Below are 115,343 nucleotides of genomic sequence, written 5' to 3' on the forward strand. Positions count from 1 at the left end.
GGACGTTGGTTGAGGTGATAATGGAGGATGATGAAGTCGCGGACGCGCTCCAGCTCGGCCTGCGCCTGATCGTTGAACCGCGTTACCAGCGAGGGTGCGATCCCGCCGAACGGGAAGGTCTGCATCAGCCGCATGAGGCCGGTCATGACCAGATGGATGCTGGTCGATTCGAGCGGCTCGACGAACCCGCTGGCGAGGCTCAGCGCGACGCAGTTCCCCATCCATACCTGTCGCCGACGACCGGTGCGGAACCGGATCAGCCGCGGCTCGGTAAGCGGCGCACCGCCAATGGTGCTGAGTAGGCGGGCATGCGCCTCGTCGTCGGACAGATGATCGCTCGCATAGACCAGCCCGTTGCCGACGCGGTGCTGCAGCGGAATGCGCCAGCGCCAGCCCGCGTCGTGCGCGATCGCGCGCGTGTACGGGTGCGCCGGGCCGGTCGCGGCAGACTGCACGGCCAGCGCGCTGTTGGTAGGCAGCCAGTGCGACCAGTCCTCGTACCCGGCGCCGTAGGTGCCCTCGATCAGCAGCCCGCGAAAGCCGGTGCAGTCGAGGAACAGGTCGCCCTCGACGCGCGCGCCCGAATCGAGGACGAGCGCGCGGATGAAGCCCGTCTCGCCATCGCGATCGACGCTGGCGATCCGTCCCTCGATCCGTTTCAGCCCGTTCGCCTCGCTGCGCGCGCGCAGGAAGCGCGCATAAAGGCCGGCGTCGAGATGATAGGCGTAGTTGATCTGGCCCTCGGAGGGGAGCGCGAACCGCTCAGCCTTGGCCGCCTGAAGCTCGAGGCAATAGTCGCCGATCTCGCTCGGATCGCCAGCGGCTTTGGCGGCAAGCCAGAAATGGTGGAAGTCGCCCATCCAGGTCGATTTGCCGATGTCGCCGAACGAATGGATGTAGCGATCGCCATCGCGCGCCCAGTTCTCGAACGAAATGCCGAGCTTGAACGTCGCCTGCGTCGCGCGCATGAATTCGCGCTCGTCCAGTCCGAGGATCGTGTGGAACGCCCGCATCGTCGGGATCGTCGCTTCGCCGACGCCGATGGTGCCGATCTCCTCGGATTCGACCAGCGTGATGTCGAGCAACTGGCCCAATTGCCGCGTCAAGGCGGCGGCGGCGAGCCAGCCTGCGGTGCCTCCGCCGGCGATGACCACTTTCCTGATGCGCTGCTCGACCATGATCGGTTCCTATCGGTTGATGCGCTGGAGGATTTTTGCGCGCAGCCGCCGCGCGGACAGCGTATCGAGCGGTGCGAGTTCGCCTTGTGCGTGCTCGGGCAGGTGCGCGCGGGCCTGGTCTGCGGGGCCGAAGACATAATGATCGAACATCGCGCGCCACGCCTGCTTCTCGTGATCGGGCCGATCGCGCAGCGACAACAGGCCGTGTAGCAGCGTATTCATCGGCGTATCCATGAACCGCGGCACCGCGTTCCACCAATAGTTGATCATCACGTTGAACGCGTCCAGCGCCTCGACATTGTGCCACCACAAAGCCGGATAGAGCAACACATCGCCGGGCTCGAGTTCGGCGACCTCGGCCTGCGCCAGCGCCTCGGCAAAGCGGGGATACCGATCGAGATCGGGTGCGCGGAGATCGACCATGCTGACTACCTGTCCGGCCGGCGTCGGCTCCAACGGCCCGGGGTAGAGGTTGGCGACCTGCTCCGGCGGGAACAGCGTGAAGCGTCGTCGGCCGACCATGCAGCACGCCAGGTTGTTCGACATGTCGTAATGCGTCGCGGCGGTGGTACGATTGCCGATCCAGATGCTGACCAGCGGTGGGGTCTCGACGAGTTGCGGATCGCCGAACGGCAACGCCGCGTGCGGACGAAGGCCGGGCAGATACAGATCGATGTCGGTCGAACCGATATAGATGGCGGGCGCATCCGGATCGTTGAGGCTGGCGAGGATCTGATCGAGATAGCCGGACAGCGAACCGCTCTCCCGTCTGAAGTTCAGCCCGGTGCAATCGTCCGAATAGCCGAAGCGGCCGCCGATCGCAGGATCGCCTAGATACGCGGTGACGGGACGACCGCCGTCGAACTGCTTGAGCCACGTCATCGCGGGCTCAGCGCCATCCAGCCCGATAGCGACCAGCGGCAGGTCGCGCGCGATCCCGCGTAGGATCACGGGGCGGCCGCCGGCGATCAGATCGGCAACGGGCACGCTGGCCGCGCTCGCCGCTTCGATCACACGCGTGCGGCGCACGATACCTGTCACGCTCACCCGATCTGGCTTAGCAGCGGTTGCTTGCGGGCAATCAACTGCTGGATGTTGCCGAGCGACGCGGCGGCGAGGATGGCAAGACGCAGCACGCCCGATCGGTGCAGCCGTTCGAGCGGTTCCCCCGTCAGGGCCGCGAGATGCTCGATGTCGACGACCAGCACGTCGGGTATGGTATAGCGACGCTCTTCGCTGACATCGACGGTGAGCGTGACCGACGTCAGAAGGCCAGCCTCGTCAAGCGCGGCATAGGCCGCCGGCGCGGTCTCGATGCCCTCGTACAGCAGGCGCAGCACGCCGGTGATATGATCGAGATACGGCGTGCTGCCGCCATGTTCGAGGAACAGCGGCAGGCCGGCATTATCGCCGACCCGTGGGTCGTCTAGATCGACATGCAGCATCGGCTCGCCGACGTCGTCACCGGAAGGCCTTACCAGCCCGATCGAGAAGGGGCCGCGCTGATGGCTGGCTGGCACATAGCGGCTGGTCCAATAGTCGCCGGCGAGAAACAGGTTCTCGTCGCGATCCAGCCCCAGCAGGGCATAGGCTTGCAATCCTTCGTCGCGACGGCGGAATATGATGGCGAATTCGCGTTGCACCTCCTCGAACTCGGCGGGGAATATCAGCGTTTGATTGGTGGCATCGCCGAATGCGGCGCCTGCCCGCGGGCTGATGCGCAAATCGGCATGGTCGATATTGTTGATCTGTACGGGGTTCATCCGCTCCGTCCTGTTGTTGCGTCAGGTCTATCAGCGCGATGGCGACGGACAAAGGAAAAGGCCACCGCACGGTTCGGCAGCGGCCTTTTCATACTGGTGCGGGAGTGGACCCATATCCACTCCCGTTTTCCTCAGAACCGGTAGCGCGCGCCGAGGTAGAAGCGCGGCTTGAGTTCCTGGACATAGACCAGGTTGGTCTCGGTACGGGCATATTGCCGGAACGGCTCGCTGGTCAGATTGACGGCTTCGAGCGACACCGAGAAGGTCTTCGTGACGTCGTAGCTTATGCTGCCATCGAGCGTACCGAACGCCGCCGTGAACAGCGGGTTGCGATTGTCGCCCTGGTTCGTGGCCGCGAGATACTTGTCGCGCCAGTTGTACGAAACGCGGGCCGATATGCCGCCCTTGTCGTAGATCGCCGTCAGGTTGGCGCTGTCGCCGAGCCCGGTGAGCGCGAAGATGTTGACGTTCGGGTCGCCGTAGGGATCCACATTCACGTCACCGCTGACCTTGGTGTACGAGACTGCGAAACCGAAGCCGGATCGACCGAAGAAATTGGTCCAGGCGACTTCGAACCCGTGGATGTTGGCTTCCTTGTTGTTGATCGGTTCGCTGATCGCGAAGTTGACGAGCGGATCGGCGGCATCGCCGACGAGATTAACCGCGAGGGCGAGATCGTTGTAGAACGTGCCACGGAATTTGCCCGTGGCGGCGTCGAAGCCGTTCTGGAACGCCGCCGTCGCCGCCGCCTTGTTGCCGGCAGCCTGCTGCAGCAGCGCAGTATAGGCGAACAGGTTTTCGTCGGTCGTGGCGATATTGTTCGACCGAAGATAGTCCAGCGCCGTGCCGGACCGCGAGCCCGGCGCACCCGAACCCGGATCGCGCAAGCCGAACAGGTTGCCGTTGGTCACCGTATTGCCGACGAAGTTGCGTACGTTCTTGTTGAAGAAGCCGGCCGAGATAAAGCTGGTCGGCTTGTAGTACCATTCGACCGAAACATCGAAATTGTCCGAAACCAGCGGCAAGAGCGCCGGGTTCTGCCGGTTGGCCGGCGCCGATCCGGAGCCCAGCGCGGTTGGACGGGTAGGGGCGTTGGCCGTTACGGAGGCGAACAGGCTGCCATAATCCGCGCGGGCCAGTGTCCGGCTGAACGACGTGCGCGCGATCAGATTGTCGACAACCTCGATGTTGAAATCGAGCGACGGCAGCAGATTGTCATACTTCGACTTGACGTTGACCGCGCCGCCAGCCGCACCGCCGAGGACGGCGAAGTCGTTATCCGACTGCCATTCCAACGCGCTCGGGATCGTCTGGAGCGCCAGCGAATTGACCCGCGTCCGCTCGTAGCGTGCGCCGATCAGGGCATTGGCACGGCGCCCGCCGATCTCACCGTGCCACGCCATCTGACCATAAACCGCCCAGGTCTTCTCCCCAACGGTGTTGTCCGACGACCCTATCAGCACCCGTTCACGCCCTGGGACATTCTGATAATATGGCGAGAAGACGTTGAGCAGATCGACCGCATCCCCCCGGAACGCTACCAACGCCGAGCCGGTCGAGTTCGGATTGTACTTGTCGAACTTGCACGTCAGGCAATAGGTGCTGACGAGGTCGCCCGCGAGCCTGTCGACGATACCGGTATCCGTGATGCCCCAGTCGCCGAGAAGTTGTTGCGTGTTGGAACTCGTCGAGTGGATCTTGGCATCGACATAGTTGGTGCCGAGCACGAAACGGCTCTCGTTGCCCAGATCCCAGCCCAATTCTCCGTTGAACTGGTTGATCCTCGACTCCTGCTTCGAGAAGATCTCGCGCGCGATCTGTGTGCCGAGATCGCCGCTGTCGAGCAGGTTGTTGCAATTGCCGCCGCGGCCGCCGTTGGTCGCGTTGCAATCGTTGAGCGTTTCGGACTGCTGCGGGAAGCCGTTGGAAAAATCGACCTTATGCGTTGCGCGCACCGGTGCGCCGATCGAGATCGTCGTCGCCGACGTACCGTTCGCATTGTCCGGATTGGTCGTCGACTTCGAGTGGTTCGCGTCGAGCTTCAGCGACAGCACGTCGGTGAAGTTCCACTTCAGGTTGCCGCCGACCGAATAGAGTTCGGTTTTGGTCGCGAACCGCTGCTGCTCATACCCCTTGTCGGCCTGTTTGGCCTCTGCCAGGATGATCGCGGACTGCATCTGCTTGTTGTCATCGAACGTGATGTCGCTGAACGGACGCTGGAACCAGTTGGTCTGCTCGCTGCGCTCGTCGCTCAGCTTGTTGCGGGCATAGAGGCCGTCGACGGTGATTTCCAACCGGTCGGTCGGCTTGAACTGGATGTTGGCCTGGCCGTTGAGGCGCTCGCGACGGTTCTCCGAGAACTGATAGCGGCTGTCGTTCGGGATCTGCACGTACGGCGTCGTGGGGCGGTTCGTGATGTTCGTCGTCGGGGTTATGTACGTCGAGGTATTGAGGAAATTATTGAGCGGAACGATGTTCCAATAGTTCGGGTTGGACTGGACCGACGCCGATTCACGCAGCTGATAGCTGCCGAACAGATTGATACCAAAGGTCTCGTTGGGGTTCTTCCAGTTGATCAGGCCCGAAAGCTCAGGCGTGACCTTCTTCAGACTGGCCTCTGCCTTCTCGACCGAGCTGTCGTACAGCGCCTTGGCGCCGATCGACCCCGAGAAGCCATCCTCGCGCGCGTCCAGCGGCCGGCGGGTGACGACGTTGATCGCCGCGCCGATGCCGCCCGACGGGATGTTGGCACGACCGGTCTTGTAGACTTCGAGCGTGGCGACGCCTTCGGAGGCCAGATTCTGGAAGTCGAACGAGCGACCGGTGCCGACCGCGAACGCGTTGCCGGTGCTGGTATCGATGCTGGTCGACGCCAGCTGGCGACCGTTCAGCGTCACGAGGTTGAAGCCGCCGCTGAACCCGCGGACCGCGACCTGCGAGCCTTCGCCGTTGGCGCGGGTGATCGACACGCCGGTGATCCGCTGGAGCGACTCCGCCAGGTTGGTATCGGGGAACTTGCCGATATCCTCGGCCGAGATGGCATCGACGACGCCCGCGGAATTCCGCTTGATGCCGATCGCGCGGTCGAGGCTGGCGCGGATGCCGGTGACGACGATCTCGTCGGTCGTGCCGTCTTCAAGCGTGCCGGCCGCGGGCGCCGCGTCGGGCACGGTCTGCGTGCCAGTCTGCTGCGCGTTGGTGGTTTGGGCACTCTGGTCCGCCGGAGCGGTGGCGGTCTGCGCACTCTGGTCCGCCGGAGCGGTGGCTGTTTGAGCGCCGGCAGCGCTCGAAGCCGCCATGCCTGCCACGACGGCGATAGTAGATACCGAATGCGCGAGCGCGCGCGGAAACTTGATCATAAACCCTCCCCTATTCCCGGCCGCCCTGTTCAGGCCGGAGTGCACACGGTCGTTGCCGCATATGATAGGGCTACCATTCGGAGAGGTGGTGTCAACGGTAGAAGCTTTACTTATTTTGCGTGAAATAACCGGATCCGTTACACTATCATGTGCAATTCTAGTGGTTTAGTCGGCCCTTTTCCGAGGGGCTCTAGCAAATCGGATACGGTATTCTTTGGATGAAGCCTCTATATCCGCTAGTTGTGATATAATAGAGACTGTTGTTGTGCCGTATAGGTAATTTGGGGAAAGGCGTGATTCCTCAATTATGGCCTAACCTAACGCGAGGATGGGCCAGAACATCTGTCGTTTTATCGATGTGCTTCAAATTGAACAGTTGAGAGCCTTGTGGGCAAGGCTCACCTGCTATGCTGCACTGCGGTCGTCGTTAACGCTGTGCCTGAAAGGAATGTTGGTCGCATATGCATGCTGAAGATTCGCAGTGCGGATCAGCACGGTGATAGCGATACATCAATAAAACGGCGGCAGTGTGGGGTTAAGCCGAAATCGCGAAGGTGGGGAGGCAGTATCCTGGGTACCCCTCAGTCGCCCGAACCGCGCACATAGCCGGTTTGCGTATGTGCATTCTGCGTGGGCATCGTATCGCGTGAGACGTAGACCTATGCTCGATAAATGAAGGTCACGAAGGAGAGGCAGATGGTTCGCGTGTTGGTCATTGGGTATGCGCCTGACGCAGTCGATTTCACCGATCCAGCCATTCCGCCCGGCCTGACGGAAGCCCGTGTGGCGGAAGGTATCGGACGAGACGCGCAATCGATGCGAAATCGCGGCTGGGAGGCGGTGCATCTTCCGATCCGCGCGGATGGAAGCTTGCGTCACGACATTGCGGACTGTCTCGCCCGTGGGACGTTCGATTGTATCGTGATCTGCGCTGGCGTCCGTATGACGACCAAGCGTGTAGCGGCGTTCGAACAGGTCATCGATGCCGTTCGGCAATGGGCGCCGCAGACCCCGATTGCGTTCAACGCGAGCCCGGATAGTAGCGGCGAAGCCGCTGCCCGGTGGTTGGGCTAAGCCGCTTTTCGATGTAGCGCAGGCCGTTGAACAGCTTGCCGAGGTTACGCTCCGCCGTAGCGTTCGGTCTTGATCATCGCGGCATCCAGGCCGGCCAGCAGCGCGCCCTCCGTCGCGATGTTGACGAAGCCGTTGGACCCGCACACGAAGACGTGGGTGGGTTTTTGGTCAAGCCGGGCCACGACCTCCTGGACCATCGCGCCATCGATCCGTCGCGCGAAATCCGAGGCGCGGCGCGGGTCTTCGCGCGTGATCGCCAACGCCAGGACGAATGCCGCGTCGCCGATCTCGGTGGCATGGAGCTCTTCCGAAAAGAGTACGTCTTCGGCGGTCCGCGCGGACAGGAGCAGCGCCGTCGGTACCGCCGGAGTCTGTGTGCGGCGCTGTCGGATCATGGCCATCAACGGCACCACGCCGGAACCTGCGCCAATCAACAGCACGGCATCCGCGGCAGGGTCTGGCCACAGGAAATGGCCGCCGAGCGGACCACGTAACTCGATGGCGTCGCCGATCGTCGCGACGTCGTGAAAATATGACGAAACCTCGCCGTCCGGCAGGCGCTCGATCGCGAGCTCGATGATCGGGGAGGAGGCCGCCGCCGACGCGATCGAGTAGCTGCGCATCGCACGATAGCCATCGGGCGCGGTCAGCCGGACGTCGACGTGCTGCCCTGCGATGTGCGCGAACGGTTTGCTAGCCCGCAGGAAGACGCTCTTGATACTCGGGGTCTGCTGGACGATCGCCTCGATCACGCACGACTGCCACGACACGGTTTGCGTGCCACCCTCAATCATTGGTGTATCGCTGCTCGCGCCACGGATCGCCGTAGATGTGGTAGCCATGCCCTTCCCAAAAACCGGGCTCGTCGCGCGTGGTGAATTGCAGCGCATTCACCCATTTGGCGGACTTCCAGAAATAGAGATGCGGGACCAGGAGCCGCGCCGGCCCTCCATGATCGCGCGGTAGCGGCTCGCCTGCATAGTTCAGGGCGACCATCGCCTTCCCGGAGAGAAGGTCTGCCAGCGGGACGTTGGTCGAATATTTATCGTAGCAGTGCGCCAACACGAAATCGGTGGGTGGATCGAGCCCTGCGTCGGCAAGGATGTCTTCGATGAGGACGCCCTCCCAGGCGGTATCGAGCTTCGACCACGAGGTGACGCAGTGGATGTCTCGCGTCACCTTGGTCTTGGGCAGGGCATTGAATTCGCTCCAATTCCAGACTTTGACGGGCTTCGGACCAATCTTGACGGTGAATTTCCATTCGGCGGGTTCCACGTGCGGCGTGGGCCCGGCTGACAGGACGGGGAAATCCTCGACGAGGTGCTGACCCGGCGGAGTCCGACGGGCCTTGTCGCCGTCCAAGCCGCGACCGGTGAATCCTCTGGTGACCATGCGAATTCCTTTGCTCATGACGAAAGACGATCGGCAGCTTCATTCCAGAAGCCCGTACCCCGCCCTTGCGCGCGTGGCTGCCGAACAGACCGATTGGCCGAAGTCCGAAAGACCGGATCATCCGTCGGGATAATCTAACGCACTTCGACGCGCTCGCTTTATCATACGCTATCCATAGCGGCATGCGGATCGTGTTTTCCAATGCACTATCACTATAGTTTCTATAGCTTTGCAATGGTGTTTCATGAGCCTCTCGTTGATTTGAGGCCTAGGTCTGAAAAGTGTCATGGTATCGCAGACGCTAACAATAGCTCGTGCTCCTCTAATCTCCGCTGAGCGACTACCCGTGCAAGCTATTGAAACGATGCGCGGTCGCTATTTTTAATTTATGAACCATGAATCTATAGTCCGTGACGGCAAAATGGAGATCCCGGCGTGGTCAGACAGTGCGAAGATTTGACTGACCGATATTCTAGGCCGCAGCAAATTGGAGCCGCCGATCGTCGACCATCCCCAGCCGCTTGCGCCGCACATTGCAGGGCTCGGCATCGGCCCCCCCAGGTTCGTCTTTTCGATCACGCATATGCGCTGATCCAAGGTGGCGTCGTCGGCCTATCGCCCGCGGATGGTCGCGGTCGGGGGCGGCTATCCGATCCTCGAGGGCGGCAAATTGATCGGCGGGATCGGGATCTCGGGCGGCACCTATCAGCAGGATCAGGATGCCTGCGTCGAGGCATTCGAGAAAATCGGATTCCAGCTACCGGCGTGACAGTCGTCGTGCCGCAAAGGAACTGCGGCTCGAACCGGAGGACAAGATGAGCATGACCGAACGCCAGGCGCCTGAATTGCGGGTGCGGGAGTGGATTGGCGGGGATGGCGGACGCATCGCGCCGGTTGCGCTGTCGGATCTTGGCACGGGCCCGAAGATCCTGTTCGCCTTCCAGCATTGGTGCCGCGGGTGCCATGTGCACGGCTTTCCGACGCTCCAAAAACTGTACGGCGCATTGAGTCCGAAGGGGGTGGGGTTTGCGGTGATTCAGACCGTCTTCGAGGGCGCGGAGGAGAACAGCTTCGACAAACTGCGCATGAACCAGCTCAAATATGACCTTCCCCTCGCTTTCGGTCACGATGAACCACCGACCGGGCAGACGCTTCCGACGTTCATGGAAGACTACCGCACGCGAGGAACACCTTGGTTCACCGTCATCGATGCAGGCGGCCGTATCGTCTTCTCGGATTTCCATCTCGATGCGGACACGCTCATCGCGGACTTGAGTCAGGCATAGCTTATGCAGCGAAGGCTCATCCTGACTGCTAGATTTGGGCGGTTCGACCGGCCCGCTTGCGATCAGGAAATCTCATGCCAGACGCAGCGCACTCCGGTATTGTGTTCAGCCACGCGATCTACGTGCTTGGCCACGGCCTCCTTTGCGGCATCGAAGCGTCCATGATCCGAGCCCACAAGCCGGAGCGACAGGCTATCGCCATCGGCTGTCATGATAAGCTGGCCCCCGGGAAGCTCGATCTCCGCGGTCAGCGCATCGTAGCGAACCGGATAGGTGTGCACCCACGCCTTGGCGATCTCGGTCAAATAACGGCTGCTATCGATTGTGGCGATGCGTGCTTCGGCTTCGAACATGAAGTGCTCCCGTAGACCGTGTGCTTCGATTAAAATCGTGAAATTTCTCGAGATGTTCGCCGCGTCACAGATCCAGGGCGGATCACGCTATTACCGCCGTCACGCGAATTTCGATGCGCATGGTGGGAAGCCCCAGCGCCTCTACCCCCAATTGCGTCCAGATCGGCGCGCGGTCGGGCATGTAGTGGCGGAATAGCCTCGCCATCGTTTCGTTGATCACGGGAGGGAAGCCGCCGACGTGATAGGAATTGACGTGGACGACGTGCTGCCAGCTTGCCCCGGCTGTCGCGAGCGTCCGTTCCACGTTCTCGAACGCCTGCGCGATCTCTTCCTCTATCGACTCCGGAATGACGAGATCGTCGTTCCAGCCGCCTTGTCCGGAAATCTCCACGCGGTCGCCGATGCGCACCGCCTGGGAGTAATGCAGCGCGTCATGCAGGCGCGTCCCGTAGCCGGGGGTGATGAAGAACGACGGTGTCGTCATGGGTTTGCCTTGATGAGATGAACGGCGTTCGGCACCGGCGCAGCGGCCGGGAGCTGGACCCTATTCCACGTCTTCCACGATGAGGTCGCGGCCGTTGAACTGCACGGTCTCGCCTGCTCGTGCGCCTTCGATCGCTTCGAAGATCGGCGCCATCGTGGAAATGCCCATGACTTCCCGACCCTGACAGGTGAACCTGCTGGTCGAAACGGCGATCGCGAAGTAGCGGCCGGACAGCTTGACGACGGCGCCTTCCTCGACGGTCGACTTGGGGCCGAAATCGATCATCCGGAGCTTGTCGATCTTGTCGGCGTAATTGTGCAGCGTGTCGTCGAGCGCTTCGGCGAGGTCGCTGGCGATTTCGGCCTGGGCCAGTTCGTCGTTCTCGACCGGTTCGCTTTGATCGACCTTGGCGGTGAAGACATAGTCGAGGTAGTTTCCCCGAGCGCTCTGCAGCGCTGCGGTTTCCAGCGAGAGCATCGTCTCTCGGATGGGCGTGGCGTAAAGCTGGATGCGATCGGGATACGATGCCGGCCAGCGCTGTGTGATCGGGAAGGACGAGAGGTCGGTCATGATCTGCGATCCTGGTGCTGCGGTCATGGAGGATTGCGCACCAGACCGGCGCTGAGCGGTGGCGACGTCTATTCCGCTGCGATTCCAGCGGCGGTCTGCGCATCGTCATCCGTCTTGCGCTTGGGAAGCACCCAGCCAGGACGCACGAAGTGGCAGGTGTAGCCGTTCGGCCGCGTCTCCAGATAATCCTGATGGTCCGGTTCGGCCTCCCAGAAATCGCCGACCGGCACGACCTCGGTGACCACCTTGCCATTCCACAGGCCGGAGGCATCGACGTCGGCGATCGTGTCCTCGGCGATGTGCTTCTGCGCGTCGTCGACGTAATAGATGCCCGACCGGTAGGAGAGCCCCATGTCGTTGCCCTGGCGGTTCTTGGTGGTGGGATCGTGGATCTGGAAGAAGAATTCGAGGATGGCCCGGTAGCTCGTCACCGCCGGGTTGAAGGCGATCTCGATCCCCTCGGCATGCGTGCCGTGGTTGCGATAGGTGGCGTTCGGAATGTCGCCGCCGGTGTAGCCGACGCGGGTCGAGACGATCCCGGGCCGCTTGCGGATCAGATCCTGCATGCCCCAGAAACACCCGCCCGCGAGAACAGCGCGTTCGTGCATGCTAAACCTCCTCTGCCTGATCGAGATATTCGCCGTAGCCTTCGCTCGCCATCTCATCGCGCGGGACGAAGCGAAGCGACGCCGAGTTGATGCAGTAGCGCAGGCCACCGCGGTCGGCGGGACCGTCGGGGAACACGTGGCCGAGATGACTGTCGGCGTGTACCGACCTGACCTCGGTCCGGACCGTTCCGTGCGTGGTATCGCGCACTTCGTTCACGTTTGCAGGCACGATCGGCTTGGTGAAGCTCGGCCAGCCGGAGCCTGACTCGTATTTGTCGGTCGAGGCGAACAACGGCTCGCCCGATACGACGTCGACGTAGATTCCTGGTTCCTTGTTGTCGTCATACTCCCCAGTAAAGGGCCGTTCGGTACCCGAATCCTGCGTAACCCGGCGCTGCTCCGGGGTCAGTCGATCGACTGCGTCCTGCGATCTTTCAAACTTCATGATATCACTCAATACTTTTCAAGAGGAACGAAGGATTTACGTTCAGAAAATAGTATTCGTTATCATGCAGTGTATCGCAGTATCTCCTGCAATTATCCAATGCGCCGGGCGTATAGTTTCCATACCACCGATACTGTTCATGCCGTGACTCAATTCCACGCGTACCGGGCTGCCATTTGCGCGATCTTGCGTATTTCGACTGGCGCGGTGGATCCGGAGACCGTCGCGATCACGACTTCACGCTCCAGGACGAACCCGTCGATCGGGCGCGTGACGAGGCCGTGCGCCGTGGCCGATCGTTCCGGAAGGATGCATATCGCATCCCCGGCCAGTGTGACCCGCGCGACCGAACCGCGCCCGATGATGCTGTTGGTGGCGAACAACGTCAGGCGGGCGATGCCATCGGCCGGCCAGCCCATCACCAGCGCATGAACATCGTCGCCGCTGCGGACATAGCGCACGTCGCGCGCGGTATAGGGCGATTTGGGCCCGTTTTCGGCGAACATGCCGGACGCCGGTTTGGTCGGTCCCTCCGCGTGGATGCGCCACGGCCGCGTGCCGTAGATCGCGGCACCGTTCAGGCGCATCCACCCTGCGATCTCGGTGAGGATCGCCCCCTCCTTTTCGTCGATCGTGCCATCGCCGCGCATCGGCACGCTGAGCAGCAGGTTGCCGTTCTTGGAGACGACATCGCACAGCGTATGGATGATCGTGGCGGCGCTCTTGTACCCGTCGCGCTCGTACAGCGCTCGATCGTAATGCCAGTTGCCGAGGCAGGTATCGGTCTGCCACGGATACGTCTCGATATGGTCCTTGCCGCCCCGTTCGACGTCCTCGACCAGCCCCATCCGGCGTTCGGCAGGCATCATCTTGGCATTGATGACCGCCTCGAGCTGCCCGTCCGACCAGCCACGACTGGCGTTGTAGAAATGGGCGGCAATCTCCAGCCCGGTCTGGCCGAACGGCAGGCCGTAATCGTCGAAATAGATCAGGTCGGGCCGGTAGCGATCGAGCAGGTCGCGGCATCGCAGCGCCCAGTTTCGCACGAACGCGGCCTGAGCGGCAGGCGCATCCTCCACCCAGAGCTCGTCGGTACGCGCGTGGATCGCCTCCGCCTCGGCGATGGTGCGGACGCCGTCTGGCAGCGGCATCGTCCGGCCGGTATAGAGCGCCTGCGGGTCCAGCCCCTGCCACCAGGTCCCGCGTCCGTCCGCGGTGGTCAGCCGGCTTGCGTCGTACCGCTGGCCGGCGCGCGGGCCCTCGGGATCATAGCCATAGGCGGTCTGCAGCCAGTGCCAGGCATGGGCGCCGTGGTTGGACACGCCGAACCGCAGCCCGCGTGCGCGTGCGGCCCGCTCCCATGTGCCGATGATATCGCGCTTCGGGCCGACCCGGAGCGTGTTCCAGCCATGATGCGCCGAGGCGAAGGTATCGACATTGTCGTGGTGCCCGGCGAGCGCGACGAAATACTTCGCACCCGCCGCCACGTACAGATCGAGCAACCGTTCGGGCTGCCACTTCTCGGCGTGCCATCTGCCGACCACCTCGAGATAACCGACATCGCTGGGGTGACCATATCTGGCGACGTGCGCCTTGTTCGCGCGCGAGCCTTGCAGGTACATGTTGCGCGCGTACCAGTCGCCTTCCTCCGGCACGCACTGCGCGCTCCAATGCGCCCAGATCCCGAACTTGGCATCACGGTACCAATCCGGCGCGCGGTACCCTTTCGTGAGCGAGTTCCAGTCCGCCGTGAACGGTGCCGCGCCGGCCGATGAGGCGACGCGGGAACCGGCAGCCAGCGCCGGCTCGGCGATACCCCCGCCTGCCATCATGCCGCCTGCCATCATACCAAGTGCGTCGCGACGATTGACGGTCATGCGGGAAACTCCTGTGTATGCAGTCGGCGGGCGGTCACGCCTTGAGTATCCAGCCCTTGCGGTCCATCCACCAGCCGACCGCCCAGCACAGCATCGTGTAGGCGACCGCGCAGAGCAGCGACCCGAACGTGCCAGGCGCGATGCGCTGGAAGATCGCGATACCGACCCATTCGTATAGTCCCCCATATGCCCCGTCATCCGGGCCGATCGGGATCAGGTTGATCGCGGTGACGAACAGCTCGGAGAACAGATAGACCGCGAGCGGATTGCGGCCGAGGATCGTGAAGAACCGCGTGCCCCGCTTGACGCCCGCAAGCTCGATCAGCGCGATGATCCCCGCCAGCGCGATGCAGTCGATGCCGATCGTCAGCAGCACGTAGGAGCTGGTCCAGAGCTTCTTGGCGAGCGGAAACCACGGCGACCAGGCCAGCCCGGCGATCACGAACGCAACGCCGAACAGCGTCATCGCGCGCACCGTCCGCGTCAGGCTGGGGCCGCGCTGGACCGCGAGCCCGGCGAGATAGCCCGCCAGCACGTTGACGATCGCGGGCAGCGTACCGAGCAGTCCTTCGGGATCGAACCCGCCATCCTTCTTGTAGAGATGCCCCGGGCCCAGCAGCCACAGGTCGAGCTGCGTGCCGACCGTGCCGAACTTGTCGTACGCCATGCCCGGTGCGGACAGGAATACCAGGATCGCCCAATAGCCGAACAGCAGCACCACGCCGGCAATGACGATCGCCCGCACGTCGAGCCAGCGCACCAGCAGCCCGGCAGCGACGTAGCACAAAGCGAGGCGTTGCAGGACGCCGGGCACGCGGGTCACCGCGAACGGGATCGCCGCCCAGCCGTCGTCGGTGCGCGTCACGAACGGGAACCAGTACATCAGGAACCCGAGCGCGAAGATGATCGCACCACGCTTGAACAGCCGCATGAGATACGGCGCGGTATCGATCCGTTTGCGCGTGGCGAAGCTCATCGCGTTGCCCATCGCGAACAGGAAGCTCGGGAAGATCGCGTCGGCGAGCGTGAAGCCGAACCATTTGGCGTGGACCAGCGTGGCGTAGGCGGGCGCGCCCGGCCCGGCGGTGTTGACCAGGATCATCAGGAAGATGGTCAGTCCGCGGAATACGTCGAGCGCGGTGAAGCGCCGCGGGTTGGCGATTGCGAGAGTGTCGGGGGCGAGGGTGTCGGTCATGGCTGTCCTGCGTCGGCGAGCAGGCGGTGTACGCCTGCGATCGGATCGGTCGGGCGGTGGCGTGGCCATGTGCGGCCGTCCTTCAGCCAAGCCCGTTCCCACGCGGTGATCTTCGTGGCGACGGCGGCCGTATCGAGCGGCTGGTGCGCCAGCGCGGCGGTGCGCTGCGCGGCGAGGAACATCTGCCAGCGGGGCAGGTAATAGCCGGCGTACAGGCCCTGCCATGCGCGCGAGGCGTAGTCGGAAAGGTGACCGGCGCCGCCCCAGACCGTGACGACCGCCTTGGCCTGCTCCTCGAACGCATCCTTCTCCGCCGGCGTATCGCCGTATGCGCGGGCATCCGCGATCCAGCTGCCGAGCGTCTCCTGCTGGTTGCCGATCAGCGCGTCGATCTCGTGCGCGAGGCGTGCGGCGGTTGCGGCATTGCGGTCGCCGGTCGGGACATCGCCCGAAGCATAGGCGGCGACCGCGGCGCGCAGCTTCGCGTCGAGCCGCAGCGTTGCGTAGTGCCGGATGAAGTCGACGAGGTCGTAGGTCAGCAGCGGCGCGGGCTGTGCTGGTGCCGCCGCGAGCATTGCGGTGATGCCGTCGCGCAGCGCGACTTCGTCGCCGGGCGCTGCGGGGTATTCGGCCGCGATCAGGGCAGGGCGCTTGAACAGCAGATGCGCGCCCGCCATCTCGCGCCACCAGCGCGGCGTCCAATAGCGGGTGGCGTAGGCTCCGGACATCACCTTGCCCAAGCCGGCGAGGAGCGCAGGCGGCGCTGCACCGTAGCGAGCACGCGCGTAGTCGGCGATCCAGTCGGTCACCGGGCGCTTCGCATTCTCCCCCCAGGCCAGGTCGTAGGCGTAGGTGTAGACGACCGAATTATTGTGCAGCCCTTCCGGGAACATGCCGAACCCGGTGAGGTTGCCGCGCGTCGGGCTGGCGGGCAGCGCCGCGAGATCGCTGCGGTAGAAGTTCAGATCGCCATAGACCGGGTTGCTGCCGCCGTAATTGTGGACGTAGCCGTAGACCCAGCTCTTGCCGTCGAACGCACCGCTGGTCTTCCAGATGCCGGGGTACCGGTCATTGCCGATATCGAGCACGAGCATCCGCTGGTTCGGCACGCGGCTGAGAAACGCGCGGATCGCGTCGGGCGTCCAGAACGCCTTGTCCGCGCCGAACAGCCAGCCCTGCATCACCCAGGTCGCGTTCGGCGCGGCGGCGGTGACGGAATGGAACAGCTTCTCGCCGTAAGCGGCCAACCGCGCATCGCGTACCGCCACGGGCAGCGCGGCGGCACGGGTCGCGGCGGTGTTGGCGATGCTGTCGCCGTACTGCGCGGCGCTCGCATCGCTGCCGTCCTCGGCGATCGGCGGCACCATCTCGTTGAAGGCATCGGCGAGGTAATAATCGCCGGCGCCGTAGGTCTGCGTGTAAAGCTGTGTGAAGCGCCGCGCGAGGACCGCGAACAGCGGATCGGACGGGTCGAGCCAATAGGTGCCGGGGAACCCCTCCCACGCGCGCATCCGGTAGATCCGCGCCTTAGGATGGCGATCGGCGAACGCCTTGGGCACATAGCCCGAGAACGCCGGCAGGATCGGCTTCATGCCGAGCGCGCGCATCCGGCCGAGAATGCGAAGCTGCAACTGATGCTTCTTCTCGATCCACCCGTCCGACAACGGCGCGCGGTAGCCGGCGATGTTGCCCATCCGCTGCCACGGCAGGAACGGTGCGGCGGACAGGCCGCTGGCGATCGTGGCATCTTCGAGGCCCTGATCGCGCCACAACGCGCGCCAGACGTATTCCTGCCCCTCCATCGCGAGCGGCGTGTCGATGCCGCGCGCCGCCATCCAGTCGATCTCGTCCGACCAGCGACCCCAGGCCCACCAGGGCGTGGTGTACCCGAACGTGCAGGTGTTGAGGTAGGTGCGCAGCGCGAAGGCGGAGGCGACCGGCCCGGTATCGCCGGTCGGAAGGCCGGCGAGCGGTGCGATGCGGCGCCCCTCCCAGCTGAGCGACACGCGGCCCTGTTGCTGGAGATACTGCGTCGCGCCGTGGACCAGTGCGATCGCGGAGGATCCCTCGACCGCCATGCGCCCGTTGCGGACACGGACCCGGTAATAGGGCTTGGCGGCCGGCCGGATCGAGAGTGCGAGGCCGGGGGCAGCAATGCCGATCCGCTTGAGCGCGGCGCGCGCCTGATCGGTATCGCGCGGTTGCGCATGGACGGCGCCGGCCGCCGTCAGCAGCAAGAGACCTGGAATGGCGAGGATGGCTGGTCTCTTCACGGCTGGCGACGACTCGTTTCGTTCGGGCTCTAGATCAGAACCGTGCGGTTGCGGACAGATAGAACGTCCGGCCGGTGCGGCTGGCGAGCTGGAACGTGTCCTCGTTGGTCTGATACGCGTCTTCGTGCGTGTCGTTGAGGTTGATGATGCCGCCGGTGAAGCTCAGGAACTTCGTCGGCGTGAAGCCGAGCGCCAGATCCATCTGCGTCCGCGCGCGGACCGTGTGGATCTGGCCGCCATCGACGAAGAAGCTGGTCGACGCGTCCTGCTTGTACGGACTGCGATGGTTCACCGAGAGACGAACGCTGAACATCTCGTTTTCCCAATAGGGCGTCAGGTTCCAGGTGAGTTTCGACAGGTCGCGCAGGTTGAAACCCGTGCCCAGCGCCGGGGAGTCGGCGTTGACCACCGTGACGTTGCCGGTAGCGCCAAAGCCCTGCAGCGGCAGGAAGCCGTCGAAGCTTTCGGAGGCGGCGAGTTCGACGCCCTTGACGTGGATGACGCTGTTGTCGTTCAGCTTGCGGCTGAAATTATAGTCCGTGGTACCATCCGTCGACGCGCAGCCGCCGACCTGGCCGTTCAACGTCACGCCGTTGAACGAGGTCGGGCAATAGAACTGCGTGAACGTGCCGTTCTTCACCGCCTTGTAGAAGCCGGCGATGCTGATCGAATTGCCGCGACCGTGGTAATATTCGAAGCTGATGTCGGCCTGGTTTGCGGTGAGCGGCTTCAGGCGCGATTCGCCGTTCGACACGGACACGCTGGGACGGATGCCGGTGTTGTCGGTGACGAACGTGTCCGCCATCTGGGTCTGGCTGTTCAACAGCGGCCGCACCAGCACCTTGGCAAGCGCGACGCGTGCCACGAGGCGGTTGCTCAGATCCAGCGCGAAGGACGCGCTCGGCAGGACGTTGCCGTAATCCTGGATCACGTTCTGCGTACCCAGCAGCGGAGAGCCGCTGTCGGTACCGGCGGTGACGTTTGACGTGACGTTCTGATGGGTGTGTTCGTAACGAACGCCGACGTTGCCGCGGAGCGACTTGCCGAACAGCACCGCGTCCAGATTGGCCATCGCATAGACCGCGGGAATGTAGCGGTCGACTCGGTAGCTGTTCGCCCAGTCGCGAACGTCCGGGACGGCGATCCCCTTCGCCGCGAGGATCGACTGCCAGAGCGGCGCATTGGTTTCGAGGAAGGTGCTAGGGATGCCGATCTTGCCGTCGAGGAAGTTCGTGACGGGAATGCCGGTCGTGCTCAGGTTCGGGATGAACGCATATTCGGGATACAGATCCGGCCGCGTCACGTCGGCATCGCGGTCATGACGATAGGCGTCGGTCTGGAAGCTTTCGTGATGATATTTCACGCCGAACACCAGCGACTTGACGCCGAACGCCCCGATATCCTTGGTGAGGTCGAACTGGCCCGATACGTCCTTGGCCATCTGGATGTGCGTGGCACCGTCGACGAACGCGAAATAGGTGCGATTGGCCGGGTTGAACAGCGTGCCGTTCCAAACGCCCGGGTCGGTCGCGAATTTGACGTTGTGCGGGTCGGAGATGTCGAGCGTCCCCCCCGAGGCGACGTTTGCGCCGTCGATCGAGGCGAACTCGCGGAGATCGGCATCGCCCCGGGTGTAGTGCGCGACGGCGTGGACGTTCCAGGTGTCACCCGGTTGCCAGTTGACCGTGCCGGTATAGGCCTGGGTCTTGAGGTTGCGCGTCTCGGGCTGGTCGTTGTTGCCGACGCCGAAGTTGCTGATGGCGATCTTGTTCGCGACGCCGTTCGCGCTGTCGAGGACCGTGATCGTGCTCGGGTTCGTGCTGTCCTTCGGATCCCAGCGGCCGAATACCAGCTGCTGCGTGTCGTAGCGCGTGTCGTCCTTCGAATATTCGCCTTGCAGCAGCACTTCGAAGTTCGATTGCGGCTTCCACTGGATCGCACCGCTGGCCATCAGCTGCTTGGTGTCGCGATCGATGCGGCGCAGGCGGAAATTGCCGGGCACGAAGTTGTTGGGATCGACGACGCCGGGATTGTACCAGTTCTTGACGAAGGCATAGTCGCCACGGTCCGTCAGCTCCTGGTAGCTGACGTTCGCCATCACGCCCAGCGTGCCGCCGGCGAAGCTGTCGATATAGGCGCCGCTGATCTTCGGCGTGATCTTCTTGCCGCGATATTCGGAATTATAGCCCTTCACGCCGACTATGAAACGCGGGCCCTTATAGGCGAGTGGCTTCACCGTATCGATGTTGACGGTGCCCGACAGGCCACCGGTGTCCATGTCGGCGGTCGGCGACTTGACGACCTGGATCGCGCTGGCGAGATCGGTCTGGATGATGTCGTAGCGGAAGCCGTCCTTGAAGTCGGCGCTGGCGAAGGTCTGGCCGTTGATCGTAGTGCGGGCATATTGCGCGCCGAGACCGCGGATGCTGATCGTCGAGCCACGGCCGTTGATATTCGACATCTGCACGCCGGCGATGCGCTGGATCGCTTCGGTGACGTTCTGCGCCGGAAACTTGCCGATATCCTCGGCGGTGATGCCGTCCGAGATGCGGATATCGTTGCGCTTCGCCTGTGCCGCCGACGCAAGGCTCTGGCGGAAGCCGGTTACGGTGATCTCGGCACCATCCGCGCCATCGGTCTGGCCGCTCGTCGCGGACGGGGGCGCAGGCGCTGGGGCTAGAGTCTGGGGTGGTGTCTGGGCCGGTGTCTGGGGTGGTGTCTGAGCAGGCGGCGACGTCGGATCGCCAGGCGGCGCGGTCTGTGCGCTGACCGGCGTGATCGCCGCAAGAGCTGCACAGCAACTCGTCGCGAGTAGCCACACTTTCGTGGAGGAGCCGGCGCCCTGTGTGCGGTTGCGTCTGCCGTGCGTCATGTAAATCCCCTCTGATGCGACAATGAAGCGCGGCACCCGGTTTTTTAACCGATGTGCAGCCCGAACCCTGCGTTATGTCGGAGTTTCACGGATAAGCCGGTGGCCTGTCAAGTACGATATAGTACAAAAACATAACGTCTTCGCGGGCCACGAGGCATATTGGTATTGCTGGATCGGAAAAGCGTTGGTTGCCAATTGGATATGGCGAAAGAGGTGCGCGTCAGAACTGCGCTACATCTTTGCAATGACATAACATACCAGGGTCTTGCGCCCCGAAGGCAGGTCGTTGCACGCGGTGCCAGGCACTTTCTGTCCTCCTGATCGAATCGATCGCCACGGGAGAAATATGGCTGTCCCGCATCGGTAGTGTGCAAAAAACGCAATTTCTGACGCTGCCATCGAAAGACATATGCAATACCATTGATACCGCTTTCGAAGCATGCATAATAAGACCCATGCGAAGCGATGCCGAAGGTCGTGAGAACGATCTCGAAGGGCGTGTCGCGGCGGTATGTCTTGCCGACTAAGGGGTAGTGATGTTTGCAATTGATCGCTCGGGGAGCGACGGGTTGGTCACCTCGAGATACTGCAAGGAGAAACCGGGCTTTGAGTCTGTGGCGACCTTGTCACGAGGTGTTCTGCTGTGTTGGGATACCTTGCTGAACGAGCGTCATTGCGTCGAGTATTGCCGACTGGATCGAGATTTTGCGAACCAGCCCCAGCCAACGTCTCACAATACTCAACGCGCCACCGATAGCGCTCCCATGACCAACCAAAGCTGCACAGAAAGGTTATACTCCGACAAATCGCCTAAGCATGGACTTGCGACGGCGTGTCTGACTAGATTGGCGATGGTAGCGCTGTCTTACGGACCCGCGAGCGCGATCGCGGCATCGGGTAAATTTGAACGCGATCGTTCACCCGGCGTCCAAAAGGGGAGCCGGTCGTGATGCGCACCATCGACGTTCGCGGTGGCCGAATCCTGGTCGGCGGAGAAACGCGCCATGACGCCCGGCTTACGATATCGGACGGGCGCCTGCGCGCGATCGAGCCGGCGGCGGTTGGCAGTGACGCGGCCGGCGATTACGTAGCGATCGATCTGGCGGGCGGCTGGCTGCTGCCGGGGTTCATCGACACGCAGGTGAACGGCGGCGGCGGGGTGCTGTTCAACAACGCGCTCGGGATCGAGGGTCTGGCACGGATTGCGGCGGCACACGCCCGGTTCGGCACCACCGCATTGCTGCCGACGCTGATCACCGACACCGCCGAGGCGATCGAGGCAGCGCTGGACGCGGTCGACGTGGCGATCGCGGCCGGCGTGCCCGGTATCGTCGGCGTGCATATCGAAGGGCCGTTCATCAACGGCACGCGCAAGGGGATCCACGATCCCGCGCTGATCCGCACGCTCGACCGGTCGATCATCGACATCCTGTGCCGACCGCGGCGTGGCGTCGTCATGATGACGCTCGCGCCGGAAGTCGTCGCCGTCGAGGATATCGCGCAACTCGCTGCGGCGGGGGTTATCCTGAGTGCCGGGCATACCGACGCGACCTACGACGAGGCGCTGGCGGGCTTTGCTGCCGGGATCACCGGCGTGACGCACGTCTTCAACGCGATGTCGCCGTTGCTCCACCGGGCGCCGGGCATGGTGGGGGCTGCGTTGAGCGAGGCCGCGATCTGGTGCGGAATCATCGCCGACGGGGTGCATGTCGCGCCCGCCGCGCTCGATATCGCGTTTCGGAGCAAGGGGGCCGATCGCCTGATGCTGGTGACTGACGCGATGCCGAGCGTCGGATCGGACGACGATTTCTTCCTGCTCAACGGCCGCCGGATGACGGTCGAGGGCGGGGTGTGCATGGGCGAGGACGGTACGCTGGCCGGCGCGCATCTCGACATGGCGCAGGCGGTGCGGACGATGTGCGCGGCGACCGGCGCCGACCTGCCGACCGTCAGCCGGATGGCAAGCGCGTCGCCCGCCGCGTTTCTCGGGATGGCGCAGGACCGCGGCACGCTGTCGGTCGGATTGCGCGCGGACTTCGTCGTGCTGGATGCGGCGCTGGAGCCGGTGCAGACGTGGATCGGCGGGATCAAGGTCGCCGGCTGACCGCGGCTGGCGGGTCGCGTCGGCGAGGTGCCCGATGTGATCCTGCAGGGCAGCGTCAGCTATGGTGGAGTTCTGCGACAAGGTCGTAGGCGTCGCCGCGATAATAGGAATGCGTGACCTCGATCACGCGGCCATCGGCGGCGAAGGAGCGCCGTTCGATCATCAGCCCCGGGTCACGCTCCTCGATGCCGAGCAGCACGGCGTGCTCTTTGCCGAAGCAGATCGCGCGGACGCGTTGCAGCGCCCGTACGGGGCGGTTTCCGTTGGCGGCGAGCGCGCCGTACAACGAGGACACGACATCATCGAGCCGCTTCAGGCCCCAGCTGGGCACCGTGGCATATTCGACCGCCATCGTCTCGTCGTCGGCGAAGCGGATGCGCTGGAAACGGAAGACGTGCGACCCCGGCGAGAGACCCAGCGCGAGCGCCTCCTCGGGGGTCACCGACCCTTCGGACCGATCGATCCACTCGCTGGACGGGCGCCGGCCGCGTGCCAGCATGTCTTCGGAGAAGGACGACAGCGCGGAGAAGTTCTTCTCGACGCGGCTGGCGTCCTGCACGCCCGGGCTTCGGGATACGAACGTGCCGGCCCCCCGCCGCCGTTCGAGCAGACCATCGGTGACCAGCGCCTCCAGCGCCTTGCGGATCGTCACGCGCGATAGCTGGAACTCGTCGCACAGTTCCCGTTCGCTCGGCAGCGCGGTGCCCGCCGCGAGCCGCCGGGTTTCGATTGCGGTGCGGATCAGGCCCTGCAACCATAGATAGCGCGGGCCGCTGCTCGTCGCGGCCGTAACGTCTAGAAGGTCGATGAACGCCATAGAGGCTTGGCGTAACACTTGCCGCCGCACATGTCATACATCCGTTGGACACTGTGCCGCGGATGGTTCCCACTCGCCCTACCAGACCGCCACGCTGCGGCTGAGGCCGGTCGCCTCGCCCGCATCGGCCTGCAGCAGCAGCGTCACGACGCGCTCCTGTTCGCCCGCCGGGAGAGGCGCGACCATCGCTGCTTCTGCCGGGTCGCTTTTGGTGGCGACGCGTTGGCCGTCGACCCATAGCTCGGCGCGGCCGATCACGCCGGCGAAATGCAGCGTACCACCGCGAACCGCGACGTGCCGGCGGGGCATGAATCGACCCTGGATCAGCGTGTAGGCACGCGCGGGCTGCGCTTCCTCGAGCCGTCCGGTGCGGACATAGCTCAGGCTGCGCCATTGCTGCGCCGGGTAGATCGTCCGCGCGTCGGGCGCCTGGGCGACGAACGGCGTGCGCCGCCATTCGCCGAGATGGTGGACCGACGGCGTCACCGCGACGGCGCGAGTCTGCGCGGCGACCAGCGGAAACGCCACGCGCGCGGGGGGCAGCCCGGCGACGCGCGCGGTCAGCACCAGTTGCTTCGCGCCGGGAAGCGATCGCACCAGCACCTGCGCGAAACCGTTGAACAGCTTGCGGGCATTGCCCTGCTCCGGGTCGTGATCGTTGGGATTGCCGTTGCCGACGCCGACGATCTCGCCGCCCTCGACTCCGAAGGTGACGGTATCGTTCGCGGTCGGCACGTGTAGACCGGCCGCATCGATCAGGTCGACGCTGATCGGCTGCACGTCGGCACCGTCGCCGAGCATCATTGGGCGATCGGGAGTCAGCCGCAGCGTGGCGGGCCGGCCCGCGGTCGTAACGCTGGCGCGAACGACTTCGCGACCGCCGCGGTAGCCGATGGCTTCGAGCGTGCCCGGCGCGAACGGCACCTGCCATTCGGGCGTTTCGAACGGTTTGCACGTCTGGCGGCCGATCGGCTGGCCGTTGAGCGACAGCGCCACTGCCTCGACGTTGGTCGGGACCATCACCTTGATCGGCTGGCCCTCGCGTCCGGCCCAGTTCCAGTGCGGACCGATCGCGATTATCGGCTCCGCGGTGATCCACTGTGCGCGCCGCAGATGATAGGCCATCTTGGCAAAGCCACACAGGTCGAGGATGCCGAACGAGCTCGATGCCGCCGGCCAGGGCAACGGCGTCGGTTCGCCGTGATAGTCGAACCCGGTCCAGACGAAGGTCGCCGCGATGAACGGGCGGCTGCCGATCATCCGCCAGCTCTTGTGATGCGTCAGGCCCCATTCGGGCGCTTCGGTATCGTAGGAGGTCAGCACGTTGCGCGCCGTGTCGCTCGTCCACTCGCCGCGCGTCATGACCGCGCTGGTGTCCTCGGTGCTGAGCAGCGGGCGGTCGGGGTGGAGTTTGTGGTAGCGATCGTACCAGCCGTGCTTGTAGTTGAACCCGACCACGTCGACCGCATCGGCGCCGTTCAGCGGCGTGAACATGCCGTCGTTCATCGCCGCGGTGACGGGGCGGGTATCGTCCAGCGCCTTGACCGCGGCGGCGAGGCGGCGGACCATCTCATAGCCCTGTTCGCTGCCCTGCATCGGCTCTTCGTTGAGCACCGACCACAGGATGATGCTGGGCCGGTTGCGATCCCGCCGGACCATCCATTCGAGCTGCGCCAGATAGTCGGGGCTGGGATCGAAATGGCGGTTCTCGGCCATCACAAGCATGCCGAGCCGGTCGCACGCATCGAGCATGCCGGCGTCGGCGGTGCCATGCGTGAAGCGGATTGCGTTGGCACCGATCTGCTTCAGGCGACGCACGCGCCACTCCATCAGCGCGGCGGGCACCGCGACGCCGACGCCGGCATGGTCCTGATGGATGCACACCCCCTTGATCTTGAGCGACGTCCCGTTGAGGTGGAAACCGGTTGCCGGATCGAACGCGGCGATGCGGAAACCGATCTCAGTACGGCGGCTGTCGATGGTCTTGCCGCCCTGCACCAGCCGCGTGTGCATCGTGTAGAGCGTCGGCGTCTCGGGGGACCACAGGTTTGGTCGCGCGACCGGCAGCAGCATCGTAGCGGTTGCCGTCGCCAGCGGGGCCGCGGTGGCGGTGGCACTCGACCGCGCCACGGTGCGACCGTTCGCGTCCTGCAACACCGCTTCGACCGTCGCCTGACCCGGCGTGGCACCGGCATTGCCGAGCGTTACCGTGACCGGTATCTGCCAGCCGCCATCCGCCTGCGCAATTGGCGTAGCATGCACGCCATCGGTCGCGATGTGCAGCGCGGGTCGAACCGCCAGCCAGCAATCGCGGTACAGTCCGGCGCCCTCATACCACCAGCCTTCCATGACATCGCCGTCGACGCGGACCGCGATGGTGTTGGGTTCGTCGCCGAAGCGGGCATAGGGCGTGAGATCGACGGTCTGCTGGACATAGCCGGACAGGCTGTGCGCGACCGGCACGCCGTTGAACCAGACGGTGGCGTTGTTGGCCATTCCGCCGAGCTGAAGTTCGAGATACTGGCCGTGCCAGTCTGCCGGTAGGACGACGTAGCGACGATACCAGCCGACGCCGCGACGGCGATACCCGAACGCGTCGTTCTGGTCGGATTCGACCGGGTGCGCGATCGCCCAGTCGTGCGGAAGCTGCACGGCGGTCCAGTCGGAATCATCATAGTCCAGACCGGCGGCGCCCTGCGCGTTGCCTGCCTTGGTCGCGGCATAGGTCTCGTCGTTGCCACGCACGGCGGGGACGGGGATGTCGCCTTCATGGAACAGCCAGCCATGGTTGAGCGCGATCAGGCTCGGATCGGCAGGTGCGTGCGGCGAGGGTAGATGTCCGAGCGGGATTGGCATGTCGGGCGATAGCGCTGTACCGGTCGGACCACGACGTTCTGCCAGAGAGGGTTGCGCCAGCGACGCGGCAAGCGCCGACGACGAAACGACGAAACTGCGACGGTCGAGCATCTGGCCTCCCTGAATACATCTGCAAGGCCAAAACAATACATCAACGCTTGACGCGCTCAACTGACAAATCCGCGGATGCCGATCTCAGCCTGTGCATCGCCCTTTGCCGATGCGCACGGTGCCTACGACGATCGGCAATTTGGCTGAGGCGGTTTGCTTCTCGGCTAGGTTCCTCTGCTTGGCTGTCGGTAAACCCCACTAAGGCCAATCTAGGTATCGGTCGGCGATGCGATCGATCCGTTACACGTTGTTGCAATCCACTCGCATTAGCCATAAGCGGGCGAAATCGCTGCAGCGGAGACCCGCGGGCGAAACCAAGGGGTTGCCGATGCGTCAAAGTTATAACCGGAGCGCGTGTCGGAGCGTAGCCTATGCGAGCCTGAGCGCGATCGCGTTGAGTATCGGGATGGGCCTGCCGATGACGGCATACGCGCAGGATGCCGCCGACCGCGACGTGGCGAGCGGTAGCAGAAGCGACATCGTCGTCACCGCGCGGCAGGCGAGTGCCAGCATCCTGGGCAGCGACGTACCGATCAGGATCTATCCGCAGTCGGTGCGTGTGTTCGGCCAAAAGGAACTCGAGGCGCTCAACACCACACGGCTCGACGACGTGCTCGATCTTGCCGGCGGCGTGTCGCGCCAGAACGATTTCGGTGGACTATGGGACAAGTACGCGATCCGCGGGTTTGCTGGCGACGAGAACGCTGGTCCGGATATCATGATCAACCGCTTCAGCAGCAACCTCGGCTACAACGCGCCCATCGACACGGCGACGGTCGAGCGGATCGAGGTGCTGAAAGGGGCCGGCGCCGCGCTATCGGGCCGGGGCGAGCCTGGCGGATCGATCAATATCGTCACCAAGGCGCCACTCGATCACCTTCATGCGTCGGCCAGTGCCAGTTATGGAAGCTGGGACAGCGGGAGGCTGACAGCAGACGTCGGCGGTCCGATCGCCAAGGGGGTGTCCGTTCGGCTGATCGGCGTCGGCGAGGAGCATGACAGCTTCCGGGACCATGTCGAAGGATCGCGCCGCCTGATCGCGCCGTCGGTGTCATGGCAGGCGTCGGACGCGCTGCGCGTCCTCTACCAGGCCGAGTATATGCGTAACGAAGCGACCCTGGATCGCGGCGTGGTCGGCATTGCCGGCAATGCGCGGGCGATGGACCGGGACACGTTTCTGGGCGAACCGGCGGACGGACCGATCGTCCAGAAGATCCTGTGGCAACAGGCCACGGTCTTCGCAGACCTGGGCAAGGGTATCGGGTTCGAGGTCGGCGGCAGCCAGCGTGACGGTTCGCTACGCGGGTTCGGCACCATGGTCGATTTCGGCGCTCGCGGACTCCAGGCGAACGGACTCACCGCCGGGCGCGACCGTCGTTATCACGATTTCGCGTGGGATGACCTCACGCTGCGCGCCGAGTTGACGGGATCGCTGCGCTTCCTCGGCCTAGACCATGATCTGCGTCTCGGCGTCGACAGGGTGCGCCACTTCATGGACTTTCGGCTCGATCGCGCGCGCGGCACGACCACTCGCCCGATCCTGGTTATCGACCTGTTCGACCCGGTCTACGGTCAGCCCTTGCCGGTACCGCCGGCCAACGTCAGTCGTACCGAATCCTTCCGTAGCGAAAGCGTGTATGCGCAGGATATCGTCCGCGCGGGCGACTTCACGCTGTTGCTCGGCGCGCGTTGGAACAGCTTTCGACAGACCGTGCGCAATCGGCTGACCGGCAATGCCGATCTCGACACGGTGGACCGCGGTGTGACGCCGCGCGCCGCTCTGTCATGGCAGGTCGGTAAGGGCCTATCGCTCTACACGAGCTGGGGGCAATCCTTGCGGCTCAATCCATCCGACGGCATCTCCACCTTCGACGCGGAACGGAGCCGCTCGACCGAATTGGGCGGCAAGTTCGCGGTCCTGCACGGCGTAGTGACGGGCCAGGCGGCAGTGTTCGACATGGAAAAGCGCAACGTCCTGAATCCGAACGCGACCGACCCGTTCGTGAAAAGCCAGATCGGGCTCCAGCGCTCGCGGGGCGCCGAAGCGGAAGCCACGGTGAACGTGACGGACGATCTCTACGCCACGGCCACGTACACCTATGTCGACGCGACCGTCCGGCAGGACGTGGACCGGACGCTGATCGGCACGCGTTTGTCGAACGTGCCTAAGAACGCATGGGCGCTGTTTGCCGTCAAACAGATCGGCGGGCTGTCGGTGGGTGGTGGTATCAGCCACTCGGGGAGCCGGGCCGGCGATCCGTTCGCCAGCGGGTATCGTCTGCCCGCCTACACCATCGCGCGCGCGAATGTGAGCTATGCCGTGTCGGAGCACCTGACGATGCGCGTCGATATCGATAACATCTTCGACAAATATTATATCTCGAGTTCGTATGCCAATGTGTGGACGACGCCGGGGGCGCCGCGCAACGTGCGACTGACGATCACTTCACGCCTGTGAGGTCGTCCGGCCGGATAACCTTAGGGCGCCGCTAAAACGGGTTTCGATCGGCTGGAGTTATCGACAGGCCTGATCGCGACGTCGGACACGGTTACGCTGCCGCCGGTGCTCTTGAGGTGCAATCCGGTGGCATCGAGTGGCGCGGTGATGAGGGCCGACATCGTCGCCGTTCCGTCGGCGAGAAAAAGCTCCACCGAACCGGAGTCGATGAACAGGCTGATATGGACGGCACCTTTGGTGAAGTCGCACACGATACTTCGGGGCTGTCGCCATACATCAACGTCCGGCTGATTGGGGCCGCTATCGGCTCGCTCCAGGCAGACGATATTGTCATGCGCCCTGAAGATGAATCGGGTCGCAAAGCGGCCATCCGCTCGAACCGATAGCACCACCTTGGCCGGCCAGATCTGTCCGACCCGGGTGATCGTGAGATCGATACGACACGCGGCGGTCTGTGCACCTGTCGGCCAGACATATTCCGACCTTTCGGCGATCGTTTGATCCTGTCCGGCAATGGCTTCGGCAAAGACCGTATTCTGTTCGGGGAGCGGCGTGCTGATCAGGCGCGGGACGTCGTCGACACGCTGAAGCCGTAGCTGGCGAACAAGGCTGAGTTGCCCGCGGTAATCGTGCGCGATCGGGATTTTCTTCACGTAATCCCAGTTGCTCATCCATGCGATCGCGTACGCCGAGGCGAGCGGATCAGCCGCGGCCGGATCGGTCCAGACGACCGCGGCATAGAAATCCGCACCGCTGTCGACCCACTGTCCCTCCGGGGCATCCGCCGTGAAACTCTTCCCGTCGAAATACCGACCCAATAATAGGCGCCGACGGTAAAGCCAAGTTTGGTGCCGTTGCCGCCGACCAGCAATATCCATTTGTCTGCCGAGATCTCACCGTTCGCGTCGTACAGATGCAGCTTGAACAGGTGCGAGCATTCCATGACGCGGCCGACGATCGCCGAGGCGAAGCCACTGGCATATGTCCACTGTTTGAGGTTGGCGGACGTGTAGACTCCGATCTTGCCCTCTTCGGACAGGGTCATCACCCAGCGTTCGGTCGGCGCATGCCAGAACACGGTGGGATCCCGGAAATCCTTGTAACCGCCGGGATTGGGCAGGACGATGTCATGGAACGCAAAACTCGCGCCGCTGTCGCGCAAGTACCACAAGGCGCAGGACTGGCCAGCGCCGAAACCAGCCGTATGCGCCGTATCCAAGACGGTACTCGCTCCACAACTCGCCGAAGCCCGTGTTGTGCGGGATCGCGATACCCCTATCCTGCCGCGCGACGAGGTCCTTCGAGGTCGTTCGTGCCGCCCGCTGGGTGGGTGGAATTGTAGAGCGTCCACAGCATCCAAAACCAAGGCTTGGCGATACCGATGCCCATGAACGCTTCGGCGCTCAACAGGTCCGTCGATGCGAGATGTTCGTCGATGAACGCGTCGATGTGGCCGAGCACGGTATCGATCGAGGGGAAGCTGCCGGCATGGCGACCGACCGCTTTGCGCTCTCCGTCGAAATCCAGGAGCACGATGGTGGTGTCGCCGCGCCCGACCTCGACGCCGACGCCGACGGTATATCCCCGCTTGCCGTTGATCCGGTAGATCGTCGCCGGCTGGCCCATGCCACCGGTGCGCCTGCCCGCCTGGAACAGCAGCCCGACCTCGGCCAGTTCATCGACGATGCGGACGACGGCTTGTGGAGACAGGCCCGTCATGCGAGCGAGCTCGGCCTTCGAAGCGCCGTTCATCCGTCGCACGGCCGACAGGATCAGGCGCTCATTATACCGTCGCATTCCGCCAGCATTCGTACCTCGCCGCATGGAATCCACGCCGTATCCTTTCATCCGTTATGCCGGAGCGTCGCGGAGACACTCGCCATCAGGCGTTCGCCGTTCCCCGATAAGGCACCGGGGCCCATACGGAAGGGTGCGCAGCCCTTTTTTTGGTCGCGATCCATCCGAAGATTTCCCGCAAGGCGAATGTGGCACTTGTCGTCCGACCTCTGGCGCATCCCGCTGCCGCGTGCGTGTCTAACGCCGCCGGATATTATTGACGTGCGCGAATTAAATCGAGCAGCGATCAGTACCGGACGCTAGGGCGGGCGTCTCGTCAGTCGCCAGGATGATCGCGTGCGCCCGAAACCCGAAATCCTGCTGTCCGAAGACCAGAAACGCATCGTCTGGGATCTGCGGATCAGCGGCCCCAGCGCGCGCACCGCACTCGCCGACCGGCTCGACATGCACAACGGCGGGGTCACGCGGTTGAGCCGCGAACTGATCGCGCTCGGGCTGGTCGAGGAGCATGTCCAGGACCAGCGGGCAGGGCGCGGCCGGCCGATCGTACCGCTGGGGATCTCAAGCCGTGGCGGCTATGCGGCAGGCGCGACGCTGCATCCGGGCTGGCTCGAGATCGCGCTGGTCGATTTCGCCGGGACGGTGATCGTTCGCGATCTTGAGCCGTTCGACAGCCCCGATCCGCGCGCGTTCGTCGAGGCGGTGGACCGACGGTTGCGTGGACTGAGCATGAGCCACAATGTGCTGCGGTCGCGCTTCCTGGGGCTGGGCGTCGCGGCGACCGGGCCGACGCTCGCGGGCGATCCGACGCGGCGCTGGACGGTCGACTGGCTGCAGGGCTGGCGCGATCTCGACCTGCAACGGCTGTTCGCCGACTATCTCGGCCTGCCGGTCTGGATCGAGAATGACGGGACGCTCGCCGCGCTCGCCGAATATTACGACAGCGGGCTGATCCGCACGTGCAGTTCGGCGATCGTCTTCTTCATCGGGCACGGGGTCGGCGGGGGGATCATCGTCGACCGCGCGATCCTGCGCGGCGAGCACGGCAATGCGGGCGAGATCGGCCGGTTGTTCCCGGGGAAATCCAAGCGGCCGTCTGGGATCGACCTGCTTGCGGAATTGCAGGCGGCCGGCGCCGACATCCGCGCGCTGAACGAGGTCGAGATGCATCAGGATACGCATGCCGCGTTGATCGACGCGTGGGTCGAGCGGGCTGGAGAGCAGCTTGCGGTCGCAGCCGATAGTGGGGTCGCATGGCTCGATCCTGGCGCGATCGTCGTATCGGGTGCGCTGCCGCTGCCGATCCTCCACGCGCTCGGTGCAGCGCTAGAACGCGCCGACTGGGCGACGGCCTTCCCCCATTTGCCGCGGCCGAAAATCCATGTGTCGCGACTTGGCAGCTGGGCGGCGGCGGTAGGCGCCGCACTGCTTCCAATCCACCAGCTCGTCGCGCCGAATGCCGAACGATGACGCGATTTATTTCCGGATAAATAAATAAAACTGCCACAACCACCGCCTAGCCGCGCCGTCATTGGGGGCGGGCAGTCGATGCCGGCCAGACGGGCGGGGATCTTCGCATGGTTGGGTTTTCATTTCGGTTGCTGGCACTCGCCGGCGTGTCGTCGATCGCGATCGTCGGTCCGGTCGCGGCGCAACAGACAGACGCCACGTCGGCGACCACGACATCGGCGACCGGGACGTCGGCGGCCGAACCCGCGACCGCGCCACCCGGGGATATCGTCGTCACCGGCATCCGGCGCGCCAACAACGTCGCGATCGAGGCCAAGCGCAACGCGACCAACATCATCGACGTGATCGGATCGAACGATGTCCGCGCGTTGCCGGACGCGACCATCGTCGAAGCGCTGCGGCGCATCCCCGGCCTGTCGGTCCTGCCTGCGACCGACAATGAGCATCCGCGCGACGAGGCCGCGACGCCGGTGATCCGCGGGCTCGGCCCCGCGTACAACAACGTCACGATCGACGGGTTGCCGCTCGCCTCGCCCGGCACGCCCAACGGAACGCTCGGCTCGATCTCGCGCGGGGTGCGTCTCGACATCCTGCCCGCGTCGATGATCAGCCAGTTGCAGGTCGTGAAGACCTTCACCGCCGATCTCGATCCGAACGCGGTCGGTGGCGCGATCAACATCGTGACGCGCAGCGCGTTCGAAGGCGGCGGCAAGCCGTTCGTCACGACCGAGGCGTCGCTCGGCCATGCGAACGACACCGGCCTGCCGCGCCACCAGCCCGATTTCGGCACGCGGCTCGGCGCGACGGTCAGCACGACGTTTGGCGCGAACCACCAGTACGGCGTCGTCCTGTCGGGCAATTACCAGACGCTCAGCAGCTACACCGACACGCACATGACAACCGATACGATCCACTATTCCTTCTACAACGCGGCGGGACAGCTTCAGACCGGCGCCGGCCTCGGCAACGGCTTTGCCGTGCCGCAGCAGGACAAATACTGGTACGTGATGGACAAGCGCGATCGCTACGGCCTTACCGGCAAGTTCGAGGTCCGGCCTACCGACACGCTCCAGGCCTATGCGTCGCTCGGCTATTATTATTTCAAGGACAAGATGGAGCGCAACGAGGTCCTGATCGACCCGCGCAACCGCGGCATCGTTCAGAACCAGACCGCGACCTCGGGCAATTATCCCGGCGGCGACGTCGAAGTGGGCTGGGAGAACGCCGATATCGTCACGCGGACGCGTGTCGCGCAAACCGGCCTGACGTGGCAGCCCGGCGATCGCCAGACGCTCTCGCTCAAGGGCAGCGCGTCGCGCGCGACCTATGACGAAGTGTTCCAGATGATCAAATACGCGACCGGCGTCGCACGGGCGGCGCCCGGCATCGCCGGGGCCACGCCGACCGCGACGTCGAACTTCGCGTTCGCCTACGACACCAGCCGCCTCGATCAGAAGTTCGCGGTCGATCCGGCCGCCTATAACAATTTGGCGAACTACAGCCTGCTCTATTACCGGCCGAACAACGAACGGCACGCCAGCGACACGGTGCTGACCGGCAGGCTCGATTACGGCTTCAATCAGGGCGCCGATGCGGACGGTATCGGGTTCGCGGCAGGCGCGAGCTACACCGACGATCGGCCCAAGTTCAACCTCGACCGGATCGATCTGGAGCCCAACACGACCGGTCGGCCGATCGGCCTTGCGACCGCGGTCGGCCCCGGCGGCGCGCCGCTCAACTATTCGAACGGCCTTTATCTGCTGACGATCGATCCGGCCGCCGCGGTCCGCGACATCACCGCGCAACCCGGATCGATCCTCAACAGCACGGATCAGTCGAGCTACAACAACCAGGACGATTTCCGCCATGTCGAGAAGATCGCGGGCGGCTATGCGCTCGCCAGCTACGTCTCGTCGGCGATCAACGCGCAGGCGGGCGTGCATCTCGATCACACGGACCAGTCGACCGTCGGACGGATCAAACGCAACGGCGTCTTCGTCGATCAGCCGACCAGATCGAACTACACCTACCTGCTGCCCTCGGCGATCGCGACCTGGCACGCGACGCACGCGATCGACCTGCGGGCGGCGGCCAGCCAGACGATCGGCCGACCGAGCTATGACAGCTATGCCGCGCGCAGTTCGATCGGCTTCGTCAACGCGAGCGATCTCGGCAACGGGGCGGCGACCGGCGTCAACGTCACGATCGGCAATCCCGACATCAAGCCGCGGCGGTCGACCAATCTCGACCTCGCCACCGACTGGACGCTGTCGAGCCGCTATGGCGGGATCGTCTCGCTCGCGGCGTTCTACAAGGACATCAAGGACGAGATCTTCAACGCCGCCTCGGTCGGCTACACCTATGAAGGGGTGAACTACGTCAACGCGGTCGTCACCAGGCCGACCAACGCGAGCAAGGCGAGCATCAAGGGGATCGAGGCGAGCGCGGTGCTGAACTCGCTCGAGTTCATCCACCCGCTGCTGAGCGGCTTCGGCGTCAGCGCCAACGCGGCGTTGCTCCGCGGGCGGATCGACGTGTTGAGCAGCGCCGGCGTCGCGCGCAGCATCGACCGGCTCGTCGGCCAGCCCGACAGCACGCTCAACGCCAGCGTGTTCTATGCGAAACATGGCCTGGAACTGCGCGCGGCCTACAACCGGCAGGGCAGGGCGCTGCGCACGATCATCAACGATATCGCCTGGCAGGACCTGTACTGGGCGCCGCGCGAGCAGGTCGACCTGACCGCGAACTATACGCTGCGGAACGGCGTCGCGGTGATCGGCCAGGTCAGCAACCTGACGCACAGCCGCCTGACTAGCTTTGCGGGGCCGGACAAGAATTTGCTCAAGGACAGCTATTCCGTGCCGACGACCTTCTGGCTCGGCCTCCGTTTCACGCCCAAATTCTGATCCTGGAAAGGTCTGCCATGACACGATCGCATCTTGGGGCGCTGGCCCTGCTTACGCTTGCCGCGCTGCCCGCGGTTTCCATCGCTGCTTCGGTGCAGCCGCTCACCGCACGGGAAATCCATGCCGCGCTCGCTGATACGAACGGCCGCCTGCTGATCGCGGCGCATCGCGGGTGCCATAATCCGGCGCCCGGCCACGATTTGCCGAGCGCACCGGAGAATTCGCTGAAGGGCCTCGATCACTGCGTGGCGATGGGCATCGATATCATGGAGACCGACGTGCGCCGCTCCCGCGACGGCTATCTGGTGATGATCCACGATGCGACGGTCGATCGGACGACCAACGGGACCGGCGCCGTCGATCATCTGACGCTCGCCGAGATCAAGGCGTTCCGTCTGCGCGACGACGAAGGCCAGAAGGGCGCGGGCCTCACCGATCAGCAGGTGCCGACGCTCGACGAGATACTGGCGCACGCCGGCAACCGGATCGTGCTGAACCTCGACATCAAGGACGCGATCTATGCCGAGGTGATCGAGGCGGTGGTCCGCGCGGGGGCGACCGACCGGGTGATCGTGAAGACCGTCGCCGGTATCGGCAGCGCGCCACTTGCCGCGATGGCGCCGTACGACCGCGTGTCGTTCATGCCGATCCTGTCCAGTGGGGACGCTGCGGGAGCGGATCTTGCCGGGATCGTCACGCGCCAGGCGTCCGGCCGACGGCGTGCGATCGGCGTCGAACTGCCGCGCATGCCCGCTGCCGCTCTACCCGGCGTGGTTGCCGCTGCGCGCGCGGCCCATGAACGCGTCTGGGTGAACACGCTCTGGGAGGGGTTCATCGATGGCTATGGCGGCGACGTCGACGCCCTGCGCGATCCCGACGCTGTATGGGGTCGCCTGCAACGCGCCGGCATCAGCATAATACAGACCGACGAACCCGAAGCGCTGCGCCGCTACCTGCGCCGATGATCGCCATCGACGCGGACCGTCGTTCTATCGCTACACGCGAAAAACGTAGTTCGCCCCCGGCAACCGTTCGATATCCGGCGGGAAGTTGGCGCGCTTGTCGTCGTAATATCGGCGGCGGTGATCGCCGTCCGACGCGGCGTTGTACGTCAGGTACAGAATGCGGCGCTGCGCGTCGGTCAGGTTGGGCTTCGACGCATGCGGTGCGTAGCTGTCGAAGAACAGCACGTCGCCGGGTTCAGTCGGGACCGGGATCAGATCGAAAGCGGCCATCTGTTCGGGGCTGAGCGGCTGCCATTCCTCGCCGATCATCTGCGACAGACGCGGTGCGCTGGTCATCTCCAGACAGCCATTCTCGGTCGTCGCGCGGTCGATACCGACCAGCGCGGTGACGAACATCGGCGCATAGGTCGTCCAGCCCGCCTGCTGGTCCTGATGCGGTTCGAACCCAGCACCGCCAGCCTTCTTGAAGTTGATCTTTTCCTTGAACAGGACCGCCTGGCTGCCGAGCAGCTGCGCGACCGCCGCGGACAGCCGTCCGTGACGGACGAGGTCGTCGAACGCCGCGTGATAGGGACAAAAGTCCTCGATCCGCTGCATCACGCGCGTGCCGGGAGTGGTCAGGCTGTCCTCGTAATAGACCATGTGCCGACCGGGCATCTCGGGCAGGGCGACGAGTTCGTCGGTCCAGCGTGCGATCTCCGCGGCCTCGTCGGCGCTGAACAGCCCGCGCCGGGCAACCCAGCCGGTCTCGGCGAAATGCGAAAGGTCTTCTGCCGTCAGCGGATGCGGATCGTTCAGGGCCATGTCAGCCTGCCAGATGCGGGAGGATCGCGTCGCGCGCCTTGGCAACGTCTTCGGGGAAGTCGATTTCGGTCCAGGGCAGGTCGGTCACGTCGACGTAAGTGAACGCATCCGGCTCTGCGAGCATCAGGTCGCGGATCGCCTCCTCATACTCGATGTCGGTGCGACCGGCCACGACATAGCGGTCGCAGGCGTCGGCAAGCTTTGCCGCCATCGCCGCACCGAATTTGAAGAACCCGACCGATTCGCCGTGCCAGTCGTGCGCATGCTCGGGGCGCTTGCGGAAATCGACCATCGTCTCGCCCCGGAAGCAGACCTTCACGGGCTCGTCGCCCGGTTCCAGTTCGCGGTCGACGAGCAGCACCGCCTCGCCCGGCGCGGCGACCAGTCGCGCCAGCATCCGGGTGTCATAGAGCACGTCGCCGTCCATCAGCAGGACCGGCCGGCCCGCGCGCAAACGGTCGCGCTGCATCCAGAGCGATACGAGACTGCCCTGTCGGTAGTCGGGGTTGAGTATCGTCCCCGCGCGGTCGCCGATCGCGTGCCGCAACGCCTCCGCCTCATGGCCGACGGTAATAACCAGATCGTCGACGCCCACCGCCGTCAGCGCCGCCAGATGGCGGTCGAGCAGCGAGCGGCCGTCGAAATCGAGCAGCACTTTCGGGCCATCATGCGTCTCCCCCAGCCGTCGACCGACGCCGGCCGCTAGCAGGATGGCGATCGGCGATGTTTCTGCTGCGGCGGCGAGGGGGTGGCTTGTTTGCATGGCCCGGCGTCTATAACGAGCCGGCTTGCCGCGGCCAAGCACATCGGGCCGGCCGCGACGCCTGCTCGATCACTGCCTGAACGATCATCGAAAGTCCCGTTTCATGAACGACCTTCCCGCCGATTTTGTAACGCAGACGCCATCGCCCTCACGCGCAGCGCTGTTGCGGCACGCGATCGAGCGACCCGACCTCGCCTTCCTGATGGAGGCGCATAGCGGCCTGTCCGCCAAGATCGCCGAGGAAGCCGGGTTCGGCGGGATTTGGGCATCGGGGCTCAGCATTTCCGCGAGCCTCGGCCTGCGCGACAGCAACGAGGCGTCCTGGACGCAGGTGCTCGACGTGCTGGAATACATGGCGGACGCCTGCGCGCTGCCGATCCTGGTCGATGGCGACACCGGCTACGGCAATTTCAACAATGTCCGGCGGCTGGTGCGCAAGCTCGGCGAGCGCAACATCGCCGGCGTCTGCATCGAGGACAAGCTGTTCCCGAAGACCAATTCGTTCATCGGCGAGGACCAGCCGCTGGCCGAGATCGGGGAATTCTGTGGCCGTATCACTGCCGGCAAGGACAGCCAGACCAGCGACGATTTCGTCATCGTCGCGCGGATCGAGGCGTTGATCTCGAGCCGGCCGATGGAAGAGGCGCTGCGTCGGGCCGAGGCGTATCACGCGGCCGGTGCCGATGCGATCCTGATCCATTCGAAGAAGGCCGAGCCGACCGAGATCTTCGAGTTCTGCCGTCGCTGGGGTAACCGCGCGCCGGTCGTGATCGTCCCGACCACCTATTATGCGACGCCGACCGACCTGTTCCGCGAGGCGGGCATCTCGACGGTGATCTGGGCGAACCACCTGATGCGCGCGTCGATCACGGCGATGCGTGAGACCGCGAGGACGATCCACGACGAACAGTCGCTGAGCAACGTCGAGGGCCGCGTGATCCCGGTCAAGGAGGTGTTCCGCCTGATGGGCAACGCCGAGCTCGAAGAGGCGGAGCGGCGCTATCTGCCCGAGACGCCGCGTCCGCGCGTGATCGTGCTGGCGGCGTCGGGCGGCGATCTCGGCGAACTGACTCGCGACAAACCCAAATGCATGATCGACGTGCGCGGCCAGTCGCTGCTCGCGCGCCAGGTCGCGACGTTCGCCGACAGTGGCATCCGCGACGTGATGGTGGTGCGCGGCTTTGCCAAGGACGCGGTGGCGGTGAAGGGGATCCGCACCGTCGACAATGATCGCTTCGCCGAGACCGGCGAGGCGTATTCGCTGGCGCAGGCGGACGCGGCGCTGACCGGCGAGCTGGTGGTGTCGTACGGCGACGTGCTGTTCCGCAACTACATCCTGGAGAGCCTGCTTTCGAGTAAGGCCGACGTGGTGCTCGCGGTCGACGCTGCGCAGCGCAAGGACACGCGCGTACGCGATCTGGTGCTCGCCGATCATCCCTTCTCGGGTGGTTATCTCGACGATGCGCCCGCGCACATGATCCGAATGGGCAGCGATCTGGCCGCGGACGCGAGCGGCGAATGGGTCGGCCTCGCGCGCTTCAGCGCGACCGGCGCGACATGGCTACGCGAGGAGATCGCCGCGTTGTCCGCCGACGGCTCGCTCGAAACCGCCGACCTGCCGCTGCTGCTCACCCGGATCGCCGCCAAGCACCCGGTGCGCGTCAAGTATTTCATGGGCCACTGGATGGACGTCAACACGCTCGCCGACGTCGCCGACGCACGCAACTTCACCTGATGATTACCGCAGACGCCTTCATGGCCGAGGCATCAGCCGCCGGGTTCGATTTCTACACCGGCGTACCGTGCAGCTATCTGACGCCGCTGATCAACGGCGTGCTATCCAATCGCGCGCTTCGCTATGTCGGCGCGGCGAGCGAGGGCGAGGCAGTCGCGATCGCCGCGGGCGCGTGGCTTGCCGGGCGCCGCGCGGTGGCGATGTGCCAGAACTCCGGGCTCGGCAACATGGTCAATCCGCTGACCTCGCTCAACGCACCCTCCCGAATTCCGACTCTGCTGGTGACGACGTGGCGCGGCCGGCCGGGCGAACCCGACGAACCGCAGCATGTCGTGATGGGCGAGGTCACGCATGACCTGCTGAGCCTGATGGGGATCGAGCACCGACCGTTCCCGAATGTCGACGCGGCGATCGTGCCGTCGTTGCGCGAGGCGGTCACGGCGATGGACGCCATGTCTCAGCCTTTTGCGTTCGTCATGGCGAAAGGCGATGTCGCCGATACCGCGCTCGATCAGCGCCCACGTGATCTGCCTGCGGGAGGACGACTTGCGGATTACGCGACGCGCGGCGCGCGACCGACCCGTGTCGCGGCGCTCGAACGGTTCCTCGCGCTCACGGACGATTCGACCGCGGTGATCGCAACCACCGGCAAGTCGGGCCGCGAGCTGTTCACGCTCGCCGACCGCGAGCAGCATCTGTATCAGGTCGGATCGATGGGCGGCGCGGCCGGCATGGCGCTCGGCGTCGCGCTCAATACCGCGAAGCGCGTCGTCGTCATCGATGGCGACGGTGCGGCGCTGATGAAGCTTGGCACGCTGGCGACGATCGGCGCGGAGGCGCCAGCTAACCTGATCCACATCCTGCTCGACAACGGCGTACACGACTCGACCGGCGGGCAGGCGACGGTCTCGGCCTCGGTCGACTTCGCCGCGGTCGCAGTCGCCTGCGGCTATGGCTATGCCGCCTCTTGCGATGACCTCGATGGGTTCGAGCGGGCATGGGCCGAAGCCGCCACCACCGGTCGTCCGTCGATGATCCACCTCCGCATCGCGCCAGGATCGATGGCGACGCTCGGTCGCCCGACCGTGACTCCCGAGGCCGTCGCGCGGCGTTTCAAGGCGTTCCTCGCGCGGTGAAGCGCTCCGCGATCCTGGCGGTCGTCATCGGGCTGGTCCTCGCGGTCACGCTGATCGCCACGAACGATTTCGCGAAAATCCTGGACGCGTTGCGGCAGGCAGGATGGGGGATCGCGCTCGTCGTGCTGCTCCACCTGCCACAGACGTTCGCATCGGCGATCGGCTGGCAGGAACTGCTCGACCGGCGTGCGCCCGTGTCGCGCTTGTATGTCCTGCGCTGGATCCGCGAGTCGGTGAACGCGCTGCTACCGGTGGCGCAGATCGGCGGCGATCTTGTCCGCGCACGGTTGCTGGCGCGACGCGGACCACCGCTCGCGCCGTCGCTGGCCTCGTCGATGGTCGATCTGTCGGTCGAGGGCGCGACTCAGGCGATCTTCACGATCCTGTGCGTTGCGCTGCTGATCGCCGGACCGCATGGCGGCGAGGCGATGACGCTCGCGATCGGCGTCACGGTGGCGAGCATCGCGATGGCCGTGGCGTTCGTCGTCGCGCAGCGCTTCGGCTTGTTCGCGCTGATCGAGCGCAGCGTCGCCCGCTGGACCAAGGCAAGCGATCTCTCCGGATTGAACGCCGCCGTGCTGGCGCTGTACCGGAGCCCCGCCAGACTGTCGCGTTCGGCGGGCTGGCACCTGCTGTCGTGGCTGCTCGGCGGGATCGAGACCTGGGCCGGGCTGCATGTCCTCGGGGTGCACGCGTCGCTGCGTGAAGCGATGGTGATCGAGGGGCTGGGGCAGGCGGTGCGCGGCGTCGGCTTCCTCATTCCCGGCGCGCTCGGTGTGCAGGAGGGGGGGTATCTGCTGATCTGCGCGATGTTCGGCATCCCTCCGCAGCAGGCGCTCGCGCTATCGTTGATCCGCCGTATCCGCGAACTCGCGCTGGGCTTGCCGGGGCTGGCCGTGTGGCACCGAATGGAAGCGCGACCGCTGGTCGGTGGCGTGCAGGAAGGACTATCGTGACGCCTCTATTATTGACGCCCGGCCCGCTGACCACCGATCCCGCCGTGCGCCGGGCCATGCTCGACGACTGGGGCTCGCGCGATCCGGCGTTCATCGCGCTCACAGCGGAACTGCGGCGGCGGTTGCTCGACGTTGCGAATGGCGGCGAAACGCATGTCGCGGTGCCGATCCAGGGCAGTGGTACCTATGCGCTGGAGGCGGCGGCCGGCACGTTGCTCGGTGCGGACGACCGCCTGCTGGTGCTGATCAACGGCGCGTATGGCGAGCGTATGGCGGCGATCGCGACACGGTTGGGGCGTGCCGTCGAGACGCTGCGCTGGGACGAGAACGAACCGGTCGACGCTACGGTCGTCGCGGCGCGGCTGGCGGCGGACCCGGCGATCACGCACGTCGCGTTCGTCCATGTCGAGACGACGACCGGGCTGCTCAATCCGCTTGAAGAGGTCGCTCGGGTGGTGGCCGACGCCGGTCGCCTGCTGATCGTCGATGCCATGGCGAGCTTCGGTGCGTTGCCGATCGACCTGTCCACGCTGCCGGTTGCCGCGATCCTCGCTTCCAGCAACAAGTGCCTCGAAGGGACGCCGGGCCTCGGCTTCGCGCTGGTCGACCGCGCGGTGTTGGAGGGGTGCGCTGGGCAGAGTGCGTCGATGAGCCTCGATCTTCACGCACAGTGGCGCGGGTTCGAGGCGAATGGCCAGTGGCGCTTCACCCCGCCGGTGCAGGTCGTCGCGGCCCTCGTCGAAGCGCTCCGGCGGCTGGAGGCGGAGGGTGGCAGCACCGCCCGGCTTGCGCGCTATACGGGCAACCTCGCAACGCTGTTGCGCGGCACCGATGCCTTGGGCCTCGATCTGTATCTCGATCGACCGTTGCAGGCACCGATCATCGCCACGTTCCGATCGCCCGATTGCTTCGATTTCACGACCTTCTACGACACGCTCGCCGCGGCCGGGTTCGTGATCTACCCCGGCAAGCTGACCAAAGCGGAGTCGTTCCGGATCGGATGCATCGGCGCGATCGGTCCGGCGGATTTCGATCGGTTGGTGACCGCAATGCGCCCCGCGCTAGCCGCGGCGACGCAGGGCTAGCAGCGCGAGGATGATCGCCGCGCTGGGCGTGATGACCGCTGCGGCGATCGTCATCGGCCAGGCGAGGCCGAGCCAGATCAGCACCGGCACCAGGATCATCGCGTCGTCTGGATCGACGGTGAAGCCCGCCGCCAGATCATAACCGCGGACGTCGGCGAAGTTCAGGACATTGAGTTCGGCGAACAGCGTGCCGATGCCAACGCCCGCGACGATACCGAGCCAGAGCGCGGCCGTGCCGTGCGTGGCGGCCAACCCTATCCCCAGCCCGACGAACGTGGCGACGCTGGCGATGCAGTCGCTGGCGAGATCGTAGCGATAGCCCCACACGCTCATCTGTCCGGTCTGCCGCGCGAGTTCGCCATCGGCGCGATCAAGCAGCATCGACACGACGAACACGACCCCGCCGATCGCCATCCAGCCATAGGTCCCGGCCGCAAGACACGCGGCGGCGGCGATGCCCGACACCAGCCGCACCGTCGTGATGTGGTTGGGCGTGATCGCGGTCCGCGCGGCGATCCGGACGGCAGGCCGAACGATGCGGTGGATGATCGTATTGTGGCTCACGCGGCAGCTCCGGATCGGCGAGATAGGCGGATGTCACGGCGCGGCGGTGGCTTGCAAGGCCGACATCGCCGAAACATCGCTTTGTATTCGCGAAACCGGTGGATTAGAACCGACCATGGCTTCTTCCGCGACCCCGCTGCTCGATACCGTTTCGACACCCACCGACCTCCGCAAGTTGCACCCGGACCAGCTCCGCCAGCTCGCCGACGAACTGCGTACGGAGACGATTTCCGCGGTCGGCACCACTGGCGGGCATCTCGGCTCGGGCCTCGGCGTGGTCGAGCTGACCACCGCGATCCACTATGTCTTCGACACCCCGCGCGACCGATTGGTGTGGGACGTCGGTCACCAATGCTACCCGCACAAGATCCTGACCGGACGCCGCGACAGGATCCGCACGCTGCGCCAGGGCGGCGGGCTTAGCGGCTTCACCAAGCGTAGCGAGAGCGAATACGACCCGTTCGGCGCAGCACATTCGTCGACGTCGATCTCGGCCGCGCTCGGCTTTGCGATCGCCAACAAGATCGCGGGGACGCCCGGCAAGGGCATCGCGGTGATCGGCGACGGCGCGATGTCCGCGGGCATGGCGTACGAGGCGATGAACAACGCCGCGCAGGCGGGTAACCGCCTGGTGGTGATCCTCAATGACAACGACATGTCGATCGCGCCACCGGTCGGCGGTCTCTCGGCCTATCTCAGCCGTATCGTGTCCAGTCGCGAGTTCCTGGGGTTCCGCGATCTGGCACGCAAACTCGCCAAGCGGTTGCCAAAGCCGATCGCGGACGGGATCCGCAAGACCGATGAACTCGCCCGCGGCATGACGATGGGCGGCACGTTGTTCGAGGAACTCGGCTTCTATTATGTCGGCCCGATCGACGGCCATAACCTCGAACATTTGATTCCCGTGCTCGAGAATGTCCGCGACGCGGAGGAGGGCCCGGTCCTCGTCCACGTCGTCACCAAAAAGGGCAAGGGCTACGCACCCGCCGAAGCCGCCGCGGACAAGTATCACGGCGTCCAGAAGTTCGACGTGATCTCGGGCGTGCAGACCAAGGCGCCACCGGGGCCGCCGCAATACCAGAACGTGTTCGGCGCGCAGCTCGTCGCCGAGGCCGCGAAGGACCCGCGAATCTGCGCGATCACCGCGGCGATGCCATCGGGCACCGGGCTCGACGCGTTCGCCAAGGCCTATCCCGACCGGTTCTTCGACGTCGGTATCGCCGAGCAGCATGGCGTCACCTTTGCCGCAGGCCTCGCCGCGCAAGGGATGCGCCCGTTCTGCGCGATCTACTCGACGTTCCTCCAGCGCGCGTACGATCAGGTCGTGCATGATGTCGCGATCCAGAACCTGCCGGTGCGTTTCGCGATCGACCGCGCCGGCCTGGTCGGTGCGGATGGCGCGACTCACGCAGGGTCGTTCGACGTCACATACTTGGCGACGCTGCCGAACTTCGTCGTGATGGCGGCGGCGGACGAAGCCGAACTCGTCCACATGACCCACACTGCGGCGCAGTACGACACCGGCCCGATCGCTGTGCGCTATCCGCGCGGCAACGGCACCGGCGTCGCGTTGCCCGAGACGCCCGAACTGCTGGAGATCGGTAAGGGCCGCGTCGTTCGCGAGGGCAAGACCGTCGCGATCCTGTCGCTCGGCACGCGTCTCGAGGAAGCGCTCAAGGCCGCTGAAATCCTCGAAGCCAAGGGGCTGAGCACGACGGTAGCGGATCTCCGTTTCGCTAAGCCGCTCGACGTCGACCTGATCCGCAAGCTGCTCACCACGCACGAAGTCGCGGTGACGATCGAGGAGAATTCGGTCGGTGGCTTTGGCGCGCACGTGTTGACGATGGCGTCGGACGAGGGTTTGCTGGACGGCGGTCTGACCGTGCGCACGCTGCGTCTGCCCGATGTCTTCCAGGATCAGGATAAGCCGGAACGCCAATATGCACAGGCCGGGCTCGACGCGACGGCGTTGGTCGACACCGTGCTGAAAGCCCTCAGGCATAATATCGCGGCTGCGGGCATGTCGGCGTGAAGCGTGTCGCTGCGTTTGCATTGCTCATCCTGCTGGTGGGCGCTGCGCCGCCACCGGAGGGGGTCCTGACGGTGCACGTCGGCAATGTCCGCAACGCCAAGGGCCGCGTGCATGTCGACGTCTGCCCGCAAGCCAAATTCCTGAAGGAGGATTGCCCGTGGTCGGGGGTGGCACCGGCGCAGGCGGGTATGACGACCGTGACCGTCCGCGGCCTGCCTGCCGGCACTTACGCGGTACAGGCGTTCCACGACGCGAACGCGAACGGCAAGGTCGACCGCGCGTTGTTCGGTCTTCCCGAGGAAGGCGTCGGCTTCTCCAACGATGCGCCGATCCGGATGGCGCCGCCGAAATGGGCCGCTGCCGTCTTCGCGTTCGATGGGCGCGCGCAGACGATCGCGCTGAAACTGCGGTACTTCCTCTGACGTGACGATATCTTCGACCCTGCGGATGCTGGTCCCGCGCCTCGTGTCGATCAGTATCCGCCGGCCCTGGCTGACGACCACGCTCGGCCTGCTCACCGCGCTGCTCGCGCTGCTGTTCACCGCCACGCACTTCACGATGACGACGGATACCGGCGCGCTGATCTCGCCCGATGTCGACTGGCGGCGTCAGGAGCGCGCGATGAAGGACGCGTTCCCGCAGTTGCGCGACGCGATGCTGATCGTCGTCGATGGCCGGACGCCCGAACTCGCCGAGGATGGCGCGGCCCGGCTGTCGGCGAAGCTGGCGGCGGACCCGCGACATTTCCAGTTGGTGCGCCGACCCGATGGCGGCGACTTCTTCGCGCGCGAAGGCCTTTTGTTCGGCTCCCCCGACGACGTCCGCAAGGCGACCGCGGCGCTGATCGCGGCGCAACCGATGCTTGGGCCGCTTGCTGCAGATCCGTCGCTGCACGGTGTCGCAGGCGCGTTGTCGACGATGCTCGACGGGGTGGCTGCCGGCTCGGCGACGTTGGCGCAGATCGATCCGCCGATGCGCGCGCTCGCGCAGGCGACCGATCGCGTCCTCGCGGGCAAGCCGGCGTTCTTCTCCTGGCAGACGCTGTTCGCGGACGGCAGTTCCGCGCTTGCCGCACCGGCTCGTCGGCTGATCCTGGTCAGGCCGGTGCTCGACTACGGCTCTCTGACCCCCGGCAAGGAGGCCGCCCGTGCCGTCGCCGCAGCCTCCCGCGCATTGCGGCTCGACGCAGCGCACGGTGTCGACGTCCGCCTGACCGGCGAGGTACCGCTGGCGGACGAGGAGTTCGCGACGCTGGAGGAGAATATCGGCGTCGTCGGGCTGGTGATGCTGGCGGCGATGCTGGTGACGCTCTGGCTCGCGACCCGTTCGGTTCGGCTGGTCACCGCGATCGTCGCGACGATCGTCGTCGGTCTGGTCGTCACCACCGCGGTCGGGATGGCGGTGGTCGGTCGCCTGAACCTGATCTCGGTCGCGTTCATCCCGTTGTTCGTCGGTCTCGGCGTCGACTTCGGGATCCAGCTTTGCGTGCGGTTCAATGCCGAGCGGGTCGACGGTGCCAGCCCTGCGGACGCTCTGCGCGGCGCGGCGACCGCGCTCGGCGCGCCATTGCTGCTCGCGGCCGGCGCGGTCTTTCTCGGTTTCGGTGCGTTCCTGCCGACCGCGTATATCGGGGTCGCCGAGCTGGGCGTGATCGCGGGGCTCGGCATGGTGATCGCGCTGGCGTTCAGCGTGACGTTGCTCCCAGCGCTCGTGCTGCTCCTGCGCCCGGGGCCACCGACCCGCGAGGTCGGGTTCGCCTGGGCTGCACCGATCGACCGCGCGCTCGAAACGCGGCGGCGGACGGTATTATGGGCGTTCGGCGTGGCGATGCTGGCCAGTATCGCGCTGCTGCCGTTCGTCACCTTCGACTTCAATCCGCTCCATCTGCGCGATCCGAACGGTCCGGCGATGCGCACGCTCGCCGATCTGACGCGAGATCCGACGCGGACGCCCAACACGATCGATATCCTCGCCCCGGATCATGCCCGCGTGGTCGCACTGACCCGGCAGCTGAGCCGCCTTCCCGAAGTGAAGCAGGTCATCTCGATCGACAGCTTCGTACCAGTCGACCAGCCGGTGAAGCTGGCGGCGATCGGCGATGCCAACGTCCTGCTCGACCTCACGCTCAACCCGTTCGATGTCGCCCCCCGCACCGATGATGCCACGCGCGTCGCTGCGTTACGGGCCGTCACCGCCAAGCTGCGCCAGGCTGGCGATCGTTCGGGGCTGGCCGATGCGTTCGATCGGCTTGCCGCCGCGCAGCCCACGGTACGCAACCGGGTGGACGACATGCTGTCGCAACCGCTCGCGGTCATGCTCGATCAGGCGCGTGCGGCGTTGCAGGCACAGGGCGTGACGCGCGCGACGCTGCCACCGGCGCTGGTCCGCGACTGGCAGGCCCCGACCGGCCAGTACCGGGTTTCGGTGTTCCCCTCCGGCAATGCCAACGACAACCGCGTGATGGAGCGGTTCCGTACGGCGGTGACTGCGATCGCTCCCAACGCATCGGGGCTGCCGGTCGCGACCCAGGCGGCCGCGTTCACGATCGCCGGCGCGTTCGTGCAGGCCGGCGTGATCGCGCTCGTGCTGGTAAGCCTGCTGTTGTTCGCCGTGCTGCGCGATGCGAAGGAGGTGGCGTTCACGCTGGCGCCGGTGGTGCTGTCGATCTTCCTGACGCTCGGCACCTGCGTCGTGATTGGCCAGCCGATCAACTTCGCCAACATCATCGCCTTCCCGTTGCTGTTCGGCGTCGGTGTCGCGTTCCACATCTATTTCGTGATGGCGTGGCGTGGCGGCGCGACCGATCTGCTGCAATCGAGCCTTGCGCGCGCGATCGTGTTCAGCGCGCTCGCCACCGGCACCGCGTTCGGCAGCCTGTGGCTGTCGCACCATCCGGGTACCGCCAGCATGGGCAAGATCCTGATGATCTCGCTCGCCTGGACGCTCGTCTGTGCGTTGATCTTTGAACCCGCCTTGCTGGGCCCGCCCCGCAAGGGGGCGGATTCCAAGGCTCGGTAATCTTGACGGAGGTCAGGGTAATGGCGTTGAGGGCGGGTTCGGTGTTCGGGGATTCGCCTGAGGCGCGGCTGGGTCGGTCAGCGGATCGGCAAGCTCTGGAGCGGAGTCAGGTGCCGATGGCGCTGGCGTCGCCGTCGGCGAAGACGTTGCCGCAGGATCGGCCAATGGGTCCGAAAGTTCGGGAGCATCCGACGCTGGTACCGTAGCGCCACTCGCCGGATCTGCCAGCGGGTCGTCCAGTTCGCCACCGGCTGCCTTCGCCCTGGTTCCCCGTAAGCGCTGGATCTCGGCTACCCGATTTTGCAGGTACACCGATCGCAGCGTCGCATACGGATCGACCGCACCGGCGAACAATGCACGCAGATCGTCGTCCGCCTCCGCCCGCGTGTCCAGCCCGGTCAGGACAGCGCGCGGCGCCTGGTATTCGAGCCGGTCGAACGGCGATCCGACCGCCAGCGGCAGCACCAGTCCGTCAGCCTGTCCGCCGAGCAGATCGCGCAATGTCGACGGCCCGACGAACGGCAGGAAGATATAGGGCCCCGGCTTCACCCCGTAGAGTGCCAGCGTATTGCCGAACCCGTTGGGCCGGTGTGGCAGCTTGATCGCCGGCAGCTTGGCGACATCGACCAGCCCGCCGATCCCAAGCGTCGAATTGAACATGAAGCGGGCCAATGTCTCGGCGGCCTTGCCCGGCTTCAGCTGGAGCAGATAGTTCAGGAAGACGATCGGCTCGCCCAGGTTGCTGAAGACGTTGCGGATACCCGATCGCACCGGTTGGGGCACGACATGCTTGTATCCCATCGCCGCGGGACGAAAGAGCCGCCGATCGAAGCCCTGCTGCGTGGCGAACATGCGACGATTGAAATGTTCGAGCGTATCCCCGCGCGCATTGCGGGGACGGCCGCGCGGTGTGGCGGCTGGGGGCGAAGCGGCGGGCGCCTCGCCCACCTGCGCCGGCGGAGGCGCAGGTTGGGGGAGGGGCGCGGCCTGCGAAACCCCGGCCAGCAGCAGTGCCGCGATCGCTGGGGTCACCTGGCGCTCTTCGCCGCGAGACTGTCGAGATGGCCGACCAGCGCCTTGGCCCCGCCGCTCTGAAGGACGCTTGCAAAATCGGCACGGCGCGTCGCCAACTGGCTGATCGAATTGCGGTAGAAGACGTCGATGATCTTCCAGCTGCCGCCGCTCTGGCGCAGGCGATAGGACAAGGCGGTCGGGCTACCGGACTTGCTCGACAGCGTCGTACGGACCAGGCGGTCGCCACCGCGCGTGTCGACCCTGGGATCCATCGTAAAGGCCTGCCCGGACCAGCTGTCGAAGTTCTTGGCATATTGCGCGATCGTCATGCGGCGGAAGGCTGCGACGAGCGCGGTCTGATCCGCTGCGCTGGCCGTGGTCCAGCCCGCGCCGACCGAAAGCCGCGTCATCAACGGCAGGTCGAAGCTGCGATCGATGACCGGGCCGATCGCAGTAGCGCGGGCGGCCGCCGGCTTGCCGCTCTTCATGATGCCAAGCAGACCGTCGTCGAGCGCCTTGACCGGTGCCTGAGCCGGATCGCCCGCCTGCGCCGATACCGGTGCAACGGCAACCAGCGACGAAGGCAGCAGGACGGCCGAGGACAGCAGGATCTGGAGCGGGGATCGCATGCGGGTTTCTCCGAAAAACTGATTGCATCGTCGCATACCGACAGGCGCGTGCCAGGTCCAGAAAGCGAATAGGCGGCGGGATTCGGAGGCTCCGGAACCGCGTCGAAGTTTTGACCTTTCGCCACAGGGGCGCAATGGTTACTTATGGCGCAACATTCAGAGGCGGTTTGAATTCGGACGCCATGCCTCGGTGATGACGGAAAGGACATGGCGGTCTTGCAAACCACCGATGGGAGCATCGATCGTTCCCCCGCTACAGTGACGACACCGCTTCAGGTGATCCTCGCGCAACCTCGTGGTTTTTGTGCCGGCGTGGTCCGCGCGATCGACATCGTCGAAAAGGCGATCGAGCGCTACTCTGCGCCCGTCTATGTCCGACATGAGATCGTCCACAACCGGCACGTCGTCGACAAGCTGCGGCGCAAGGGCGCGGTGTTCGTCGAGGACCTGACCGAGATCCCGCCCGGTGCGGTGACGATCTTCAGTGCCCATGGCGTCGCGCGCAGTGTGCAGGAGGAGGCGCGGCTGCGGGAACTCCCCGTACTCGACGCGACCTGCCCGCTGGTCACCAAGGTCCATATCCAGGGGCGTCGCTATGCGAAGTCGGGACGCACGATCGTGTTGATCGGCCATGCCGGTCATGTCGAGGTGATCGGCACGATGGGGCAGGTCGACGCGCCGATGCATCTCGTCTCGACCCCCGAGGAGGTCGAGGCGTTGTCGATCCCGGTCGACACGCCGATCGCCTACGTCACGCAGACCACGCTGAGCGTCGACGACACCCGCGGCGTCATCATGGCGCTGCATGCGCGGTTCGCCGATGTCGAGGGGCCGGACGTGTCCGAGATTTGCTACGCTACCCAGAACCGGCAGACTGCGGTACGCGATCTGGCGCGGGTCAGCGATCTGCTGATCGTCGTCGGCGCGGCCAACAGTTCGAATTCGAACCGCCTGCGAGAGATCGGTGCCGAGATGGGCATACCGAGCTATCTGGTCGATGACGGCGACAGCGTCGATCCGGTCTGGCTCGACGGCGTCGCCGCGGTCGGTATCACCGCAGGCGCCTCGGCACCCGACGAACTCGTCGATTCGGTGATCGCCGCACTGCGACTGTTGCGACCCGTGCGCGTTTCGCAACTCGACGGCGTGGAGGAGAATGTCGAATTCAGCCTTCCCGCCGAACTCAGAATGCCCCACGCCACCGTTGCGGCGGCCGAATAGGAACGAGCATGAGCCTTCCCCTCAGCCAGATCGCGCGCATCGGCGCGTACACCGTAAAGCAGCACATCAAGGGCGGCAAATATCCGCTCGTCCTGATGCTCGAGCCGCTACTTCGCTGTAACCTGGCGTGTGCCGGGTGTGGCAAGATCGACTATCCCGACGCGATCCTCAACCAGCGGCTGAGCTATGACGAGTGCATGGCGGCGATCGACGATTGCGGCGCGCCGGCAGTTTCGATTGCCGGCGGCGAGCCATTGCTGCACCGCGACATGCCGAAGATCGTCAAGGGGTACATTGAGCGCAAGAAGTTCGTCATCCTGTGCACCAACGCGCTGCTGATGAAGAAGAAGATCGACGATTATACGCCGTCGCCGTTCTTCACCTGGTCGATCCATCTCGATGGCGACCAGGCCGCCCACGACAAGTCTGTCTGCCAGGACGGCGTGTACGACGTCGCCAAGGATGCGATCGCACTGGCGAAGGCAAAGGGCTTCCGCGTCCAGGTCAACTGCACCGTGTTCGACGGCGCCGATCCGGCACGCACCGCGGCGTTCTTCGACGACATGGAAGCGAACGGTGTCGAGATCACGATTTCGCCGGGCTATGCCTATGAGCGCGCCCCCGACCAGGCGCATTTCCTCAACCGCGAGCGGACAAAGAACTTCTTCCGCGACGTGTTCTCGCGCGGCAATGGCGGCAAGGCATGGACCTTTACCAACTCGCCGCTGTTCCTCGATTTCCTGGCTGGCAACCAGACCTATGAATGCACACCCTGGTCGATGCCGCTGCGCACGGTCTTTGGCTGGCAGAAGCCGTGCTACCTCGTCGGCGAAGGCTATGTGCCGACGTTCGCTGAGTTGATGGAAGGCACCGACTGGGACGAATACGGCGTCGGCAAATATGAGAAGTGCGCCGACTGCATGGTCCATTGCGGCTTCGAAGGCACGGCGGCGACCGATGCGATCCGTCATCCGCTCAAGCTCATGAAGGTGGCGATGAAGGGCGTTCGGACCGACGGACCGATGAAGCCCGATATCGACCTGTCGCACCAGCGTCCCGCTGCCGAGACCTATGCGTCACAGGTCGAGCGGGAACTTGCGCGGATCAAGGAAGCCGATCCCGTGGGTTTCAAGCGCGCGCAACGCGCCGCCTAACGCGCGGAACGCCCGCTCCGCGTCGATTCCGGTGCGGATCAGCGCGGGGAGTTGGGCAGGGTGCCGGGCGAGTGATTTGAGCACCGCGCCTAGTGCCATCCCGCCGTCCGGCCGCATGCCGACGAGCGCGGCGGGCGGCAGGGTCCGCCGCGCATCGTCGGACACCACGCGGATTGCCGCGAACGGCAGGCCTTGGTGCAGCGCTACGCGCGCGGCGACATGCGACTCCATGTCGACGGCCAGCGCACCGGTGGCGACATGGAGGCTGTGTTTGTCGTTGCGTGTAGCTGCCGGACTGTTCTGTCCGACGATCGCGCCGGTACGAGCGTAGGGAAGGGCGGCTCGTAGCCACGCGTTCAGACCCGCAGCGTGGGCATCGATCACCACGTCGCCGACGTCGAGATCGGCCGCCAACGCCCCGCAGAGCCCGATCGACAGGATTGCGCTGGCCTCGCCACAGCGCCGTTCCAGCGCTGCCCCCAGCCGCTCGGCATCGCCGCCGCCGACCACCGGGACCAGCCCCGCCTTTGCGATCAGTCTCGCCTCGCGCTGCAGGCCGCACGCGGCAAGGATCACATTCCGTACCCGACGGCGCGCGTGTTGGAGCGCTTGAGATTGCGATACCGCGCCATCGCCCAGAGCGGGAAATACTTCGGATAGCCGTGGTATCGCAGGTAGAATACGCGGGGAAATCCGCCCCCGGTATAATGTTCCTGGCCCCACAGACCCTCGGCATTCTGATGCGCCGAGAGCCAGTTGATCCCCCGCTCGACCGCATCGCCGTCGACGCTACCTACTGCCATCAGCCCAAGCAGCGCCCAGGCGGTCTGCGATGCGGTCGACGGCGAGGGCGTGTAGCCCGCATAATCCAGCGCATAGCTGTCGCAATCCTCGCCCCAGCCGCCATCGGCATTCTGAATGCGCTCGAGCCAGTCGACCGCCTTGGCGACCATCTGGTGTTCGGGTCCAAACCCTGCCGCGTTCAGCGCGCACAGCACCGACCAGGTGCCGTAGATGTAGTTGACGCCCCAGCGTCCGAACCAGCTGCCGTCCGCCATCTGCTCGCGCTCCAGATAGGCGAGCGCGCTAGCCATGCGGGGCCCGTCGCGTTCGCCGAGTTGCGCGAGCATCGACACGACGCGCGCGCTGACGTCCGCAGTCGGTGGGTCGAGCAATGCGCCATGATCGGAGAAGGGCAGGTTGTTCAGATAGTCGTAGCTGTTGTCCGCATCGAACGCACCCCAGCCGCCGTTGCGGCTTTGCAGCCCGACGGTCCATTCGACGCCGCGTTCGATCGCGGTAGCGTACGCTGCCCCGGCCTGCGCGCGATCCATCGCCATAACGACCACGGCGGTGTCGTCGAGATCGGGATAATGATCGTTGTTGTACTGGAACGCCCAGCCGCCGGGCCGCACATCGGGCTTCTCGTCCGCCCAGTCGCCCTTCACGTCCAGCACCTGCCGCGGCTTCAACCAGGCAAGCGCCTTTGCGGCCAGGTCGTCGCAGCCCGCTTCCATCATCGCGTGTGCCGCGAGCGCGGTGTCCCACACCGGCGAGACGCAGGGCTGGCAATATGCCTCGTCATCGCCGACGATGAGCAAATTCTCGATCGACTGCCGCGCGATCGCCCGCGCCGGATGATCCGCCGCATAGCCGAGTGCGTCGAACATCATCACGCTGTTCGCCATCGCCGGATAGATCGCGCCAAGCCCGTCCTCGCCGTTCAACCGCTCGGTGACGAACGCGACGCACGCCTCGATCGCACGCCGGCGCATCCGCTTGGGCCAGAGCCGGTCGCCGCCCTTCAGCACCCGGTCGAGCGCGTTGAACCCGACCGTCCACAGCCACTTCGTATCCGCAGCCTTCGACCCGGGCCGAACCGCGGCGCCGGTGTAAAGTTCGTCGATCTTCATTCCCAGCGGATTGCGGGCGACCGGCTTCAGGGCGGCCAGCACGAGCAACGGCACGACGACGGTGCGTGCCCAGTACGACATCTTGGACAAGTGGACCGGGAACCATCGTGGCGTCAGGATCAGTTCGGGTGGCATCGTCGGCACGGTCCCCCACGGCCCCGCGGCGAACAGCGCAAGCTGGATCCGCGTGAAGACGTTGCTCGCCGCCGCACCGCCCGCAGCCAGGATCGCGGTCCGCGCGCGTGCCATATGAGGCGCATCGGCCGCGTCGCCGATCATTTTCAACGCATAATAGGCCTTCACGCTTGCGCTGACATCGAACGCGCTTTCGTGGAACAGGCCCCAGCCACCATGCGCCTCGGACTGGATGCGGCGGAGGTAGCGTCCGATGTTCGCTTCCAGATCCGCAGCGACGGGCTCGCCGAGATAATGCCGCAACAGGACGTATTCGGCTGGGATCGTCGCGTCGGCCTCGAGTTCGAATACCCAGTGCCCGTCGTCGCGCTGCTGCGCGGCCAATGCGGCGGTAGCGCGGTCGACCGCGACTTCGACCGCGGCAAGCGAAGGGGGGGCGTGCCTAGGATCGTTATCAGGCATGATCGCCCCTTACCAAATGGGCGGCGGTTTCGCCCGAGCGCAGCGCCCCCTCGATCGTCGAGGGCAGGCCGGTATCGGTCCAGTCGCCTGCAAGGAACAGGTTGCGCCAGCGGGTACGCGCAGGCGGGCGTTTGGCATTCTGCTCGGGCGTGGCGGCGAAGGTTGCCCGCTTCTCCTTGACGATCTGCCAGCGCGGCATCGGCGCGTCGATCTTGAGCGCGGCGCAGATATCCGCCCAGAACGCCTGTGCTAGCGTCTCGCGGTCGCGGTCGACGAGATGATCAGCGGCGCTCACGGTCACCGAAAGTCGATCGTGAAACGCGAAAACCCATTCCGCCGTCCCGCCGAGCAGTCCCAGCATCGCGGGCGCGCCGGTTGGGGCTGGAAACGCGAAATGCCCGTTGACGATCGCGCGGTGTTCGTCGGGCGCCTCGAGACCGGGAATCAGCGCGGTTGCGGTCCAGGCGGGCACGGCGAGGATCACCGCCTCGTCGTCTGCGATCTGCTCCGGTCCGTCGCCCCAGTCCAGGCTAGTCGCACGGTCGCCCTCGAAGCCGATCGCGCGAAGGCGGCGGCCGAGCGTTACCGGGCTTGCATGGCCCGCGAGCCACGCCAGCGCCGGATCGATGAACGCCCCGGAGAGGTTCGGCTCGGCGATGCACGGACGCATCGCCTTGCCACCTTTCGCGATCGTCTCGCGCAGGACCGCGCCTGCGAGCTTCGCTGAACTTTCGGCAGGTGCGGTGTTCAGCGCGGCGAGCAACACGGGTTCGAGCAACCGGGCCCACACCGGACCATCGGTTGCGATCCGCGCGTCGATCCGCTCCTCCCGATCGCCGAGCAGACGGGCTAGCGGCAGATAGTCGCGCGCACGGCTGCCCGGCACGCGACGGCGTTTCGCCATCACCCACCAGGGCACCGGACCATCGTTGATCCGCACCGTCCAGCGTTCGTCCGTCGCAAGATCGCAAAATGCGAAATCGGCATGGTCCGGCCCGGCGAGTGGGGTCGTCGCGCCGATCGTCGCCCGGAAGCGGGTGACCGCAGTATTGCCCGACAGGACCAGATGATTGCCGTTGTCGATCGTCAGCCCGAGCTGCGGATCATGATACGACCGGCAGCGTCCGCCCGCCTGCGCTGCGCCATCGACCACCCGGACGGCCAGCCCCGCCTCGTGCGCAGCGACTGCGGCGGCAAGCCCGGCCAGCCCCGCTCCGGCAATCGTCACGCGGGAAAAACTCACCGGGTCAGGCTCAGGCGCAGTATCGTCCAGAGCAGTGCCAGCTTCGATACGCGGACGCGGGTGCGCGGCGGCGCCCAGCCGACAACCTCCATCCGCGACAGCACCTTGGCATAGGCCGCCGCCATCAACCGCGGCGCGATCAGGTGTCCGCGCGGGCGCTTCGCCAGGATCGCGTTTGCCTGCGCATAATGGCCATGCGCCTCGGTCGCGAGTGCGCGCGCAACGGCATCGATGCGCGGATCGGCTATGACCTCGGCCGGTACTGTGATCGGGATGCCCGCACCGCTGAGCAGTTCGAACGGCAGGTAGACCCGGCCGATCGCGGCATCCTCGTCGATGTCGCGCAGGATATTGGTCAGTTGCAGCGCACGGCCAAGATGGAAGGCGAGCGCGATACCGGGCGCCGGGTCCATCCCGAAGATCCGCACCGACAGCCGTCCGACCGCCGAGGCGACGCGGTCGCAATACAGGTCGAGCGTCGCGGCGGGGGGCCAGCGGATGTCACCTGCGACGTCCATCCCCATACCATCGATAACCGCGTGCAAATCGGCGCGGTCGAGATCGAAGCGACGGACGGCCTCGGCGACGATGATCGCCTGTCCGGGGTCGCCACCAGCATAGAGCGCATCGATATCGGTCCGCCACTGGTCGAGCTGGGCGGCGCGCTCCGCTGGTATGCCCTGCTGATCGTCGGCGATGTCGTCGACGATCCGGCAAAACGCGTAGATCGCATACATCGCCTCGCGCTCGGCCTTGGGCAGCACGCGCATGCCGGCATAGAAGGAACTGCCCGATACCTGGGCGCGCAGCGCAGCGGGTGTCGTATTGGGATTCATCGCGGACGTCCCCGTACAAGGCTGCCAAGCGCAGCACCCGCAGCGAGCCACGCCGCCTCCAGCTTGCCGTGATGGACGCGCTCGCTCAGCGGGTCGCGCGTCAGCAGGCGTTCGGTCAGGCTCTCGGCAAGCTTCTGGATGATCGCCACCTCGGCGGCAAGCCGGCGGTCGCGGATCATCGCGGAGAAACCGGCGCTCGTCGCAAGCAGGCCGCGCGTGCGTTCGGCGAGCGTGACGATCGTGGCCCTGAGCGCGGGCGATGCGGCCTCTGCTCCGAGATCCTCGACCCGCGCGCCGTGTGCGGCCAGCATCTCCGTGGGAATATACACGCGGTCGATCGCGCGGTAATCCTTCCCGCAATCCTGGAGATGGTTGATGATCTGCAACGCCGCGCACAGCGCATCCGACGCCGCCCAGGTCGCGCGATCCTCGCCGTGGACGTCGAGCACATAACGTCCCACCGGCATCGCCGAGAGCCGGCAATAGGCGATCAGCGAGTCCCAGTCGGCATAGCGGCGCACCGTGACGTCGTGTTCGAACGCGTCGAGCAGGTCGTTGGCATGGCGCGCGTCCAAACCCCGTTCGGCCATCACCCGGTGCAGCGTCAACGCCTGCGGTTCGTCGCCTCGGCCGGTCACGCCCAGCCGCATGGCGTGCAGTCGGGCTAGCTTGTCGGGGGCGGGTGCGGTCGGATGGTCGGCGATGTCGTCGGCGGCGCGCGCGAAGCGATAGAACGCCATGATCGGCGCGCGGTGCTCCCGCTTCAGGATCGCCGAGGCGACCGGGAAGTTCTCGCCCGTGTGATCCTTGCCGGACGCGAGGTCGGCGGTCTGCTGATCCGATGCCGTTGCCATCATTGCCGCGCAGCCTGCGCGCGCCCTTTCCACATGCCGCCACGGCCTCGCCCGTGCTGCCAGGCGGATAGCAAGGTGCAGCCCGTGTAGAAAGCCGCAATGAGCGGAAGGCACGGCGACCATAACGGCGAGCGGTGGTAGAAGCGCAGCATCGGCAGGAACGACAGCGTCATCAGCAGCCATGCCGCTATCCCGAGCGCGCGGGCAGGCCCGTCGGCGAACAGCGTGAGCATCGGCGGGGCGGCATACACGAGCGCGAGGCCGATCACCGCGCCCATCAGCTTGAGCGGCGAATAGTCGAGCTGTGCGTAGGCGGACCGCGAGATCATCGCCGCGATCGGGCGGATGCCGTCATACGGGCGTATGCTGCGCGACCGCTCGGTCAGCCCCAGCCAGACCGGCCCCTGCGTCTTCATCAGCGCACCGAACGCGCAATCGTCGATCAGCGCACCACGGATCGCGCCGATCCCGTCCACTGCGGCCAGAGCCTCACGGCGCACCAGCATACAGCCGCCCGCTGCGGCACCCGGTCCCCGGCCGCTCACGCGCGAAAACGGGTAGAGCATCTGGAAGAAGTACACGAATGCGGGGATCAATGCGTGTTCCGCCCAATGCGTGCAGCGCAGCTTCGCCATCAGCGAGACCAGCGCCAGATCACGGTGCTCGGCGCGGGCAACCAGCGACCGCAGCGTATCGGGGGCATGTGCGATATCCGCGTCGGTCAGCCAGAGATAGCGCGGTGATCCGGCGCTCGCGATCCCCTGCGATACCGCCCAGAGCTTGCCGGTCCAGTCGGTGGGCAAGGGTGTGCCCCGCACGATGGTCAGGCGGTCGCCACCGGAGTCACGCGCGATGTCCGCCGTTCCGTCGCTGCTGCCGTCGTCGACCAGCACGATGCGGAAATCGCCGGGATAGTCCTGGGCGGCCAGGCTGCCGATCGCGCGCGCGATGACGTCGGCCTCGTCGCGCGCGGGCACGACCGCGACGACGTCGGGCCAGGACGTCACACTGGGCGCGGGGGCAGGGGGTACGTCGCGCGTGTCGCGTTCACGGGCCAGCCAGAAGCCGCCATTGCCCAGCACCAGATACAGCCAGATCGCGACCGTCGATACGGCGATGCCGATCACCCGATCATGCCCACCTGTCGGAACCACGCAATCGCATCGCCCAGCGCCTGCTCATGCGGCCGCGCGTGGTAGCCAAGTTCGCGCGTCGCCTTGGCGGAACTGTAGAACATCGTGTGCTTGGCCATCCGCAATCCGTCGAGCGTCAGGAACGGGTCCTTGCCGGTGACCGCGGCCAGTCGTTCGTTGAGCCACGCCAGCGGGAACAGCGGGGCGCGCGGCAGGCGGACCGTCGGCGCACGACGACCGACCATCGTCGCGATCGCCTTGAGCATGTCCGCCAGCGCGACGTCCTGTCCGCCGAGCACATAGCGCTCGCCGATACGGCCCCGATCGAGCGCCAGCAGATGACCGCGCGCGACATCGTCGACATGGACGAGGTTGAGGCCGCTGTCGACGAACGCGGGCATCTTGCCGTTCGCCGCTTCGACGATGATCCGCCCGGTCGGCGTGGGGCGCACATCGCGCGGGCCGATCGGCGTCGAGGGATTGACGATCACCGCGGGCAGGCCCTGCTCGCGGACCATCGCCTCGACCAACCGTTCGGCGACCACCTTGCTGCGCTTGTACGCGCCGACGACGGTCTGTTCGGTGGCGGGGCGGGTTTCGTCGGCGGCCCCCATAGGGTCGGGGAGCAGTGTCGCGACGCTGCTGGTATAGACGATGCGCTCTACCCCGGCTGCCAGCGCGGCCGTCATGACGTTAAGTGTGCTGGTGCGGTTGTTGCGGACGATCTCTTCAGGATCGCGGGCCCAGATCCGGTAGTCGGCCGCGGTATGGATGACGTGACGGACTCCCGCCATCGCCGCCGTCACGGCAGCCGCATCGCGCAGATCCGCTTCGACGATGCCGCCGGGGAAATCGACAAGATTGGTCCGCGTGCTGGATGGTCGGACCAGCCCCCGAACCGGCATGCCATGCGCCGCTGCCGCCCGGGCGATCGCGGATCCCACGAAACCGGCGACGCCGGTGATCAGGAGCGTCTCACTGGATCTGGTCACGGCATCGAACTTTCACCGAACATAGTTGTCCGAATGCCTTACGGCCATCGTCGCGCCGCGCAATCCCGACTTCCGCATCCGAGGATCGCTTCCGTCGCGATACCGGTCCATGCCGCCCCTTTTTCCAATTGCGCCGCTGGTTCGACCGGCGTGACGTATCCGGGCGAAGGAAATAGCGTTGCCACGGTCTGCCCGAGGGTCGGGAGTCATACCCGCCTGGCACCGCTCACCCTATCCACGGTCTCCATCATCTCGTGCGACGATCGCAGCGGCTTGGCTCAGCGCCGCTTGCCCAAAAAGCCGCCAATGCGTAGGCACATCTGCCCGGTTTCGCGATGAACGACACTCGACGCGTCGTTGTGTGCATTTCGCCGGCGGGCAACACGATGTGTTCAGGTTTTTCGGTTTAGCAGGAGCAGGCTGCCGAAGAGCTATACGCAAGGACGATCGATGCACGCACCCCGGCTTTCCCATCTGTTTCTGTCCTGTATCGCCGCGACCGTCCTCGTCCCGGCACCGGCGGCCGCAAGCTCTCCGGACCTCATCGGGCTCGAGCACGCGCTGAGCAAGCTGATCGCGGAACGCTCCGGCGACTATGGCATCGCTGCGCTGGACCTTCGCGATGGCTCGACCGTTTCGATCAATGGCGATACCCCGTTTCCGATGGCGAGCACGGTCAAGCTCGCCATCGCAGCCGCCTATCTCGGCGAGGTCGATCAGGGACGACGCAGCCTTGGCGACATGATCGTCGGCCGGCCCGCGGCGAAGGTCATGGAGCTGATGATCATCCGCAGCGATAATCAGGCCACCGATCAGTTGCTGGCTGCGCTCGGCGGCCCCGGCGCGATCCAGCAGTGGCTGTCGTCGCAGAATATCACCGGTATCCGGATGGACCGGACCATAGCCCAGCTGCTGCGGGAGCGCGGCCACCTTGCCGACAGCCGGGATGTCGCCACGCCGGTCGCGATGGTCACGCTGTTGAACAAGATCGACAACGGTACCGTCCTGACGGCGCAAAGCCGCACGTTCCTGTTGGAGCTGATGAGCCGATGCGCGACCGGCACGCGCCGTATCCGTGCATTGCTCCCCGCCGGTACGCGCGTGGAGGACAAGACCGGCACGCTCGACGGTATCACCAACGACGTCGGGTTCATTACCATGCCCGACGGCCGCCGCGTGGCCGTCGCGGTGTTTGCGCGCGGTGGACGCGATCGCCAGCCCGTCATCGCCCAGGTTGCGCGGGCGATCTATGACCGGTTTGCGGATAGCGTCCGCAACGCGGTCTCGATCTTCATGCAAATGCGGTAGTCGCACGGTCCTTGGGTCGGTCGCTGTGTACCGGCGCAGGCTGACGGAGGTGCATTTCGATCATTGGTCACCTGAATGTGCGGCTGACGAAGATACCGTCGCGTCCCAAACGGCTGGAGCAATTCCGGATTACCGCCTATCGCCGACGGGAGAGTCCCTAATCGTCGCGGAGAGACCTGATGACCGAGACCGCCGAATACGTGCCGCCCAAGATCTGGACGTGGAACAAGGAGAGCGGAGGCCGGTTCGCCAGCATCAATCGTCCGAGCGCGGGCGCGACGCATGACAAGCCACTCCCCGTCGGCAAGCATCCGCTCCAGCTCTATTCGCTGGCAACGCCCAACGGCGTGAAGGTGACCGTGATGCTCGAGGAGCTGCTCGCTGCCGGGCACGTCGGCGCCGAATACGACGCGTGGCTGATCAGGATCATGGACGGCGACCAGTTCGGCAGCGGTTTCGTCGAGGCCAATCCCAATTCGAAGATACCGGCGCTGGTCGATCGCAGCGGCGCGACTCCGATCCGGGTCTTCGAGTCCGGTTCGATCCTGGTGTATCTTGCCGAGAAATTCGGCGCGTTCCTTCCCACCGATCCCGCCAAGCGCGCCGAAGTGCTGTCGTGGTTGTTCTGGCAGATGGGCGCTGGCCCGATGCTCGGCGGCGGGTTCGGGCATTTCTATGCCTATGCGCCCGTAAAGATCGAATATGCGATCGACCGCTTCGCGATGGAGGTGAAGCGCCAGCTCGACGTCCTCGACCGGCGCCTTGGCGAGAGCGAATATATCGGCGGAGACGAGTATTCGATCGCCGATATGGCCATATGGCCGTGGTACGGCGCGCTCGTGAGCGGTCAGGTCTACGAGGCTGCCGAGTTCCTTCAGGCGAACGACTACAAGAACGTCCTGCGCTGGACCGACTTGATCGGTGCGCGGTCTGCGGTGAAGCGCGGGCGGATGGTCAACCGCGTGATCGGCGATCCCGCCAGTCAGCTCCACGAACGCCACGACGCGGGCGACTTCGAGACTAGGACGCAGGACAAGCTCGACGCGACGGCGACGGAAGGCGAGACGCGCTAGGGTTGGAACTCACTGTTCTAGCTGGAAGATGACGGTGGCAGCGAGGGCGGTGGCGGAGAAGAAGACCGTGGGGCGTCGGTCGTAGCGGGTCGCGACGGGGCGCCAGTCCTTCAGGCGGCCGAGCCATGCGGTGTGCCTTGAGGTAGGTCGCGTCGATCATGATGGGATTCGGTTTGGCATTCGTGGCAGCCAATCCCTTCATCATGCGGACGAAGCGCCTCTTTCACTTCACCGGGTGTACAGCGTCTTGTGCGGACCATACGCGACCGGCGCGTGAGCCTGGGTCAGATCGCGCCTCCCACGTCATGGGTCCTGACCCTGAGCGAAGGACTATCGGCTCGTAGACTATAATCCCTTGCGGCGATCTGCGTCGTTTCGGGTCTATCTGTCGAGGAGGGGCGTCGCGGTGACGCCATAACGGAGGCGTCTTCGATTGATCCCCTCTGCGTCCGGGCAGAGCATTCCTCCCAGCCGGCTCGACGAAGCCGGCACCACGACAAAGGAGGACATCATGTCTGCAGCTGCCGCACATCCGACCGTTCACGAAGTGAAGCATGCCGATCTCGCGAACAACACGTTCGACGGCAAGAAGCCCGATCTGTACATCAACACCGGCACCCTGGGCGGGAAGCACTTCTTGTTCACGGTCGAGAAGGCCGATGGCCGCCCGACCTTGATCGCCATCCACCTCTGACGTGTTCGCTGCTGGCCGGCCGTGCGGCGTGCCCGCACCGCCGGCCATGCGCGACCGCGCGACCGCGATCGGACGATAGCGTGCAGATCGAAGACATCCAGACCATTGGCCGCCCCCGGCTGAAGACCGAAATCCGCGTCGGCGGGACCGCGCTGCTGCTCGGCGACCGCCATACGCTCGTCGCCCGCGACATGCCGCAGTCCGTGCTCGAACGCGCGCTGCGCCGAATGGACGGCGCGACCACGCTAGACCGGATCGTCGCCGACGAGCCTGCGCTCCGGCGCGAGGTGGCCGACGATCTCGTCGCATCGCTCGACGGGCTGGGCCTGCTCGACGACACCGCGCTGCCGCCGTTTCGCTCCGGATCCGAGGTCATCCTGGAGCTCGAGGAACTGGTCGAGGCGCGCTGCGAGACGACGATCTACCGCAACCCGTTCTGGCAGACCTGCCTCGCCGCCAACGCGCCGGGCGATCTTTCGCAGCGGCTTGCCACCGGCATGGTGATTGAGAACTGGCATTTCCTGTTCCGCGAAAGCTATTTCGACGCGCCGGTGCTGTCCTACGTACCCAACACCGCCGTCAGGCTGTTGCTGAACGAGTTCTTCTCCGAAGAATATGGCCATGACGAGATCCTGCTGCGATCGCTCACGCATGTCGGCCTGACCTATGCGGATATGCAGGACGCGATCCCGCTGCCCGAGACGATGGCGCTGTGCAACGCGCTTGCCTATTGGGCGCACAACGATCCGCTGTTCTTCTTTTCGACGCTCGGCCTGCTCGAAGGCCAGGGCATGAAGGAGGACAGCTTCATCGAGGCGTGTACCCGGGTCGGCATGGACGACGGCTTCGTCGGCCCGCTGCGCACGCATGCGAACATCAACATCGACGCGGGGCATGGCAACCTCACCCGGCTGATCTTCCAGCAGGTCCCCGCAATCGCCGAGACCGACGTACGCCGTCTGAAGGCGCAGATGCCGTTGTTCGTCGACCTGTATGACGCGTTCTACTCGGGCGTCTGGCGGCACTATACCGGCGATGCGCCCCTGCTCCGCCGCGTCTCCGATCTGTGAAAGGACGATAGCATGGAGGCCACCATAGCCGGGCTCAGCCAGCCCAAGTTTCGGCTCGGCGTCACCACGGATATCGAACCGAACGAGGCCGTGATCCGCATCGGCAAGACCAGGTGCGCGTTCGCGTTCGGGACCGCGGAGGCGCCTGCCGTAGCTCGCCTGATCGACCAGCTCGTGGGCGGCGGCGTGGCGATCGACGCGATGATCGCCGGCGTTCCCGAGATCGCCGACAAGGTACCGGCGCTGCTCCAGGGGTTCGACGCGGTCCGGCTGTTGGTCGAATCCGAACCGCGCACGGAGGGGCTGGTCAGCGGCGCGCAGCTTTACCGCGAGATCCGCCGGATCGCCGAGCGCGTCACGCAGCGCGTCGCGCGGTCCGCATTCCACACCGCGCTCGTCGAGCATCGCGCGACGCGCGAACAGCTGATCGGCTATGCGCTCGAATATTTCTACATCGTCAAGGCGGCGCCGGGGCTGATCGGGCCCGCGCTCGCGACTGCCAGGACTCCGCGGGAACGCGATCTGCTTCAAGGTTTCCTCAAATCCGAACTCGGCCACGACGCGTTCCTGGCGCGCGCGCTGGAGGCGGTCGGTCTGACCCCGGACGAGCTGGAAGCGCATCAGCCGCTACCGACCACGTTTGCGCTCTGTGCCGCGCTGGGCGTCTATGCGCGCCAGCACCCGCTGTCGTTCAAGGCCGTCCTGTTCCTGTTCGAGGTGGCGCAGGTGGCGTTCGTCGACGCGTTCGACGATCGCTGCCGCGAACTCGATCTACCCGCCGCCTTCTACCTGCCGCTGCGCGATCATGCCGACCTGAACGCGGATTACGACCATGCCGACATCTCGCGTGACTTGATGGCGCTCGAAGGTGTGGTCGACCGCGAGGCCGCGGTGGTGGTCAAGCGCAACGTCGCGCTGATGATCGAAACGATGATCCTACAGGAAGAGCAGATCCTGACGTTCTACGCCCAGCCCCGTGCGGCGATCCCGCGCATCTTCGAGGACTCCTGATGGATCTCTGGACCTTCCACCGCTACGCCGATCCGCGCTTGTGCGTCGACGCGATCGAGCATGCGCCCGATGCGTCCGCGATCGCACTTACGCAGGGCGATGCGCGATATGTCCTCGCGCTCGACGATGCCGCGTCGGCGACACGGATGGCAGCCGAACTGGCGACGCTGCGCGACGGCGGCGCCCCGTTATGGGACCTGATGCGCGAAGCGGGCGCTGACGGTTGGGGGGCGCTGGGTGCGTTTCTCGATGGCCGCGCGCTGATCGGGGAGGGGCATGACGAGATCCGGCAGACGCTTGCCGCGCGAATCGCCGCGATCGACGCATGTATCGACGGCACCATCATCGCCATTCGGGCAGACCTGCCAGCCAACCGGCTCGGCCGCCTCGTGGCACACGCGGCCGTGCTGAGGATCGAGTCGGACATCGCGCTCGCCAGCGCGACATTGGGCACCACGGGAGACCCGTTCGACGCGGACGTCCAGCCCAATTTCCATCTCGGGCTGATCATCGCCGAGTTCGCCTATTTCCGAAATTCGGCGCCACTGACCCTGATCGCCGCCGGTGTGATGCTCGCGCGGATCGCGGGCGATGACGCCGCGCTGCCGGAGAGCGACGCGATCGTGGAGGCGCTGTCGCTCTACGATCCGCGCGATCTGGAATCGCACCTCTGGCTGATCGGGCGCGCGCTGGCGGACTCGACCGGCGATGCCGCGCTGCGCTTCGCCGTTCCGCCGATCCCCGATCTGCCGACGCTGTCGGGCCTCGAATTCATGCGCCGCGTCGAGATGCTGACCCGCAGCACGCTGGGGAGATGGGGCGAAAACCCGTATGTCACGATGCTCGACGCGCTCGGCGATCGCTGGTCGCCGCTGATCGCGGGGCCGTTCATCGAGCAATATCACGTGACCTGCCGGTTCGTGGAGATCATCGCGCCCAATCTCAGTCGCCGGCTGATCGCGCCGCTGCGCGCGATGATGTTCCGCTATTTCGGCGAGGAGGTCGGGCACGAGGCGCTCGAGAGCACGACCTGCGAGACGCTCGGCATCACCCAGGCGGCGCTTGATCGCGCGGTACCGCTGCCGCTGCATTTCGCGTTCGTCGACCTGTTGACGCTCGTCGCGCAGGTCGATCCGGTCACGTCCTGCGCGTCTGTCATGGTCATCGAAGGCGTGTTCGGCGAACCACCCAAGATGTCGCTTAGGCTCGCTTCGGTCGCGCGTACCAATCCCGCGTTCAGCGATCTGGCGGGCGATCATGACGAACTGAACGAGGATCTGAACCACAACAGCATCTCGCGCGACGCGTTCGAGCACATCGTCGTAATACCCCCTGCGACGCAGGCGCGCGTCATGCGCCGCATCCTGTTCCTGCTCGAACTCAACCACCGCGCCTGGGGCGGGATCGCCGACTTCTACGGATCGCAAACGTCGTTGCACCTGCAGGGTCCGCTCGGTCGCCCGCTGGCCCCCGGCGGTGGTTCGGCTTGAGGTGAGACGTCGGAGGGCTCAGTCTTTGCGACGCAGCACGGCAACGATCGGAAAATGGTCCGACGGATAGCGGTCGCCGGCGTGATCGGTCAGCACGGCGGCGCTGACCGGCGCGAAACCGCGTACCATGATGTAGTCGATCATTGCCTGGGGCTTGCCGGTGAAGTCGTGGAACGTGCCTTCAGGACCAGTTTTCGTCGGCGAGGTCGCCCAGACATCCGTTAGGACGGCCGCCAGCCGACGATGCGCTTCGCTGTCGGGCGTCGCGTTGAAATCCCCGGTGAGCACGATCGGCAGGCCCTTGGCGAGCATCGGTAGCCTGGCGGCGATCAGGTCTGCGGATCGACGACGGGCTTCCTCGTCTTCGACATCGCGGTTCGCGAAATGCGTGTCGATCATGAGAAACCTGTAGGGCTTCGTGCCGCGCGTCGCGAAGATGCCCCAGGTGACCATCCGTGGCAGCGTCGCACCCCATGCCATGCTGCCTGGCGCCTCCGGGGTTTCGGAAAGCCAGAAATCCCCCTGGCTGACGAGACGGAGATGATCGGTGCGGTAGAAGATCCCCATATGCTCGGTCGCATGCCCGCCGAAACGGTCGCGGCCGAACCAGCGGAATTTGGGCAGCGCATGGACGACATCGCGGCTTTGCGACTGGAATAGCTCCTGTGTTCCGATCACGTCGGGATTGGCCGCGCGCACCGTATTCGCGAACAGGTTGCGGCGCTTTGCCCATACGTTCGGACCGTCGTCCGGGTTCGGATAGCGCACGTTGAAGGTCATGACGCGCAGGTCCTGTGCGACCGCCGGCATTGGCTGGGCCAAGGTCAGGGTAGCCAGGATCTTGAGGGAATGGCGCTTCATCGAAAACCTGCTGCACGAAGAATGTCTGGATGATCCGATCGGACTCCGCCGCGCTAATCGGGGTTCGTGTCCGTCTGATGACATCGACTGATGCTCACTATCGCTGCCTTTTTCGATTGTGCGACCACGCCTAAAACGGCGTTACATATATTATACGATACGTCACATCGCCGTCATACGCTCCTACTAGGGGCGGCGCAGACCAAAGTTATTCCCCATTTTCAGGTGTTGCATGAACAGATTTGATCGTTCTGCCGAGGACGTGCGTCCGATGTCCGGCGTGCTCGCTTTGCGCGGCAGTGCCGCAGGTCTGGCGATTGCAATTGCCACGTTGGCCCTGCCGTCTGCCGCCTATGCAAAGGGTGCCGATGCACCATCCGCGCAAGCCCAGGCGCAGGGGATCGTCGTCGGCAAGTCCGACGAGGTCAAGAATGCTGCCGGTGAGGAGATCGTCGTCACCGGACACGCGTCGAAGAAAGCGGAAATCGAGTCGACGGGCACGACCAGCGTTCTGTCGAGCGCCGACCTCCAGCGCCAACCCAATGTCAGCGTCGTCGATGCGATGGCACGACTGCCCGGTATCTCAATCGCACCGACCGACTTTTTCGGCACGCCCTCGTCCGGCAATCACGGCGGCCTCGACGGCGCGGCGCGGGGTGGCGCGAGCTTCGTCTATCTTCGCGGGCTGAGCGGTTCGTACAACGTCAATCTCGTCAACGGCGCGAACGCGGCGCAGGGCATGCCGTATTCGCGCCAGATCCAGCTCGATCTGTTGCCCCCGGTCGGCATCGCCGCGGTGGTCGTCAACAAGACGTCGACGGCGGACATGGATGGCGACGCGATCGGTGGCACGATCGACTTCCGCACGCCGTCCGCCTTCGACTTCGACAAAAAGACGCATGTCGGTCTCTATCTGCAGGGTGGCCTGAGCCAATACGCGCTCGACTATCACACGCCGGCCGGGACGGGGATGGTGCAGGCCGAAGTCTCGCACCGCTTCGGCAACGACGAGCAGTTCGGCGTCTATGCATCGGGCTATTACGGCAAGCGGTATTTCGCGTCGACGATGGTCGACTTCCAGGCAGGCCAATGGGAATTCGCGGTCTCGCAAGGCGAGCAGGGCAGCAATCCCGACGGATTTTCCAAGAAGGACAATCTGCTGCTGACCAGCACCAATGCCCAGTTCAGCGAGGGCAATCAGGTGCGCTATGGCGGCGCACTCGGGTTCGACTGGCATCTGGGCGCCACGAAACTCTACGCGCGCGGCACCTATGCGGTCTCGAACATCGAACAGAACATCTATCAGAAAAGCATCCAGGCCGACCGCTATTCGGCCGCGGTCGTGCGTCCCGATGGTCTTTACCAGAATGCCGAGAGCGACGGCGAATATCACGCGTGGTTCGAAACGGCGCCGGCGCAATCCACGCTCGCTTCCGGAGTCATCGGCGGTACGACCGATGCAGGTCGCCTGACGCTCGGCTACAGCGGCTTCTGGAGCTGGGGCAAAAGCGCGGCACCGGACCATTCGGAGGTGACCTACCAGACGTTCGCGGGCAACCAGTTGAACGGCCCCTTCGCGGCCTCCTATCGCAACGGATATCCTCTGCCCCTGCTCAGCACTGCGCAGCTCGCCCGTTTCAACAACAATGCGCTGTACGGCGTCGAACAGGACAGCGGCGAGTTCACCAACTCGCGCAGCACCGCCTCCAAGCTCGGCGGACGCTTCGATGCGACCTACAAGATCGGGTCGTGGCTGGAATCGCTGACCGCCGGCGTCAAGGTCGTGCACAGTACGCGCGACAGCTTCTCGCGCGACTACAGCAATCTGAACTTCCTGCCCGCCGGCCAGACACTGAACGCCAGCCCGTTCGCGCGGGGCGAGGAGTCGTCGATCGATCGGGAATACTATCCGTACACCTTCGTACGAGGAGATGGCGCCGCGCTTACCGCCGCCGCGCGTAACGCCGCAGCGGCCACGACGCTGTCCGCCAACGACTTCAATCGGAACACGCTGTCGGGGCATGAAAACGTCTATGCGGGGTACGCGCTCGCCAAGATCGTCAGCAACGCGCTCGAGGTCCAGCCGGGCCTCCGGTTCGAGCATACGGATATCAACAACATCTTCTGGAATTCCGTCAGCGTCGACGGCACCTCGGGATCGGCGCTACAGGAAGGCTTCAAGTCCAGCAGGACCCACTACGACATTCTCCTCCCGAGCCTTCACGCCAACTACCGTTCGGGCGAGGAGAACGTCATTCGCGGTGCGGTCTGGCGCAGCTACACGCGCCCGGCGTTCTTCCAGCTTGCCGGCGGAAGCCAGACGAGCGTGAACTCGGACGGCACGATCAGCGTGACCGAGGGCAACCCGGACCTGAAGGCCGTCAAATCCTGGAATTTCGACGCCAGCATCGAACACCAGCATCGCGGTTTCAGCGCCTCCGTCGCCGGCTATTACAAGGCGTTGAGCGATTATCTCTACGATCGGGGCACCGACTTCCGCGCCTCGCAGATCGCGGTCGATGGCCTTCAGTCGGTGTCCAAGCCGGTCAACGGCGGAACCGCAGGCCTTTACGGCGTGGAAGTCGCTGCACGCTACCAGCTGGTGGAGTTGCCGGGCTGGGAATCCGGGTTCGGCATATCCGGAAACATGACGCTGCAGCATTCCTGGGCGCATCTGAACGACGCGTCGACCGACAAGTCGCAGCCGATGCAGGGGGCACCCGAACGGCTCTACAACGCGTCGCTATTCTACGAAAAGGGCGGCCTCTCCGCGAACGTATCGTACCGCTACAACGGCCCGTTGATCGCGGCGTACCGGTTCGGCACGTTTGGTGGCAAGGCGCTGAACGACACGCAGCGCGCGACCAGCAGCGTCGACACGACGGTCGGCTACAGCGTCAACAGCGATCTGAAAATCGCGGGTGCGGTGTCGAACATCTTCGATAATATCAGCTATTATCGCACGGTCGGCCCGGACAGCTATCAGGTTCCGCAGATCGTCCGCTGGGGCCGGACCTTCACGATGACGCTCACGGCAGGTTTCTAGCCGCGTTTCCCGACACCTGCCGATCTCATCGATCGGCAAGGTACTCCCACGACCGACCCAGGAGACGCCGAAATGCGGGTGCCCTCAGCCATTCTTGCAGCGACCGCGATACTCGGTCTTTCCGCCGTTGCCCTGGCGCAAGGCGTCGTCGAACGCCCCGAAGGCGAGGAGCCGCTCGTCTATCTGGCGAAAGGCGCGTTCGATATCCTCGCGGTGCTTCCGCCTGCGCCGCAGCGGGACGACCCGCGCTGGCAGGCGGATCGCGCGATCTTCCGCCAGACGCGTGCGTTGGTCGGCTCGCCGCGCTGGCGACTGGCTACCAACGACGTAAAGCTCGGCACCGGCGACATGATGCGCGATTTCAGTTGTGCGATGGGGGTCGAGCTCACGCCCGCCAACGCACCACTGACCGCGCGCCTGATCGAGAAAGCCGGTTCCGACACGGCGCGCAACACCGGCATCGCGAAGTCATTCTACAAGCGACAGCGCCCCTATCTGATCGACAAGGGCGCGGTATGCCAGCCGGTTGGCGAATTGCAGGGAAGTTACGACTATCCGTCGGGGCATACCACGGCGGGGTGGACGTGGGCGACCTTGCTGGCACAACTCGCACCCGACCGCGCGACCGCCATCCTCGCACGCGGTCGCGCGTTCGGGGAAAGCCGCATCGTCTGTGGCGCGCACAACGCCAGTGCCGTGGAAGCCGGCCGATTGTCGGCGAGTGCCACGTTGACCGCGCTGGCGTCGTCGCCCGCGTTCCAGGCGGATCTCGCGGCCGCGCGGACCGAGCTATCGGCGCTACGGCAATCCCCAGCCGCTGCCCGTTCGGGGGTTGCCGGCTGTGCCGCCGAACGGGCGCTGATCGCCCAGCCCATTCTAGGTTAGACGCCTATTCGGGTCGGGTGAGTCCCCGTGGTTCACCGGGTAAAGACATGTGGCGACAGTCGAAATGCTAGAGCAATCGAGCGCGAGCGCAGCGCACGGTAAGACCGTCTGAACGCCCGCCACGCGCAAACTACGCGCACGCTGGGTAGGGCGTGTCGTTGTCCCCGTTATCTTTCCAGCGGCTCGGACGCGGCCCGCTGACCGGCGTCACGGGGCGACAGCCTTATGTAATTTTCGTACGCCCTGCCGCCATCCAGTGAAAATATTACAAATTCACTCGTGTTCCTGACACCGATTGTGTCATTTCCGTCACTATGTCGCGCTGTTCGTCACACGCCAGCATTGCGGCTTTACATGACAGATACGTTACCTCATTTCTTTCCCCATAGTCCTGACCGGCCGCGCGGCGGCGGTTTGGACACATCGTTTCGGACGGATCGTCAAAGCGACCGTTCGGGGCCACTGGGGGAAATTATTTCATGATCTCGACATATCGTTCGACCTCGAAGGCGATCCTTCTCGCCGCCGCTACGCCGCTGGCATTCATTCTTTCGACGGCCGCCGGTTTCGCACAGGATGCGACCACCGCCACCGACGCGTCGGCAACCGCGCCGGCTCCCGCGACGATCGCGCCGCAGGATACCAAGGCCGAGCCGGCCGATGCGACCGGTCAGGAGATCGTCGTCACCGGTTCGCTGTTCCGCCGGACCGACACCGAGACGCCGTCGCCGGTCACCGTGCTGACCACGCAGACGCTGCAGCGCGCGGGTATCACCAACATCAACGACGCGGTGCGCTCGATCTCCGCAGATGGCGCCGGCTCGATCTCGACCGGCTTCCAGAACGGCTTTTCGGCTGGCGGCGCTGCTGTGTCGTTGCGCGGTCTCGGCGTCTCGTCGACGCTGGTGCTGATCGACGGGCTGCGCTCGACCAACTTCCCGCTCAACGATGACGGCCACAACGCCTATGTCGATCTGAACTCGATCCCGTTCAGCGCGGTCGAGCGGGTCGAAGTGCTCAAGGACGGCGCGTCGTCGAGCTATGGCGCCGACGCGATCGGCGGCGTCGTCAACATCATCATGAAAAAGCACGTCGTCGGCGTGTCGGGCACCGCCGAGGGCGGCATTTCCGAACTCGGCGACGGTGGACGTTACCGCGCCAACCTGACCGCGGGTATCGGCGACTATGACCGCCAGGGGTTCAACTTCTACGTCAACGGCGAGTATCAGAAGGACACCGCGATCTCGGTCAGCGATCGCAAGTTTCCGTTCAACACGCTCGACCTCAGTTCGATCGGCGGTGCGGACGGCAATCCGAACGACAACGCACTTCCGCAGAATACCATCAACGCGATCGTTCGCCGTTCCACGCAGACCGACCTGAACAATCCGTTTGCCGGCGGTGCCGCCGCAACGGGCACTTACACCTCCTTGAACCTCAACTGCGCCAACGGAACCTATACGGTCGCCGGCGCGGCTGGCGGCACCGCATGCAAGCACGACAACACGAACGAGTATACACAAGTCCAGCCAGCCCAGGAGCGGTACGCGTTCTCAGGGCGTCTGAGCTTAAAGGTTGCCGACAATATCGAAGGTTATGTCTCGGGCAGCTATTCGCACAACCAGGTCGTGACCAAGACGCGTCCACCATTGTCGATCCGCCAGACGCAGCCCTATGGCGCATCGCCGACGCTCGCATCGAACAATCCAGGTATCGTCCTGCCGGTGTATATTTGCTCGGCGGGCGTCAATTGCGTCACGGCAGCCGACCGCCAACTCAACCCGAACAACCCATATGCAACTGCCTTTGCCAACGATCCCAGCAATGGTGCAGCCCGCATTTATTACCTGTTCGGCGATCTGCCTGCGAGCCAGATCCGCACCAACGAAGTCATCCGCGGCGCCGCTGGTCTGCGCGGCAGCTTCGACGGCGGCTGGAACTGGCAGGTCGACGCGGTCGGCGCGAAGGACAACCTGAACATCGACTCGCTCGGCGTGGTCAACATCGCCGGGCTCAAGCAGGCGATCAACACCGGCGCATACAATTTCGTCAATCCGTCGTTGAACAGCCAGGCAACGCGTGATCTCGTCGCGCCGCGCTATTCGGTGGGCTCGCACACGTCGCTCGCCTCGCTCGATGCGTCGGTCAGCAAGGCTCTGTTCGATTTGCCCGGCGGCCCGCTTCAGGTCGCCGTCGGTGGTCAGATCCGTCATGAGGTCGAGGAAAACAACAGTCTTAACGCGAACCTCGATCGCTATGCCAACACGTCGGCGGCATTCGGGTCGCACACCGTGACGGCCGGCTATTTCGAAATCAACGCGCCGGTGCTGAGTACGCTCGAGATCAACGGTTCGGGCCGCTACGATCATTACTCGGAAGGCTTCAGCAATTTCTCGCCGAAGATCGGTGCGAAGTTCACGCCGATCAAGCAGATCGCAGTCCGCGGTACCTATTCGAAGGGCTTCCGCGCACCGACGTTCGCCGAGAATAACGCACGGTCGAGCTATGCCGGGTTCGTCAACTCGACGCCGCCGTGCAGCTTCATCCTGGAACATGGCGGCTCGGGGACGCTCACGTCGTGCAGCGCCAACGGCAATCCCTATAATCTGGCGTATAACGTGGGTTCGGGCTTTTCTGGCAACCCGGACCTGAAGCCAGAAAAGTCGCGCAGCTTCACCGGCGGCATCGTCGTCGAGCCGACCCCGTGGTTCAGCTTCACGGTCGACTACTACAACATCAAGAAGACCAACGTAATCGTCACCGGGCCGCAGACCGCGGACGCGCGCGCTGCCTATTTCGCCGGTACCCCGCTTCCGACCGGCTATTCGGTCGCCGCAGTCGACTCGATCGATCCGCTGTTCCCGAACGCGCGGCCCCGCGTGCTCATCATCAACGCACCGTACGTCAACGCGGCGAGCCAGATGGTGTCGGGCATCGATCTGGGGGCGAACGTCAACGTGCCGCTCGGCGGTGAGGCGCGCTTCATCAGCCGGATCGACGTGACTCGCCTGTTCAAGTACAACGTCGACAACGGTAACGGCGTCGTCCAGAAATTTGCCGGAACGCTTGGACCGTACGAGCTGTCATCGGGTGCGGGCACGCCGCGGATCCGCGGCAATTGGCAGAACACGCTGCAGTTCGGAGCGTTCTCGCTGACCGCGACGACCTATTACGTGTCGCGGATCAAGGCGGTCGCGGCGGATGAAATCGACGCCGACGATAATGGCAACATCGACCTGAGCTGCGCGAACAACCTGTACGGGACGGGCGACAAGTTCTGCTACATCAAGCGGTTCATCTATGCCGATCTGAACGTGTCGGTCGAAGTGAACGACAAGTTCTCGTTCAACTTCAACGTCGGCAACTTCACCAACGAGAAGGCACCGGTCGCGCCGGCGTCGTATTCGGGGACCAACTACCTGCCGACCTGGCATTATGCCGGTGTCATCGGTCGTACGTTCCGCGCTGGGGCGAACTTCAAGTTCTAACCCTCGCCGACAGAGACGAAGAAAGGCGGCCTTCTCGCGAGGGCCGCCTTTCTGTTTGGATGGTGGGCGATACGTTGCGCGGCAGCGGACCCGTCGTCGATACGCCCCGCCTGTAGCGCTACAGGCGGACTGGCGTGATTAGTTCGTAGTTTCCTTGCGGGCACCGACGATCATCCGGCGCGCGATCCGGCGAACGCCCTCATCGTCCTTGGTATCGTCGGTGGCCGGATCGCCGAGGTGATCCAGGCTGTCTTCCATGAAGTCGAGCAGCCCGGGATGCTGCGCCTCGACATATTCCATCAGCTTGAACAGAAGGTGCTCGGTCGCGATCTCGCGCTGGCGGGCGCTTACGGCGGTGGCGTCGGTCATTGTCATCTCCCTCAGATGGAAGCGAAAACGCGTCCGATGCGATAAGGAGCCAGACCGTCGGACTTACGCTCGAATGATCGAGCGATCGCCCGAACTTACCGCCTCGACTGTAGGGAGCTTGATTGATCGGCGGTAGCCGGCACGCCAGCCGCATCGGCCGCGGCCGCGCGGCGTTCGGCACGCGCGTGTTCGCGGAGGAAGTCGCCAACGCCGCGATCGGTGCTGCACAGGCGGTCCCAGTGCCGGAAATACAGGCCATAGTTGCACGCATAGAGCTCGTGATGCCTCTGGTGATGGCTGGCGGTGATCAGCCAGCCGCCAAGCCGTCCCGACCACATGAACTTCGGAAAGATCTCCCAGCCCATGTGGTTGGTGACGCCCATGACCGTCATGATCGTCAGCACGACGGCCAGCCCGCTGATGTGGATCGGCACGAAGAAGACCAGCAACGGGATCACGATCGCGCCGGTTAGCGCCTCGATCGGATGGAACGCCATCGCTGCCCACGCGGTGGGCGGTCGGCTGGCATGATGCAGCGCGTGGGCGAGCTTGAACGGCGCAGGCCGGTGCATCCAGCGATGCGTCCAGTAGAACCACGCGTCGTGGAGCAGCAGATAGAGCAGCACCGAGACCGGCCAATACCAGAGCGGATACGCGTGGATGTCCGCATAGACGCGGGTCCAGCCGCGATGTTGCCAGCCCCAGGCGACCACGCCGGCCGGGATGCCGTAGATCGCCGCCGAGGCGAGGCTCCAGACGATCTCGCGCCGGACCTGCGGGTCGAGGCCGAGATACAGACCCGGATGTTTCCGGCGCGTCGCCCAGGCGAACGCGCCCGAGACCGCGAGATAGCGAACGCCAACGATCACGGTCATCGCGATCGCGGACAGCAGAATGGCCAGCATCATAGCGCGCGTCGTGCCGGTTCGGGGTGGCCGGTGCGCACCGTCAGGGCGCGACGTCGAGCGGGCAGGCCCCACCACGGCGTACCGGGCGACAGGTGATGTTCGTGATGATAGCCGCCGAAATGAAAGCACGTCAGCAGCGACAGCAGAGGCGGGATCTTGGCGCTGTGCGCGTGGTGATGATCGGCAAACGGCTCGTCCCGCTCGTGGTGCGGCAGCCAGGTGCCGAACACGAACAGTTGCAACACCGCGCCGAGTGCGGGCACCGCCCAGAATACGACGATATTCCCCAGCGGCGCGCCCAGTACGAGCGTGTAGACCAACGCGACGAGCGTGATGCGGACGATCTGCCCGTGCGAATAATAGGTGCGGAAGAACTGCCCGAACCACCCCAGCAAGCTCGGATCACCTCCATGGAAATCCGGATCGCTCGCGGTGCCGGCATGGCGATGATGCAGATGATGTTGCGGCAACAAGGTCGCATAGGACAGGCAGGCGTACAGCGAGAGACAGGTCGCGCCGGTCAGGCGGTTGAGCCGCGGATAGCCGGGCGCCAGCGCGCCGTGCATCGAGTCATGCGCGACGATGAAGAGGCCGGTGCTGAGCCAGGTCTGCACGACCACCATCACGACGGCGATCGGCACGGCGGCCAGACTCCACCGCCAGAAGAAGATTCCGGTGATGTGGATCGCGAGCCACACCGCGACGATCGCCGCCGCGAGCGACAAGCCGATCCACGCCTGACGCCGAGCCGCAACGCCGCGCGAGGCCGCGGGCAAAGGCGATGCTGCGCTCACTGATCCGCCGCTACCGACCGGGCCGCCACCGACGAGGGAGCCTCCGGCCGTGCGACGCGTCGCTGGGGATCGGCATTGGCGCGCAACTGCGCCTTCAGCACGGCCGGCTTGCGCGCAAACAGGAACCCGTGGCTGACCGTGCCGTCCTTGCCCTCTACCGCGTGGTGGAGACGATGCGCCTGGAGCAGACGCTTGAAATAGCCCTGCTTGGGTACCCAGCGGAACCCGCCGCGCTGATGCACCAGCATGTCGTGGACGAACGCGTAGATCCCGCCATAGACGGTGATGCCGAGTGCGGCCCACCATAACGGTTCCCACCAGAGGCCCACGGTGAACAGCACGATCGGGACGATCGCGAACACGATCGCATAATAGTCGTTCTTCTCGAACCAGCCGTCCTGCTCCTCGTGGTGCGACTTGTGCCAGCCCCAGCCCCAGCCGTGCATCACGTATTTGTGCGTCGCCCACGCGAAGCACTCCATGAACAGCACCATGACGGCGACGATCGCGAGTTTCTCGAGCCAGGACATCAGCGTGTGGCCCCCTGGTCGGCCGATCGATGCGACGATTTCATCATGTGCCCCATATACGCGCTAAGGCGTTGCGATGCGAGGCATTGCGCCGAGAATATCGGTTTCCGGCCGAGGACGGCGAGCGGTCGTCGTCGAAGTGGCGAGCCGCAAGTCGAGTTCCTGATGCGGCGGACAGTTGGCGGCATCTGGTATTGCTACCGCCTTGTCACAAAAACGATACCAAAGACTATCATAGATCAGCCCAGCTTTTCGCTCGGTGGGAAATGATGATGACCCGTATTTTCGTGTCGCGCGTGGCCTTGGCCACCGCGCTCTCTAGTAGCGCGCTCGTCGCACAGCCCGCTTTTGCGCAGACCGCGACAACACCCACAATTCCCGCAGCCGACCAAGGTGGCGGAGATACGAACGGCGACGACATCGTCGTTACCGGCCGCGCCGGTACCGAAGGCCAGCGCAAGGTCGAGACGAGCTACGCCATCTCGACGATCTCCGACCGCGATCTCCGACTGCGCGCGCCGGTCGGGGTGGCCGAAGCGCTGAAGCAGGTGCCGGGGTTCTATACCACGCCGACCTCGGGCGAGGTCAGTGCGGGCGTCCGCGTCCGCGGTATCCCGAGCGACGGCTTCCAGACCGTCGCGCTGCTCGAGGACGGCATCCCGATCCAGGGCGATCCGGGGCTGGGCTGGCTCAACGGCGACCAGTCGCTGCGGATCGACCAGACCGTCGAGCGGATCGAGGTCGTGCGCGGCGGACCATCGGCGATCTTCTACTCGAACGCCCCTGGTGCGGCGATCAACTTCATCTCGCGGCGCGGCGGCGATACGCTCGAGGGGCTGATCCGCTACGAAGGATCGAGCTACAATTCGAACCGCGTCGACGGCTGGCTCGGTGGCCCGATCGGCAACACTGGCTGGCATTTCTTCACCGGGGGCTATTACCGGCTGTCCGACGGCCAGCATCATTCGGGGTTCAGGCAAGACCAGGGCGGCCAGATCCGCGCCACGCTGTCGCGCGATTTCGATCGCGGATCGGTGTCGTTCGGCGTCAAGCGGATCGACGAGCGCGTCGGTTATTGGGGTGGCGGCATCTACACCACTAACGCGGACGGCGACGTCGTCAGCGTTCCCGGCCTCGACAATCGTAAGGACAATATCGCCGGCCCGGACACGCAACATCTGACGTTCCGGACCCCTACTGGACCGATCGCATTCGACAATGCGGTCGGCAGCACGGTCCGCCTGACCCAACTCAGCCTGCAAGCCGAATACAAGCTGACCGACACGATCAAGATCCAGCAGAACACGCGCTACCGTGACAGCTTCACGCAGCGCAACAGTATCACGCCGTACAATGTATCGCCGGCGCAAACCTTCCTGAACGCGAATTACGGCAAGACGATCAACGCCTCGGCGGGGCAGACGCTCGGAATGTTCTACCGCGACACTGGCAATGCGTTCGATATTGCCAACCAGAACGGCAACGGGCTCGCGCTGGTCGATCTCGCGCGGACGCATACGGTGCCGCTGAGCGAGTTCATCAACGACACGCGCATCGTCGGCAAGCTCGACCTGCTCGGCCATCACGATCTCGCCATCGGTTTCTATTATGCGCGCGAGAACGAGCGATATGGCGCAAACACCGCGTCGGTGCTGACCGACGTCAAGAACCATGCGGACCTGCTCGACGTGTACCGGCTCGACGCCAGCGGCAACAAGCTCGCGTCGCTGACCGAAGGCGGCATCGTCGGCTACGGCGCCGAGTTCGCCAACGCCAACGGCATTTCGGACAACGTCGCGGTGTATGCGAGCGACGAGTGGCAGATCACGCCGAAGCTGCGGTTCGACGGCGGCGTCCGTTACGAACGGATCAAGACAAGCGGTGCGGTCGAGGGCGCGCAACAGGTCAATCTGGGCCAGAGCCCGACGCTCGCCGACGACTCGGTCGGGACAGGCACGGGCGTCTTCACGCCGTTCTCGCGCAGATATGACGGGTTCGCCTGGACGGCGGGCGCCAATTATCAGCTCCACCCCTATGTCGGCGCGTTCGTGCGCTACACCGACACGTTCCGGCTGCCCGCGGTCTCCAACTTCATCACCAATGCGGGCGCGACGCCTGTAGTGCAGACGCTCAACATGCTGGAGGGCGGCATCAAATACTCGCGCGGCCCGGTCGATTTCTATGCGACCGGTTTCCGCACGGTCTACAACAGCTACCAGATCAGCGATTTCCGCACGCTTGCCAACGGCCTGCTGTCGCCGGTCACGGTGTACGGCGACACGATCACCAAGGGCGTCGAGCTGGAGGCGACGATCCGCCCGATAGCGTGGTTCGACCTGCACGGATCCTGGACCTACCAGGACTCACGCTTCTCCGATTTCGTCTACACCAACAGCGCGGGCGTGCTCACCGACTATTCGCATCACCGCCTGAACGGCATCCCCGAGAACATTTTTCGCGTGACCCCCGGCGTGACGCTGTTCGGCGACACGCTCCGTGTCCAGGCCGACGTCAATTATTCCGGCCAGCTCTATACCGACGTCGCCAACAAGATCAGCCTGCCATCCTATGTCAGCGTCGACCTGCAGGCGCAGGTCAACGTCACGCCCAAGCTCCAGCTCCAGTTGATCGCGCAGAACATCACCAACACGCTCGGCCTGACCAATGGTAATCCCCGCGCGGGGACGATCGACAGCAGCGAAGCGGGGCAGGCGGTCTTCATCGGCAGCTCGCTGTACCAGCGCAACGTCCGCGCCGCTGTCAGCTACCGCTTCTAAGCCGGAAGGATACCCATCATGCTCGATCGTCTCGCGCTCGTCGCGCTCCTGTTTGTATCCTCCTCGGCAGACGCGGCGGCACCTGTCGCAGCCGATCCGAAAATCCCGCCGGTTGCCAGCCTGACGGAGGGCCAGTGGCTGAAGGGCGATCTCCATCTGCACTCGCGGCACAGCACCGATTCGAGCAACAACCCCGAAGCGAAGATCATCCGCTTCGCCGAAAACGCCGGGTTCGATTATCTCGCGATCACCGACCACGACAATCACGTCCACGGCGATGTCGCGCACAACACCTGGTCAGACCCCGAGTTCAGGTCGAAGTCGGTGATCCTGCTGTACGGCGCGGAGTGGACGACGGTGCGCGGCCACGGCAACGTCTTTTCGGCCAAGCCGTACGACCACCAGCGCCTGTTCGACGTCGAGGATCAGCGCGATGCGAAGATCCTCGCGGTCAAGAAATCGCTCGGTATCCATCTGTCGGCCAACCATCCGAGCGGCAAGGATCATTTCGGCTTCTCCTACGACATGGTCGACTCGATCGAAGTCTGGAACTCCGCGGTCTGGCCGACGAACCTCAACGCGATGATGATCTGGGACGACATGCTCCGATCGGGTCGCAAGCTGACCGGGCGAGGCGGCAGCGATTCGCACCACGGCATTCCCGATACCGCTGCACAAACCGTGTCCAACAGCATCCAGGCGACCGCCAATTATGTCGGCACGCCGACGACCTGGGTCTTCGCCAGGACGCGCACCGCGCAGGGCGTGATCGATGCGCTCGGCAACGGGCGGGTTTCGGTCAGCGCCAACCCCGACGACCCGCGCGTCGAGCTGATGGCCGACCGCGATGGCGACGGCCGGATGGACATGATGATGGGCGACAACGCCGCGTCAACCGGCAAGCCGGTGACGTTTCAGGTCAAGCTCGTCGGTGGCGGCATCAAGGGCGCGGCGTACAAGATCAAGGTGGTCAAGGACGGCGAGGATTTCGGCGCCTACACCAGCAATCCGGCGACCGGATCGGCGACCTTCACCGACACGCCGCCGCTCCACGGTCGCACCTATTACCGCGTCACCGTCGAAGGCCCGCAGACGCCCTATCCGCAGGTGCCCAATTCGATGGCGCTCAGCGGCAACATGGTCGCGCTGTCGAACCCGATCTTCTTTAACTTCGACCCGAAATTCTAGCGCGGGGTGACGGCCGCAACCCGATCGGGGACGAAGCGACCGCGATCAGGTGATCCAACTCCGCACGCAGGTCGCCGACCACGTCGCCTGGGGCTGTCGCACGACGCAGATCAGCCCGTATCCGAAGGACCCCTGTTCGCGAAAAGACACTTCGACGAGCGCGAGACGTCCGGTTTTTGCGAAAATCGGAGCCGTGAATGTCACGTACCTGGCGTGGCCCTCTTCGTCGGTTGCCGCGCCACGCGTCCCCTTCCATTCACATGCAGGCTTGAAGCTGGGCACCGCATAGGCCGTCGCATTGCCCGCCATATCCTCGAATTCTTGCGAAGACAGCGAGAGCGAAGCCTTGAAGTCGGGCGTCCAGCTCTGGACGGACAGGATGCGGGAATCAGCCTGTACATCCGGGGGATACGCTGTCGATCGCGAGTTTGTCGTGGCGGTATAGGCCGCCTGTAGAACGTCGCAGGTTCGCGCCGCCGATGCGAATGTCGTCGTGACAGGCGGTGAGCCGGCTGTCATCGGTCCGAGAAGTCCGACCGTCAGTGCCGCCATGATCAATAGCATCGGTTTCAAGGCTCCCTGGCGTCTGGGTACACTGTTCTAACCTATGTACCACGACGGCTCGGCCAGTGGCCAGTCGATCACCGCCGGTAACCATTCACGGGCGACCGGCGGTAATCCCGCTTTTACATCTTCATCGTCAGGCTGAACTGGAACACGCGGCCGGTATTCATGTAGCCGCCGTTGCGATCGTTCGAGATGTAGCGTTCCGACTTGCCGACCGTTGCCCAATAGGTGTGCTGGTCGAGCAGGTTGCGCGCCGCCACGCCGATCTCGAGGTTTTCGGTGGCGGCGAAGGCGAGGCCGAAGTTCATCTCGCCGATCGGCTGGACGTAGATGTCGGGCTGGCTGTCCTGCACGCTCGCGAGGAAACGACCGGTGTAGTTGTACGACAGGTTGGTGCGGAACTGGCCGGCGGCATAGAAGATCTCGGCATTGTAGATCAGGTTCGGCGCCTGCGGCAGGGTCGATTTCCGGATGTCGGTCGCCGAGATCTGATAGTTCGCTTCGGTGTGCTGGTACGTGATGTTGCCGCCGACCCCGAAATTACCGAGGAATTTCGACGCCAGCATGTCGCCGATCGTGAAGCGGCCCGATGCCTCGATACCGCGTGCGTTGCCGTCGCGGCCGTTGGCGGGTTGGATCGTCGTCACCGATCCGACGGTATCGCCGATCGAGCGCGTGCCGGTCGGCACGAGGATGTTCTTGAGCGTCTTGTAATAGAGCGCGACCTGGAGATAGCGACCGACGCCGCCATAATATTCCACGCCCGCGTCGTAGCTCCACGCCTCGACCGGTTTCAGGTTCGGGTTGGGCCGGGTGACGGTGATGTTGCCGCTGGAATCGGCCTCGCTCCGCTGGGTCGGTCCGGCGAGCTGGTCGAAGGCCGGACGCGCATAGCTCGATCGCACCGCGCCGCGCACGACGAACCGCGCGTCGGGCTTCCACGCCGCCAGCAGGCTGGGGTCGAGATGGTCGTAGTCGCGTCCGGCATCGACGAAATTGCCGCCGACGCCGTTCGCGTTGGTCGAGAAATACCGCGCCCGGAAGCTGTTGTCCTCATACCGCAGCCCCGGCATCACCTCCAGCGTCCCGATCGTCAGCGTCGCCGTCGCATAGGCCGCCTTGCGCTTCTCGTTGCCCTTCAGCAGGCCCTGGTTGATCACCGTCGGTGAGACTAGCGACTGGTTCACATACTGGCTGACCTGGGAATCGAGCTGGCTGCGGTCGAGGACCTTGATCCCGCGCGACGGATAATAATCGAGGAAGTCGGTCAGCACATGGCCGTTATACTGGTTGATCGTCGGCCCCTGCACGGTCCCGTTCTGGAGCGGCGTCAGGAAGCGGTAGCGCGTGATGTCGGGCGCGAGCGAGCGACCGTCGCGATCCGAATCCTCGTACAGCCCGCCGATCGCGACGTTGGTCAACACGCCGGTGCCGTCCCAGCCGATGCTGCCCTTCACGGTCTTCTTGACCTCCGACAGATAGTCGTAGCCCTGCTGGATGTAGAGCTGGCTCGGCCGGTCGAGTGACGAGACATAGGCGCTCGCCCCCGACGACAGCACCGGTCGCGGCGATTTGGGATTGGACAGGTCGACGACGACACCCTGCGTCGCGGCGCCGGTGTTGTTCGCCGCGCCGTTATAGGCGATCCCGCGGAACGCCGCCTCGATCCGCTGCGGCTGATCGAAGCGGCCGTCGGCATAGGCGCCTTCGAGCGAGGCGGTGAAGCCGTTCCAATGAGCCTTGCCGCCGATCTGCGCGGAGAACAGCTCCTGCTCGACGTCCTCGGTGCGGAAATAGCTGGCCGGGTTGATGCCGAGCGGGGTGTAGACGCCCGCGGCGTTGTACGCCTGCGTCGTGCCGCCGCCGGTCAGGGTGCGGACCGGGTTGGAGTTGGTCTGGCCGCGCGTCAGTTCGTTGCGCAGCCCGGTCTGGTTCATCGTGTTGGTATTGAGATAGGTCGCGTAGTTGACGCGCGCGAACAGTTCGACCGGGTCGCCGTGATAGTCGAGCGAGCCGGTCGCGCCGTAGCGCTTGATCTCGTTGTTGTAGAAATTCCACTGGACGCCGTCGGCGGACAGCGCGTCGCCGTTGGCGCGGGGCGTGCCGACGTCGAAGGCGGTGGTCTTGTAGTCGTTCTGCACCGCGGTCGATTCGGCGGCGTTGGCGCGCTCCTCGTAATAGCCTGCGACATAGACGCCGAACTGATGGTCGCTGCCGAAACGCCGCGCGGCGTCTATGCCGACCGCGCCGCCGAAACCCTTCTGCTTGCGGTCGAGCGCGAGCTGCGCGCCCTGCGCCAGCACGCGGGCGCGCGTGAAGTCGGTCGAGAAGTCGAACGCGGTCGGCGTCCGCAGGTCGATGATGCCTGCGATCGAGTCCGAATCCTTGGCCGCCCCGGGAGTCTTGTCGACCGCGATCGCGCCGACCGCGAACGGCGAGAACAGGTTGAGCGAGATCGCGCGCGAGCTGCCGGCGACCTGCGGCAGGCGCAGGCCGTCGAGCGTGTAGGCGTTGTAACCGGTGTCGAACCCGCGGATCGAGACATATTGCGCTTCGCCGGTGGCGCTCTGGTTGCGGCCCTGGTCGCGGCTTACCGAGATGCCGGGCAGCTGCTTGGCAAGATCCGCGATCCCGGTCTGCGAATGGATCGCGACGTCGCCGGTGGTGACGATGTCGATGACGCCGACCGCGTCATGCTCCTCGGCGAGCGCGGTTTGCTGACGGCGGCCGTTGACGACGATGTCGCCCGTTATCGCCTCGCTGACGGTCTCCTTCGGCAGCGTGTCGTCGGTCGTCGTGGCGGCCGGGCTGGTCTGCGCGAACGCGGCCGTGCCGGGGACGACGACGATCGCGGCGGCCAGAGCCCCGCCGGCGACATGGGTCAAAAGGGCAAGCGCGCGCGATCGCTGCCGGCGTACCGGCATCGGGAGTGTCGTGTTCATGGTTTCCCCCCTGGGATGGTTGGGCGGACTGACACGTCCGTTGGCCGGGCAGCTAGGACCGATTTGATACCGTTTTATGACAGGATCGTATAATTGTATGTGATCTGTTTCTTTTGACGCTACGGAACGAGCGGTTGCGCGACGACGATCAGCCGCGCCTATCCGCCGCTGATCGAACACTGCAATATCCGATGCCGGTCGATCGAAAGCGGTTATAGTGACCCGATGACACCCACGACCGACACCTTGGCAGACCTTGGCTGGACCGCACATTTCAACGATCAGATTTCGGACGAGGAGGCACAGCACTGCCATCCGGTCCGCGTGATGGCGGTCCATCGCGGCAAGATCGCGGTCGCGGGCGAGGGATCGCGCGACTTCGTCTCGCCTTATATCCCCGGCGCGCAGCCGACCGACGACCACCCGACCGTCGGCGACTGGCTGCTGTTCGACGACGCGATGGGGCATCCGATCCGCGTGCTGCACCGGATCAACCTGTTCAAGCGACGCTCGCCGGCCGATCCGCGCAAGGACCAGATGATCGCCGCGAACGTCGATACGGTCTTCATCGTCGCGTCGTGCAACCAGGATTTCAGCGTCGCGCGGCTGGAGCGGTATCTGGTGCTGGCGCGCGAGGTCGGCGTGCAGCCGGTCGTGGTGCTGACCAAGTCCGACCTGACCGATACGCCGGAGACGTTCGCAGCGGCGGCGCGCGCGATCGAACCGGGTCTGCTGGTCGAGACGGTCAATGGCCGCGACCCGGCCGACGTCGCGCGTCTCGCGGCGTGGTGCGGTCCGGGCAAGACCGTGGCGTTTCTCGGATCGTCGGGCGTCGGCAAGTCGACGCTCGTCAATACGTTGCGCGGCTCCGACAGCATCGCGACGCAGGCGATCCGCGCCATCGACGGCACCGGTCGCCACACCACGACGGTGCGCGAGATGCATCGGCTCGAACAGGGCGGGTGGCTGCTCGATTTGCCGGGGATGCGCGAGCTGCAACTGTCCGAGGCGGCCTCGGGCATCGCCGAGGTCTTCGACGATTTCACGCTGGTTGCGCAAGATTGCCGCTTCTCGGACTGTTCGCACCGCGTCGAACCGGGTTGCGCGATCCAGGCGGCGATCGCTGCGGGGACGCTGACCCCGGAGCGGTTCGACCGCTGGCGCAGGCTCGCGGCGGAGGAAAAGGGACCGGTGTCGACCGGCGGTCGGCGGCGGTCCTAAGCGTGCGTCATGCCAAGGTTAGGCGTGTTCCGGTCTCTACCGCTACGCCGATGCCGTGACCAACGATACCAACCCTCGGTCCGGTCCCGCGCTGCATTTCGTGGGGTTTCGGGGAGATGAATATCTCCGCGCGATCCGTATCTTCGGGCCGCCGGACTTCATCCATGTCGGCTGGGACAGCTGGGCCAAGCTGGACGTGGCGGCTGGCGACGTCGTGGTGTTCGCACGCGGCACCTTCGACGATCCGCCGTCCGCTTACAGTTTTCCGGATATCTACGAAGCGCCGGACGATCAGTCCGCCTGACAGGCTTACTTGCGCTTCCGCTTGACCGGGGTGCTTCCGCACGAAAATTTCGCGCGTAACGCGTTGCGCACGACGAAGGATGGCGCATCGGTCCATTGCTCGTCGTGCATCCGCAGGTATCGCCGGACCGACGCGACGGTATCCAGCGTCGAGGCGCTCGCGGGTTTCGGACAGATCTGGCGCGCCTGCGACAGCGTGTCGAACGCACCGATGATATAGCCGGTGCAGAAGGTGGCGGCAGGATCGGTATCCTTGCCGCGACAGTCGCTGACCAGCTGCTCGGTCGTCAGCGAACTGACCACGACGGGCGCCTTCGACGCGGCGAGTGCGGCAATCATCATCAGGATCATGCGGTTCTTCTCTTCGGTCGAGCGGGTGTAACGGTCATGCAGCGGGCTCGCTCTGCGTCGCGCCGTCGAGATACGGCAGCAGGCGGAGGCGCGGGAATACCTCGTCCAGCGTCTTCGTGTCCGGCAGGATGTAGACCACGCCGCCCGCCTTCTTGAACAGCGGGCTGAGCTTGCGCGTGTAGAAGGGCGTGCCGACGTTGACGCAGCCGAACGAGATCCGGTTGTCGTCGGGCGACGGCGATAGGAGCCGCTGGACGCGCTTCTCCTTCTTGTTCGTCGTGATGACCGCGTGGATCGCGACGGAATTGGCGTAGTCCACCCAGAGCACGCGCTCATGGCCGAACGCGCGACCGAACTTGGCGACATACCGACCAGCGGGCGTCGTGCGTTCGGCGGGGCCGATGTCTTCGAGCTTCTTGGCCCCGACCCCCGGGGTCGAATCGTCGCCGATGCCGATGCCGAGCAGCACGGGCGTCTGTCCGAGCAACGTGCCGTCTGCCTTGAACAGATAGAGCAAAGCGGCCGGCTTATCGATGACGATATAGGGGAGGGTGGCGTTGTCCTGCGCCGCCTTGACCCACGCCATCACCCGAGATGCGGATTCTGTCGGAATGGGAGCGGGCACCGGGGGAGCAACGCTCGCGACCTTCCGTTTTGAAGGTGGGCGTTTTGCAGATGCGCCCTTTCCAGACGCGCCTTTTACCGACGGGCGCTTGGCGGGCCCGGTTTTCGCGTTCGCAGCTCTCTTGGCAGGTCGAGTGCTGGCGTCGGCGGTCTGGGCATTCGCGAGGCAAGGTGCCGCCGCAAGCGACACCAATGCGGCGACCCGAAACGCAAAAGAAAACGGCTCTAACGCCATCGTTCGAAGATTGATCATTCGACGATTTAGCAGAGCCGTTTTCCGTTACAAGTGCCGGTTACCCGGCATTTAGGTGTTCGGCGATCAGCCGCGCGGCTTGCGCGCGCGCTGCTTCTGGAGCTGCTGCATCTGCTGGTCGACGCCATCGACGCGGCCGTTGAGCTGGTCGATCCGCTGACCGTTCTGCTGTGCCTGGCCGGCTGCAGCCTGTGCCTGGGTCAGCGCCTGGCCGGATACGCCCTCGACCGTGCGCAGACGTCCGTCGATGCCGTCGATGCGGGTGTTCACGGTGGCGATCTGATCGTTGACATAGCCCTTGGTCGCGCAGCCGCCGAGGCTGACCGAACCGAGCAGGATCATCGCAACTGCCGAACGCTTTGCAAAGTTAGAATTCATTCCCTCACCTCATCTGTAGTGGTATTTCCCGGCGACCAAGGTCCCGGCCCGATCCGTTTGGCAATTCGTTTTGGCTGAAATGTGTCCGTTACGGGTCCAATCGAAGCAGCGATTTTGCGCAAAACGGGGCGCCTTCGGCAGCGGTTTTGCGGTTCCGGCGTCGTTCGCGCGAATACTTCGCCGGGCTGTATGTCATTGGCACCGAACCGTTTTTCCGGCGCCGCGGTCGTAGAGCGTGCATCGTCACGGCGTCCATCCGCGGCCTCCGGCCCGTGTCGGGGCGTTCACCCCTGATCGTTTGCGCCGTTTTCGAACCACCGCGCATAGGGCGTGTTGGCGACCATGCGGCGGTTTAGGTCGGGCTTGCCGTCATCCCACCAGACCGGCCCGCGTTCGCCGAGCGCGACCTTCGCACGATCGACGCCCGCCCGCGCCTCTGCCAATGCCGCCTTGTCGGCCTTGCGCAACGCGACCCCCACTGCGCGTCTGGCCTGCATCAGCTCGGCGACCAGCGCGGTACGGCGGTCCTCGGACAGCGAGGGATCGGCGCGACGCCATAGCCTGCCGCGGACGACGAAGTAGCGGCCGTCCGGGGTTACCGGATGAACGTCCGCGGGCACGCCTCAGCGGGTCTTCTTGGCTGGCGACGCGGTGAAATCGGGATCCTTCTTCGCCACCCAGTCGACGAACTTACGGATAGTCGGATTGGCGAGCAGGCTGTCGACATCCATCCCGGCGCGCTGCAGTTCCGAATTGGTGAAATTGGTGGTCAGCGTCTGCTGGCAGACCGGATGCATCGGCACGACATCGCGTCCACCGCGGCTTTTCGGCACCGGGTGATGCCAGACGATCGTCGTCCCGGTCGGACGGCCGCACAACCAGCATGGCACCGCCGGCGGAACGTCCTGCTCCTCCGCTGCCTGCGGGTCTTCATAGGGCATGTGTTTCGAATGCTTGCGGGCCATGGTGTACCTGAACTGTCTCGACGGGCGCTTCCGACGGTGTGACTCAAAGCCGTTCCGTCCGTGTCGCGCAAGCAGGATTGGGGTGAAAGATTGCGCGCGCTGCATCCCTACCGACGCGAAACGCGTTTGCGCCCTGTCCGTCGTTCGATCGACAGCGATCATTCAATTTGCCTGGAGCCGTTACATGCCGAAGACCGTCATCGCCGACCTGTTCGCCGAAACGCTGCATCTGGCCGGGGTCGAGCGCATCTACGGCGTGGTCGGCGACAGCCTGAACGGGCTGACCGACAGCTTGCGGCGCCAGGGCAAGATCGAGTGGATCCATATGCGCAACGAGGAGGCAGCCGCGTTCGCCGCGGGTGCCGAGGCGCAATTGACTGGTCGGCTCGCGGTCTGCGCCGGGTCGTGCGGCCCCGGCAACATGCATCTGATCAACGGCCTGTACGACTGCAACCGGACCCGCGTCCCGGTGCTGGCGATCGCCGCGCAGATCCCGAGCGGCGAGATCGGCTCGAACTATTTCCAGGAGACGCGTCCCGAGGCGCTCTTCCGCGAATGCAGCGTGTATTGCGAGACGATCTCCGACGCCGACCAGATGCCACGAACGCTGGAAACCGCGATCCGCGCGGCGGTCGGCCATCGCGGTGTCTCGGTCGTTGCGATGCCGGGCGATGTCGCGTTGCGCTCCACCACCGGCACGTTGGCCCGGTCGGCGGGCGCATTGTTGCCGCCGCGCGCGACGACGGTGCCCGCGGACGCCGATATCGCCAAACTGGCCACGCTCCTGAACGGCGCCGGCAAGGTGACGATCCTCGCCGGCCGCGGGTGTCGCACCGCGCACGCCGAACTGCTTAAAGTCGCCGAGCGGCTCCAGGCGCCGATCGTCCACGCGCTCGGCGGCAAGGAGTTCGTCGAATACGACAACCCCTATGATGTCGGCATGACCGGGTTGATCGGCTTTTCGAGCGGCTACGATGCGATGATGGGCTGCGACGTGCTGCTGATGCTCGGCACCGACTTTCCCTATCGCCAATTCTATCCGGTCGACGCCAAGGTCGCGCAGGTCGACCTGCTTCCCGAAAATCTGGGACGGCGAACCGCGATCGATATCGGGCTGGTCGGCGATGTCGGCGCGACGCTCGCGGCGCTGATGCCGCATCTGACGGGCGCCCCCGACGGCGCGTTCCTGAAATCCGCGTGCGACAATTATGCCGAGGCGCGCAAGGGGCTCGACGAACTCGCCGACGGTACGCCCGGCAGCGGAGTGATCCATCCCCAACACGTCGCCCGCGTCGTCAGCGCGGTCGCGGCGGACGATGCGGTGTTCGCCTGCGATGTCGGCACGCCGACGATCTGGGCGGCGCGCTATCTGAAGATGAACGGGCGGCGCGGGCTGATCGGGTCGTTCAACCACGGATCGATGGCCAATGCGTTGCCGCAGGCGATCGGCGTGCAGACCAGCTTCCCGGATCGCCAGGTCGTCACGCTGTCGGGCGATGGCGGCCTGGCGATGCTGATGGGTGAGTTGCTCACCGTCCGACAGCTCGGGCTGCCGGTGAAGATCATCGTCTTCAACAACGGCACGCTGGGCTTCGTCGAGATGGAGATGAAGGCGGCCGGGCTGGTCGAAACCGGCGTCGCGCTCGACAATCCGGATTTCGCGGCGATGGCGCGGGCGATCGGAATCCACGGCGTGCGAATCACCGATCCGGGCGAGGTGGCGGCCGGCGTCCGCGACGTCCTGGCGCATCCGGGACCCGCGTTGCTCGATGCGGTGACGGCGCGCACCGAATTGTCGATGCCGCCCAAGATCACGCTCGAGCAGATGAAGGGCTTCACGCTCTACATGGCCAAGGCGATCATCAGCGGTCGCGGCGACTCGGTCGTCGAGCTCGGCAAGACCAACGTCGGTCTGCTGAAGCGCCTGTTCTGATAGGACGGGACGCGCGTCACTGGTAACGCGCGGTCCGGTCGAAGCCGCTGTTCGTCTTGGCCATCTTGGCGAGCTTGCGGACGTAGGACCGGACGTGGCGGTCGAACCGCGTGTCGTCATATACGCCACGCCAGATGAACTGGTCACGGTCGAGCAGCGCCTTGAGGTCGGCGGCGAAGCGCTTCTGATCGACCGCCGAGTCCTTGGCCTGCATCAGTGTGCAGACCATCTCCTCGGCGGTTGCCTTGTCGCAGTCGTCCTGCTGGCCATAGCCGCCACGTTCCGCGACGACCTGATCCGACCGCGCGGCGGCGATCCGGGCGTCGAGCCATTTGCGCACCTGTGCCGCGTTCCAGTCGGTCGGATTCGTGTCTGCCATTGCTCGTTCCTGATTGCGGTGCCGCTCGCGGGACCGCCGGTCTCTTCTTACGTGCGGGCTGCAATACCGCGTGCGACGCGCTTTGTAAGATAGCGCCGTACATTGCGTGCCAAGACGCTGGTGGATCGTACGAAACCCGCCTATACCGCTCGGTATGGAATTGACCTGGCCGCGTTCGAAGCGTGCGCATGGGTTGCAGGTAGGAGAGTGCGATGCCGATACTCGTCAATGGATCGGCGGTCGCTTTGCCCGACGATCCCCGCGTCTCGCTGCTCGATCTGTTGCGCGAGGGACTGCACCTTTCCGGTACGAAGAAGGGCTGCAACCAGGGCGCATGCGGCGCGTGCACGGTGCTGGTCGACGGCGAGCGTATCCTGTCGTGCCTCGCATTGGCGGTCCAGTATGACGGGCGTCGGGTCACGACGATCGAGGGACTGTCGGACGGGAATGCGCTGCACCCGTTGCAACAGGCGTTCATCGACCATGACGGCTTCCAGTGCGGCTATTGCACGCCAGGCCAGATCTGCTCGGCAATCGGCATGGCGGCGGAAGCGAAGCGCGGCGTACCGAGTAACGTCAGCGCCGATCTCACCGCGGATGTGCAGCTGACGCGCGAGGAATTGCAGGAGCGAATGAGCGGAAATCTGTGCCGATGCGGCGCGCATAACGGCATCATCGACGCGATCCGCGAAACCGTCGCGGCGGAGATGGCGGCATGACCCCCTTCGCCTATGCGCGGGCCGGCGATACCGCCGAAGCGCTCCGTCTCGGCCATGCGGACGCGGCCGCCTATCTTGGCGGCGGGACCAATCTGGTCGACCTGATGCGCGAGACGGTTGCCAGGCCCGACACGCTCGTCGACGTCACCGGGCTGTCCGACACGATCACCGAGACGGCGGATGGTGGGCTGCTGATAGGGGCGGCGGTGCGCAATACCGCGCTCGCCGAGCATGCTGGCGTACGTGCGCGCTATCCGGTGCTGTCGCGCGCGATCCTTGCGGGGGCGTCGGCGCAGATCCGCAACATGGCGACGGTCGGCGGCAACCTGCTCCAGCGCACCCGCTGCACCTATTTCTACGACACCGACGGTTCGCGATGCAACAAGCGGACTCCCGGCGAGGGCTGCGATGCGGCCGGCGGCTTCACGCGGATTCACGCGATCCTCGGCGCGTCGGAGGCCTGCGTCGCGACCCATCCGTCCGACCTGTGCGTCGCGCTCGCGGCGCTCGATGCGGTCGTCCATGTCGAGGGCCGCGACGGCGCGCGGACGCTTCCGTTCGGCGAACTGCACCGCCTGCCGGGCGATCGTCCCGATCTCGACACGGTGCTGGCGGCGGGCGACCTAATCACCGCGATCGAACTGCCCGCGATGCCGTTCGCGGCGACCTCGACCTACCGCAAGGTTCGCGATCGGGCGAGCTATGCCTTTGCGCTGATCTCGGTTGCGGCGGCGCTCGACGTCGTTGACGGTGAGGTGAGGGACGTGCGTATCGCGCTCGGCGGCGTGGCGCACAAGCCGTGGCGCGCGACCAAGGCGGAGGCGCTGCTGCGTGGTGGCCCGGCGACCGAGGCGGCGTTTCGTGCAGCCGCGATCGCCGAACTCGCCGACGCCAGGCCGCTCCGCGACAACGGCTTCAAGATCGAACTCGCGAAACGGACGATCGTCGCCGTCCTTGGTGACCTGGGAGTATCCGCATGAGCATCGTCGATACCGTCAAGCAGACCGCGCAGGGTCTGGTGCAGGGTGCGGTCGGCAAATTGGTCCCGCTCGCGCCGGACAGCTGGGTTCCCGGCGGCGTTCCCGATCCGCTGATCGCGCGTCAGCACGGCCTGATCGGTACATCGGTGTCGCGACTGGATGGTCCGTTGAAGGTGAAGGGGGCGGCGCGGTTCGCGGCCGAATTCGCGCTCGACGACATGGTTTACGCCGCGCTGGCGTTCGCGACGATCCCGCGCGGGCGCATCGCGACGCTCGACGTGGCGGCCGCGGAGGCTGCGACCGGCGTCGTTGCGGTGATGACGTATCGCAATGCGCCCCGGATGAACCAGCCCGCGGTGTTCGGGTCTGGGCCGACCGCGGCGGCGCCGGCCGACCTGCCGATCATGCAGGACGATCGCGTCGCCTGGAACGGGCAGCCGATCGCGGTGGTCCTGGCCGAAACGCAGGAACAGGCGGACTACGCCGCATCGCTGATCGTCGCGACCTTTGCCGGAGAGCCATCGATCACGTCGTTTGCGGCGGCGAAGGCCAAGGGCGCCGAGCCGGCAACCTTCATGGGCCAACCGCTGTCGAACACAATCGGCGATGCCGACGCCATGCTCGGAGCGGCCGCGCACAAGGTCGACCAGGTCTATCGGACGCCGCGCCACAACCACAACGCGATCGAGCCCCACGCTGCGACGATCGCCTGGGTGGGGGACGATCTGATCATCCACGACGCCAGCCAGCTGGTGACGATGGCGGCGGCGACGATCGCCGACGTGTTCGACCTGAAGGCCGAGCAGGTCCGCGTGACCTCGCCGTATGTCGGCGGGGGATTTGGCGGCAAGTGCCTGTGGGATCACCAGATCCTCGGCGCCGCGGCGGCCAGGCTGGTCGGGCGTCCGGTCCGGATCGCGCTGACCCGAGAGGGCGTCTACCGCGGGGTCGGCGGACGGACGCTGACCGAGCAGCGCGTCGCGATCGGTGCGGATGCGGATGGCCATTTCCAGGCGCTGATCCACGCCGGGACCACCGCGGATACGCCGCACAACCACATGCCCGAACCGTTCATCCTCGGTACGCGCGCGGGCTATGCCGCGGATAGCATCAAGCTGTCGGTCGACGTCGTGAAGATCGACATGCTCGCCAACACGTTCATGCGCGCGCCCGGCGAGTCGGTCGGGACGTTCGCGCTGGAATCGGCGATCGACGAACTCGCGGTCGAGCTCGGCATCGACCCGATCGACCTGCGCCTCCGCAACGAGCCGGAGGTGGATCCGACGTCGGGCCTGCCGTTCTCGTCGCGGCACATCGTCGAGGCGTGGCGTGCTGGGGCGGATGCGTTCGGCTGGGCCGACCGTGCACTACCCGGCGCGCGACGCGAGGGCGAATGGCTGATCGGGATGGGCTGCGCAACCGGGACCTATCCCTATTACCGGATGCCGGGTGCGGCGGCGCGGATCACGCTCGACCACGCGGGCAAGGCGCTGGTCGAAGTCGCTGCGCACGAAATGGGGATGGGGACGTCGACGACCACGACGATGGTTGCCGCGGAACGGCTCGGGCTGCCGCTCGATGCGGTCGAGGTTCGCTATGGCGATTCGATCATTCCCGGATCGATCCTCGCGGGCGGATCGCAGCAGACGGCCGCGATCGGCGGCGCGGTGATCGCTGCGCATAACGCGCTGGTGGCGGAGTTGTTGAAACTCGCCGGCAACGACTCACCGCTTGCCGGGCTGTCGCCGGACGAGGTCGGCAGTGAGGATGGCGGTCTTGCCAAACTCGACGATCCGGCGCGGCGCGAGTCCTACGCCTCGATCCTCGGCCGGGCGCAGCGCGATGCGGTGACCGTCTCGGCCGAAGGATCGCCGCCGCTCGAACAGATGCACTGGTCGATGCACTCGCACAGCGCGATTTTCTGCGAGGTCCGTGTCAACGCGGTGACGGGGGAGGTGCGCGTCACTCGCTTCCTAGGGTCGTTCGATTGCGGCCGAATCCTCAATCCGAAGACCGCGCGCAGCCAGTTCCGCGGCGGCATGATCATGGGCCTTGGCCTAGCGCTGATGGAGGAGACCGATTTCGACGAGCGCAACGGCCGGATCATGAATCCCAGTCTCGCCGAATATCACATGCCGGTGCATCTCGACGTGCCCGAGATCGAAGTGATCTGGACCGACATCGCCGACCCGCACACGCCGATGGGTGCGCACGGGATCGGCGAGATCGGTATCACCGGGGTAGCCGCTGCGGTCGCGAACGCGATCTATAACGCGACCGGAACGCGGGTCCGCGATCTGCCGATCACGTTGGATAAGTTGCTGGTCTGAAGCGACGCGGCCTGAACTCAATGCCGGTGTCTGGTCTCCGGCATCGCGAAGAAATAGAGCGCGAGGCCCAGTCCGGCGACGACCGCCAGCGTCAGGAAGCCGGCGGTGTAGCCGGCGCCGACGATGATCGTGCCCGCGAGCGTTGCCGACAGCGCCGCGCCGAGGCCTTGTGCGCTCGCGACCGCACCCTGGCTGACGTTGAAGCGCCCGGTGCCCTTGGTCAGGTCGGCGATCACCACCGGGAACAGGGCGCCGAAGATGCCCGCGCCGATGCCGTCGAGCGCCTGGACCCCGACCAGCCACCACGGGTCGTTCGAGACGGTGTACAAAGCCCCGCGTGCGGCGAGGAATGCGAAGGCGACGAGGAAGAGCGGCTTGGTGCCCCATTTTTCGGTGGTGCGACCGACGACGATCGCGACCGGCACCATCACCAACTGCGCGGCGACTATGCAGGCGGCGGTAAGCGATGTCGCCTGGTCCTTGCCGACCGTGCGGGAAAGAAGCTGACTGACCGATGTCAGCATCGCGGCATTGGCGAGATGGAACAGGAATGCGGTCACCGCGAAGATCATCAGCGGCTTGTTCTCGATCAGCGCCTTCCAGCCGCTCGGTTCCTCGCAATCGTCGTCCGGTTCGCAGTCGAGACCCCGCGCGACGGCGTTGTCTATCGCGCCGTTGTCGATCCGCGACGCGGTGACGATGCTCGCGACGGTCAGGCCACCCATCAGCCAGAACACGACGACCGGGCCGAACTTCCACGCCAGCACGCCCGCCAGAGCGGCGGATACCGCGTTGCCCGCGTGATTGAAGGCTTCGTTCCGCCCGACGCGCTTGGCGAAGAGCTTGGGTCCGACCAGCCCGAGCGTGATCGCCGAGATTGCGGGTGCGAACACTGCGCCAGCGACCGCGGCGACCGACTGGGTGACGGCGACGACGGTGAAGCCGGTCACGATCGGTAGAGATATGCTGCTGAGCGTCACGAGCAACGCGGCGATCATGACGATCCGTGGCTTGTTCCTGGCGCGGTCGATCAGGCTGCCCGCGGGCGTCTGAGAGATCAGACCGACGATCCCGGCGATCGTGAGGACTGCGCCGACGGTCGCCTCGTTCCAGCCATGTGCCGGCCCCCGAACGGCGAGTAGATAGATGGCGAGATACGGTCCAAGCCCATCGCGCACGTCGGCCAGGAAGAAGTTCAGCGCATCGAGCGTCCTGGTCGGGACGGATGTGCCGCCTTGTTCGTCCCGCGTGTCCGTTGCGGAAGGCGCATCCGTCATAACCATGAGAGTTCCTGAAACCTGTTGTCGAGCGCCCGACATTTCCGCGAACCGGCCGTCGTCGGATCGTTAAATCGGCCGACGCCTAGAAAGTTTCGACGATGGTATAATATCGAGCGTGTAATTTAGGTAATGATCTCATGACCTAAACTGAAACTGAACGGCGCCGTCGCTTTCGGGGCGCACCGGGACCGATTATTGCGTGCCGGTCATCGCCGCGAAATTGTGCGAGCCGCTACCGGTTGCGAGCAGGTCCGGGCGGGGGGTAATCGGAGCCGCGCGAACCGCGACCAGGGTCACACCGGGACCGATCGCGAACCGGGCTCGGCGCTGGAGATACCCAGGCGTCTCGACCGCCTGTGCCAGGACGATGCTGTGTGGGTAGGCCAGCCGCCGTCGTTCGCCGACGACGACTACGCCGCGAATCCCGAGGCGGTCCAGTGTGGCCGCTGCCTCGCGTGGGGTTCGCGCGGTCAGGACATAGCCGCGGCCCATGAAGTCGCTGGTCGACAGCCACTGCGAGGCCCTGGCCACCCAGATCTGCCGTCGGCCACGATCGGCATAGGCGGCCGCAGCGATCACCGCGCCTTCGCCGCCGGCGCGACCGTCGACTAACCAGAGACCGGGCGTGTCGACCATGGTTCGCGCGATCGATGGCGCGCCGAGATCGGGCTTGGCGGTCAACTGGGCCAGCGCGACCGCGGGGACCACGAGCGCGCCGACTGTGCACGCGACCGCCGCCGCACGGTAGACCGCGCCGAGGCGCCACAGCGTTAGAACGCCGAGCGCGACGAGGATGGCGCACCATGGCAGCAACGGCAGGACGTAGCGGTCGACCAACGCGACCGGGATGGCGGCCTGGAAGATCAAGGTGGCGAGGATCATCGCGACCGACAGCCTGACGACCGGCCCTGCGCGGCCGTCGCGCCACCCCCAGATCGTTCCGATCAGCAGGAGGAGTATCCCGCTCCAGCCGATATTAGCACGCACCGCCTGAAGATTGGTGACGAGCGAGTCCCAGGCGTAGGCGAGACCCGGCGCATAGTTGAAGCCCCCCGCCGAAATCCTGAACGAGATCAGATACCATGGCAGGATCAGCACGCCGGTCACCGATCCGGCAACCCACAGCTTGCGGTCGCGCAGCAGGTGCCAACGGCCCGACAGGACGATGTCGATCGCGGGGACGAGGACGATGAGCAGGCCGTTGCCCTTCACCAGCGTCGCGAACACCGCGAGCGCGGAGAACAGCGCGAAGCGCCACCATGACGGGGTTTCGGCCGCGGCCAGCCAGGCGATGCCGGCGAGTCCGACGACCAAAGTAACTGGCTGGTCGAGCAGGAAATAGCGCGCGCTCTCGACCTCCAGCGGCAGGAGCAGCACGACGAATGCGGCGGCAATCGCCAGGCGGGGGGCGCCGGCGCGGAACAGGCCCCAGCCCACGAGCGACGCCGGCAGCCCGGCGATGAACGCGCTGAGGATCGCGGCGGCGAAAGGCGAGGGGCGCAGGATCGCGAACAGCGGCGCGAGCAGCGCGTACCAGCCGGGGGGCCAGTGGCCGATCGAGAGCTTTGGAAAGTGCGCGTAGAAATCCTGCGCGAACGTCATCGGCGAGGGTAACCCGGCGCGCAGCCAGTCGCCGATAAACAGCGTGTTGATGTAATGCGAGGACTCGTCCGGATCGATGAAGCTCGCCGAGAGCCCGCCCGTGAAAGCGGCGAGCGTTAGCGCCGCCAGCCCGAGCAGTGGCGCGAGTGCGATCGTTCGCGTGACTGCCCCCCGGTTGGTCATCGCGCAAAACTAGCCGACCGGGCGCCCGAAAACCATGATCATTCGGTACCATCGCGCGGACGGGCCCGGGTGGACCGAAGCCGATGCCTTGAGAGGCAAAGGACTTCGGTCCGAGAGGCTAACGGCGGGTCAGAACGCGCCGGACAGCGTGAAGAACACCTGCCGCGGCGGCGTCGCATAGCTATTGTAGGTCGTGCTCGCCGCGCCGACGACGACTTCGTAGATGCCCTTGCGGTTGGTCAGATTGGTGACGTTGACCGAAAACCGCGTGTTCTTCAGGCCGAGACCGCCGATCGGTGGCAGCGCGTAGCCAGCCTGTGCGCTCAGCAGGACCCGACCTGGCACCGACTGATCGTTGGTATAGGTGGCGAAGCGGCGGCCGACGAAATCGCCGATCACCTGGACGTCGAACGGGCCGTCGTTCGCGCTGGCGACGACCTTGTTGAGCCATTTGGCGGTGTTGGGGACGTATTTGCCCGCCGTCGGGACCGTCGCGGTGCCGCTGGTGTAATTGTCGTCGTATTTCGAGCTGTTGTACGACAGCGCATCGTAGAGCGAGAAATGCGGCCCGAAACGCAACGTCGTGGCGAAATCGACGCCGTTGGTCGTCACGCCACCGACGTTCTGCAGGATCGATACGCCGCCGACGACCGACGCGATCACCGGCGTTGCGCTGATCTGCAACAGGCGGTTGCTGAAATCGACGTGGTAGTAGTTCACCTGGCCTTCGATCGCGGTGATCGGGCCGAGCGACACTTGGCGATGCGAGCGGACGCCGGCCTCGTAGGTCCACGAGCTTTCGGGCGACGTCTCGGCCTTCAGCTGGTCGAATGCCTGTTGGCTGCCGAGATTATACGGCGACAGCCCGGCGGCGACCGACGTCTGGAATTGGCGGACGTTCTTCTGCACGTTGGCGAACAGCTGCTCCGACGACGTCACGTCCCAGGTCCCACCGACCGCGGGCAGAAACCATTTCTTCGTGCTGATCTTGCCTTCGGGCAGGCCGGTCGAGGCACCCGACAACGCGCCCGGCAGCGGCTGGACCGGTACTGCGCCATTGGCGAACTGCAGGCTCGACTTGAAGCCCGCCTCCAACGTGACCGCAGGCGTGACGTGCCAGCGATCCCGAAGGTGGAACTGGACGATATCGACGTCGACGTCGCTGCCATATTGGGTCAGGCGACGCAGTGCCGGGTCGGCGCGGACATAGGGCGTCGAGGGATTGTCGATCGGGAACGCGTACCAGCGGCGCCGGACGGTGTTGGCGTTGTGCTCGTACCAGCCGCCAAGCTCGATCTCGTGATTGCCCGCCTCGACCGCGAGCCGCGACAACAGGCCCTCGCGGTCGACGGTGTATTCGGTGGTCCGCAGCGCATAGCCCGAATTGCCGAACACCTGCTTCAGGTTTTGGCCAGGATAATAGATGCGGAACAGCGCGGGCAGGCCCGCCACGGTGATCGGCCCGGCAATCTGCCCTTCGCCGTCGTCGTGATGATAATAGACCTGGTTCGAGAACGTCACCGCGTCCGAGAAGCGGTAATCGAGCTTTGCATAGCCCAGATAGTCCTTGCGCTGCGCATCGCCGTAATAGTTCAGATAATTGGCCGGCGCGTTCACGGGGACGTTGCCGTTGGCATCGAGATAGGCGAGCGCCGCGCCGAAGTTCGGATAGAGCAGGCTGCGATAATAGGGCTCGATCCCGCCGGCATTGTGGGCGACCGAATCCTGGTTTGGCTCCTGCTTGTCGGAAAAGGCGAAATAGCCGGTCAGCGTGACGTGGCTGTCCTTGTGGACGAACTTCGCGTTGACCTGATAGCCGCCCTGTTTCGCGTCGAACTCCCACGCGCGCGCCTTCTGGCGGACCGCGGACACATAGCCGCTGTTGGTGCCGCCAAGGCCTTCGAATTCGCCGCTGTCGATCCGCAGATAGCTGCGCTGTGCATCGTAGCTGCCGAGCGTCTGCGCGAAGCGGAGGCCGAGATCGCGCGTGGGATCGCTGGTGAACGTCTCGACCGCGCCGCCGAGATTGCTGGCCGACGCCGTGCCGAGATCGGCGGCACCCGACGACAGGCGGACCTGGCCGACATTCTCGCTGATCACCGCGCGCTGTGGCGAGAGGCCGTTGAAATTGCCGTAGGATTGATCGCCCAAGGGCACGCCGTCGAGCGTGAAGCCGAGCTGGTTCTGGTTGAACCCGTGGACGACCAGCGAGATGTTCTGTTCGTTGTTACCCCACGGGTCGGCGGTTTCGAACTGGACGCCGGGCAGGGTCTGGATCGCCTTGACCGGACTGACGCCCGGCATGGTCTTCTGCATCTCGACGCCCGACAGCGCGACCGACGACCGCGTCGTGCGGCTGGCGGTCACCATGATCGTGCCGTCCGCGGTCGCCTCGCGTGGCGTGTCCTGGGTCGCGTTGGTGGGCGCGGCATCGGCGCTGGCCTCACCGTTTGCTTGCGCCGTTGCGGTTTGAGCGATCGACGGCGTTGCGCATGCCATGATCCCGATCGCAGCCGACGACAGAAAAAGCGAAGCGCGATACACGCCCCGGAACTCGAACATTGCAGATCCCCTTGTCGCCGCCCAAACGCGGCCTGAGGGCGGCCACTACGGAGCATCCGCGACACGTCGGTGTCGGTTCAGTTACATATATTATACAGTTGCGATGGATGGCGGAGCGGTGGGATCGGGCGTGCGACGATCCCGATCAGCCGTCGTCATGGCCCCGCCAACAAAAGCTTTCGCAGCGCAAAGGACAAAGACTTTCCAACGCCTATCGATCTGGGGGACATTGCTCGCGTAACCAGGAGGTGGCGATGCCACGATCGATCGAGCGTTCGAATGTCCAGTGGCCGACGGTTGCCGTCGCGGTTGCGATCTATGGCGGCTGGCTCGCCGCGACCGCGTGGCATAACGCGGTTCCTTGGCCCGTTCTGGTGGCGATCGGAGGATGGCTGCTCGCGTGGCACGGGTCGTTGCAGCACGAGACGATCCACGGCCATCCGACGCGATACCCCGCGATCAACGCGGTGATCGGGTTCATGCCGTTGTCGCTGTGGCTGCCGTACGGATCCTACCACCGAAGCCACCGCGCGCATCACGCCGCCGCGGTCATCACCGATCCGTCGCACGATCCGGAATCGCGGTATCGCGCGCGCACCGACGGCCTGGCGGCGTTGCTCGGCCGGCTGCAATCGACGCTGGCGGGGCAGATGATCTTCGGGCCGCCGATCTCGGTCGTACGGTTTCTGTCCGGCGAGGCGCGATGGGTGGTCCGTGAACCGGCGCGTGTCCTGCGCGACTGGGTGCCGCATCTGACTGCGGTCGCGATCCTCATCGCGTGGCTCGATCATGTCGGGCTGGGGCTTGCGCGCTATATCCTGACGTTCGTCTATCCCGGGATGGCACTGACGATGCTGCGCTCCTACGCCGAGCATCGCGCGGATCTGGCGAGCCCCGGCCGTGCGGCGAGCGTCGAACGCGGCGGCGTGCTCGGGCTGCTGTTCCTCAACAACAACCTGCACGCCGCACACCATGAATCGCCGTCGCTCGCCTGGTATCGGTTGCCGGAGTATCATGCGCGAAACCGGGCGCGGTTCGTCGATCTGGGCGCGCCGATCTACCGTGGGTATGGCGAGATCGTTCGGCGGTTCGCGCTGTGGTCGCATGACGACATGATCCATCCGCGGCATAGGGGCACCCCGTCTTGACGAGGCACTGCGCATCGCTCGGCATGTACGATCATCCGGCGCAGCGGCCGGCGAACGATCGGTTATGGGCGGCGATGGCGGAAATCCTGCGGTCGGAGGGCGTTGCCGACGTACCGGATACGCTCGATCGGTCGCGCGACGTCCACGCGCTGTGGCGAGACTCTGCGCTGTTGTTCGGGCAGGCCTGCGGATACCCGCTGATCGCCGATTCGTCGCTGGCGCTGCGCGTGCTGGCGCTTCCGGTGTACGCGACGCCGGGTTGCGTCGGGGCGAGCCACACGAGCGTGATCGTGGCGCGCGCCGATGATGTCGACACGTCGCTCGACGGTTTCCGACAGCACCGCGCGGCGATCAACGATCGACGATCGAACACGGGGATGAACCTCTTGCGGGCGACGATCGCACCGGTCGCGGGGGAGGGGGCGTTCTTCTCCAGCGTGATCGAAACGGGATCGCACCGTGCCAGCATGATCGCGGTCGGCGCAGGCCAAGCGGATATCGCCGCGATCGATTGCGTGACCTATGCGGCGATCGGACGCTTCGAACCGGCGGTGACGACGGCGTTGCGGATAGTCGCGCACAGCCCGGCGTCGCCGACGCTCCCGTTCGTGACCGCCGCTTCGACAAGCGCGGCTACCGTGGCGGCGCTTAGGGTGGCGCTCAATCGGGTCATGGTCGATCCCGATCTCGTGGAGGACCGCGCGCACCTGTTCCTGACCGGTGCGATAGCGGCAGACCGCACCGCGCTCGCGCCGATCGCGGCACTCGAGGCCGCCGCAATTCGCGCCGGTTACGCCGAACTGCGATGACATGAGGATCCGATCATGATGCACGTCCCCGACACCCTCGATCTTGCGTCGACGATCGCCGAACTGGGCGCGGCGCGCACCGCGTGGCGTCACGATGCGGATGGCCGCCATACGGTCGCGCGGTTTCCGTCGCGCGATGCGGTCTCGACGGCGATGGACGATCTGGTCGCGGCGCTGTTTCCCGGACGGCTCGGCGCGTTCGCCGGCCCGGCGGACCTCGAGGATGCATTCGTCGAGGCGCGGCTTCGTGCGGCGCTGGCAGAATTTCGGCGGCAGATCGAACGCGAGTTCGGCTATTGGCAGGAAGAGGCGGTGCTGGCGTTCGATGCGAGCCAGGCCGCCATGATCGTCGATCTCTTCGCCGCCGAGCTGGGACCGATCCGCGAACTGGTCGACGACGACGTCCGCGCGGCGTTCCTCGGCGACCCTGCGGCCCGCAGCGCCGACGAAATCCTGGTCTGCTATCCTGGCATCACCGCGATCCTGTACCACCGGATCGCGCATGCGCTGTACGGTCTCGGCGCGCCGATCGTCGCGCGGATCGTGTCCGAACTGGCGAACGGCCGCACCGGGATCGATATCCATCCGGGTGCGACGATCGGCCGGCGCTTCTTCATCGATCACGGCACCGGCGTCGTGATCGGCGAGACCGCGATCATCGGCGACCGTGTGCAACTGTATCAGCATGTGACGCTGGGCGCGCGCAGCCCGCTCGGCGTCACCGACATCTCGCCGCGCGAACGGCTTGCACGCCATCCGATCGTCGAGGACGACGTGGTGATCTATGCGGGCGCGACGATCCTCGGGCGCGTGACGATCGGGCAGGGGGCGACGATCGGCGGCAATGTCTGGCTGCTGGAGGACGTCCCCGCGGGCAGCGTCGTCGCGCAGCCCACCGCAGTGATCCTGGCGGGCGAGGCCGCGGACCATCTGCACGAGACGCTGCGGGGGCGTACCGCATGAGCCGCTTTGCCTGTTGCCGCGAGATCGATGGCCCGCCGAAACCGGTGATCGGGGTGTTGTGCTGCAACGAGATCGCTAACCGGCCGATCCAGGCGGTCGCTACCCGGTTCGTCGAGCCGCTGGTGCGCTATGCGGGTGCCACTGTCCTGCTGGTGCCCGCGGTGGCGGATGCGATGGATACGCGGTCGCTTGCCGGGCGGCTCGACGGGCTGTTGCTGACGGGATCGCGGTCGAACGTGGCTGGTGGGCGCTACGGCAAGGCGGACACGGAGGACGACGCGCTCGATCTTGACCGCGACACGGTAGCGCTCGAGCTGGCGGGGCGGATGATCGAGGCAGGCCGGCCGGTGTTCGGTATCTGCCGTGGCCTGCAGGAACTTAACGTGCTGTTCGGGGGTACGCTGACCGATACGCTTGACGAGGGGCATCATCGCTCGACCGACGACGCCACCGCGTATGAAACGCTGTTCGATCACGTGCACGACGTTACGCTCAGCGCTGGCGGGCTGCTGGCCTCGGCGATCGCGCAACCGAGCATATCGGTCACGTCAGTGCATCGCCAGGGGATCGATCGGCTCGGCGAGGGCCTGACCGTCGAGGCGCATGCGGTATCCGACGGACTGGTCGAGGCGTTCTCCGCGCGACCGTGCGGGGGGGATGTGCTGGCGGTGCAATGGCATCCAGAGTGGGACGTTGCGGCCAGTGCATCCGGTCAGGCGTTCTTTGCGCTTATCGGACGTGCACTCGGGGCCTATCGCGACCGCTGAATGCAGCGAAAATCATCAAACGCATCGAGATCGTCGCAGAACGATCGCTCAACAGGGACACTATCATGACTGCTTATCGTACCGCGCTGGCGCTCACCGCCTCGGCTTTCGCCTTCGCCACCACGTACCCGGCGTTTGCGCAGGACGCGCCGCCCCCGGCCGCTACCGACCAAGCCGCCGCGGCGCTGCCCGATACGCAGGACGACATCATCGTCACCGGAACGCGCGCGGTCGGCCGGTCGCGGCTGGATAGCGCGTCGCCGGTCGACGTGCTGAGTTCGGCGGCGCTCCAGCGGCAGGGGACGACCGAGCTCGGCGCGGCGTTGTCGGCGATCGCACCGTCGATCGACTTTCCGCGGCCGTCCGCGGTCGACGGCACCGACGCGATCCGCCCTGCGACCCTGCGCGGCCTGTCGCCCGACCAGACGCTGGTGCTGATCAACGGCGTGCGCGGGCATACCGCGGCACTGCTCAACGTCGGTGGCTCGGTCGGGCGCGGGTCCGCCGCGGTCGATCTGAACACGATCCCGACGGTCGCGCTCGACCGGATCGAAGTGCTGCGCGACGGCGCATCGGCGCAATATGGCTCCGACGCCATCGCCGGCGTCGTCAATCTGCGGCTGCGCGAGGCACGCTCGGGAGGCGGCGCGACGGTCAATTACGGGTTCTACAACACCGATATCGATACCGCGCGCGGCAGCCGCCACACCAATGGCGAGCATGCCGTCACGGTATCGGGCTGGCAGGGCATCGGCTTTGGCGAGGACGGGTTCCTGACCGTGTCGGGCGAGTATCTCGACCGGCAGGCGACCAACCGCGCCGACTTCGACCCGCGCGTCACCCCGACCCGCGTCACCGGCCGGTTCGGCGATCCGCAGGTCCAACAATACAGCATCTTCGCCAATGCCGGCACGACGCTGACCGGCACGTGGAAGCTGTATGGCTGGCTCGGCTATCAGGATCGCGACACGCGCAGCGCCGCCTTCCCGCGGCTCGACAGCGCGACCACCCAGCTGGCCGGGTATACCGGCGGGTTCCTGCCGCTGATCAACACCAAGTCGCGCGATCTCAATTCCGCGGTCGGCATCAAAGGCGAGGTCTCCTACTGGACCGTCGACCTGAACGTCAGCTACGGCCGCAACAAGATCGGCTTTCGCACGCTCAATTCCGCCAACTACGCGTATGGCGCGGCAACGCCCAAGGACTTCTCCGATGGCGCGTTGGTCTACGACCAGCTCGTCGCCGGGCTCGACGTCAGCCGCAAGCTCGACGTGTTGCAAGGCCTGAACGTCGCGTTCGGTGTCGAAGGACGCCGCGAGGGGTTCGAGATCGAGGCGGGCGAACTCGCCTCCTATGGCTACCCGACCAGCGGCGCGGTCGCGGGCGCCTCGCCGGGCGCGCAGGGGTTCGGCGGCTTCGCGCCGGCCAACGAAGTCGATCGGCATCGTCGCAACGGCAGCGTCTATCTCGATCTCGAGGCGCAGGTGACCGACAAGCTGCTGATCGGTCTTGCCGGGCGCGGCGAGGATTATTCGGACTTCGGCAAGACCGGCACCGGCAAGATTTCCGCGCGCTATGATGTCGCACCGTGGTTCGCATTGCGCGGTACCGCCTCGACCGGGTTCCGCGCACCCGCGCTCCAGCAGCAGTATTTCACCTCGATCGCGACGGTCATCCAGAACGGCGTGCCGATCCAGACGGGCACCTTCCCGTCGGTCAGCCCCGTCGCGACGCGGTTGGGCGGCCTGCCACTCGAGCCCGAGAAGTCGACCAATCTGTCGTTCGGCACGGTGGTGCGGTTTGGCCGGTTCGACCTGACCGTCGATGCGTACCGGATCCACATCCGCAACCAGATCGGGCTGTCGGAGAACATCACGACGTCGACCAGCCAGTCGGCCGCGGTCAACGCGCAGATCGCCAGCCTGCTCGCCGGATCGGGCGCGACCGCGGCGAGGTTCTTCATCAACGGCCTTGCTTCGACCACCAAGGGTATCGATGCGGTCGCGCATTACCGTCTGCCGACCGATGCCGCGGGCACGTTCGACCTGACGATCGCGGGCAACATCAATGATAGCGACGTGACCCGCGTGCCGACCTCGACTTCGACGCTGAACCCGGCGCCGACGCTGTTCGCGCGTAGCCGCATCCTGACGCTGGAGGACGGTACGCCGGGCGCGAAGGTGACCGGATCGGTCGACTGGTCGCTCGACCGGCTCGGGGCGCTGGCGCGCGTGACCTACTATGGCGACGTCAACCAGCCGGGCACCACGCCGGCCGCCGACGTCCACAGCGGCAAGCACGTCATCACCGATGTCGAGCTCCGCTATCAGGCGACCAAGGGGGCGCAGCTTGGACTGGGGGTGAGTAACCTGTTCGACGTGTATCCCGATGCGACGATCCCGGCGAACAACACCACCGGGGTGATCGGCTTCCCGTATTATTCGCCGTTCGGGTTCAACGGGCGGTACCTGTACGCGCGGGCTGGGCTTAGCTGGTAGGGTCGGGATGGGCGTTGATCGACTTCTCTGAGGAGGATCGACCTGGACGCGCTGAAGACTTTTCTCCCCTCCCTGGAAGGGAGGGGCGGGGGTGGGTCAGTTTCCGTATCATGGAACGTCGCGGCACTAGCGGGCCTACCCACCCCCAACCCCTCCCTTTCAGGGAGGGGGGAAGATCAGTTATTTCCCCGAGCGACCGGGTGAATACGATCCGCCGCTAGTCGTCGAAGCCGATGAACATCGCGGCCTCGGCGACCGGGCGCCGCTCGGACACGACCGCGTTGGCGGGGAAATCCTCGTCGGGCCAGCCCAGCGCGATGCTCTTCATGATTACCTGGTCATCGGGGATCCGCGCGTGTTCGCGGACGACCGGGGACTGCATGATCCCCTGGCTGTTGATCACCGTACCGATCCCGCGCGACCAGGCCGCGTTGACGAGCGCGGTGGCGACCGCGCCACAGTCGAACGCGGTGTCGTCGCTGCCCGCAAGGTCGCGGTCGTAGGTGATGATGACGCAGACGGGTGCGTCGAACTGGCGAAAGCCGCGCATCACCCAGTCCTGGCGGGCGTCCTTGTCGTCCCGAGCGATGCCCATCGCCGAAAAGAGCTGTTTGGCGACGCCGACCTGCCGCTCGCGGTGCGCGCCAGCAAAGGCCTCGCCGGTTCGAAACTCGCGCGATTGCGGGATGCCCGCCGCCATCCGCTGCGTGTTGCCCGCGCGGATCGCGTCGAGCGCGGCCCCGCCGACGACGTGAAAATGATAGGGCTGGGTGTTCATCGACGACGGTGCGCGCATCGCCAGCGTAAGGACTTCCTCGATCAGCGCGCGCGGCACCGGCTTGGGCAGATAGCCGCGAATGCTGCGCCGGCCGAGGATCACGTCGTCATAGTGCATGCAGGGCCCCGTCACAGTGATTGTCCGTACTGGATACAGACTTCTCCGGTGACGAAAACCCTGGCGATCGCTCTGCTGTGGGTGATCCGCGAGGGTCGGGGACGCCGAAGCGCCCCCGACGATCTCAGTATTTCACGCGGAGGCGGGCGTAATAGAGGCCGCCGTTGAAGCCGAACGGTCCACCGTTACGCGCATAGACCTGACCGTCGGACGATCCTCCGGTCAGCGGATAGATCGGGGTCGACACCGACGACAGCTTGTCGGGACGTTCGTCGAGCAGGTTCTGCGCGCCGAGCGTCAGCGTGTAGTTCTTGGCGAAGGTATAGCTGACGTCGAGATCGGTGGTGAACTTGCCGCCGAAACGTTGCGCCACGGGGTTGGAGGCCGATACGTAATCCTGCGCGCTCAGCCACCAGCTGTAATAGTTTTCGCGGACATTGATGCTGACGCCGTCGAGCGACCAGTTGGTGGTGAAGACCACGCGGTGGTTCGGCGCCAGATGCTCGGCGTCGAGAATCTGGTTGGGCCCGATCACCTGCGGATCGTATTTGGTGACGGTGCTCTTGTTGTAGTTGTAGGCGAGCGTCAGGTTGACCGCCGCCTCGTCGAGCGTCGTGCGGTAGGTGCCGACCACGTCGACGCCCCGCGTGCGCGTGTCGAAGCCGTTGGTGAAGTAATTCACCTGGCCGTTGACGCCGACCGCCAGCAGTGCGGGCTGTGCCGCGAGATCGGCGGCCGACACGATGAAGTTCTGCGTGATGCCGATCCGGTTGCGCACGCTGATGCTGTAGCCGTCGACGGTCAGCGTCAGGTTCTTCACCGGATTGAGGATAAAGCCGATGCCATAGTTGGTCGACTTTTCGGGCTTGAGCGCATCGGCCCCGAAATATTGCGCGATCGCGGTGCTGACCGGGTAGGTGCCGCTCTGGACGGCGTTGCCGCCGACGAACGCAGTGGTGATGATCGCGTTGTTCGACTGGCCCGGCGAAGGCGCGTGGAACCCGGTACCGACCGTGCCGCGCAGCGAGAATGCGTCGGCGAACTTGTAGATCGCGTTGAACTTGCCGACCACCGCGCCGCCGAACGAGTCGTAGTGCTCGTAGCGTCCGGCCGCGCCGACGCTGAGCGCGGTCGTGAGATCGGTCTCGACGTTGACGTAGGCACCATAGCTCTTCTGGCTGTAACGGCCGGCGGCTTCGGGGCTGGTCCCGGCATAGCCGCTGGCGCCGACGCCTTGCGCGCTCGACGTTCCGGAGAAGCTGTAAACGCCGGGTGCGGTCTGCGTGTAGAGTTGCTGCGCGACCGAATAAGGGCCGGCGGCATAGGATTGCAGATCGCCGACGGTCTGCTCGTAGGTTTCCTTGCGGAATTCGGCGCCGCCCGCGATCGTCAGCGGGCTCGGCAACCCGACTTCCAACGGGTAGCTGAGATCGAGGTTGGCGTCGGCCTCTTCCTGGATCAGCTCGCCGAACGTGAAGCTCGTCTGCGTCTGCGGGCCGTAGGAGGCGTTGAGCGAATCGTACATCGACAGCGTCAGCGTATTGCGGCTGAGCGAGCCTGACAGATCGTATTTCAGGCCGCCCGCGATTTCGCCCTTATAGCCTAGCGTCCCGTAAAGCTCCTTGGTCACGCCGACGAAGCGCGGCGTGAAGCCCGCCGGGTAGAGCGAGCTGTAGCGGAACGTGTTGCCGTCACGGACGAAGCCGCCGGCGGGGCAGGTCGCGCTGCCGGTCGGGCAGGCGGTCAGGAAGAAGGTGTTGTTGAACAGCGCGTTGGCGCTTTGCGTGCGGGTGACGCCATCGGTGTCGACTGCGGTGCTGGTGACCGAGGCGCGATAGTTGAAGCTCTGGTCCGCCTTGCTGCGCGCGAAGTTGCCGAAGAAATAGAGCTTGCTGTCGCTTGTGACGTCGATCGCCGAATTGACCACGAATTTATAGCCGTGCGACGGCGACGAACCCCAGATCTGCGCGGGGAGCGGGTAGTTGGGAAGTTGCGACGCCGAGCCAGGATTGGCGATCGCATAGTTGGCGGCGGAGGGTCGCTGCGCACCGCGGCTGGTCTGACCGTCGTCGTTATACTCGCCGGTGACGTTGATGAACCCGATCTTGCCGAGCGCGACGCCGGCGTTCGCGGCGATCTGATAGCTCTTACCGTCGCCGGCGTAATATTCGCCGTAGCGAGCGACCATTTCGAGGCCGGATACTTCCTTCAGGCCGTAGTTGAGGACGCCCGCGATCGCATCCGAGCCATATTGCGCGGTGGCGCCTTCGCGAAGGATCTGGAGGCTGCCGATCGCGAGCGAGGGGATCGCGGAGATGTCCGCGCCCTGCGAGCCGCGGCCAAGCCCGGTGTCGCTGCCGCCATAGACCTGGACGAGCGCGGACCGGTTGTAGCGTTTGCCGTTGATCATCACGAGCACCTGATCGGCGGGCAGGCCGCGGAGCGACGGCGAACGGACGAAGGTCGAGGCGTCGGAGATCGAGTTCTGGCCGACGTAGAAGGACGGCACGATGCTCTTCAGCGTGTCGAGCATGTTGGCGGAGGGCTGCGCGGCCAGTTCGGCCGAACTGATGACGTCGACCGGCGATGCCGAATCTGCGAGTGTTCGATCGGTGCGGCGCGTTCCGAGAATGACGATATCGCTGCCGGCTTCTTGTGGCGCAGTCTCTATTGCTGATGCTGCCGGGGAAGATGCTTCGGAATTGGTCTGCGCGGCTGCCGCGGCAGTTCCTGAGAGGAATGCCGCCGCCAACGCCAAAGTCGAGCTCGTATAGTTGATCATCCTAGGCCCCTTTCAAAGTGAGACTCTCAGGATCCTTCCCCTAAAATCGCGTATCGGGCCGTCTTTTGAAGACGTGTTCACGAGACGCGCTATTCTCGGTGCGATGATCGACGGCGATGTTGGGTGAGCTGCTTAAAATTACGTGTCGATGATTCCTGTATATGCGATTTCGACGCACCATCCCGCGCCGATCGATCAGCGAATCTTGACGATGCTTGTCGCTCCCCAACGACAAGTCGCCACATCGTTTGCGCTCTGGCAATGCAAAATTTCAAAAACTGAAACAGTTTTGTCGTTTTGTTGTAAAATTGCCGCAATCGATTTGACCGGGCCACGCGGGCGAAATTCGGTCGATAGGGCGCAATCTGCGCAGCCATTGCAATCGATTGTTGCTTTTCGAGGCGACCGTTGTAGGGTCGTCTCCGATCCCGCGCAGACGGGCTTTTCGCCAATGAGGATGGCCCGTCATGCGACTACCCGACAGCAAGCCGCATCTTTCGCTGCCCCGCATCCTCGAGATGAATCTGGGGTTCCTTGGACTGCAGTTCAGCTTTGGCCTGCAGCAGGGCAACATGGCGCCGATCTACAGCTATCTCGGCGCGTCGGAGGCGTCGTTGCCGTTGCTCCAGCTTGCCGGGCCGATGACCGGGCTGCTGATCCAGCCGCTGATCGGTGCACTCAGCGACCGGACGGATTCGCGCTGGGGCCGGCGGACGCCGTATTTCCTGTTCGGCGCGGTGCTGTGCGCGCTCGGGCTGTTCTTCATGCCGCTCAGCCATTCGATCCTGATGGCGGTATCGATGTTGTGGATCCTCGATGCGGGCAACAACATCACGATGGAGCCGTACCGCGCGTATGTCTCGGACCGCCTGAACGAGGACCAGCACGAGATCGGCTTCCTGACGCAGAGCGCGTTCACCGGGCTCGCGCAGATGCTCGCGTTCCTGACGCCGTCGCTGCTGGTGTGGGCAGGGATGAACCAGGATTGGGTCGACACGCACAACATCCCGTACACTGCACGGATCGCGTTCATGGTCGGCGCGGTGCTGTCGTTCTCGACCATTCTCTGGTCGATCAAGCGCGTTCCCGAACTGCCGCTGTCGCCTGCCGAGCGCGCGGCGATCGCCGCTAAGCCCAAGGGGTTCGCCGCAACGCTGAAGGAGATCGGTTCGGCGATCCGCGACATGCCGCCGGCGATGCGCAAGCTCGCGCTGATGAGCCTGTTCCAGTGGTACGCGATGGCGGGGTATTGGGGGTATGTGATCTATTCGATCGGCCGCTCGGTATACGGGACCGACGTGCCGACCTCGTCGGGTTTCCACTCCGCGGTGCTGACGAACGGCGAGATGGCGGCGTTCTACAACGGCGTCGCGTTCGTCGCGGCGTTCGCGATGGTGCCGCTGGCGAAGCGGCTGGGCGCGGCGAGCCTGCATGCGCTGTGCCTCGTGCTGGCCGGGGTCGGCATGCTCTGGCTGCCACATATCGAGAGTAAGGCGCTGCTGTTCATACCCGCGATCGGCATCGGCATCGGCTGGGCCAGCATCATGGGCAACCCGTACGTGATCCTTGCCGGCGCGATCCCGGCCGAGCGGACCGGTGTCTACATGGGCATTTTCAATATGATGATCGTCATCCCGATGCTGCTGATCGCAGCGACCTTGCCGTTCTATTACGGGCCGTTGATGCACGGCGATCCGCGCAACGTGCTGACGCTGTGCGGGATCCTGATGTTCTGCGCGGCAGCGGCGGTATGGACCGTGCGCGAGCGCAATGCCGAAGGGCTTACGGTCGGGGCGACGCAGCATGACTGAGCCGATGATCACGCTGACCGGCAGCACCATGAGTGCGGTGATCGAGCCTCGTGGCGACGCCCCGCCGGTCTGGCGCTGGTGGGGGGGGACGGTCGATGCTCGCGGCTTGCCCTCGCTGGCCGATACGCGCCCGGCGGCGTCCTTCTCGCTCGATATCGACCAGCCGTTACCGGTGGTGCCGACGTTCGGCAGCGGCTGGTTCGGCCCGCCTGCGCTCCGCGCGCACCGTGATGGTCGGCATTTCGCGCAGTGGTTCGAGACCGTGTCGATCGAAACCGGCGACTATGGCCTGACGGTCACGCTGATCGATCGCACGTCGCGGCTGACGTTGGTCCAGCGGATTGCCGTCGCTGGCGACCTGCTGACGCTGTCGGCCGAGGTGGTCAACGACGGCGAGGACGTGCTCGAGATCGAATGGCTCGCCGCGGGTACGCTGCCGCTGCCGGGCGATTGCGCGCAGATCCACAGCTTCACCGGGCGGCACAATGCCGAATTCGTGCCGCAGACCGAACCGATGCCGGCGCAGGGTTGGGTGCGCGAGAACCGCCGGGGGCTTACCGGGCATGCCGGGCCACCCGGACTGTTCGTGAGCGGTCCGGCGAGCGGCTGGCATGGTGGGTGCGTCCATGCTGCTCAGCTCGCCTGGTCGGGCAATCACCGGCTCGCGGTCGAGCGCGACGACGACGGGGTCTGGGTGTTGCAGATGGGCGAGGCGCTCGCACCGGGCGAGATGCGGCTGCGGCCCGGCGACCGCTATGCGACGCCCGAGATGCTGGCGACCTGTTCGGGCGAGGGGCTGAACGGCGCGATGCAGGCGTTCCATGCCGCGATCCGTGCGCGCGCGCCGTGGCCCGCGGGGGGCATGCGACCGCGTCCGGTTCACGTGAATAGCTGGGAAGGGTTCTATTTCGATCACGACGAGGCTGCGCTGATGGCGCTCGCCGACCGCTCCGCCGCGCTTGGCGTGGAGCGGTTCGTGCTCGACGATGGCTGGTTCAAGGGACGCGACGACGACACGGCTGCGCTTGGCGACTGGGTGCCGGACCTCGCCAAATATCCGCGCGGTTTGGGGCCGCTCGCCGCGCATGTCATCGGGCTCGGCATGGAATTCGGGCTGTGGGTCGAGCCGGAGATGGTCAATCCCGACAGCGATCTCGCGCGGGCGCATCCCGACTGGGGGCTGCATCTGAACGGCGTGCCGCAGCATAGTTCGCGCAACCAGCTGGTGCTCGATCTCGGGCGCGAGGATGTCCGCGACTATCTGTTCGCGCGGCTCGATGCGCTGCTGACCGAATTGCCGATCGCGTATCTGAAATGGGACCACAACCGGGATCTCGCGGTTGCCGGCGGCGCCGATGGTCGTGCCGGCAATCACGCGCAGGTTCGCGGCGCCTATGCCTTGTTCGACCGGCTCGCGGCGGCCCATCCGGCGCTGGAAATCGAGGCGTGTGCGGGTGGTGGCGGGCGGATCGACGCGGGGATCGCCGCGCGGACGCACCGGTTCTGGACGAGCGACTGTATCGACGCGGTCAGCCGGGTGCGGATGCAGCGCGGCTTCCTTCACTTCATGCCGCCCGAGATGATGGGCGCGCATGTCGGCGCCAGCCCGGCGCATTCAACCGGTCGCAGCCAGGGCATGGCGTTCCGTGCCGCGGTCGCGCTGCCGGGACATTTTGGCGTCGAACTCGATCCCGCGACTATGCCGAAGACGGACGCTGCGACGCTCGCGGCCGGGATCGCGCGATACAAGGCGTTGCGCGATCGGCTGCATCAGGGCCGCGTCTGGCTGGGGGAGGGGCCGGACGGCCTCGTCTGGCAGGCGCATGGCGAGCCCGACGACCTGATCCTCCAGGTCACGCGCGTCGAACCGACCACCGTGCGCCGGCCGCCTGCGATCGTCTTGCCGATGCTCGCCGGGTGTGGTGCGCTCCGCGTCCACCTGCTCGACCTCGCTACCGAGGCGGGGCATCCCGCGCCCGATGCGCCCGTGTTCGCCGCGATGCGCGACGGCGGCGTGGTCTATTCGGGCGACTGGCTCGCACAGGCCGGGCTGCCGACGCCGGCCATGAAGGCCGAAAGCGCCGCGCTGTTCCGGATCGAAGCTGCGTGATCACCGCCCCGACCCGCTCCTCATTTCGTTTCTGACGCCAGGATAACCATGCCCGCCATTACCCATTGGTCCGCCGAGATGCTCGGTCGGATCGCCGACCAGTCCGACGCCGAGCTTCCCGTCATCATCGCCGCCGACGTCGTGCCGGTGGTCGCCGACCACGACGTGTGGGACATGTGGCAGATCGCCTATGCCGATGGCCGCACCGCGTTCATCGATGGCCGCAGCTGGTGGTTCTTCCTCGCGACGCCCAAGTTCGACGACCCGGACGATCGCCATGACGCGGCGCGGATCCGCTTGACCAGCCACGGCGCCGATGGTTGGCGCGATCACGGCGAGACGTTCCCGGACGGGTTTACGCCGGGCAGTCGCGAATGGTCGGGGTCGGCCGTGCTCGGCGAGGACGATGAAACGCTGACGATGTATTTCACCGCGTCGGGACGACGTGGCGGTCCGCGCACCTTCGAGCAGCGACTGTTCGAAACGCAGGGACGGTTCGTCGACGGCATGACGCTCGACTGGAGCGAACCGGTCGAATCCATCGCCGCCGATGGCGCACATTATCGACGTGCGGATCAGGTCGAAGGCGTCGATGGCCGGATCA

At 65.3% G+C, this 115,343-nt stretch carries 90 protein-coding genes and 4 pseudogenes (2 of these 94 running past the window's edge); 42 read left to right on the forward strand and 52 right to left on the reverse strand.

Features of this window, described 5'->3' with window-relative positions; translation table 11 throughout:
• From C8J44_RS00690 to C8J44_RS00705, 4 genes are all read right to left on the reverse strand, one after another.
• On the reverse strand, positions 1 to 1,178 hold the 5' portion of the coding sequence (locus C8J44_RS00690) for a tryptophan halogenase family protein (protein WP_121902969.1). 328 nt of this gene lie to the left of the window's left edge; only the first 1,178 of its 1,506 coding nucleotides appear in the window; it begins with the start codon at positions 1,176 to 1,178; the stop codon falls past the left edge of the window.
• A gap of 9 nt (positions 1,179 to 1,187) precedes the next feature.
• Complete coding sequence (locus tag C8J44_RS00695) at positions 1,188 to 2,219, reverse strand: cupin-like domain-containing protein (RefSeq protein WP_121903743.1); 1,032 nt, start codon at positions 2,217 to 2,219, stop codon at positions 1,188 to 1,190.
• Positions 2,220 to 2,221: 2 nt separating this feature from the next.
• On the reverse strand, positions 2,222 to 2,941 hold the full coding sequence (locus C8J44_RS00700) for a SapC family protein (protein ID WP_121902970.1): 720 nt from the start codon (positions 2,939 to 2,941) through the stop codon (positions 2,222 to 2,224).
• Positions 2,942 to 3,072: 131 nt separating this feature from the next.
• Positions 3,073 to 6,300 (reverse strand): TonB-dependent receptor, encoded by a 3,228-nt coding sequence (locus C8J44_RS00705; protein WP_121902971.1) that lies wholly within the window; start codon positions 6,298 to 6,300, stop codon positions 3,073 to 3,075.
• Positions 6,301 to 6,996: 696 nt separating this feature from the next.
• Between C8J44_RS00705 and C8J44_RS00710 the strand changes: the two genes are divergently transcribed.
• Entirely contained in the window at positions 6,997 to 7,374 is a 378-nt protein-coding gene (locus tag C8J44_RS00710; protein WP_147453103.1) for a hypothetical protein, read from the forward strand.
• Between the two features lie 44 nt (positions 7,375 to 7,418).
• Here C8J44_RS00710 and C8J44_RS00715 read toward each other — a convergent pair whose 3' ends face one another.
• Together C8J44_RS00715 and C8J44_RS00720 are read right to left on the reverse strand one after the other, a co-directional pair.
• On the reverse strand, positions 7,419 to 8,168 hold the full coding sequence (locus C8J44_RS00715) for a ferredoxin reductase (RefSeq protein ID WP_121902973.1): 750 nt from the start codon (positions 8,166 to 8,168) through the stop codon (positions 7,419 to 7,421).
• Entirely contained in the window at positions 8,161 to 8,766 is a 606-nt protein-coding gene (locus C8J44_RS00720; protein WP_121902974.1) for a sulfite oxidase-like oxidoreductase, read from the reverse strand. The genes C8J44_RS00715 and C8J44_RS00720 overlap by 8 nt, the downstream gene beginning before the upstream one ends.
• A 595-nt stretch (positions 8,767 to 9,361) precedes the next feature.
• On the opposite strand from C8J44_RS00720, the pseudogene C8J44_RS00725 reads away from it, so the two are divergent.
• Both C8J44_RS00725 and C8J44_RS00730 read left to right on the forward strand, forming a co-directional pair.
• Positions 9,362 to 9,535 (forward strand): annotated as a pseudogene (locus tag C8J44_RS00725) (heme-binding protein); the annotation flags it as partial.
• A 46-nt stretch (positions 9,536 to 9,581) separates the two neighbouring features.
• Positions 9,582 to 10,052: a peroxiredoxin gene (locus tag C8J44_RS00730; protein WP_121902975.1), complete on the forward strand. Its 471-nt coding sequence runs from the start codon at positions 9,582 to 9,584 to the stop codon at positions 10,050 to 10,052.
• 62 nt (positions 10,053 to 10,114) lie between these two features.
• Here C8J44_RS00730 and C8J44_RS00735 read toward each other — a convergent pair whose 3' ends face one another.
• From C8J44_RS00735 to C8J44_RS00780, 9 genes are all read right to left on the reverse strand, one after another.
• Entirely contained in the window at positions 10,115 to 10,405 is a 291-nt protein-coding gene (locus C8J44_RS00735) for a DUF2218 domain-containing protein (RefSeq protein WP_121902976.1), read from the reverse strand.
• 82 nt (positions 10,406 to 10,487) lie between these two features.
• Complete coding sequence (locus C8J44_RS00740) at positions 10,488 to 10,889, reverse strand: RidA family protein (protein ID WP_121902977.1); 402 nt, start codon at positions 10,887 to 10,889, stop codon at positions 10,488 to 10,490.
• A gap of 60 nt (positions 10,890 to 10,949) precedes the next feature.
• Positions 10,950 to 11,459: a hypothetical protein gene (locus C8J44_RS00745; RefSeq protein WP_259466640.1), complete on the reverse strand. Its 510-nt coding sequence runs from the start codon at positions 11,457 to 11,459 to the stop codon at positions 10,950 to 10,952.
• A 68-nt stretch (positions 11,460 to 11,527) separates the two neighbouring features.
• The gene (gene msrA, locus C8J44_RS00755) at positions 11,528 to 12,067 is read right to left on the reverse strand and encodes a peptide-methionine (S)-S-oxide reductase MsrA (RefSeq protein ID WP_121902978.1); all 540 of its coding nucleotides are present in this window, start codon (positions 12,065 to 12,067) and stop codon (positions 11,528 to 11,530) included.
• A 1-nt stretch (position 12,068) separates the two neighbouring features.
• Positions 12,069 to 12,512 carry a peptide-methionine (R)-S-oxide reductase MsrB gene (gene msrB / locus C8J44_RS00760; protein WP_121902979.1) on the reverse strand — a complete coding sequence of 148 codons (444 nt, stop codon included), beginning with the start codon at positions 12,510 to 12,512 and terminating at the stop codon, positions 12,069 to 12,071.
• Between the two features lie 149 nt (positions 12,513 to 12,661).
• Positions 12,662 to 14,389, reverse strand: coding sequence for an alpha-L-fucosidase (locus C8J44_RS00765; RefSeq protein ID WP_259466641.1), 1,728 nt, complete (start codon positions 14,387 to 14,389; stop codon positions 12,662 to 12,664).
• Positions 14,390 to 14,423: 34 nt separating this feature from the next.
• Positions 14,424 to 15,584: an acyltransferase family protein gene (locus tag C8J44_RS00770; RefSeq protein ID WP_121902980.1), complete on the reverse strand. Its 1,161-nt coding sequence runs from the start codon at positions 15,582 to 15,584 to the stop codon at positions 14,424 to 14,426.
• Positions 15,581 to 17,857: an alpha-N-acetylglucosaminidase TIM-barrel domain-containing protein gene (locus C8J44_RS00775; RefSeq protein ID WP_121902981.1), complete on the reverse strand. Its 2,277-nt coding sequence runs from the start codon at positions 17,855 to 17,857 to the stop codon at positions 15,581 to 15,583. The genes C8J44_RS00770 and C8J44_RS00775 overlap by 4 nt, the downstream gene beginning before the upstream one ends.
• 34 nt (positions 17,858 to 17,891) lie before the next feature.
• On the reverse strand, positions 17,892 to 20,729 hold the full coding sequence (locus C8J44_RS00780) for a TonB-dependent receptor (protein WP_121902982.1): 2,838 nt from the start codon (positions 20,727 to 20,729) through the stop codon (positions 17,892 to 17,894).
• Positions 20,730 to 21,678: 949 nt separating this feature from the next.
• Here C8J44_RS00780 and nagA point away from each other — a divergent pair.
• Positions 21,679 to 22,833 carry an N-acetylglucosamine-6-phosphate deacetylase gene (gene nagA / locus C8J44_RS00785; protein ID WP_121902983.1) on the forward strand — a complete coding sequence of 385 codons (1,155 nt, stop codon included), beginning with the start codon at positions 21,679 to 21,681 and terminating at the stop codon, positions 22,831 to 22,833.
• 55 nt (positions 22,834 to 22,888) lie between these two features.
• Here the strand turns inward: nagA and C8J44_RS00790 are convergent, their stop codons facing one another.
• Both C8J44_RS00790 and galA read right to left on the reverse strand, forming a co-directional pair.
• Positions 22,889 to 23,650: a GntR family transcriptional regulator gene (locus tag C8J44_RS00790; RefSeq protein WP_060525296.1), complete on the reverse strand. Its 762-nt coding sequence runs from the start codon at positions 23,648 to 23,650 to the stop codon at positions 22,889 to 22,891.
• A 78-nt stretch (positions 23,651 to 23,728) separates the two neighbouring features.
• Positions 23,729 to 26,617: a beta-galactosidase GalA gene (galA, locus tag C8J44_RS00795; protein WP_121902984.1), complete on the reverse strand. Its 2,889-nt coding sequence runs from the start codon at positions 26,615 to 26,617 to the stop codon at positions 23,729 to 23,731.
• A gap of 328 nt (positions 26,618 to 26,945) precedes the next feature.
• Between galA and C8J44_RS00800 the strand changes: the two genes are divergently transcribed.
• Positions 26,946 to 29,075 carry a TonB-dependent siderophore receptor gene (locus C8J44_RS00800; protein WP_121903746.1) on the forward strand — a complete coding sequence of 710 codons (2,130 nt, stop codon included), beginning with the start codon at positions 26,946 to 26,948 and terminating at the stop codon, positions 29,073 to 29,075.
• Positions 29,076 to 29,095: 20 nt separating this feature from the next.
• On the opposite strand, the gene C8J44_RS00805 is transcribed toward C8J44_RS00800, so the two are convergent.
• The 3 genes and pseudogenes from C8J44_RS00805 to C8J44_RS00815 all read right to left on the reverse strand — a co-directional run bounded on the left by C8J44_RS00805 (position 29,096) and on the right by C8J44_RS00815 (position 30,872).
• Complete coding sequence (locus tag C8J44_RS00805; protein ID WP_404969183.1) at positions 29,096 to 29,713, reverse strand: GH32 C-terminal domain-containing protein; 618 nt, start codon at positions 29,711 to 29,713, stop codon at positions 29,096 to 29,098.
• Positions 29,690 to 30,426, reverse strand: a pseudogene (locus tag C8J44_RS18670) (hypothetical protein); the annotation flags it as partial. The gene C8J44_RS00805 and the pseudogene C8J44_RS18670, both read right to left, overlap by 24 nt.
• Positions 30,351 to 30,872, reverse strand: a complete 522-nt coding sequence (locus tag C8J44_RS00815) for a helix-turn-helix domain-containing protein (RefSeq protein WP_259466642.1) — start codon at positions 30,870 to 30,872, stop codon at positions 30,351 to 30,353. The gene C8J44_RS00815 and the pseudogene C8J44_RS18670, both read right to left, overlap by 76 nt.
• A gap of 336 nt (positions 30,873 to 31,208) precedes the next feature.
• On the opposite strand from C8J44_RS00815, the gene C8J44_RS00820 reads away from it, so the two are divergent.
• The 3 genes from C8J44_RS00820 (at position 31,209) to C8J44_RS00830 (ending at position 36,213) form a co-directional block, all read left to right on the forward strand.
• A complete protein-coding gene (locus tag C8J44_RS00820; RefSeq protein WP_121902988.1) occupies positions 31,209 to 32,342 on the forward strand; it encodes an ROK family transcriptional regulator in 1,134 nt (377 codons plus the stop codon).
• A 107-nt stretch (positions 32,343 to 32,449) separates the two neighbouring features.
• Positions 32,450 to 35,248 (forward strand): TonB-dependent receptor, encoded by a 2,799-nt coding sequence (locus tag C8J44_RS00825; protein WP_121902989.1) that lies wholly within the window; start codon positions 32,450 to 32,452, stop codon positions 35,246 to 35,248.
• Between the two features lie 17 nt (positions 35,249 to 35,265).
• Positions 35,266 to 36,213 carry a glycerophosphodiester phosphodiesterase family protein gene (locus C8J44_RS00830; RefSeq protein ID WP_121902990.1) on the forward strand — a complete coding sequence of 316 codons (948 nt, stop codon included), beginning with the start codon at positions 35,266 to 35,268 and terminating at the stop codon, positions 36,211 to 36,213.
• A 30-nt stretch (positions 36,214 to 36,243) separates the two neighbouring features.
• Here C8J44_RS00830 and C8J44_RS00835 read toward each other — a convergent pair whose 3' ends face one another.
• Positions 36,244 to 37,017 carry a phytanoyl-CoA dioxygenase family protein gene (locus C8J44_RS00835; protein WP_121902991.1) on the reverse strand — a complete coding sequence of 258 codons (774 nt, stop codon included), beginning with the start codon at positions 37,015 to 37,017 and terminating at the stop codon, positions 36,244 to 36,246.
• Position 37,018: 1 nt separating this feature from the next.
• Complete coding sequence (locus C8J44_RS00840; protein ID WP_121902992.1) at positions 37,019 to 37,780, reverse strand: NTP transferase domain-containing protein; 762 nt, start codon at positions 37,778 to 37,780, stop codon at positions 37,019 to 37,021.
• A 103-nt stretch (positions 37,781 to 37,883) separates the two neighbouring features.
• On the opposite strand from C8J44_RS00840, the gene aepX reads away from it, so the two are divergent.
• Genes aepX through C8J44_RS00860 form a run of 4 tightly spaced genes read left to right on the forward strand, consistent with a single transcriptional unit; the run spans position 37,884 to position 42,692 of the window.
• Positions 37,884 to 39,515, forward strand: a complete 1,632-nt coding sequence (gene aepX / locus C8J44_RS00845; RefSeq protein WP_121902993.1) for a phosphoenolpyruvate mutase — start codon at positions 37,884 to 37,886, stop codon at positions 39,513 to 39,515.
• A complete protein-coding gene (aepY, locus tag C8J44_RS00850; protein ID WP_121902994.1) occupies positions 39,515 to 40,651 on the forward strand; it encodes a phosphonopyruvate decarboxylase in 1,137 nt (378 codons plus the stop codon). The genes aepX and aepY overlap by 1 nt, the downstream gene beginning before the upstream one ends.
• On the forward strand, positions 40,648 to 41,607 hold the full coding sequence (locus C8J44_RS00855; protein ID WP_183128661.1) for a lysylphosphatidylglycerol synthase domain-containing protein: 960 nt from the start codon (positions 40,648 to 40,650) through the stop codon (positions 41,605 to 41,607). Before aepY ends, C8J44_RS00855 begins: the two co-directional genes overlap by 4 nt.
• On the forward strand, positions 41,604 to 42,692 hold the full coding sequence (locus tag C8J44_RS00860) for a 2-aminoethylphosphonate--pyruvate transaminase (protein WP_220683067.1): 1,089 nt from the start codon (positions 41,604 to 41,606) through the stop codon (positions 42,690 to 42,692). Before C8J44_RS00855 ends, C8J44_RS00860 begins: the two co-directional genes overlap by 4 nt.
• Here the strand turns inward: C8J44_RS00860 and C8J44_RS00865 are convergent.
• Positions 42,669 to 43,256: a CDP-alcohol phosphatidyltransferase family protein gene (locus C8J44_RS00865; RefSeq protein ID WP_121902995.1), complete on the reverse strand. Its 588-nt coding sequence runs from the start codon at positions 43,254 to 43,256 to the stop codon at positions 42,669 to 42,671. The two genes, C8J44_RS00860 and C8J44_RS00865, sit on opposite strands and share 24 nt — an antisense overlap.
• A 115-nt stretch (positions 43,257 to 43,371) precedes the next feature.
• On the opposite strand from C8J44_RS00865, the gene dxs reads away from it, so the two are divergent.
• The 3 genes from dxs to C8J44_RS00880 are packed head-to-tail and all read left to right on the forward strand — an operon-like array spanning position 43,372 to position 48,306.
• Positions 43,372 to 45,288, forward strand: coding sequence for a 1-deoxy-D-xylulose-5-phosphate synthase (gene dxs, locus C8J44_RS00870; protein WP_121903749.1), 1,917 nt, complete (start codon positions 43,372 to 43,374; stop codon positions 45,286 to 45,288).
• Entirely contained in the window at positions 45,285 to 45,710 is a 426-nt protein-coding gene (locus C8J44_RS00875; RefSeq protein WP_121902996.1) for a DUF2141 domain-containing protein, read from the forward strand. Before dxs ends, C8J44_RS00875 begins: the two co-directional genes overlap by 4 nt.
• A gap of 25 nt (positions 45,711 to 45,735) precedes the next feature.
• A complete protein-coding gene (locus tag C8J44_RS00880) occupies positions 45,736 to 48,306 on the forward strand; it encodes an MMPL family transporter (RefSeq protein WP_121903750.1) in 2,571 nt (856 codons plus the stop codon).
• A 12-nt stretch (positions 48,307 to 48,318) separates the two neighbouring features.
• On the opposite strand, the gene C8J44_RS00885 is transcribed toward C8J44_RS00880, so the two are convergent.
• Together C8J44_RS00885 and C8J44_RS00890 are read right to left on the reverse strand one after the other, a co-directional pair.
• On the reverse strand, positions 48,319 to 49,338 hold the full coding sequence (locus C8J44_RS00885; protein WP_121902997.1) for a VacJ family lipoprotein: 1,020 nt from the start codon (positions 49,336 to 49,338) through the stop codon (positions 48,319 to 48,321).
• A complete protein-coding gene (locus tag C8J44_RS00890) occupies positions 49,335 to 49,949 on the reverse strand; it encodes an ABC transporter substrate-binding protein (RefSeq protein ID WP_121902998.1) in 615 nt (204 codons plus the stop codon). Before C8J44_RS00890 ends, C8J44_RS00885 begins: the two co-directional genes overlap by 4 nt.
• A 258-nt stretch (positions 49,950 to 50,207) precedes the next feature.
• Between C8J44_RS00890 and ispH the strand changes: the two genes are divergently transcribed.
• Together ispH and hpnH are read left to right on the forward strand one after the other, a co-directional pair.
• Positions 50,208 to 51,170: a 4-hydroxy-3-methylbut-2-enyl diphosphate reductase gene (ispH, locus tag C8J44_RS00895; RefSeq protein ID WP_259466644.1), complete on the forward strand. Its 963-nt coding sequence runs from the start codon at positions 50,208 to 50,210 to the stop codon at positions 51,168 to 51,170.
• Between the two features lie 8 nt (positions 51,171 to 51,178).
• On the forward strand, positions 51,179 to 52,324 hold the full coding sequence (gene hpnH / locus C8J44_RS00900) for an adenosyl-hopene transferase HpnH (protein WP_056049552.1): 1,146 nt from the start codon (positions 51,179 to 51,181) through the stop codon (positions 52,322 to 52,324).
• Here the strand turns inward: hpnH and C8J44_RS00905 are convergent.
• The 7 genes from C8J44_RS00905 to hpnA are packed head-to-tail and all read right to left on the reverse strand — an operon-like array spanning position 52,247 to position 59,892.
• Positions 52,247 to 52,900, reverse strand: coding sequence for a phosphorylase (locus C8J44_RS00905; RefSeq protein ID WP_183128662.1), 654 nt, complete (start codon positions 52,898 to 52,900; stop codon positions 52,247 to 52,249). The genes hpnH and C8J44_RS00905 overlap by 78 nt on opposite strands.
• Positions 52,897 to 54,834 (reverse strand): squalene--hopene cyclase, encoded by a 1,938-nt coding sequence (gene shc, locus C8J44_RS00910; RefSeq protein ID WP_121903000.1) that lies wholly within the window; start codon positions 54,832 to 54,834, stop codon positions 52,897 to 52,899. Before shc ends, C8J44_RS00905 begins: the two co-directional genes overlap by 4 nt.
• Entirely contained in the window at positions 54,827 to 56,077 is a 1,251-nt protein-coding gene (gene hpnE, locus C8J44_RS00915; RefSeq protein WP_121903001.1) for a hydroxysqualene dehydroxylase HpnE, read from the reverse strand. Before hpnE ends, shc begins: the two co-directional genes overlap by 8 nt.
• On the reverse strand, positions 56,074 to 56,913 hold the full coding sequence (gene hpnD / locus C8J44_RS00920) for a presqualene diphosphate synthase HpnD (protein WP_121903002.1): 840 nt from the start codon (positions 56,911 to 56,913) through the stop codon (positions 56,074 to 56,076). The genes hpnE and hpnD overlap by 4 nt, the downstream gene beginning before the upstream one ends.
• Positions 56,910 to 57,770, reverse strand: coding sequence for a squalene synthase HpnC (gene hpnC / locus C8J44_RS00925; protein ID WP_404969168.1), 861 nt, complete (start codon positions 57,768 to 57,770; stop codon positions 56,910 to 56,912). The genes hpnD and hpnC overlap by 4 nt, the downstream gene beginning before the upstream one ends.
• On the reverse strand, positions 57,767 to 58,921 hold the full coding sequence (locus C8J44_RS00930) for a glycosyltransferase (RefSeq protein ID WP_259466645.1): 1,155 nt from the start codon (positions 58,919 to 58,921) through the stop codon (positions 57,767 to 57,769). Before C8J44_RS00930 ends, hpnC begins: the two co-directional genes overlap by 4 nt.
• Complete coding sequence (hpnA, locus tag C8J44_RS00935; protein ID WP_259466646.1) at positions 58,891 to 59,892, reverse strand: hopanoid-associated sugar epimerase; 1,002 nt, start codon at positions 59,890 to 59,892, stop codon at positions 58,891 to 58,893. Before hpnA ends, C8J44_RS00930 begins: the two co-directional genes overlap by 31 nt.
• Positions 59,893 to 60,342: 450 nt before the next feature.
• On the opposite strand from hpnA, the gene C8J44_RS00940 reads away from it, so the two are divergent.
• The gene (locus C8J44_RS00940) at positions 60,343 to 61,200 is read left to right on the forward strand and encodes a serine hydrolase (RefSeq protein ID WP_082470737.1); all 858 of its coding nucleotides are present in this window, start codon (positions 60,343 to 60,345) and stop codon (positions 61,198 to 61,200) included.
• Positions 61,201 to 61,379: 179 nt separating this feature from the next.
• Positions 61,380 to 62,273 carry a glutathione-dependent disulfide-bond oxidoreductase gene (gene yghU / locus C8J44_RS00945; RefSeq protein ID WP_121903005.1) on the forward strand — a complete coding sequence of 298 codons (894 nt, stop codon included), beginning with the start codon at positions 61,380 to 61,382 and terminating at the stop codon, positions 62,271 to 62,273.
• Positions 62,274 to 62,282: 9 nt separating this feature from the next.
• Here yghU and C8J44_RS00950 read toward each other — a convergent pair.
• Positions 62,283 to 62,393: pseudogene (locus C8J44_RS00950) on the reverse strand (IS5/IS1182 family transposase); the annotation flags it as partial.
• Position 62,394: 1 nt separating this feature from the next.
• Positions 62,395 to 62,570: pseudogene (locus tag C8J44_RS18905) on the reverse strand (IS5/IS1182 family transposase); the annotation flags it as partial.
• Between the two features lie 214 nt (positions 62,571 to 62,784).
• On the opposite strand from C8J44_RS18905, the gene C8J44_RS00955 reads away from it, so the two are divergent.
• From C8J44_RS00955 to C8J44_RS00970, 4 genes are all read left to right on the forward strand, one after another.
• Positions 62,785 to 62,967, forward strand: coding sequence for a hypothetical protein (locus tag C8J44_RS00955; RefSeq protein ID WP_056049531.1), 183 nt, complete (start codon positions 62,785 to 62,787; stop codon positions 62,965 to 62,967).
• An 80-nt stretch (positions 62,968 to 63,047) separates the two neighbouring features.
• Entirely contained in the window at positions 63,048 to 64,037 is a 990-nt protein-coding gene (locus tag C8J44_RS00960; RefSeq protein ID WP_220683068.1) for an iron-containing redox enzyme family protein, read from the forward strand.
• Between the two features lie 12 nt (positions 64,038 to 64,049).
• Positions 64,050 to 65,048: an iron-containing redox enzyme family protein gene (locus tag C8J44_RS00965; protein WP_121903006.1), complete on the forward strand. Its 999-nt coding sequence runs from the start codon at positions 64,050 to 64,052 to the stop codon at positions 65,046 to 65,048.
• On the forward strand, positions 65,048 to 66,538 hold the full coding sequence (locus C8J44_RS00970) for a hypothetical protein (RefSeq protein ID WP_121903007.1): 1,491 nt from the start codon (positions 65,048 to 65,050) through the stop codon (positions 66,536 to 66,538). Before C8J44_RS00965 ends, C8J44_RS00970 begins: the two co-directional genes overlap by 1 nt.
• An 18-nt stretch (positions 66,539 to 66,556) precedes the next feature.
• On the opposite strand, the gene C8J44_RS00975 is transcribed toward C8J44_RS00970, so the two are convergent.
• The gene (locus tag C8J44_RS00975; protein WP_121903008.1) at positions 66,557 to 67,399 is read right to left on the reverse strand and encodes an endonuclease/exonuclease/phosphatase family protein; all 843 of its coding nucleotides are present in this window, start codon (positions 67,397 to 67,399) and stop codon (positions 66,557 to 66,559) included.
• A 232-nt stretch (positions 67,400 to 67,631) separates the two neighbouring features.
• On the opposite strand from C8J44_RS00975, the gene C8J44_RS00980 reads away from it, so the two are divergent.
• The 3 genes from C8J44_RS00980 to C8J44_RS00990 all read left to right on the forward strand — a co-directional run bounded on the left by C8J44_RS00980 (position 67,632) and on the right by C8J44_RS00990 (position 74,818).
• The gene (locus C8J44_RS00980) at positions 67,632 to 70,445 is read left to right on the forward strand and encodes a TonB-dependent receptor (protein WP_121903009.1); all 2,814 of its coding nucleotides are present in this window, start codon (positions 67,632 to 67,634) and stop codon (positions 70,443 to 70,445) included.
• A 72-nt stretch (positions 70,446 to 70,517) separates the two neighbouring features.
• A complete protein-coding gene (locus C8J44_RS00985; RefSeq protein WP_121903010.1) occupies positions 70,518 to 71,330 on the forward strand; it encodes a phosphatase PAP2 family protein in 813 nt (270 codons plus the stop codon).
• 479 nt (positions 71,331 to 71,809) lie between these two features.
• A complete protein-coding gene (locus C8J44_RS00990) occupies positions 71,810 to 74,818 on the forward strand; it encodes a TonB-dependent receptor domain-containing protein (RefSeq protein ID WP_121903011.1) in 3,009 nt (1,002 codons plus the stop codon).
• A 138-nt stretch (positions 74,819 to 74,956) separates the two neighbouring features.
• Here the strand turns inward: C8J44_RS00990 and C8J44_RS00995 are convergent, their stop codons facing one another.
• The 4 genes from C8J44_RS00995 to C8J44_RS01010 all read right to left on the reverse strand — a co-directional run bounded on the left by C8J44_RS00995 (position 74,957) and on the right by C8J44_RS01010 (position 77,419).
• A complete protein-coding gene (locus tag C8J44_RS00995) occupies positions 74,957 to 75,187 on the reverse strand; it encodes a hypothetical protein (RefSeq protein ID WP_121903012.1) in 231 nt (76 codons plus the stop codon).
• Between the two features lie 95 nt (positions 75,188 to 75,282).
• A complete protein-coding gene (locus tag C8J44_RS01000) occupies positions 75,283 to 76,095 on the reverse strand; it encodes a sterol desaturase family protein (RefSeq protein ID WP_121903013.1) in 813 nt (270 codons plus the stop codon).
• Complete coding sequence (locus tag C8J44_RS01005) at positions 76,092 to 76,889, reverse strand: fatty acid desaturase (RefSeq protein WP_259466647.1); 798 nt, start codon at positions 76,887 to 76,889, stop codon at positions 76,092 to 76,094. Before C8J44_RS01005 ends, C8J44_RS01000 begins: the two co-directional genes overlap by 4 nt.
• A complete protein-coding gene (locus C8J44_RS01010) occupies positions 76,886 to 77,419 on the reverse strand; it encodes a sterol desaturase family protein (protein WP_121903014.1) in 534 nt (177 codons plus the stop codon). The genes C8J44_RS01005 and C8J44_RS01010 overlap by 4 nt, the downstream gene beginning before the upstream one ends.
• A 272-nt stretch (positions 77,420 to 77,691) precedes the next feature.
• On the opposite strand from C8J44_RS01010, the gene C8J44_RS01015 reads away from it, so the two are divergent.
• Positions 77,692 to 80,196 carry a TonB-dependent receptor gene (locus C8J44_RS01015; RefSeq protein ID WP_183128663.1) on the forward strand — a complete coding sequence of 835 codons (2,505 nt, stop codon included), beginning with the start codon at positions 77,692 to 77,694 and terminating at the stop codon, positions 80,194 to 80,196.
• 18 nt (positions 80,197 to 80,214) lie between these two features.
• The gene (locus tag C8J44_RS01020; RefSeq protein ID WP_121903016.1) at positions 80,215 to 81,384 is read left to right on the forward strand and encodes a CehA/McbA family metallohydrolase; all 1,170 of its coding nucleotides are present in this window, start codon (positions 80,215 to 80,217) and stop codon (positions 81,382 to 81,384) included.
• A gap of 45 nt (positions 81,385 to 81,429) precedes the next feature.
• On the opposite strand, the gene C8J44_RS01025 is transcribed toward C8J44_RS01020, so the two are convergent.
• Positions 81,430 to 81,936 carry a hypothetical protein gene (locus C8J44_RS01025; protein ID WP_121903017.1) on the reverse strand — a complete coding sequence of 169 codons (507 nt, stop codon included), beginning with the start codon at positions 81,934 to 81,936 and terminating at the stop codon, positions 81,430 to 81,432.
• 134 nt (positions 81,937 to 82,070) lie between these two features.
• On the reverse strand, positions 82,071 to 84,893 hold the full coding sequence (locus C8J44_RS01030) for a TonB-dependent receptor (RefSeq protein ID WP_183128664.1): 2,823 nt from the start codon (positions 84,891 to 84,893) through the stop codon (positions 82,071 to 82,073).
• Between the two features lie 225 nt (positions 84,894 to 85,118).
• Between C8J44_RS01030 and rsgA the strand changes: the two genes are divergently transcribed.
• Complete coding sequence (gene rsgA, locus C8J44_RS18095) at positions 85,119 to 86,114, forward strand: ribosome small subunit-dependent GTPase A (protein WP_147453106.1); 996 nt, start codon at positions 85,119 to 85,121, stop codon at positions 86,112 to 86,114.
• A 55-nt stretch (positions 86,115 to 86,169) separates the two neighbouring features.
• Positions 86,170 to 86,418, forward strand: a complete 249-nt coding sequence (locus tag C8J44_RS01035) for a hypothetical protein (RefSeq protein ID WP_259466648.1) — start codon at positions 86,170 to 86,172, stop codon at positions 86,416 to 86,418.
• A 5-nt stretch (positions 86,419 to 86,423) separates the two neighbouring features.
• Here C8J44_RS01035 and C8J44_RS01040 read toward each other — a convergent pair whose 3' ends face one another.
• The 5 genes from C8J44_RS01040 to C8J44_RS01060 all read right to left on the reverse strand — a co-directional run bounded on the left by C8J44_RS01040 (position 86,424) and on the right by C8J44_RS01060 (position 88,988).
• Positions 86,424 to 86,768: a Rap1a/Tai family immunity protein gene (locus tag C8J44_RS01040; protein WP_183128665.1), complete on the reverse strand. Its 345-nt coding sequence runs from the start codon at positions 86,766 to 86,768 to the stop codon at positions 86,424 to 86,426.
• Positions 86,769 to 86,802: 34 nt separating this feature from the next.
• Positions 86,803 to 87,354, reverse strand: a complete 552-nt coding sequence (locus C8J44_RS01045; RefSeq protein ID WP_259466649.1) for a L,D-transpeptidase — start codon at positions 87,352 to 87,354, stop codon at positions 86,803 to 86,805.
• A 357-nt stretch (positions 87,355 to 87,711) separates the two neighbouring features.
• The gene (locus C8J44_RS01050; protein WP_236698741.1) at positions 87,712 to 88,023 is read right to left on the reverse strand and encodes a hypothetical protein; all 312 of its coding nucleotides are present in this window, start codon (positions 88,021 to 88,023) and stop codon (positions 87,712 to 87,714) included.
• Between the two features lie 284 nt (positions 88,024 to 88,307).
• Complete coding sequence (locus C8J44_RS01055; RefSeq protein ID WP_121903020.1) at positions 88,308 to 88,643, reverse strand: hypothetical protein; 336 nt, start codon at positions 88,641 to 88,643, stop codon at positions 88,308 to 88,310.
• Between the two features lie 3 nt (positions 88,644 to 88,646).
• On the reverse strand, positions 88,647 to 88,988 hold the full coding sequence (locus C8J44_RS01060; protein WP_121903021.1) for a hypothetical protein: 342 nt from the start codon (positions 88,986 to 88,988) through the stop codon (positions 88,647 to 88,649).
• 184 nt (positions 88,989 to 89,172) lie between these two features.
• Here C8J44_RS01060 and poxB point away from each other — a divergent pair, with 184 nt between their 5' ends.
• Entirely contained in the window at positions 89,173 to 90,921 is a 1,749-nt protein-coding gene (poxB, locus tag C8J44_RS01065) for a ubiquinone-dependent pyruvate dehydrogenase (RefSeq protein ID WP_121903022.1), read from the forward strand.
• A 16-nt stretch (positions 90,922 to 90,937) separates the two neighbouring features.
• Here poxB and C8J44_RS01070 read toward each other — a convergent pair whose 3' ends face one another.
• Positions 90,938 to 91,300 carry a hypothetical protein gene (locus C8J44_RS01070; RefSeq protein ID WP_121903023.1) on the reverse strand — a complete coding sequence of 121 codons (363 nt, stop codon included), beginning with the start codon at positions 91,298 to 91,300 and terminating at the stop codon, positions 90,938 to 90,940.
• A 212-nt stretch (positions 91,301 to 91,512) separates the two neighbouring features.
• Between C8J44_RS01070 and C8J44_RS01075 the strand changes: the two genes are divergently transcribed.
• From C8J44_RS01075 to C8J44_RS01085, 3 genes are read left to right on the forward strand one after another with little or no spacing between them, the layout of a single operon-like run.
• A complete protein-coding gene (locus C8J44_RS01075; protein ID WP_056049467.1) occupies positions 91,513 to 92,019 on the forward strand; it encodes a 2Fe-2S iron-sulfur cluster-binding protein in 507 nt (168 codons plus the stop codon).
• The gene (locus C8J44_RS01080; RefSeq protein WP_121903024.1) at positions 92,016 to 92,999 is read left to right on the forward strand and encodes a xanthine dehydrogenase family protein subunit M; all 984 of its coding nucleotides are present in this window, start codon (positions 92,016 to 92,018) and stop codon (positions 92,997 to 92,999) included. The genes C8J44_RS01075 and C8J44_RS01080 overlap by 4 nt, the downstream gene beginning before the upstream one ends.
• A complete protein-coding gene (locus C8J44_RS01085) occupies positions 92,996 to 95,329 on the forward strand; it encodes a xanthine dehydrogenase family protein molybdopterin-binding subunit (RefSeq protein ID WP_121903025.1) in 2,334 nt (777 codons plus the stop codon). The genes C8J44_RS01080 and C8J44_RS01085 overlap by 4 nt, the downstream gene beginning before the upstream one ends.
• A gap of 17 nt (positions 95,330 to 95,346) precedes the next feature.
• Here C8J44_RS01085 and C8J44_RS01090 read toward each other — a convergent pair whose 3' ends face one another.
• The 3 genes from C8J44_RS01090 to C8J44_RS01100 form a co-directional block, all read right to left on the reverse strand.
• A complete protein-coding gene (locus C8J44_RS01090) occupies positions 95,347 to 96,612 on the reverse strand; it encodes an MFS transporter (protein WP_259466650.1) in 1,266 nt (421 codons plus the stop codon).
• A 189-nt stretch (positions 96,613 to 96,801) separates the two neighbouring features.
• A complete protein-coding gene (locus C8J44_RS01095) occupies positions 96,802 to 98,394 on the reverse strand; it encodes a glycosyltransferase family 39 protein (RefSeq protein ID WP_121903027.1) in 1,593 nt (530 codons plus the stop codon).
• Between the two features lie 129 nt (positions 98,395 to 98,523).
• Entirely contained in the window at positions 98,524 to 100,956 is a 2,433-nt protein-coding gene (locus C8J44_RS01100) for a TonB-dependent receptor (RefSeq protein ID WP_183128666.1), read from the reverse strand.
• A gap of 254 nt (positions 100,957 to 101,210) precedes the next feature.
• Here C8J44_RS01100 and C8J44_RS01105 point away from each other — a divergent pair, with 254 nt between their 5' ends.
• The 5 genes from C8J44_RS01105 to C8J44_RS01125 all read left to right on the forward strand — a co-directional run bounded on the left by C8J44_RS01105 (position 101,211) and on the right by C8J44_RS01125 (position 107,141).
• Complete coding sequence (locus tag C8J44_RS01105) at positions 101,211 to 102,104, forward strand: fatty acid desaturase (protein ID WP_121903028.1); 894 nt, start codon at positions 101,211 to 101,213, stop codon at positions 102,102 to 102,104.
• A gap of 23 nt (positions 102,105 to 102,127) precedes the next feature.
• Positions 102,128 to 102,913 carry a phosphate/phosphite/phosphonate ABC transporter substrate-binding protein gene (locus C8J44_RS01110; RefSeq protein ID WP_259466651.1) on the forward strand — a complete coding sequence of 262 codons (786 nt, stop codon included), beginning with the start codon at positions 102,128 to 102,130 and terminating at the stop codon, positions 102,911 to 102,913.
• Positions 102,914 to 102,928: 15 nt separating this feature from the next.
• Complete coding sequence (epsC, locus tag C8J44_RS01115; protein ID WP_121903030.1) at positions 102,929 to 103,876, forward strand: serine O-acetyltransferase EpsC; 948 nt, start codon at positions 102,929 to 102,931, stop codon at positions 103,874 to 103,876.
• The gene (locus tag C8J44_RS01120; protein ID WP_183128667.1) at positions 103,873 to 104,643 is read left to right on the forward strand and encodes a gamma-glutamyl-gamma-aminobutyrate hydrolase family protein; all 771 of its coding nucleotides are present in this window, start codon (positions 103,873 to 103,875) and stop codon (positions 104,641 to 104,643) included. The genes epsC and C8J44_RS01120 overlap by 4 nt, the downstream gene beginning before the upstream one ends.
• A gap of 65 nt (positions 104,644 to 104,708) precedes the next feature.
• Entirely contained in the window at positions 104,709 to 107,141 is a 2,433-nt protein-coding gene (locus C8J44_RS01125; protein WP_121903031.1) for a TonB-dependent siderophore receptor, read from the forward strand.
• Between the two features lie 217 nt (positions 107,142 to 107,358).
• Here C8J44_RS01125 and C8J44_RS01130 read toward each other — a convergent pair whose 3' ends face one another.
• Both C8J44_RS01130 and C8J44_RS01135 read right to left on the reverse strand, forming a co-directional pair.
• Positions 107,359 to 108,036 carry a nitroreductase gene (locus tag C8J44_RS01130; RefSeq protein ID WP_121903032.1) on the reverse strand — a complete coding sequence of 226 codons (678 nt, stop codon included), beginning with the start codon at positions 108,034 to 108,036 and terminating at the stop codon, positions 107,359 to 107,361.
• Positions 108,037 to 108,160: 124 nt separating this feature from the next.
• A complete protein-coding gene (locus tag C8J44_RS01135) occupies positions 108,161 to 110,818 on the reverse strand; it encodes a TonB-dependent siderophore receptor (protein ID WP_121903033.1) in 2,658 nt (885 codons plus the stop codon).
• Between the two features lie 467 nt (positions 110,819 to 111,285).
• On the opposite strand from C8J44_RS01135, the gene C8J44_RS01140 reads away from it, so the two are divergent.
• The 3 genes in view from C8J44_RS01140 to C8J44_RS01150 are tightly spaced (at most 48 nt apart) and all read left to right on the forward strand, a layout consistent with a single transcriptional unit that may run on beyond the window.
• Positions 111,286 to 112,629 (forward strand): MFS transporter, encoded by a 1,344-nt coding sequence (locus tag C8J44_RS01140; protein ID WP_121903034.1) that lies wholly within the window; start codon positions 111,286 to 111,288, stop codon positions 112,627 to 112,629.
• Positions 112,622 to 114,739, forward strand: a complete 2,118-nt coding sequence (locus tag C8J44_RS01145) for an alpha-galactosidase (RefSeq protein WP_259466652.1) — start codon at positions 112,622 to 112,624, stop codon at positions 114,737 to 114,739. The genes C8J44_RS01140 and C8J44_RS01145 overlap by 8 nt, the downstream gene beginning before the upstream one ends.
• 48 nt (positions 114,740 to 114,787) lie before the next feature.
• Positions 114,788 to 115,343, forward strand: partial view of a glycoside hydrolase family 68 protein gene (locus C8J44_RS01150; RefSeq protein WP_121903035.1) — the 5' end (the start) only. Its footprint extends 623 nt past the window's final position; only the first 556 of its 1,179 coding nucleotides appear in the window; it begins with the start codon at positions 114,788 to 114,790; the stop codon falls past the right edge of the window.

It is taken from the genome of Sphingomonas sp. PP-CE-3A-406 (assembly GCF_003688625.1).
Classification (GTDB): domain Bacteria; phylum Pseudomonadota; class Alphaproteobacteria; order Sphingomonadales; family Sphingomonadaceae; genus Sphingomonas.

What these genes read in the sequence shown, in the direction of transcription:
- C8J44_RS00700 (WP_121902970.1), bottom strand. Translation starts at nt 2,941, where the DNA reads ATGAACCCCGTACAGATCAACAATATCGACCATGCCGATTTGCGCATC.
- C8J44_RS00705 (WP_121902971.1), bottom strand. Translation starts at nt 6,300, where the DNA reads ATGATCAAGTTTCCGCGCGCGCTCGCGCATTCGGTATCTACTATCGCC.
- C8J44_RS00710 (WP_147453103.1), top strand. Translation starts at nt 6,997, where the DNA reads ATGGTTCGCGTGTTGGTCATTGGGTATGCGCCTGACGCAGTCGATTTC.
- C8J44_RS00715 (WP_121902973.1), bottom strand. Translation starts at nt 8,168, where the DNA reads ATGATTGAGGGTGGCACGCAAACCGTGTCGTGGCAGTCGTGCGTGATC.
- C8J44_RS00720 (WP_121902974.1), bottom strand. Translation starts at nt 8,766, where the DNA reads ATGGTCACCAGAGGATTCACCGGTCGCGGCTTGGACGGCGACAAGGCC.
- C8J44_RS00730 (WP_121902975.1), top strand. Translation starts at nt 9,582, where the DNA reads ATGAGCATGACCGAACGCCAGGCGCCTGAATTGCGGGTGCGGGAGTGG.
- C8J44_RS00735 (WP_121902976.1), bottom strand. Translation starts at nt 10,405, where the DNA reads ATGTTCGAAGCCGAAGCACGCATCGCCACAATCGATAGCAGCCGTTAT.
- C8J44_RS00740 (WP_121902977.1), bottom strand. Translation starts at nt 10,889, where the DNA reads ATGACGACACCGTCGTTCTTCATCACCCCCGGCTACGGGACGCGCCTG.
- C8J44_RS00745 (WP_259466640.1), bottom strand. Translation starts at nt 11,459, where the DNA reads ATGACCGACCTCTCGTCCTTCCCGATCACACAGCGCTGGCCGGCATCG.
- msrA (WP_121902978.1), bottom strand. Translation starts at nt 12,067, where the DNA reads ATGCACGAACGCGCTGTTCTCGCGGGCGGGTGTTTCTGGGGCATGCAG.
- msrB (WP_121902979.1), bottom strand. Translation starts at nt 12,512, where the DNA reads ATGAAGTTTGAAAGATCGCAGGACGCAGTCGATCGACTGACCCCGGAG.
- C8J44_RS00765 (WP_259466641.1), bottom strand. Translation starts at nt 14,389, where the DNA reads ATGACCGTCAATCGTCGCGACGCACTTGGTATGATGGCAGGCGGCATG.
- C8J44_RS00770 (WP_121902980.1), bottom strand. Translation starts at nt 15,584, where the DNA reads ATGACCGACACCCTCGCCCCCGACACTCTCGCAATCGCCAACCCGCGG.
- C8J44_RS00780 (WP_121902982.1), bottom strand. Translation starts at nt 20,729, where the DNA reads ATGACGCACGGCAGACGCAACCGCACACAGGGCGCCGGCTCCTCCACG.
- nagA (WP_121902983.1), top strand. Translation starts at nt 21,679, where the DNA reads ATGCGCACCATCGACGTTCGCGGTGGCCGAATCCTGGTCGGCGGAGAA.
- C8J44_RS00790 (WP_060525296.1), bottom strand. Translation starts at nt 23,650, where the DNA reads ATGGCGTTCATCGACCTTCTAGACGTTACGGCCGCGACGAGCAGCGGC.
- galA (WP_121902984.1), bottom strand. Translation starts at nt 26,617, where the DNA reads ATGCTCGACCGTCGCAGTTTCGTCGTTTCGTCGTCGGCGCTTGCCGCG.
- C8J44_RS00800 (WP_121903746.1), top strand. Translation starts at nt 26,946, where the DNA reads ATGCGTCAAAGTTATAACCGGAGCGCGTGTCGGAGCGTAGCCTATGCG.
- C8J44_RS00815 (WP_259466642.1), bottom strand. Translation starts at nt 30,872, where the DNA reads ATGCGACGGTATAATGAGCGCCTGATCCTGTCGGCCGTGCGACGGATG.
- C8J44_RS00825 (WP_121902989.1), top strand. Translation starts at nt 32,450, where the DNA reads ATGGTTGGGTTTTCATTTCGGTTGCTGGCACTCGCCGGCGTGTCGTCG.
- C8J44_RS00830 (WP_121902990.1), top strand. Translation starts at nt 35,266, where the DNA reads ATGACACGATCGCATCTTGGGGCGCTGGCCCTGCTTACGCTTGCCGCG.
- C8J44_RS00835 (WP_121902991.1), bottom strand. Translation starts at nt 37,017, where the DNA reads ATGGCCCTGAACGATCCGCATCCGCTGACGGCAGAAGACCTTTCGCAT.
- C8J44_RS00840 (WP_121902992.1), bottom strand. Translation starts at nt 37,780, where the DNA reads ATGCAAACAAGCCACCCCCTCGCCGCCGCAGCAGAAACATCGCCGATC.
- aepX (WP_121902993.1), top strand. Translation starts at nt 37,884, where the DNA reads ATGAACGACCTTCCCGCCGATTTTGTAACGCAGACGCCATCGCCCTCA.
- aepY (WP_121902994.1), top strand. Translation starts at nt 39,515, where the DNA reads ATGATTACCGCAGACGCCTTCATGGCCGAGGCATCAGCCGCCGGGTTC.
- dxs (WP_121903749.1), top strand. Translation starts at nt 43,372, where the DNA reads ATGGCTTCTTCCGCGACCCCGCTGCTCGATACCGTTTCGACACCCACC.
- C8J44_RS00880 (WP_121903750.1), top strand. Translation starts at nt 45,736, where the DNA reads ATGCTGGTCCCGCGCCTCGTGTCGATCAGTATCCGCCGGCCCTGGCTG.
- C8J44_RS00890 (WP_121902998.1), bottom strand. Translation starts at nt 49,949, where the DNA reads ATGCGATCCCCGCTCCAGATCCTGCTGTCCTCGGCCGTCCTGCTGCCT.
- hpnH (WP_056049552.1), top strand. Translation starts at nt 51,179, where the DNA reads ATGAGCCTTCCCCTCAGCCAGATCGCGCGCATCGGCGCGTACACCGTA.
- shc (WP_121903000.1), bottom strand. Translation starts at nt 54,834, where the DNA reads ATGCCTGATAACGATCCTAGGCACGCCCCCCCTTCGCTTGCCGCGGTC.
- hpnD (WP_121903002.1), bottom strand. Translation starts at nt 56,913, where the DNA reads ATGAATCCCAATACGACACCCGCTGCGCTGCGCGCCCAGGTATCGGGC.
- hpnC (WP_404969168.1), bottom strand. Translation starts at nt 57,770, where the DNA reads ATGATGGCAACGGCATCGGATCAGCAGACCGCCGACCTCGCGTCCGGC.
- C8J44_RS00940 (WP_082470737.1), top strand. Translation starts at nt 60,343, where the DNA reads ATGCACGCACCCCGGCTTTCCCATCTGTTTCTGTCCTGTATCGCCGCG.
- yghU (WP_121903005.1), top strand. Translation starts at nt 61,380, where the DNA reads ATGACCGAGACCGCCGAATACGTGCCGCCCAAGATCTGGACGTGGAAC.
- C8J44_RS00955 (WP_056049531.1), top strand. Translation starts at nt 62,785, where the DNA reads ATGTCTGCAGCTGCCGCACATCCGACCGTTCACGAAGTGAAGCATGCC.
- C8J44_RS00965 (WP_121903006.1), top strand. Translation starts at nt 64,050, where the DNA reads ATGGAGGCCACCATAGCCGGGCTCAGCCAGCCCAAGTTTCGGCTCGGC.
- C8J44_RS00970 (WP_121903007.1), top strand. Translation starts at nt 65,048, where the DNA reads ATGGATCTCTGGACCTTCCACCGCTACGCCGATCCGCGCTTGTGCGTC.
- C8J44_RS00975 (WP_121903008.1), bottom strand. Translation starts at nt 67,399, where the DNA reads ATGAAGCGCCATTCCCTCAAGATCCTGGCTACCCTGACCTTGGCCCAG.
- C8J44_RS00980 (WP_121903009.1), top strand. Translation starts at nt 67,632, where the DNA reads ATGAACAGATTTGATCGTTCTGCCGAGGACGTGCGTCCGATGTCCGGC.
- C8J44_RS00985 (WP_121903010.1), top strand. Translation starts at nt 70,518, where the DNA reads ATGCGGGTGCCCTCAGCCATTCTTGCAGCGACCGCGATACTCGGTCTT.
- C8J44_RS00990 (WP_121903011.1), top strand. Translation starts at nt 71,810, where the DNA reads ATGATCTCGACATATCGTTCGACCTCGAAGGCGATCCTTCTCGCCGCC.
- C8J44_RS00995 (WP_121903012.1), bottom strand. Translation starts at nt 75,187, where the DNA reads ATGACCGACGCCACCGCCGTAAGCGCCCGCCAGCGCGAGATCGCGACC.
- C8J44_RS01000 (WP_121903013.1), bottom strand. Translation starts at nt 76,095, where the DNA reads ATGATGCTGGCCATTCTGCTGTCCGCGATCGCGATGACCGTGATCGTT.
- C8J44_RS01010 (WP_121903014.1), bottom strand. Translation starts at nt 77,419, where the DNA reads ATGTCCTGGCTCGAGAAACTCGCGATCGTCGCCGTCATGGTGCTGTTC.
- C8J44_RS01015 (WP_183128663.1), top strand. Translation starts at nt 77,692, where the DNA reads ATGACCCGTATTTTCGTGTCGCGCGTGGCCTTGGCCACCGCGCTCTCT.
- C8J44_RS01020 (WP_121903016.1), top strand. Translation starts at nt 80,215, where the DNA reads ATGCTCGATCGTCTCGCGCTCGTCGCGCTCCTGTTTGTATCCTCCTCG.
- C8J44_RS01025 (WP_121903017.1), bottom strand. Translation starts at nt 81,936, where the DNA reads ATGGCGGCACTGACGGTCGGACTTCTCGGACCGATGACAGCCGGCTCA.
- C8J44_RS01030 (WP_183128664.1), bottom strand. Translation starts at nt 84,893, where the DNA reads ATGAACACGACACTCCCGATGCCGGTACGCCGGCAGCGATCGCGCGCG.
- rsgA (WP_147453106.1), top strand. Translation starts at nt 85,119, where the DNA reads ATGACACCCACGACCGACACCTTGGCAGACCTTGGCTGGACCGCACAT.
- C8J44_RS01040 (WP_183128665.1), bottom strand. Translation starts at nt 86,768, where the DNA reads ATGATCCTGATGATGATTGCCGCACTCGCCGCGTCGAAGGCGCCCGTC.
- C8J44_RS01045 (WP_259466649.1), bottom strand. Translation starts at nt 87,354, where the DNA reads ATGGCGTGGGTCAAGGCGGCGCAGGACAACGCCACCCTCCCCTATATC.
- C8J44_RS01050 (WP_236698741.1), bottom strand. Translation starts at nt 88,023, where the DNA reads ATGAATTCTAACTTTGCAAAGCGTTCGGCAGTTGCGATGATCCTGCTC.
- C8J44_RS01060 (WP_121903021.1), bottom strand. Translation starts at nt 88,988, where the DNA reads ATGGCCCGCAAGCATTCGAAACACATGCCCTATGAAGACCCGCAGGCA.
- poxB (WP_121903022.1), top strand. Translation starts at nt 89,173, where the DNA reads ATGCCGAAGACCGTCATCGCCGACCTGTTCGCCGAAACGCTGCATCTG.
- C8J44_RS01070 (WP_121903023.1), bottom strand. Translation starts at nt 91,300, where the DNA reads ATGGCAGACACGAATCCGACCGACTGGAACGCGGCACAGGTGCGCAAA.
- C8J44_RS01075 (WP_056049467.1), top strand. Translation starts at nt 91,513, where the DNA reads ATGCCGATACTCGTCAATGGATCGGCGGTCGCTTTGCCCGACGATCCC.
- C8J44_RS01080 (WP_121903024.1), top strand. Translation starts at nt 92,016, where the DNA reads ATGACCCCCTTCGCCTATGCGCGGGCCGGCGATACCGCCGAAGCGCTC.
- C8J44_RS01085 (WP_121903025.1), top strand. Translation starts at nt 92,996, where the DNA reads ATGAGCATCGTCGATACCGTCAAGCAGACCGCGCAGGGTCTGGTGCAG.
- C8J44_RS01090 (WP_259466650.1), bottom strand. Translation starts at nt 96,612, where the DNA reads ATGGTTATGACGGATGCGCCTTCCGCAACGGACACGCGGGACGAACAA.
- C8J44_RS01095 (WP_121903027.1), bottom strand. Translation starts at nt 98,394, where the DNA reads ATGACCAACCGGGGGGCAGTCACGCGAACGATCGCACTCGCGCCACTG.
- C8J44_RS01100 (WP_183128666.1), bottom strand. Translation starts at nt 100,956, where the DNA reads ATGTTCGAGTTCCGGGGCGTGTATCGCGCTTCGCTTTTTCTGTCGTCG.
- C8J44_RS01105 (WP_121903028.1), top strand. Translation starts at nt 101,211, where the DNA reads ATGCCACGATCGATCGAGCGTTCGAATGTCCAGTGGCCGACGGTTGCC.
- C8J44_RS01110 (WP_259466651.1), top strand. Translation starts at nt 102,128, where the DNA reads ATGTACGATCATCCGGCGCAGCGGCCGGCGAACGATCGGTTATGGGCG.
- epsC (WP_121903030.1), top strand. Translation starts at nt 102,929, where the DNA reads ATGATGCACGTCCCCGACACCCTCGATCTTGCGTCGACGATCGCCGAA.
- C8J44_RS01120 (WP_183128667.1), top strand. Translation starts at nt 103,873, where the DNA reads ATGAGCCGCTTTGCCTGTTGCCGCGAGATCGATGGCCCGCCGAAACCG.
- C8J44_RS01125 (WP_121903031.1), top strand. Translation starts at nt 104,709, where the DNA reads ATGACTGCTTATCGTACCGCGCTGGCGCTCACCGCCTCGGCTTTCGCC.
- C8J44_RS01130 (WP_121903032.1), bottom strand. Translation starts at nt 108,036, where the DNA reads ATGCACTATGACGACGTGATCCTCGGCCGGCGCAGCATTCGCGGCTAT.
- C8J44_RS01135 (WP_121903033.1), bottom strand. Translation starts at nt 110,818, where the DNA reads ATGATCAACTATACGAGCTCGACTTTGGCGTTGGCGGCGGCATTCCTC.
- C8J44_RS01140 (WP_121903034.1), top strand. Translation starts at nt 111,286, where the DNA reads ATGCGACTACCCGACAGCAAGCCGCATCTTTCGCTGCCCCGCATCCTC.
- C8J44_RS01145 (WP_259466652.1), top strand. Translation starts at nt 112,622, where the DNA reads ATGACTGAGCCGATGATCACGCTGACCGGCAGCACCATGAGTGCGGTG.